Genomic DNA, 115,343 nt, shown 5'->3' with positions numbered 1-115,343 from the left:
CGAACGGCACCGACTTCGGCGTCACCGCGACGTTCGGGCCGGACACGCCCTGATACAGCACGCCTTCCGCCGCGTCGTTGGTGTCCTTGCCGAAGGTCTCGTTGGTCGACTGCGAGGAAATGCCAAACATCGGGATCGGCACCTGCTGGTTCTTCCACTGCACCGTCGGCTGCACGCCGACATGCGAGATGCCGGTGATGATCACGTCGGGCTTGGAGCCTTCGACCTTGTTAAAGATCGGCGTGAAGTCGGTGGTGTCGGGCGAGAAACGGATATGGTCGACGACCTTAAGCCCGATCTTCGGCAGGCACTCCTCGTAGCCGACATCGAGCGGCTTGGTCCACGCGGCATCCTCGCTCATGATGACCGCGGTCTTCATGTGCTTCTGATCGACCAGCAGCTCCTTGGCGGCGTCGCAGACCGACAGCGCCAGCGCGGCCGAGGTCAGGTAGCCGTGGAAGGTGTACTTGTTCTTCTCGTAATCGGCGTGGACGCTCTTGCTGATCTCGTTGGAGGCGGCGCCGGGCGTGACGAACGGCGTCTTCAGGCGCGAAGCCCAGGGCTCGAGCGCCAGCACCACTTCGCTGATGTAGCTCGAAATGACGACGTTGACCTTGTCTTCGTTGACGGCGCGCTGGAACGCGCGCACCGAATCCGCCGAGGACGAGTGGTTGTCGTAGCTGACGATCTCGATCTTGCGGCCGTCGATGCCGCCCTTGGCGTTGATCTCGTCGGCGGCCAGCTGCGCCGCCTGCGGGATCGATGCACCGGCAATCGCCTGCGCTTCGGCGATCACGCCGATCTTGAGGGTGTCGGCAGCCAGCGCTCCGCTGGGCGCCGCAGCCAACAGGCCCAACACGGCCGCTCCTGCAAGTTTCTGCATCGCATGCACGGGGAGTCGCGATGTTCTTGTCACCCTGTTTCTCTCCTCTTTTTCTTCGGCTGCTTCGAGCTCTTGGGGCGCGACTATAGCCGCGACAAAATGCGCAGCAAGTGAAACTGCGCGCAGATCGCCATGCATGGACGGCGACTAAAGTAGTGGGTCGGCGCGGTGCGGCTGAATAAATTTGAGGCAGAGGGGGAATAAAAGGTCGTGGGGCGCCGATCTCTCAGATCGTCATTTCCCGCTGCGCAAATTACGCAGGGCGAGCGAAGCGGAGAGAGCTGAACGAAAAGCAAGGCTCGGGCAATTCATGTCGCGAGAACGCGGATTGTTGCCCGCTGGCCGTGCGACAAGCTCAGTGTCGTCCCTGCGAAATCAGGGACCCATAACCACGGATGCTGATTGTTACGCGATTTGGAACGACGAGTCGCATTCACAACATCCGCCGCGGCGTATGGGTCTCGGCTTTCGCCGGGACGACATTGGTGTATGGGGCGACCGCCCCTACTCCGCCATCTCCGCCGGCGGGTGGGCGGCGGGACCGGCGAGCGGGCGCTCTTCCATCGTGATCATGCAGATCGAGGCGGTGGTCAGCAGCACGGCGGCGGCACCGAACACGTAGCGGAACGCATGGATCATGTCGGCCATCGGGATCGCGCTGACGGTGCTGGCCGCGCCATGATGCTCGCCGGCGAGCGAGATGTCGGTCCCGAGCGTCATCAGCAGGATAGTGGTGAAGGCGGCGACCGTGAAGGAGGCCATCATCGCGCGGAAGAAGTTCATCGCACCGGTGACGGTGCCGACCTGCGGCCGCGCCACCGCGTTCTGCAGCGACACCACGCTGATCGGGAATGTGGTGCCGAGGCCGAGCGCGAACACGCTCATCAACAGCAGCAATCCCCACAGCGGCAGCGTCGTCACCGCCATGCCGACGGCACAGATCGCGGCCACCGAGGTGCCGACGATGGCGACGCGCTTGTAGTGCTTGGCCTTCGCCATGGTCCGGCCGGCGATCGCCGCACCGAAGGTCGAGATCGCCGCGAGCGGGATCAGCGCAAGGCCGGCCTCGCTGGCGGTGAGGTGATAGACCACCTCGTAATAGAGCGGCAGGTGCACGGTGAGGCCGACCATGGCGCCGAGTGCACAGCCGCCCGCCCCCATCGCGAACGGCACCACCGAGCCGCCGAGCAGCGATAACGGCAGGAACGGCTCGTCGGCGCGGCGCGCGTGCCAGACGAAGGCGCCGGCGAGCGCGATCGAGGCACCCACCATCGCGGTGATGGTCGGCGACAGCCAGGACAGACGGGTGCCGCCCCAGGTCAGCACCAGCATCAACACGACGGCCGAGGCCATCAGCAGGATGCCGCCGAGCCAGTCGACCTTGCGCTTGCGGTGGAACACCGGGATCTTGCCCATCTTCGGCAGCAGCAGCGCCAGCGCCGCCGCCGCGAGCGGCAGGTTGATCCAGAAGATCATCGACCAGTGCAGATGCTCGGCGAACACGCCGCCGACCACCGGGCCGAGAATGCCGCCGGCCATCCAGACGCTGGAGAAATAGGCCTGATAGCGGCCGCGCTCGCGCGGGCTCACCACGTCGGAGATCACGGTCTGGACCACCGGCATGATGCCGCCGCCGCCGAGCCCCTGCAGGCCGCGGGCAACGATCAGCATGGTCATGCTGGGCGCGATTGCGCACAGCACCGACCCGACCACGAACAGGCTGAGCGAGGTGATGATCATGACGCGGCGGCCATAGATGTCGCTCAGCGTGCCGAACACCGGCGCCACCGCGGTGGAGGCGAGCAGATAGGCCGTGATCACCCAGGACAGATTGGTGACGTCGTGAAACTGGCGCCCGATCGTCGGCAGCGCGGTCGCGACGATGGTCTGGTCGAGCGCGGCCAGGAACATCGTCAGCATCAGGCTGATGACGATGGTGCGGACTTCGTCCGGATTGAGCGGTGCCGGCGGCGCCAGCGGCGGCGCTTCGCTGAGTTCGATCACCTCGCTCGGAAGGCGGGACAGCTCTTCGGCAATGTCGTCGGGCAATGTCTCTTGGTCGGCAGGAATCCGGCTCTGCCGTTCATACTTGTTCATTTGAGGCGTAATGCTGCTGCGCGGGCGCGTCCCGCGATGGAATCATTCTCTGCTTCGTAATTTATGCAGCAATTGAATGCTGAGGCAGGCACCCCAGCGCATGGGTGCATCCCGCCGCGATGTTCTCGCGGTGACGTGATCGCGGACGCGGCGACGACGTCACGCTTTGGTCGTCTTGCCCAGCATTTTCGGCCGCTTCTTCAATTGTGCCCGTTTCGGCAGCAGAGCCGGCCATCGCACGATATGATCCTCGAGATCGGCGTCGTTGACGTCGAGTTCGGTGCCCTCCACCCGCCCGCGCACCGAGACGCCGGCTTCATGGACGGTGTTGGGATCGCCCGAGATCAGGGGATGCCACCAATAGAGGTCCCGCCCCTCGGCCACCAGCCGGTAGCCGCAGCTCGGCGGCAGCCAGTTCAGCGTCCGGACGTTTTCGGGCGTCAGACGGACGCAATCCGGAACCTGGTCGGAACGGTTCGGGTAGTCCTTGCAGGTGCAGAGGCCGGAATCGAGCAGCTTGCAGGAGATATGGGTGAAATAGATCTTACCGGTGTCCTCGTCCTCGAGCTTCTCCAGGCAGCACCGTGCGCAGCCGTCACACAGGCTCTCCCATTCGGCGTTGGACATCTCTTCCAACGTCTTGGTTTTCCAGAAGAATCCCTCCTGGTCCGACGGGCGCTTGGGCGATGCGGTCATGATATCCCTGAAATGGCGGTGCAACTCTTCTTGGGATGCCGGCAACGCTTGCGCAAGGGGGTGGTATTGCGGGGTCGAAAAAGGCGGTGGGCAGCGTTAGGGCTCCCATTAAATTCACAAGCCGCGCCATTGGTTTATGGCAGCCGCTCGGATAGAACAACGAACGAGTCCCCATCGACGCAAAAGCGCCTTGGGATTGCCGCAACATCGAAGCAAGACGCTGCCCTGTGCCCGTTTTGGGCGCCCGCAGCGCTGTCGAACTGATCAAGGGTCCGGTCCTTTCAGATCATGCCGTCGCATTGGAAACAGAGGGTCCGGAACTTCTTCCTGGACCTCGATGCGCGTATCGACTCGACGCTGTTCTCGTCGGGCAAGGGCCTGCGCGAGCTCTATGAGCGCTATTCCACCTTCATGGACCGCTTCTATGTCGGCCGCTGGAAGCGCTGGGTGTTCATCGAGCCGCTGTCGGAAGCCGCGACGCTCGGGCTCGGCGGCATGATCCTGATGTTGACGCTCGCGATCCCCGCCTTCCGCGAGACCGCCGACGAGGATTGGCTGAAGAAGTCCGACCTCGCGGTGACCTTCCTCGACCGTTACGGCAACCCGATCGGCAGTCGCGGCATCAAGCATAATGACTCGATCCCGCTGGAAGATTTTCCGGACAATCTGATCAAGGCGACGCTCGCGACCGAGGACCGCCGCTTCTACGACCATTTCGGCATCGACGTGCCGGGCCTTGCCCGCGCGCTGGTCACCAACGCGCAGGCCGGCGGCGTCCGCCAGGGCGGTTCGTCGATCACCCAGCAGCTCGCCAAGAACCTGTTCCTGAACAACGAGCGCACCATCGAGCGCAAGGTGAAGGAAGCCTTCCTCGCGATCTGGCTGGAGACGCGGCTCACCAAGAACGAGATCCTGAAGCTCTATCTCGACCGCGCCTATATGGGCGGCGGCACCTTCGGCGTCGACGGCGCGGCGCATTTCTATTTCAACAAGTCGGTGCGCGACGTGAACCTCGCGGAGGCCGCGATGCTCGCCGGCCTGTTCAAGGCGCCGACCAAATACGCCCCGCACATCAACCTGCCCGCGGCCCGCGCCCGCGCCAACGTCGTGCTCGACAATCTCGTCGATGCCGGCTTCATGACCGAGGGCCAGGTGTTCGGTGCCCGCCGCAATCCCGCGGTCGCCGTCGACCGGCGCGACGAGAACTCGCCGAACTACTATCTCGACTACGCCTTCGACGAGATGCGCAAGCTGGTCGACACCTTCCCGAAATCCTACACCGAGCGCGTCTTCGTGGTCCGCACCGCGATCGACATGAACGTGCAGAAGGCGGCCGAGGAAGCGATCGAGAACCAGCTGCGCCAGTTCGGGCGCGACTATCACGCGACGCAGGCCGCGACCGTGGTGTCCGATCTCGACGGCGGCATCCGCGCCATGGTCGGCGGCCGCGACTACGGTGCGAGCCAGTTCAACCGCGCCACCGACGCCTATCGGCAGCCCGGCTCGTCGTTCAAGCCGTACGTCTACACCACGGCATTGCTGAACGGCTTCACGCCGAACTCGAAGATTGTCGACGGCCCGGTCTGCATCGGCAACTGGTGCCCGCAGAACTATGGCCATTCCTATTCGGGTCAGGTCACGCTGACCCAGGCGATCACCCGCTCGATCAACGTGGTGCCGGTCAAACTCTCGATCATGATGGGCGGCAAGGAAGGGCCGAAGGCAGGCCGCGCCAAGATCGTCGAGGTCGCGCGCCGCTTCGGCCTCAAGGCGCCGCTGCCCGATACGCCGTCGTTGCCGATCGGCTCCGACGAAGTCACGGTGCTGGAGCACGCGGTCGCGTATGCGACCTTCCCGAACCGCGGCAAGGCGGTGACGCCGCATTCCGTGCTCGAGGTGCGCACCGGCGCCGGCGACCTGGTCTGGCGCTGGGACCGCGACGGCCCGAAGCCGCGGCAGGCGATTCCGCCGAACATCGCCGCCGACATGGCCGGCATGATGAGCCACGTGGTCAGCGAAGGCACCGCGCGCCGCGCCGCGCTCGACGGCATTCCGACCGCGGGCAAGACCGGCACCACCAACGCCTATCGCGACGCCTGGTTCGTCGGCTACACCGGCAACTTCACCTGCGCGGTCTGGTACGGCAATGACGACTATTCGCCGACCAACCGCATGACCGGCGGCTCGCTGCCGGCGCAGACCTGGCACGACATCATGGTCGCGGCGCATCAGGGCGTGGAGGTCAAGGAGCTCGTCGGCGTCGGCATGGGCCAGAAGCTGCCGCCGCAGCCGGCACAGGCCAATACCCAGGCCAACGCGGCGCCGCGCGTATTGGAGACCAAGCCGGGCCCGCCGCCGGTTTTGACCAAGCGCGGCGCGGATATCCTGGTGCGGGTCGAGAAGCTGCTCGATGACGCCGCCAGGACCGCCGGCAAGACCACGCTGAACGAGTCCTCGAAGACCGGCAAGGCCGAGTCCTCGAGCGCGCTGGCGTTCCCCGAAAACTACGTTGCCGCGGCCGGGCCGGACGGCGCGACACCGGCACCGCCACGCAAGAACTAACGTGCGGCTCCTCCTCACCACTTTGCTGGCACTCGTCATCGCCACCGCCGTCGGCCTCGGCCTGACCTACGCGACGGCGACCCGCGGCACCGATCTCGGCACGCTGAAGATCGGCGCTTGGACCGCGCGGCCGAAGAGCGGCACCTCCGACGTCGATCCCTATTCGCGCGCCACCATCGCGCGCAGCGGCGAGCTGCCGATCGGCACCGGCGACGGCATCGCGTTCTCGGCGATATCAGACGACAAGAACAAGCCGCTCGACGGCCGCTGCGACATCGTGGTCAGCGGCGTGACACCGGCGGCGCGGTTCTGGACGCTGACACTGTTCGACCGCAAGGGGCACCTGGTCGCCAACTCGCTGCAGCGCTACGGCTTCACCAGCCAGGAGATCATGCGCGCCTCCGACGGTACGTTCGAGATCCACATCGCCTCGCGCTCGCGCGCCGGCAACTGGCTGCCGACCGGCGGCATCGAGCGCTACGCGCTGATGCTGCGGCTCTACGACACGCCGGTCGGGGTCGCGACCCGCACCCAGCGCGACGCGCCGATGCCGTCGATCACAACGACGGGCTGCCCATGATCCGCGTGCTGCTCACCATCCTCGCAGGCGTGCTGCTCGGCGGCGTGGTGCATCTCGTCAGCGTGCTGGCGCTGCCGCGCATCGCCTCGCAGGACGCCTATTCGCGGCTGACGCCGATGACCAAGCTTAACGAGGTGACGCAGCTGCCGCTGGCCGACCCGAGCCATTCGCCGATGCCGCTGATGGATCCGGCCTTCGCGGTGGCGATCTGCCGCTACGATCTCTCCACCGGGCCGCTCAAGCTCACCGTGCCGGTCAGCCAGGCCTATACGTCGGTGTCGTTCTACACCCGCAACGAGGTCGCCTATTACGCGATCAACGACCGCTCGGCCGGCAAGAAGGTGATCGAGCTCGACCTGATGACGGAGGCGCAGCACAACGAACTGCCGGAGGACGAGGAAATCACCGCCGCCGACCGGCTGATCATCGACTCGCCGACCTCAACCGGCCTGATCCTGCTGAAGGCGCTGGCGCCGGAGCCCGGCCTGATGCCGCAGGCGCAGGCCTCGCTCGCCGCTTCCTCCTGCAAGGTGCAGACCGAGCCGGTCGCGGCCAAGCAGGAGGCGCCGCCGCCGCTGCCTGTACCGGCCCCGCCGCCTGCGGCACGCAAGCGCTAGCCGGCGGCGAGTGCATGCCGGCCGCAGCGGCAGGTCTCGTAGTCGACGGGATCGTGGCTGTTGACGATCGTCACATCGGCGCCATGCGCCGCCTTCAATTGCCGCAGCCGCTCCTGGTTCTGGATGCGCGTCGCGCGATCCATGTCCGCTCGGCGCTGGAACATGCCGAGCACCAGCGGGATCCGCGGCCTGGCATCGAGCTGCGCGTGGTGGAAATAGGCGTCGCCGGCGTGCAGCAGCCACCTGTCCTTGTCGCGCACCGCGATCCCGCAATGGCCGAGCGTGTGGCCCGGCAACGGGATCATCAGAATGTCCGGCTCGCGGTCGCCGAGCGCGCGCACGCCCTTGAAGCCGAACCAGTCCTCGCCGCCGGCACCATAGAACGCCCAGTCCGGCCCGTGCTGCCACTGCGCCGTGATGTAGCGCCCCTGCGGCGGCGTGACCTGATGCGTTACCGCCATGTCGTACTCCTTGCGATCGATGTGCACCTTGGCCTTCGGAAAGTCCGGCACGCCGCCGGCGTGATCGCGGTCGAGATGCGTCAGCAGCACATGGCGCACATCGTCCGGCGAGAAGCCGAGCGCCTTGACCTGCCGCACCGCCGTCTCGGCCGGATCGAGCCGCGGCGTCGTCTGCCGCACCCATTTGCGTCCGAGCCGCGGCGGGTCGCCGATGTCGTCGAGCCCGATCCCGGTGTCGACCAGCACGAGGCCGTCATTGCTCTCGACCAGCAGGCAGTGACAGACCATCCGCGCCCGCTGGAAGATGCTGCCGCTGCCGTTCACGAGCCGCTTTCCGATCGGGCACATCGTGCCGGTGTTGAGATGGTGGATGCGCATGACAGGTCCTCCGCTGTAACAGGCGCAGACTTGCCACTCGCGTTTCCATAGGTAAAATATTGTCTTTCTATCCCTGTGATAGGATACACCTATGGATATCCGCGAACTTCGCTACTTCGCCGCGGTCTACCGCGAGCGCAATCTGACCGCCGCGGCGAAGCGCTGCTTCATCTCGCAGCCGTCGATCTCGGCGGCGATCACCAATCTCGAGGCCGAGCTAGGCACCACGCTGTTCATCCGGCACAAGAAGGGCATGGCCCCGACCGCCTCTGCCGCGCAGTTTCACGGCATCGCCCGCAGGATCATCGACGAGGCGGACGCGGCGCGAAACCTCTTCCGCAAGCCCGCGACGCGGCAGGCGCTGACGCTCGGCCTGTTGCGGACGCTCGATCAGGCCCGGACCATCGCGCTGCTGAAGCCGCTGACCGGCAATACCGATCTTGCGCTCCGGCTGGTCGGCGCCAGCGAGAAGGCCGACGCGCGGATCGTCGCCAAGACCATGGTCGGCGCCGGCGAGCACTTCATCCCGCTGTGGAGCGAGCGCTATGTCGCGGCACTGCCGCCCTCGCATCCCCTGACGCTGAAGGAGACGCTGCGGACCACCGACTTCGCCGGCGTTCCGATGATCGATCGCTGCCATTGCGAACAGCAGGAATTCTTCAAGCGTGCCTCACCGCCGCGCAAGCCGGTGGCGATCGCGGAATCCGAGGAGTGGGCGATGGCGCTGGTGGCGGCCGGGGTCGGCGTCGCCATCGTCCCCGAGGGCGTGGCGCGCGGCAATCCTGATGTCACGATGCGCGCGATCGATATCGACGTGACTCGCCAGGTCGGCCTCGCCTATCCCTCGGCCCACCCGCCCTCCGATGCGCTGAAGGCGTTCATTGCGAGCCTGCCGCGGCAAGCCAACAGTCGCCGGGTCAAATCGACGGCGAAGAAAACGAAGCGCGCCTAGACTAGCCCTTCGTCACCACGGCCTGGCCCGTCACCGGCGCGGAGATGAGCGGCGCATTGGCGGTGAGCCGGGCGAGTTCGTTGATCTGGCGCTCGGCGTCGGCGGCCATGCCGTCGGGCGCCTGGATCACCAGCCGCTCCAGCGCCCAGCGATAGGACGAGATCCGCCGCTCCAGGGCCTGCTGGACCCATTGCACGATCAGCGTGTTCTCTTCCATCCGCGCCACCGCGTCAGCCCGCTCGCGCGGCGACACGTCGGCGATCATGTGGAGGCTGGCATTGCGCTTGCGATCGAGCTCGATCACCTGGATCGCGGTGGCGAAGAACGGCTCGAAGCGGGTGATGTCGTCGCGCACCTCGTCGATCAGCAGCGAATAGCGCGAGGCGAACGAGCGATGCGGCTCGTCGATCAAATTGCGGCCATAGGCGGTGCGATCGAACACGACCCTCTGCCGCCACGGCGAAGGCAGCGGCTGGTAGTCGCCGAATACGCTCTTCCACGCCGGACGCGACAGCGGCGGCTCGATGAACTGATAGGCGAGGTCGCGCAGCTGACGTTCGTGTTCGGTGAGCTGGAATTGCGAGGCGTTCTTGCCGATGCTGCCGGTCGCCTCGGCACCGATCCAGCGATGCATATCGTCGTTGCGGAAATCGGCCCGGGTGCGGCCGAAATCGCCGCCGCTGCAGCCGGCGAGCGCCGAGCCCGCCAGCAGCAGGATCAGCGCCGGGAGTGACCGCCGCGCGACGGTCCGCTGCACAAGCTCCGGCATTGCCCGATGTCCGCGATCAGGAGCGGCGTCGGCGACGGCGGCCCTGCGCAGTGCCCTGCTCCGGTCCGCGACCACCGCCGGTCTCCTCCGTCGTTCGCTCGATCCGGACGACGGGAAGGATCAGTACGGTCCCCATGCCTTCGCCGGCAGCACCGGCCATGCTCGGCCGCCGTGCAGCCGCATCCGCCGGAAACTCAACGATGGTGCCCATGTTCCGTTCTCTCTGGCCCCGCACGGACATGATTTGCCCCGCGCACGCCGAGTTAAGAACGCGCATGGTTAATGACATCTTAAGCCGCCGGTACGGACGGTTACGGATATGGCGCTGTGCCTTAATAGACACGCGCAAATTCAAGCATTCACCTTCACGGCTTGTTTTCCTTAACTGCCTCTTAAAACAGCCTGCGTAGGCTCGCTGCCACAAGGTTTTCAAACCGAAGTCTACTGGCAAGTCGCGTACGCCCGAGATGAGCGCAGCTCCGCTATTTCCTGGTTTCGATGGGCTGATGACGCTCTCCCGTCGCGAGGGCGTTGACATCCGCCCGACGCTGCTGCGCGTCCTGACCGACCTCTATGTGCAGGCGAGCGCCCACTCCGCCGATGAAGAGCGCCAGTTCGTCGAGTTGACGACGCGCCTGATCGACGAGGTCGACGACGCGACGCGTGTCGCGGTCCGCGCGCGGCTTGCGATCTATCCGGCGACGCCCGCCCGGATCGTGGACAAGCTCGGGCTGCGCCGCGTCGGTCCCGACCAGCCGATGCCGGCGGCCGCGCCAATTCCCGCGCCCGCCCCCTCCGCGATGCCGGCCAATATCCCGACCGAAGCCGAGCTGCGGATGGCCGCGAGCCTTGCCATGCGGCCGAACGATGCCGCCGAAATCTCCGACATGTTCTTTGCCGCCAGCACGAAGGAGCGCGCGCAGATCCTGCACAATCTGCAGGAGACGCCGCTGAAGGCCGCGGCGCGGATCCCGGCCGCGCGCGCCGCGCGCGCGATCCATATCCTGGAGATGGCAGCGTTTGCCGAGGACCTCGATAACTTCACGCTCGAACTCGGCGAGGCGCTGATCCTGCCGTCTCGGATCGCCGCGGACGTGGTCAACGATCCCGGCGGCGAGCCGCTCGCCTGCGCGATGCGGGCGCTCGACGTGTCGAGCGCCGCGTTCCAGCGGATCCTGATGTTCCTCAATCCGGAAGCCGGCTCCTCGGTCAATTATGTCTATCGACTGTCGCGGCTCTACGATCGCCTGAGCGAGCGCTCGGCGTTGGTGATGCTGGCGGCGTGGCGCGGCTCGACCATGGCGGTGGCCCGCGCCAAATATCGCTCGTCGCTCTATGACGATGAGCGCCATCGCGTGCGCGCGGCATCCTCGCAGACGCGCCCCGCGTTGCAGCCCGGCAGCGCGCCCGCCATTCGCAACCAGAAGTCCGGAAACTAGTTTTTCGCCAGATCGAGGAAGTGCCGCCCGGCGCGGTCCTCGGTCTCGACGATCCAGGCATCGGGATCGAAGCGGAGCTCCTTGGTCAAGCGCTCCTCGACAGATGGCTCGGATACCGGCTGTGGTGCGGTCGGCACGAACAGCCGCTCGACCGGACGGCTGTCGTCATAGACCGTCTGCGGCGCCGGCGCATACAGCATCGCGTTGCCGTCCATCAGCGCCACCTTGACGAACACGGCACCGGCTTCCTCGGCGCCCTTCTTGCGGACTGCGCCGAACACGCCCTCGGTCTGGCAGCGGCGCAGATACGCCGCGACCCAAATGCTTGTTTTCAATCGCATGCGCCGACCTATAGGCCAGCGGCGCGGTCACGTCCAATTGTCACAGATGTCGTCACGCAGCGGCGGGTTGACCGAACCAATCGTCACCCATATCCTTGCATCTGCGGTGCAAGCCGCGCCCGGGTCCACGGGAAGGGTTGAACCCACTTGCAGCAATTGAGCGGCCAACCAAGCCTTTGTGCAGCCGGTTTTGTGGACCATCGGCGATGATGCACGGAGGTTTCCATGGACCGATCGCCCGCGCGATTGAATCTCGAACATCTGAAGAAGCAAGCCAAGGAGCTCATTCGCCTTTACCGGCGGCAAGCGCCGGAGGCCTACGCGCGTTTCCGGCATGTGCTTCCGGCTGCGGCCGGGCGCAGCGACGATCAAATCGCCGCGCTCAATCTGCGGCTGCACGATGCGCAGTCCTGCGTGGCGCGCGATCTCGGCTTCGCCTCCTGGCCGGACCTGCGGCGCTATGTCGACGCACAATTGCCGTCCGGTAAAAGCAAGGCCGATCGCGTGCGGCGATGGCTGCAGCTGGTCTATGCCGCGGACGTCGCCGGGACCACCGACCGCGCCAATCCGCGCGTTGCGGCGCGGATGCTCACCGAGGATCCCGGCCTTGTCGCCGACGATCCCTATCTCGCCTGCGCCGTCGGCGACGCGGAAATCGTTCGGCGTACCGCAATGAGTGATCCCACATGGGTCAACCGTCCCGGCGGTCCGTTCAAACTGCCGCCGCTGGTCGCTGTGACGCATTCCGGCCTGTTGCAGATTCCGGAATTTCAGACGCGGCTGCATCGCTGCGCACGCCTGCTGCTGCAGGCCGGCGCCGATCCCGACCAGCACATCAGCAGCCGCTGGCCGCCGGGATCGCTGGAGGCGCCCGATGACAGCAATCCGCTGTCAGCACTCTATGGCGCCGCCGGCCGCAACCACGATCTCGAACTGACCAGACTGTTGCTCGAAGCGGGCGCCAATCCGAACGACAATGAATCGCTCTACCACTCGCTCGAAGGCTCGGTGACGACAGGCCTGCTGCTCGAGCATGGTGCGCGGATCACCGGCACCAACGCGATGTACAAGGTGCTCGATGACGAGAACGTGGCGGCGCTCGACTTGCTGCTGCGGCACGGCGGAAATCCAAACGAACCCGCCGGCAACGCGCCGCTGACCGAATGCGGCTCGCCGCTTCTGTGGGCGATCCGCCGGCGGCGGTCGCGGACCTGCGTCGCGACACTGCTCGACGCCGGCGCGGATCCGCGCATCACGACACCAGGCGGGCTCAGCGCCTACAGGTACGCGCTGCAATTCGGACTGACCGAGGTCGCCGAGTTGCTCCGCGAGCGTACCGGCGACGAGACGCTTGCCGATGATGAGCGGTTCGTCGCGGCGTGCAGCAGCGGTGACGAGAGCGAGGCGCGGCGAATCCAGGCCGGTCGGCCCGATCTTCCAGGTTCACTTTCACCGCAGCAATTGCGGTTGCTCCCAGAGCTCGCCGCGGCAGGCGGCGACGATGCGGTGCGGCTGATGGTCGAGCTCGGCTGGCCGATCACGGTGCGCGGCGGCGATTGGGATGCGTCGGCACTCAATCACGCGGTGTTCCGCGGCAATGCCGGCCTGACGCGATTCCTGCTCGAGCACGGCGCGGAGTGGACCGAGCAGCACGGCTTCGGCGACAACGCGTCCGGCTCCTTGTCATGGGCCTCCTGCAACGAGCCGGTCAGGGGCGGCGACTGGGTGGGCTGCGCGCAGGCCCTGCTCGATCACGGCATGCCGCGCGCTATTCCGGATCGCGACGATCCGGAATGGGTGCTGGTGGCCGGCCGCAGGAAGCTGTTCTCCGACGAGGTCAGGGACGTTCTGCTTGGCGACGCGCCTTAACTCGTCATGGCCGGGCTTGTCCCGGCCATCCGCGTCTTGGCTGCAACAAGTCTCAAAGACGTCAATGCCCGGGACAAGCCCGGGCACGACGAATACATATTCAATGCCTTCGCAGAGAGACTACTCGATCGAATGGCCGATCATCGCGCCGAGCTCGCGCACCAGGCGATCGGACATCTGTCCGGTCACCGGCAGCTTGCGGGCGCGCTCGAACTTCGCGATCGCGTGCTGGGTGTCGGCGCCGATCGTGCCGGTCGGCTTGAGCTGGCCGTAGCCATATTCGGTCAGTGTACGCTGGACCGCGGCGATGCGTTTTCCGGCCGGGCTCAGATGCGCGGTCGGGATCGGTGCCGGCGGACGAACGACGTTTGACGGTGCGGCGGCCGGGGACGGTGCGGCGGCCGGCGGCGCAGTGGTCGATTTCAGCACCAGATTGGCCATCGGATCGACCGGCTTGGCCTCGGCCTTGGGTTCTGCCGGCTTGGCTTCGACGGACCTGGTCTCGGCCGGCCTGGTCTCCACCGGCTTCACGTCGACGGGCTTGCTCGGCTCCATGGCGGCCGGCTCAATCGATCGGGCAGCGGCCTCGGCCGGACGCGGGCGCGGTATCGGGCTGGTGGCCGCGGCAACCGGGGCCGGCGGCGGCAGCGTGACAACCGAACCGCCGAACATCGGCGACGGATGACGGCCGGCCTGCAGGAACAGCGCATTGATCAGGATCGCAACGATGGCAGACGTCGCCAGCACGCCGGCAACCAGATCCTTCGGACTGTGCAGCAGCAGGCGCAGGACGAGGCCACGTTCCTCCTCGGCCGCGATGGCCACTGCCTTGGCGCCGCGGCGACGGCGCGGCGTTTCATCGTCATCCAAAGTCTGTCTAGGCACTCTTCTTCACCTGATGGGTTTGCTCTTGTAGTCCGGAACGCAGCGCGGGCTTCAGGGTCGAGACGTTGCTGGACGGCTCGACGGCGGCGGGCGGGGTGAACGCCAGCGGCAGCGCGACCGACACCGTGGTACCCTCGCCCACCTTGCTCTCCACATTGATTTCGCCGTGGTGCAGGCCAACCAGCCCTTTCACGATGGAAAGACCAAGACCGGTGCCCTCGTGGCGGCGCTGATAGGTCTTGCCGGCCTGGAAGAACGGGTCGCCGATCCGCTTGAGATCATCGGCGGCGATGCCGACGCCGGTGTCCGAGACACGCAGCACCAGCCGCGATCCCTCGACGCCGGCCGACACGGTGACCTTGCCGCCGCGCTCGGTGAACTTGATGGCGTTGGAGACCAGATTGAGCACGATCTGCTTGAACGCGCGCGGATCGCCGTTCACGATCGGCAGATCGTCCGGCACGCGGGTGACGAGGTCGACGCCGCTCTCGCGCGCCTTCAACGCCACAAGATTGCAGCAATTGAGCAGCGCCGGCCGCGGCGCAAACGGCTCCGGCGAAATCTCGAAATTGCCGGACTCCATCTTCGACATGTCGAGGATGCCGTTGACGACCGACAGCAGATGCTGGCCGGAATCGTTGATCAGCTGCGCGTATTCCTTGCGGCGGGCCACGTCGAGGCCGAGCACGTCTTCCTGCGCGATCATCTCGGAGAAGCCGATGATGGCGTTGAGCGGGGTGCGCAGTTCGTGGCTCATGGTGGCCAGGAAGCGCGTCTTCGACGCATCGGCCTGCTCGGCCACGTTGCGCGCCTGTTCGAGCGCCTGCTCCTGCACCTTGCGATCGGTCACGTCGCGGATCACCGCGACGACCTCGGCATCGGCGGCGGCCTGATCGAGCGGGCGGCAGCGCATCTCGGCCCAGATGAATTCGGCGGCGACTTCGCCCCGCGCGCCGTCACGGCGCACGCGGAACTCGACGCTGCGCGAGTCACCGCGCGCGGCGTCCGACAGCGCCGTGAGATAGGCCGGGCGATCGGCGACATGAACGCGGTCGAACAGGCCGTGGCCCAACAGCCGCGATGCCGGCACGCCGAGCATGTTCTCGGCCGCGGGCGAAATGAAGCGCACCGCGCCGTTGCGGCTGTGCCGCGACAGCACGTCGCTCATATTATGCGCGAGCAGGCGGTAGCGCTCCTCCTCGACATAGAGCAGCGCCACGCTGGTGCGCGCCAGCGACTCCGCGCCGAAGGCGAGCCCGGCGGCGTAGAAGATCGCCGACACGACGCCGAAGCCGACCAGCGTGCTGTTCGAGGCAACCGCGGGATCGACGACCGGCAGTACATGATAATGGCCGAGCACGCTCAGCAGCGCCGCGCAGATCATCGCCAGCGCGAACGCAAACGCCACCACGCGCCGCGAGGCCGACAACGCCGCCTCGATCGGAATGACGACGAGCCACACGGCGGCGAACGAGGCGATGCCGCCGGTCGTCGCCGCGATCATCATCACGAGACCGGCGAGCGCCAGCGACGACAGCACATGCGCGCCTTCATAGCGGCCGGTGCGCGACAGGAACCATGACAGCAGGATCGGCGCGATCAGCCAGGCGAATGCCGCGACCTCGATCGCCGTCGGCGCACCGCGCATCGCAAGAAAGGCCGGGAACGAGGCAAGCGCCGCCAGGCTGCCGAGCAGCCGCGGCGCCATGAAGGCGCGATGGCGCGCACGCGTCAGCGCATCATATTGCGCCGACGGATGCAGCAGCGCATCCAGGCAATCGCGGATCAGACTCAAACTACTCACAGCACTCGCGCTTCGGCTCAATCGTCAACACAGACGCGCCGGAACGCCTCCTTCGTGATTGCAGGTCAACGTGTCAGAGCGAACTTAAGCGAACGCTAAGGCTGGGCGGCCTGCCGCCAAACACCGTGCATTGGAGTGGGTTTGACCCGCTATTCACCGGCCATTTGTCGGGGATGGTGAACGGCTGGTTTCCGGATGCGACATTCTATGGTTTCGAAATGGTGGACGCGGCGAATCCTGCGCATCCGGCACGCGTCGGCCGCCATCAATCGAAAATTTACGGCGAATCAATTCAGGCGAATTTTCCGCGATTTTTCGGCGGATTTACTTCAAGGCAGATACTTCCGATTTATCGACCGATGCTAACCCTCAAGGCCAATAGCGGCATCGACCGCGCAAGAAGCAAGACAAGACAGACGACCGGGATCGCGCCATGTTCTTCCTGCTGCGTTTGGCATTCTGGCTCGGGCTTGTGCTCGTGCTGCTGCCGAGAGACAAAACACCCGAAGCGGACAAGTCGCCGCAGATCAGCGCGTCGGATGCGGTGTCGGCCGCGACCGCGACGATCAACGACATGGGTCAGTTCTGCAAGCGCCAGCCGTCCGCCTGCGAGGTCGGCGGCCAGGCCGCGACCGCAATCGGCCAGCGCGCGACCGACGGGGCGCGCAAGCTCTACCAGATCATCACCGACAAGAAGCCACCCGACCACACCGGCTCGATCGGCCAGGACGATACCGATTCAGCCACCGCGTTCCGCGACACGCTGACCGCGGAGGATCAGTCGATCGAATTCCGCCTGCCACCGACGCCGTGAGCGGAAACCAAGGCGCTGTCGAGCGAGGCAGGCACCGGTTCGCGTGAAGAAAACGCCTCAAAACAGCCGGGAACCGGTTCCATTTTCATCGCTTTCGCGGCCCGCCTTCCTATATAAGCCGTCAAGGACAGGACGCGGGCCACGATGACGACGATCGACGAAATCAGGGACAATTTTGCGCTGCTGGACGAGTGGGACGACCGTTACCGCTATGTCATCGAGCTCGGCCGCACGCTCGAACCGTTGTCGGAGGCGGAGCACTCGGCCGAGAACAAGGTGCAGGGCTGCGTCAGCCAGGTCTGGCTGTCGAAACGGATCGAGCGCGATGCCAACGGCGAACCGCGCCTGATCTATATCGGCGACAGCGACGCCCACATCGTGCGCGGCCTGGTCGCGATCGTGCTGACGCTGTTTTCCGGGCAAACGCCCAAGGAAATCCTCGGCACCGACGCGCTCGCGCTGTTCGACGAATTCGGCTTCCGCGACCATCTGACGCCGCAGCGCTCCAACGGCCTGCGCTCGATGGTCGACCGCATCCGCAACGATGCGCGCGAGGCGCTGGCGTCCGCCGCGTAGATCTTTACTTCCGCTTCCGCGCCTGCTGACCGAGACCCATCTTCTTGGCGAGCTGCGATCGCGCCACCGCATAGTTCGGCGCCACCATCGGATAGTCGGCCGGCAGGCCCCATTTGTCGCGATACTGCTCCGGGGTCATGTTGTACTGGGTGCGCAGATGGCGCTTCAGCGACTTGAAGCGCTTGCCGTCCTCGAGGCACACCAGATATTCGGGCGTGATCGACTTCTTCATCGACACCGCAGGCTTGGCCGGCTCGCTCGGCGTGTCGTTGCGTCCGCTCGACACCCGCAGCAAGGCGGAGTGGACCTGGCTGATCAGGTTCGGAATGTCCGAGGCCGGCGTCGGATTGTTGCTGAGATAGGCCGAAACGATGTTGGCGGTCAGCTCGACCGGCGTTTTGCCTGACGTATCGGACATGGCTCAATCTTCCCCGTGCTATCGACAGCCCGGCGCCCACCGGACAGTATCCATGCGCAGCAATACATTAATGGAATCGCGTACTACTTTGCGAATATGCACGAATTGCAGCAAATCTGACAACAACGGCCGCGTTTCCGGCTTCGGGCCGGCTGCGCGCAAGTATTGGCGCGGATCTAAGGCCGCTGCTCCAGATGCGACCTGAGCTCGTCGATCGAGGCAAATCGCATCATGCCCTCGGGCATCTGCGCCTCGATCGATCCGTCCGAATAGAGCGAATAGGCCATGCCGTCGACGACGCCGGATTTGAGCACGGTCACCGGCGGCTGCTCCTGGGGCGGCGGCGGATGGCCCGATGACGGCGAGGCGGCGGCGGCCGACTGGGCCTCGCCGAAGGTCGATGGCGTCCGGGGGCCGCGCCGCGTGGCAACGTTGACCGACCGCGGCCGGTCGGCCCTCGGCCAGGCATCGTCGAAGGTTGCCGGCGCGGGTTCGGCCGAACCGCCCGGATTCGGGCGCAGTTCCGGCGACAACAGATCCGGCGTGAGCGGCTCGGCGGCACGCCCCTGGCTCCGCTCGCGCTCCTTGCGCGAGGAGGAGAACAGCAGATTGCGCCGCTTGGGCGGCGCAGCGCCATCCGCGGGCGCGGCCGCCGGTGCGGGCGGCGGCACCTCGCCTGATGCGCCGCGCGAGGCGATCTCGTCGTGCCAGGGCGGCGGCGCTGCGGGAGCGGATGGCGGGAACGCTGGAGCCAGCGGCGGAGGCGCCGAGACCTTCGGCTCAGGCGGCGGGAACACCGGATCGTCGGGAGTGCCGCGCGGGGAAGTTGCAGACGGCGACCCGGACCGCAGACCCACCGCAACGACGGCATCGAGCCGGTCGCCCATGGCCTGGAGTTCGCGAAGGATGGCGGCAAGGGCCAGAACAATCACGCCGGTACATGCGCCGGTCACGCCGGTCGCGATCAACGTGCCGCCGACGCTGAATTCCTTGTTTGGAATTCCGAGGCCGATCGCCGCCAAGCCCGCCACGACCAGGCCCGCGCCGACGACCATCAGACCAACCTTCATCGAACTAACCCCCGGGAGACCCGACCGAAAATCGGCGCGGGCCACCAACGCCACGATACCGTCATATTGCTCACACCGCCAACCGCCAATTGTAGACAGAGTTCCCTAAAATCCCGCTTAACCGGGCGCGATGCGCTGCTTCACCGCGGCTGCAGCGGCTGTCGGGCAGCCAGCTCCCGTAGATTTACTGGCTACGAATTGCTGCCAATTTATTGCAACGCATCTGGGAAATTACGCCACAATTACCAATTACTTGGAAACGGAACTGCGCTATGGATGCCGGGGAATGAGGCCCTAAAGCGCCAATCTGGGCCACAGGCACGCCGGTATCACTAGCTATGTCATCGATTACGACGTCTGCCCTCGAGGCGCCTGCGCGGCGCTCGGTGGAGAAGACCTGCGACGATCTCGCTGTCCTCGTCCTCGGTGTGGTCGCCGTGGTCGCCGGCTTGACGTTCCGCGATTACGGTCTGGGCTGGGACGATTACACCCACGCTGAATATGCCGACCTCCTGCTGCGCATGTACGGGTCCGGGTTCAAGGACACCGGCGCGCTGTCGTTTGCCAATCTGTATATGTACGGCGGCGGCTTCGACATGGCCGCGGCCCTGCTGCACAAGATCATTCCGCTCGAACTGTTCGAGACGCGCCGCCTGCTCGGCGCGATCGTCGGCGTCATCGGCCTTGCCGTAACCTGGCGCCTGGCACGCCGCGTCGGCGGCCCGCTGGCGGGACTGGCGGCGCTGCTGCTGCTGGCGCTGTGCCCGACCTTCTACGGCCACATGTTCATGAATCCGAAGGATGCGCCGTTCGCCGTGGCGATGGTGGTCCTGATCATGGGCCTGGTCCGCCTGATCGAGGAATATCCGGCGCCCTCGCCGCGCACCATCCTGATCGTCGGCCTCGGCGCCGGCCTGTCGATCGGCTGCCGCGTGCTTGGCGGGCTCGCATTGATCTACGCCGTGGTCGGCTTCGTCCCGCTCCTGATCGAGGAATTCCGCAAGCAGGGCCCGCGCGAGGCGACCCACCGCTTTGCCCATGTCGTCTATGTACTGCTGCCGGGGCTTGTGCTGGGCTATCTCGTGATGGGCCTGATCTGGCCGTGGTCGATCATGGAGCCCGGACACCCGCTCGAAGCGGTGACCTATTTCTCGCACTTCTTCGAGAAACCGTGGAAGGAGATGTTCGACGGCGCGCTGGTGTCGGTGCCGGACATGCCGTGGTCCTATCTGCCCACCTTGTTCGCGCTGCAGCTTCCCGAAGTGCTGCTGGTGCTGCTGGCCGCCGCCGTCGTCATCACCTTGATGTCGCTGTCGCGCTACGACGTCACCGCAAAGCGCAAGTCGATCATGCTGATGCTGACGCTGGCGGCGACGCTGCCGCTGGTGATCGCGATGGTGAAGCGGCCGGCGCTCTATAACGGCATTCGTCACTTCATCTTCGTCATTCCGCCGATGACGGTGCTGGCCGGCGTCGCATTCGCGCGCGGCATGGACTGGCTCGGCGAGAACCGCCGCGCCTGGCAGCCCGCGGCGCTCGCCGTGTTCGCGTTCGGCCTCTTGCTGCCGCTCAGCGAAATGATCCGCCTGCATCCGTATCAGTACACGCACTTCAACCACATCGCCGGCACGGTGCGGACCGCGGACAACTTCTTCATGCTGGACTATTGGGGCCTGGCGCTGAAGCAGGCATCCGACGGGCTGCGCGAGCAGCTGGCGGAGCGGCAGGAAGTGCCGCCGCAGAACCGCAAGTGGAAGGTCGCGGTGTGCGGACCGCAGCGCCCCGCGCAGGTCGCGCTCGGCCCCGATTTCACGATCGGCTGGGACAGCAACGCCGCCGACTTCGCGATGACGCTCGGCGAATTCTACTGCAAGGGCCTGGCCGCGCCGGTCATGGTCGAGATCAAGCGCGACGACGTCGTGTTCGCCCGCGTCTATGACATCCGCGGCCGCAGCATCTCGAGCCTGCTGGCGATCCCGGCGCCGTAACGCATCAGACTGGCCCACTGACGATCGCCGTTCGGATCGTGGGCCGCATGCCGACATGACTGTCACGCCGTTACCCTGCCTTGCTGCGGTCCGGCGGCGGCGCTACGCTTGGACCAACCAATAACGCCATCAATGGAGCAATCGGCCATGTCGCCAGCGGAAGCGCGCCTGAAGGAAGTGCCGTCGGATATGAGTGCGGCGGAATGGGAGCAGCGGATCAATCTCGCCGCCTGCTACCGGCTGGTCGCGCTCTATGGCTGGGACGATCTGGTCGATACCCACATCTCCGCCCGCGTGCCGGGGCCCGAGCATCACTTCCTGATCAACCGCTACGGGCTGATGTTCGACGAGATCACCGCGTCGAGCCTCGTCAAGGTCGACCTCGACGGCAACCAGCTTTCGAAGAGCGACTACAGCATCAACCCGGCCGGCTTCACCATCCATTCGGCGATCCACGAGGTGCGCGAGGACGCCGGCTGCGTGCTCCATCTGCACACCGTCGACGGCACCGCGGTGTCGAGCGGCCCCGACGGGCTGCTGCCGCTGAACCAGACCGCGCAGCTCGTCACCCACGACCTCGCCTATCACGACTATGAAGGCATCGCGCTCGATCATGACGAGCGTCCGCGCCTGCAGCGCGATCTCGGCAGCAAGAACCATATGCTGCTGCGCAATCACGGCACCCTGACGGTCGGCCGCTCGGTCGCGTCCGCGTTCGAGCGGATGTACCATCTGGAGCGCGCCTGCTCGATGCAGGTGGCGACCCGCGCGCTCGGACCGATCGCCTATCCGGTCGACCAGCATGCGATCGACAAGAACACTGAGCTGCTCTCCAACCCGGACCGCGCCGAGCTGCGCTCGACCCAGCTGGTCTGGCCGCCGCTGCTGCGCAAGCTCGACCGGGTCAATCCCGGCTACCGTGATTGAAATTTCACAATCTTCGGGTAGAGTGCTCGCCAACACCCTCTGCACTATCGGCATCAAAACGCCGCCCAATTCCGGGCGGCGTTTTTACGTTCGGGGGCCTGGCCGAGACCCGTAGGATGGGTAGAGCGCAGCGAAACCCATCACGCCTCAGCATCAAGACCGCTCACCGGACGCTCCATCCGTTCTCTCCCCGTCGCCAGCCCAGTCCTCTGGGTAGACTCCGAGCCTGACCATGCGATGAAACGACGAATACGGCCAGTCCCTCACCCGCTTCACGAGGCCGTGCTTGAGTGGATTGATGTGCACGTAGTCGATGTGACGAGAGAGGTCACTTTCATCCCGGATCGTGTGCTCCCAGTAGCGTCGCTGCCAGATGCCGCGTTCCGACCTGGCCGCTCGGCTACCCGAAATGAGTTCGCCGACCGGAAGGCTTCGTGAAAATGCCGATTTGATCTGCCGCCAGCGCGTCGCAAAGTCAGCATCACCTTCCGGCAAGCTCCAAACTGCATGGAGGTGATCGGGCAGAATGACAATCGCCTCGGTCGTGAAAGGATGCCGTTCGCGCGTTTCACGGAAGGCGGCGCGCAGTTGATCGATGTGGTCTGTCAGCAATCGCAGACGCCGGTCCTCTAGATTGACCGTGAAGAAGAAACTGCCTCCAGCAATGAAATTACGACGATAGGTGACCATGACTGATCGCAATGAAGAAGCGATGGGTTTCGCTTCGCTCTACCCATCCTACATCCGAATCAAAACGCCGCCCAATTCCGGGCGGCGTTTTTACGTGAATTGCCCTTGCGCTATTTGGCGTCGGCGAACGCCGCCAGGATCCGCGCCCAAGAGCGGATGCCCTTGTGGTAGCTCTTGAGGTCGTACTTCTCGTTCGGCGAATGGATGTTGTCGTCGTCGAGCCCGAAGCCGATCAGCACGCTGTCGAGGCCGAGCGTGTGCTTGAAATCGGCAACGATCGGGATCGAGGCGCCGGAGCCGATCAAGAGCGCCTCCTTGCCCCATTCGTCGGTCAGCGCGCGGCGCGCGGCTGCCAGCGGCTTCATGTTCCAGTCGAGCGCGATCGCCGGCGCGCTGGAATGGTCGGTGAACTCGGCCTTGCAGTCGGCCGGCAGGCGCGCCTTCACATAATCGCGGAACGCCTTGCGGACCTTCTCGGGATCCTGTCCCTCGACCAGGCGGAACGAGACCTTCGCTGACGCCTCGGCCGCGATCACCGTCTTGGAGCCCTCGCCGGTATAGCCGCCGACGATGCCGTTGATGTCGCAGGTCGGGCGCGAGGAGACCTGCTCGATCAGGAGCCGGTCCTTTTCGCCGGCGGGCACCGAGAGGCCGATCGGCTTGAGGAAGCTCTCCGGCGTCAGATTGAGCTGCTTCCACTGGGCCAGAATATCCGGCGGCAAATCCTTCACGCCGTCATAGAAACCCGGGATGGTGATGTGGCCATTCTCGTCATGCAGGCCGCCGAGGATCCGCGTCAGCACACGGATCGGGTTCTGCGCGCCGCCGCCGAACACGCCGGAATGCAGGTCGCGATTGGCGGCCTTGATCTTGACCTCGTCATAGACCAGGCCGCGCAAGGACGTGGTGATCGCCGGCGTATTCGGGTCCCACATACCGGTGTCGCAGACCAGCGCGAAGTCGGCCTTGAGGTCGTCCTTGTTCGCCTCGAGGAACGGCACGAAATTCTTCGAACCGATCTCCTCTTCACCCTCGATGACGATCGTGATGTCGACCGGCAGCGATCCCGTCACCGTCTTCCAGGCACGGCACGCCTCGACGAAGGTCATCAACTGTCCCTTGTCGTCCTCGGCGCCGCGCGCGACGATAATCTTGCGCCCGTCGGCATGGTCGGTCACGACAGGCTCGAACGGCGGACGATGCCAGAGATTCAGGGGATCGACCGGCTGCACGTCGTAGTGGCCGTAGAACAGCACGTGCGGGCGTCCGTCGGCCGAGCCGTTCAGCTTGCCGACCACGGCCGGATGGCCGGCAGTCGGCCGCACTTCGGTCTTGAAGCCGAGGGTCGCGATATCCTTGGCGAGATGATCGGCAGCCGCCTTGCAGTCATCAGCGAAGGCCGGATCGGCCGAGATCGATTTGATCCGCAGCAGCGTGAACAGCCGCTCGAGACTGTTGTCGAAATCGGCGTCGATGCAGTCGAGGACGGGCTGCAGCTTGGCGTTGGACATCGCGGATATCCTTTTTGTTGGACGTTGCGCCAGGTTGTAGCGCGCCGGCCGCGGGAGGCAAAGCCGGTCGGCCGGCCGGCGCGATGCTATCTGCGCAGCAACCCACCGAGCGCGCCGCGCACCAGCGCCCGGCCGATCGAGCCGCCAACCGAACCGCCGAGCGATTTGCCGAGATCGGCGGCCACGCCGCCGATCACCTTGTCGGTCACCGAGCGCGTGACGCTGCGCGCGATCACCTGTCCGGTCGACATGCGGCCGCGCTTGACGTTGGTGCCGAAGATCGTGGACGCGATCGAACCGAGTTGGCCGAGGATGCCGCCCCCCTCGCCGCCAGCGCTGCCGTCCGCCGGCGCCGCCGTCCCGGCGAGCCGCTTCTGGATGATCTCGTAGGCGGATTCGGCATCGACCGCGGTGTCGTATTTGCCCTTGACCGGGCTCGCATCCATGATCGCCTTGCGCTCCTCCGGCGTGACCGACCCGATCCGCGCCGACGGCGGGCGCACCATGACGCGCTCGACCATCGACGGCGTGCCGCCGCCCTCGAGGAACGACACCAGCGCCTCGCCCTTGCCGAGCTCCATGATCACCCGCGCGGTGTCGAGCTTCGGATTGGGCCGGAAGGTCTGTGCGGCCGCGGCAACCGCCTTCTGATCGCGCGGCGTGAAGGCGCGCAGCGCGTGCTGCACGCGGTTGCCGAGCTGCGCCAGTACCTTGTCCGGCACGTCGATCGGATTCTGCGTGACGAAATAGACACCGACGCCCTTGGAGCGGATCAGCCGCACCACCTGCTCGATCTTGTCCATCAGCGCCTTCGGCGCGTCGGTGAACAAGAGATGCGCCTCGTCGAAGAAGAACACCAGCTTCGGCTTCGGCAGGTCGCCGGCCTCCGGCAATTCCTCGAACAATTCCGAAAGCATCCAGAGCAGGAAGGTGGCGTAAAGCCGCGGGCTCTGCATCAGCTTGTCGGCGACCAGGATATTGACGATGCCGCGGCCGTCGCGGTCGGTGCGCATGAAATCCTTCAGCGTCAGCGCCGGCTCGCCGAAGAACTTGGCGCCGCCCTGGTTCTCGAGCACCAGGAGCTGACGCTGGATCGTTCCGACGGTCGCCTTGGATACATTGCCGTAGCCTTGCGCGGCCTTACGGATCGGCGCCAGCGGATCTTCCTCGTCGTCGGCAGCCTTCTTGCTGCCGTCCGGGGCGATCGCATCCAGCAGCGCTCGCAGGTCCTTCATGTCGATCAACGTGAGGCCGTTCTCATCGGCGACACGGAAGGCAACATTGAGCACGCCCTCCTGCACGTCGTTCAGATCGAGCATCCGCGAGAGCAACAGCGGTCCCATCTCGGTGACGGTGGCGCGCACCGGATGGCCCTGCTCGCCGAACACGTCCCAGAATACGGTCGAGAACTGATCCGGCTGGAAGGTCAGGCCCATCTCCTTGGCGCGCTTCAGGATAAAGTCCTTGGCCTCGCCGACTTCGGAGATACCGGAAAGATCGCCCTTGATGTCGGCTGCGAAAACCGGAACGCCGGCGCGCGCAAATCCTTCAGCCATGACCTGCAGCGTGACGGTCTTGCCGGTTCCGGTCGCACCGGTCACAAGGCCGTGGCGGTTGGCCAGCGCAAGCGTCAGCCAGGCTGTTTCCTCGCCCTTGCCGATAAAGATCTTCTCATCGGTGTCGGCCAACTTGGTGTCGGACGTCGCCATCGCTTCGCCTCTTAACGCGATTTTAAATCGGCTCGATCCATTCGAACCGATGACATCATATTGCATCTTGCAGGTCGATTGAAACCATCGGCGCGCACTGATGTATATTGTCGCTCCACCAGTTCCTCATACTTTATTCCCGGCCAAGTGACGAAAGGCATTGCGCATTGCGACAAGATGGTGTGAATCCGCCGCTCAATCTTGCAGAGGTGCAACACTCCCGACGCGATCGAAAAAGAAAACGAACTGAAATGCGCGGATCGCTTGTATTTCGTGACACAGGCGCTCAAGATAAATCTTCAAGAATGATCCGGCAAAAACCGGTTGAGGCGGGGCAATATGGACGAATTGGTTGGGCAGCTGGCCGCGAAGGCCGGCATCGACGGTGCTGTCGCTGAAAAAACCATCGGCATCGTTCTGGGTTTCCTCCGTAACGAGGGACCTTCCGACAAAGTTCAGGCTCTGATCGACCAAATCCCCGGCGCCGAAGCGGCAATCGCCGCCTCCAACAACAGCGGTGGTCTATCGCGGTTGATGGGTGGCGGTCTGATGGCTGTCGGCACCCGGCTGATGGCGCTTGGATTGAGCATGAGTGAGATTCAGAACGTCGCGCGTGAACTTTTCAGGTTCGGCCGCGACAAAATCGGAGCGGATCAAATGGGCGAGATCATCTCGGGGACACCGGGCCTCAGCCAGTTTGCCTGAAGCATTTTCCCAAACGCCATTGCACGTGCGCTCCCTTCTACCTGCATACGAGTATCATGACATACCCCCTCTCCGAGATCGAAGGCCTGTCCGCCTATTGCGCCACCAAACTGAAATCGCAGGGTATCCGCACGACCGACGCACTGCTTGAAGCCGCCCGCACCGTCAAGGGACGCAAGGCGCTCGCCGCCAAGACCGGGATCAGCGAACAACAATTGCTCGAATGGGCCAACATCTCCGACTACATGCGAATTCCCGGCATGGGCAAGGCGAAGGTCGGCCTGGTCCGCGCTGCCGGCGTCACCACCGTGCGCGAGCTCGCGCACCGCAACCCGTCGCGGCTCGCGCAGAGCATGAAGGACGCCAATGTGCGGCGTAAGCTCGTCCGTGTGATGCCGTCGGAGAAGTCGGTCGAGCTGCTGATCGAAGAGGCACGCAAGCTGCCTCCCAAGATCACCTATTAGCCTGTCTTAACGGCATTCGGCCGCCGGCCGCGTCACCCGTCATCGCCACACCTTGACTTGCCGCTGCGGTCAGCGCAAAGCCACCGCATGATGGCGAGCAAGCCCATAGCATCGACGGTGACCGGCCCGGCCGTATCGGCGGTGCTGCCGGCGCTGTTGTCGCGGCCCTATCCGGCCGTGATGGGCATCCTGAACGTGACGCCGGACTCGTTCTCCGACGGCGGCCAGTTCGCCGCACCCGAAGAGGCGCTGGCACAGGCCCGCAAGCTGGTCGCCGAGGGCGCCGATATCATCGACATCGGCGCGGAATCCACCCGTCCCTACGGCTCGCAGCCGGTCACCGCCGAGGCCGAGATAACGCGGCTGAAGCCGGTACTGGCCGACGTGATCGCGCTTGGCGTGCCGGTCTCGATCGACAGCATGAAATCGGAGGTCGTGGCCTGGGCGCTCGACCACGGCGCGGCGATCGCCAATGACGTCTGGGGCCTGCAGCGCGATGCCGGCATGGCGCCGCTGGTCGCCGCTCGCGGCGTGCCCGTAATCATCATGCACAATCGCGAGCAGGCCGATCCAGCGATCGACATCATGCAGGACATCGCCGCCTTCTTCGAGCGCTCACTCGCGATCGCCGCGAGCGCCGGCATTTCGCCCGACCGGATCGTGCTCGATCCCGGCATCGGCTTCGGCAAGACCCCTGAGCAGAGCATGATCGCGCTGGCGCGACTCTCCGAGCTCGACGCGTTCCGACTGCCGCTGCTGGTCGGCGCCTCGCGCAAGCGCTTCATCAGCACGGTCGTGGCGTCGGAGCCGCAACAGCGGATCGGCGGCTCGATCGCGGCGCATCTGATCGCCGCGCAGAACGGCGCCCGCATCATTCGCGCGCATGACGTCGCCGAAACCGTTCAGGCGCTGCGCGTGGCCGCAGCAATCGAGGGACAGCAATGACCGATACGATCTTCATCACCGGGATCGTCATCCATGCCCGTCATGGCGTGATGGAACATGAGACCGAAGTTGGGCAGCGCTTCGTCATCGATCTCGAGCTCTATACCGACCTCTCGGAATCCTCGCGCACCGATCGCCTCTCCGACACCGTCTCCTATTCCAACGTGGTGGCGACCGCGACATCTGCATTCAAGAACACCAACTACAAGCTGCTGGAGCGCGCCGCGGGTGCGGTGGCCGAGGACATCCTGGCGAGTTTTCCGCGCATCCGGGCGGTCAAGGTCACGGTGCACAAGCCGCACGCGCCGATCGCCGCGATCTTCGACGATGTCGGCGTGGTACTGACCCGCTCGCGCCATCAACCGCCCCAGGGGTGAACGCCGATGGCTGACGTCCTGATCGCCCTCGGCGGCAATGTCGGCGACGTCCGCACCACGTTTCGCAAGGCGATCGCCAATATCTGCGGCATGACCCAGGCCGCGCTTATCGCACGCTCGTCGGATTATTCGACGCCGCCCTGGGGCGAGCAGCAGCAGCACAGCTTCGTTAACGCCTGCATCGAGATCGAGACCAGTCTCGATCCGCACGCGCTGCTGTTCACGCTGCACAAGATCGAAGCCAAATTCGGCCGCGACCGCAAGAACGAGCAGCGCTGGGGGCCGCGCCCCCTCGACCTCGACCTGATCGCCTATGACGACGTCACACTGAACAAGCCGGAACTGACGCTGCCGCACCCGCGTTTGTTCGAACGCGCCTTCGTCTTGGTGCCGCTCGCCGAGATCGTTCCTGACCGCGTCATCGCCGGGCGCCGCGTCGCCGATGCGTTGGCCGAGGTCTCCGCCGACGGTATTTTCCGTCTAGCGGACCTCGATTAAAGCCAAACCACCGCAAACAACCGTTTGGCTTGGCCGCCCGCCCGTGGCAATTTCCGGCCAAATCAAGGGGCCCCGCGCGGGGCCGGTGAAGGACGATTTGGGCGGATGACGACCTCGACTGACGATTTGGCTCTGGCTTCGGATTTTCGACCTGCGACCTATGACGACTGGCGCAAGCTGGTCGACGGCGTGCTGAAGGGTGCCCCGTTCGAGAAGCTGGTCGGCAAGACCTATGACGGCCTGAAGATCGATCCGATCTACCGCCGCGCCACCAATTCAAGCCCGCTTGCCGGCCGCGCCGCCGCTGCACCCTGGCAGATCCTGCAGCGGGTCGATCATCCCGATGCCGCACTGGCCAATGCGCAAGCGCTGCAGGATCTCGAGAACGGCGCGACCGGCCTCGAATTCGAGTTCGCCGGCGGTCCCGGCGCGCGCGGCTTCGGTCTTGCCGATGCCAGCAAGAAGACGCTGGCGCGCGCCTGCGGCGGCGTCCATCTCGATGCCGGCATCATGATCGCGCTCAACCCGGTGATCGGCCGCGAGAACGCCGGCGAGACCTTTGCCGACATGGTCGAGGCCCGCAAGCTCGACCCGGCCAAGCTCGATCTGCATTTCAATTACCAGGCGCTCAGCACCATGGCCGTGCGCGGTGCTGCGGCCATCGCCTGGCCCAACTACGAAAAGTCGTTCGGCCAGGTCGTCAATGGCCTGATCAAGCGCGGCTTCAAGGGGCCGTTCGTGCTGGCCGACGGCCGGCCGATCCATGATGCCGGCGGCTCCGAGGTGCAGGAACTCGCGTTCACGCTCGCGCTGGGCCTCGCCTATCTGCGCATGCTGGAAGGTGCCGGCATCGATCTCGATGCGGCGCGCGCGGGCATCTCGTTCCGCCTCAGCGCCGATGCCGACCAGTTCCTGACCATGGCGAAATTCCGCGCGCTGCGCCGCCTTTGGGCAAGGATCGAAGAGGCGTGCGGGCTTGCGCCGAAGCCGATCTTCGTGAACGCACAAACCGCCTGGCGCATGCTGACCCAGCGCGATCCCAATGTGAACATGCTGCGCGCGACGATCGCGACCTTTGCGGCCGGGCTCGGCGGCGCCAATGCGATCACGGTGCTGCCGCACACGCTGGCGCTCGGCCTGCCCGACGACTTCGCCCGGCGCGTGGCGCGCAACACGCAACTCGTGCTGCTCGATGAATCCAACCTGGGAAAGGTGTCCGATCCCGCGGCCGGCGCCGGCGGCATCGAGACGCTGACCTCGCAGCTCTGCGAGGCGGCATGGACGCTGTTCCAGGAGATCGAGAAGGCCGGCGGCATCTTCGCCGCGCTCGAGCAGGGGCTGCTGCAAAACAAGGTCGCCGCGACGCGATTGCTGCGCGAGACCAATGTGGCGAAGCGCCGCGACGTGCTGACCGGCGCCAGCGAATTTCCGGATCTGCGCGAGGCCGCCCCCGCGGTGCTGGATGTGAAACCATCAGCGCCGGCGTCCCTCGCCGGCGCCAAGGTGAAATTCGACGCCCTCGCGCCGACGCGGCTTGCCGAACCTTTCGAGGCGCTGCGCGACAAATCGGATGCCGCGCTGAAGGCGCATGGCGCACGGCCGAAGATATTCCTGGCCAATCTCGGCACCGCCGCGGACTTCACGGCCCGCGCGACCTTCGCCAAGAGTTTCTTCGAAACCGGCGGGATCGAGGCCATCGACAGCGAGGGTTTTGCCGACGCGGCGGCGCTGGCCGCGGCCTACAAGGCCTCGGGCGCCACGATGGCGTGTATTTGTTCCTCGGATAAGGTCTATGCCGCCAGCGCCAGTGAGGCCGCCAGGGCCCTTCAAGGCGCCGGTGCAAGGCATATCTATTTGGCAGGGCGGCCCGGCGACCAGGAAGCGGCGCTGCGGGCGGCCGGCATCGGCGAGTTCGTCTTCGCCGGCGGTGATGCGCTGGCGACATTGCGCGAGGCCTATCGGCGGATGGAGCAGACATGAGCGCAGAGACACCATCGACACCGGTTCTGACCGGCGGCTGCCAATGCGGCGCCGTCCGATTTGCCGTCTCGGCGGCGCCGACCCGGATCAGCATCTGCCACTGCCGGATGTGCCAGAAGGCGTCCGGGGCGCCATTTGCCTCTTTCGCCGACATCGATCGCAACGACTTCAGATGGACCCGCGGCAAGCCTGCCGCGTTCAGGTCCTCCTCGATCGCCGAGCGCGACTTCTGCGCGGCCTGCGGAACACCCCTGAGCTTCCGCCGTATCGACGGGCCGCGGATCGAGATCATGACCGGCGCCTTCGACCGGCCCGACCGGGTGATACCGACGCAGCAATTCGGAACCGAGTCCCGCCACGGCTGGGTGGTCGGCATCGCCAACCTGCCGAGCCAGACCACGATGCAGAATTACGGACCGGACAAGATGGCGACGATCGTCAGCCATCAGCATCCGGACCATGATTGAGTTGGAAGCTACAGCGATTGATCGAACGCAATCGCCAGTTTGAGGAAGCCCAGGAATGACCCGCATTCCCAATTTCGCCGATGTCGCCTTCCAGCCCGTGGCCACCACGGCCCCGGCTGCGAGCGCCGAGCCGTGGCTGACGCCCGAGGGCATCCCGGTGAAGTCCGTCTACGGCGAGGCCGATCTCGGAGGCATCGACTTCCTCGAGACCTGGCCGGGCATCGCGCCCTATCTGCGCGGCCCCTACCCGACCATGTATGTCAACCAGCCCTGGACCATCCGGCAATATGCCGGCTTCTCCACGGCGGAGGATTCCAACGCGTTCTATCGCCGTAACCTCGCCGCCGGACAGAAGGGCCTGTCGGTCGCGTTCGACCTCGCCACCCACCGCGGCTATGACTCGGATCATCCGCGCGTCTCCGGCGACGTCGGCATGGCCGGCGTTGCGATCGATTCCATCTACGACATGCGCACGCTGTTCGCCGGCATCCCGCTCGACCAGATGAGCGTGTCGATGACCATGAACGGCGCGGTGCTGCCGATCCTCGCGCTGTTCGTCGCGGCTGCCGAGGAACAGGGCGTGCCGCCGGAGAAACTGTCGGGCACGATTCAGAACGACATTCTGAAAGAGTTCATGGTGCGCAACACCTACATCTATCCGCCTAGCCCCTCGATGCGGATCATCTCCGACATCTTCGCTTACACCTCGCAGCGGATGCCGAAATACAATTCCATTTCCATTTCCGGCTACCACATGCAGGAAGCCGGCGCGACGCAGGACCTCGAGCTCGCCTATACGCTGGCCGACGGCGTCGAATATCTGCGCGCCGGGCTTGCCGCAGGCCTCGACGTCGATCGTTTTGCCCCTCGCCTCTCTTTCTTCTGGGCGATCGGCATGAACTTCTTCATGGAAGTCGCCAAGATGCGCGCCGCGCGGCTGTTATGGGCCAAGCTGCTCAAGCAGTTCAACCCGAAGGATCCGCGCTCGCTGTCGCTGCGCACGCATTGTCAGACCTCGGGCTGGTCGCTGACCGCGCAGGACGTCTTCAACAACGTGATGCGCACCACGATCGAAGCGATGGCGGCAACCCAAGGCCACACCCAGTCGCTGCACACCAACGCGCTCGACGAGGCCCTGGCGCTGCCGACCGACTTCTCCGCGCGCATCGCCCGCAACACCCAGCTGTTCCTGCAGCAGGAGAGCGGCACCAACCGCATCATCGATCCCTGGGGCGGCTCCTATTATGTCGAGCGGCTGACCCGCGATCTCGCGCAGAAGGCCTGGGGGCACATCCAGGAGGTCGAGGCGCTCGGCGGCATGGCCAAGGCGATCGAGGCCGGCGTGCCGAAGCTCAGGATCGAGGAAGCATCCGCCAAGACACAGGCGCGGATCGATGCCGGCCGGCAGGCGGTGATCGGCGTCAACAAGTTCAAGCCCGAGAACGAGAAGCCGATCGACGTACTCAAGGTGGAGAACTCCACCGTGCGGCGGCTGCAGATCGACAAGCTGGCGCGGCTCAAGAAGGAGCGCAACCAGAACGACGTCGACGCGGCGCTGGCCGCCCTCACCCGCTCGGCGGGCGAAGGCAACGGCAATCTGCTGGCGCTGGCGATCGACGCCGCTCGCGCCAAAGCCACCGTCGGCGAGATTTCGGACGCCATGGAAAAGGTGTTCGGCCGCCACCGCGCCGAGATCAAGTCCATCACCGGCGTCTACAAGCGAGAGGCAGCGGCGATGTCCAACAAGGTCAAAAAAGTGCAGGCCCTGATCGATGCGTTCGAGGAGGCCGAGGGTCGTCGTCCTCGCATCCTGGTGGCGAAAATCGGCCAGGACGGCCATGACCGCGGCCAGAAGGTGATCGCATCGGCCTTCGCCGATGTCGGCTTCGACGTCGATATCGGACCGCTGTTCGCAACCGCCGATGAAGCCGCCCGTCAGGCGGTCGAGAACGACGTCCACATTCTCGGCGTCTCCTCGCTTGCCGCGGCGCATCTCACCGCGGTGCCCGAATTGAAGGCCGCGCTGAAGAAACACGGCCGCGACGACATCATGATCATCATCGGCGGCGTGGTGCCGCCGCAGGATTACGACGCGCTCTATGCCGCCGGCGCCGAGGCGATCTTCCCGCCGGGCACGGTGATCTCGGATGCCGCCGAGGAGTTGATCCACAAGCTCAACGCCCGGCTCGGCCATAGCGCGGCGGCGGAGTAGATGATAGATTAGCGGGATTGCAAGGTCCCAAACCATGACACGCGAAGAGATCGTGGCAGCGATACGAGAGAATGCCGATGCCATCAAGGCAGAGGGCGTGTCGAAGCTTGCGATCTTTGGATCGCGCGTGCGCGGCGACTATCGGCACGACAGTGACGTCGATGTGCTGGTTGAAGTCGAGCCCGATGCCTCGTTTTCGCTACTCAACCTGATCGGCGTCGAGCATATCATTGAAGACGCGACGGGCTTGCAGGCGCAAGCAACGATGAAGCGATCCCTTCCTCCTCGCCTGGCACAACGAATTGCCGACGATATTCTCGAAGTATTCTGACGTGCAGCCAACCGTTGCAGACCGCATAGGCCACATTGCCGCAGCGATCGATAGCATTCGGGACATAACGGCCGGGCAAACCCGCGAGAGCTTCACCAGCAATCTGGTGATGCGGCTGGCCGTGGAGCGGCTGCTTGAGATGATCAGCGAAGCATCAAGGCACATTCCAACCGATTTGAAGGCCAAGGAAACAGGTATCAACTGGAGGCGATTGGCCGATCTCGGAAACTGGTTGCGCCATGCCTATCATCGGACCGACGCTGGCTTGCTATGGATCATGATTGAGGATGATCTGTTGCCATTGAAGGCGTTCGTCGATCAACTCGCCAGGGAATCGAAGCATTGACTATCATCGTGAAGTGGGCCGTTGCCCTGATATCGGGCTTCGTCTTCATTTCCCTCGCCATCGCCGCAGACCCCAAGCCTGAAGCCACGATCAGGAACGCGAACATCGAGGCCAACGTCTATCTCGACGACAAGATCAAGGCAGACAGCGCGCTGGCGGCCGATTGCCTCGGCGAGGGCAAGAAGTGGATCGAGAAGAATGCCGCCGCGGCTGCGGCCGACCGCAAGCAGGAGCCTGAGCTTTTCAAGGATCGCGGCGGCTACTCGTTCGAACGCAAATACTCCGAGCGCTCCGTCGTCGACGGCCGCTATGTGAGCGTGCTGCGCGACGACTACATGGACACCCACGGCGCGCATCCGAACTCCGACGTCAACACCATCCTGTGGGACACCACGGCGAAGAAGCGCATCAGCATCCGTCCCTTCTTCACCGAGACGACGGACAACGGCCCGACCCTGACGGCGATGCGCAAGGCCATCGTCAGCGCGCTCAACGCCGAGAAGAAGCGGCGCGGCGCCGGCGAGACCGCAACCGCCGAGTGGTACAAGGAGTTGAAGCCAACCCTGCTCAAGATCGGCGCCGTGACGCTGGCGCCGTCGACCGTGTCAGGCAAGAGCTCCGGCCTCACCTTCCACTACCCGCCCTACGCCGAAGGCCAGTATGTCATCTTCGTTCCGTGGGAGACGCTGAAGCCGTATCTGACGGCGGAAGGCGCAAAAATCTTCGCCGGCGCGCGGCCGAAGGGCGATACGGACGAGCAGCAATAAGGCTTCATCAACAAGCCACGCCAGCGCCGATCCGCGTTCCCCTCGCCTGCCATGGCCAGCCGTTGTAAACCAACCCCATGATCGCATCGAAGCCTGCTGCTCCCGACATCAGCGCCCTCGCCAAGGACCTCCGTGCCGGCCACCGCGCCGCGCTGGCGCGGGCGATCACGCTGGTCGAGAGCCGGCGCGGCGATCATCAGGCGGCGGCGCGCGAGCTGGTGCAGGCGCTATTGCCCGACACCGGCAAGGCGGTGCGGGTCGGCATCACCGGCTCGCCCGGCGTCGGCAAGTCGACCACCATCGATGCGCTTGGCATGTTCCTGATCGAGCGCGGCCACAAGGTCGCGGTGCTGGCGGTCGATCCCTCCTCGGCGCGCACCGGCGGCTCGATCCTCGGCGATAAGACCCGGATGGCGCGGCTCGCCGTCTCCGACCAGGCCTTCATCCGTCCCTCGCCCTCCTCGGGTACGCTCGGCGGCGTCGCGGCGAAGACCCGCGAGGCGATGCTGCTGTGCGAGGCCGCCGGCTTCGACGTGGTGCTGGTCGAGACCGTCGGCATCGGCCAGTCCGAGACCGCGGTCTGCGACATGACCGACTTCTTCCTGGCCTTGATGCTGCCGGGCGCCGGCGACGAGCTGCAGGGCATCAAAAAGGGCCTTGTCGAGCTCGCCGACATGATCGCGATCAACAAGGCCGACGGCGACAACCTCAAGCGCGCCAACCTCGCCGCCGCCGACTATCGCAGCGCGCTGCACATCTTGGCGCCGCGCTCCGAGCACTGGCATCCGCCGGTGGAGACCTATTCCGCGCTGACCGGCGCCGGGCTCGACCGGCTCTGGCAGAAGATCCTCGACCACCGTACCGCGATGAACGCCTCGGGCGAGTTCGCCGGCCGCCGCCGGGAGCAGCAGGTGAAGTGGATGTGGTCGATGCTGGAGAGCCGGATGATGGCGCGGCTGCGCGCGGATGCCGCGATCCGCGCCAGGGTGAAGAAGATGGAGGCCGAGGTCGCCGGCGGCCGCATCTCGCCCGCGGTCGCCGCCGAACAGATCGCGGAGATGCTGCATTGAGCGGCAGGCTGCGCATCCTCGTCACCGGCTTTGGGCCGTTTCCGGGTGCGCCGTTCAACCCGACCATGCCATTGGTGAAGCGGCTGACCGCCCTGCGCCGCCCGGCCTTCGACGACGTCGCGCTGTCGAGCCACATCTTCGACGTCACCTACGCGGCCGTCGATCGCGAATTGCCGGAGCTGATCGCAGAACACCGCCCGCAGGCGCTCTTGATGTTCGGCCTCGCCGGCCGCACCGACTATCTGCGGATCGAAAGCCGTGCCCGCAACGCGGTGACCACGCGCTTCCCCGACGCCGGCCGCCAGCATGCGAGCAAGGGATCGATTGAGGGCGGCGCCGATGCGCGCATGTTCGGGCCTCATACTGAAAAATTACTGCGCGCCGCGCTGGCGACCGGGATCGACGCGCGAGCCTCGCGCGACGCCGGCAGCTATCTCTGCAACTATCTGAGCTGGCGCGCGATCGAGGCCGTCAACCGCGACAATGACTTGCGCCTCGCGCAATTCGTCCACGTCCCGCCGCTCGCCCATGACGGCACGGCTGCACCCGGCAAATCATCGATCACGCTGGAAGCGCTCGTCGATGCCGGCGAGGCCATGCTGATGGAGCTGGTGAAACTGACCCGGCAGGGCTCGCGCGCGTGAGCGCGCGGATCGGGCGGTGTAAGTACACGCCCCTAGTTGGCATCGCGCGTACGCAAGCTCAACCGTAGACCCCAGCAAATGCTAAAATTGGATCGAATGACGAGGTCTGCAACGGCCATTCAGTGTCGTCCCGGCGAAGGCCGGGACCCATAACCACGAAAGATCATTGTTGAGCGTCGCTGCAATGACGAGTCCCGTTCACAACACAAGCCGCAGCGTATGGGTCCCGGCCTTCGCCGAGACGACGCCTGGGAAGGAGCCGTGGGCCCGCATCTCCCCGGTGTCGGGCCCGCGCATACGCGCGTGATGACACCGGGGAACGCCTGTTTGACAACGTGAAGCGGTTGCACCCGCGATTAACCCTACCGTCAACAATCGCCCCGCTGCGTCGGCGTATTCACCATGCCGCGCCGCCTTTCGCGCTACCACTCGACCCGCGAACGTCACCGCTCGCGAATGTTGCGAGGGCCATGCCCATGGACGTCAACCGCCGCCATCTGATCGGAGCAACCGCCGCCGGCGCGGCCGGCGCGCTCGCAATGTCGCCTGACGCTGCGCGTGCCGCAGCGCCGTCGACCGGCTCGCTCGGCCGCGACGTCACGCAATATGGCGTGCGCCCCGGCAGCCCCGACGACCAGACCCGCAATTTGCAGCGCGCGATCGACGACGCCGCGCGGGCGCAAGTGCCGCTCGCGTTCCCGCCCGGCGTCTACCGCACCGGCCTGTTGCGGCTTGCGCCCGGCAGCCAGCTGATCGGCGTGCGGGGCGCCAGCCGGCTGGTGTTCAACGGCGGCGCCTCGCTGCTGGAAGGCGAAGGCGCCGGCGGCGTCGTCCTGATGGGCCTCACCTTCGACGGCGGCAACGTGCCGCTGCCGAACCGGCGCGGCCTCGTGCACTGCCTGTCCGGCCGCGACATCCGCATCACCGATTGCCGGTTCACCGGCAGCGGCGGCAACGGCATCTGGTTCGAGCAGATGTCGGGCGACGTCAGCAACAACGTCTTCACCGAGATCGCGACCACGGCGCTGGTGTCGTTCGACGCGATCGGCCTGATGGTGTCGCGCAACACCATCAAGGGCACCAACGACAACGGCATCGAGATCCTGCGCACCGCGATCGGCGACGACGGCTCGATCGTCGCAGACAACCGCATCGAGGACATCAAGGCCGGCCCCGGCGGCTCCGGGCAGTACGGCAACGCCATCAACGCCTTCCGCGCCGGCAACGTGATCGTGCGCGGCAACCGCATCAAGAACTGCGACTTCTCGGCGGTGCGCGGCAATTCGGCCTCCAACATCCACATCACCGACAACAGCGTCAGCAATGTCCGCGAGGTCGCGCTCTATTCGGAGTTTTCGTTCGAGGCCGCGGTGATCGCCAACAACACCGTCGACGGCGCCGCGATCGGCGTCTCCGTGTGCAATTTCAACGAGGGCGGCCGCATCGCTGTGGTCCAGGGCAACATCATCCGCAACCTGCTGCCGAAGCGCCCTGCAGGCACCGACCCGAACGACGGCGCCGGCATCGGCATCTATGTCGAGGCCGACAGCACCGTGACCGGCAATGTAATCGAGAACGCGCCGACCTTCGGCATCGTCGCCGGCTGGGGCAAGTACCTGCGCGATGTCGCGATATCAGGCAACGTGGTCCGCAACGCCTTCGTCGGCATCGGCGTCTCGGTGGTGCCGGGCGCGGGCACGGCGCTGATCAACAACAACATGATCTCGGAAACCCCGCGCGGCGCGGTGGTCGGGCTCGACCATTCCCGCCCGATCACGCCGGATCTGTCGGCAGGCGGCGCCCAGCAATATGCGCAGCTCGTGGTCGGCGCGAACGCGGTGCGGCGCTAGAGCGTTTTCGAGCGAAGTGGATACCCGTTCGCGTGAAGAAAACGCGTCAAAACAAGAATCTAGAGCCCCGTTCCGATTCAATCGGAACGGAAAAGGCGCTAGATTCGGAAAAGGGCGAAGCGGCTTTTCCTCGCGACAAACGCGGAACGCGCTTGCGCGGAGATCATGCTCAAAAAATAAGCGAGAGCGGTCGCCTACAGCGCGTTGCGCAGCAGCGGATAGCGCCGCTGGATGGTGTCGAGATCGAGCACCGGCGGCGGCGCAGCCGGAGCGGGCATTTCCAGCGGCGGCGCGTCGGCCACCGTGGGCGGCTGCTCCAGCACCTCGGCCGCTGTTTCCAGCGCGGCCGCGACCGCCTTCATCGCCGCCTCGGCCAGGACCGCAGCCTCCGGCCGGCGCTCGGGCGGCGGCGAGATGGCGGCCGGCGGCAGTTTCGACCTGCCGCGGCCGAGCCAGGCCAGATCGATCGGCGAATTGTCGAGCGAAGCTTCGCGGGTCAGCAATTCGCGCCAGATGTCGACCGCGGCGCGGGCTTCCCTGATGTTCTCGAGAAAGGCCTGCTCGCTGTGATAGCGCCGCCAGCGCCCGGTATCGAACAGTTCGGTAAGGTGCTCCAGCCTTTGCTCGGCGAGGTTGCACCAGCGTGCAACGATCTCCTGGCCTCTGGCCACGTCGGTCCGATGTGTCATTCAACTTGCCCGCAGGAAAAGAAACGGACGCAGACGCAACCGAACGAACCGAACCGAATCAACTGGACGTGACGCCGATATTCTGTGGAAAAGGTAAATAAAGTCTAACTAAATTCTTAATCGCGAACGGGCGATCGAAGAAGTCCGCTCTACTACGGAGTTTCTCGCTCGAACTGCCTCAAGTCATCGACTTGCCGTGGTGGCGATGCGCACCGCTCCTGGGGCGGAATGATCCACAGCAACCGCCGCCGTCGCGCGCTTGCCCATCCCGCTGCGATCGGTCGACGCCATCGCGCCGCGCACCGTCGAGTCCGTCATGCAAGGGGTGCCCCCAAAATGAAAGACCCGTCCGGGGGGACAACCGGACGGGTCAAAGCCATATGGGCGCTTGGGGTGGATGGGCGCTCGCGCCTGATATAGCCGGGGAGGGTAAACCGCTCCCACACACATAAGTCGTGAGAGGAAGGCGGACGTTCAAATCGCCGGCGATTTTTTTAACCTTCTCGCGCCGCGGTTCTATCGCACCGTTGCAGGCGTTCGGCGTCGAAAATCACTGCGCAGCACGGCGATTTGCAGCGGAATCCTCCGATGCGATCGACGGCGCGGGTTCATTCGACGTGCGGCTCACGGAAGTGTTATTGCCGTCGGCCTGCTGTGCAGGCTGCGACGGTTTGTCCGCGGCAGAGGCAATGGGAGCACTGGTCGCCGCCATCACCGCGGCAAGCGCATCCGCTTCTCCCGCACCGAACAGATCGTCACGTCCAGGTGTCCCGAGATCGCGCGCCGTGCTGGTCAGGACCCGTCGCACCTCGGCGGGCTTCAATGCCGGATTGCGTTCCAGCACCAAGGCCGCGATGCCGCTGACGAACGCGGCCGAAAACGAGGTGCCCGACATCAGCTGGTATTTGCCGTCAGGCACCGGCACGAGGAGGTCGGCGCCCGGGGCCGCCAGCGCGATATGGCTGCCGCGGTTCGAGGCCGCCATGAGCCGGTCGCCGGCATCGGTGCCACTCACCCGCGATCACGTCGGGATGGGCGGCCGGATACAGCGGCGGCGATGTCGGACCGGCATTGCCGGCCGCGGCGACCAGCACGACGTCCCGTGCCGCGGCGGCTGCCACCGCACGCTCGACCAGGGCGTCCTTCGGTCCGGCAAAGCTCATGTTCACGATCTGCGCGCCATGCGCCACCGCGTAGTCGAGGCTCCTGAGGATCACATAGGAGGTGCTCCCGGCGCCGCCCGCGACCGCACCGAAGGCGCGGATCGCCAGGATCCGCACTTCCGGCGCGCTCCCCGTGAGCCTGACACGCGCCGCAATCGCGCCGGCAATGGCGGTGCCGTGGACGTATGGAGCATCGTTGCTGCCGAGCGCGTCGAACGTATCGGCGACCGTATTCGCCAATTCCGGATGGGCGGCGTCGACGCCGGAGTCGATCACGGCAATGGTGACATTCATCCCGCGCGCCAGCTTGTGGGCCGCGGGCAGATGCAGCTGTGTCTGGGCATATTGCGCCGGATCGCTGCCGCCCGACGCCTTCTGGTCCTGCAACGCGTAACGGTAGTCGGGCTGTACGGAGCGGACGCCGGCATCGCTTGCGAGCTCGCGGCTCGCCGTTTCGGCCGAACGATTGCCCAGGATGCGGAACAGGCCGATCGTCGCACCCAGCAGCGCGACATTCTGCGAGGCGATCCGCCTCAACCCATGACGGCGCGCGAGTGCATCGGCCTCCGCCTCCGTCAAGGCACCGTCGATTTCGGCCACGAGCTCATTCGGCACGGTTCGCACGCTCGACGCATCCTGTGCACGCAAACTGCCGCCACCGCCGGCCCTACCCTTCCGCGTTGCGCCCTTGCCGCCGCCGTTGCCGGCAACCGGCCGGTCGGAACATTGGCCGCGATCGCCGTCATCGCAGCTGGCAGAGAGACGGGGCGCGGGGCGCACGGGGGACGGCACGCGCAATCGCGGCCCATCGTAGGTCCACGACGTGGCCGGGCCGCGGTCCACCGTCGGCGGCATGCGGCCAACTGGGCCGCCGAACCCGCCGGCGGGATTGCCACCAACCCTTCCCATACCGGGATTGGCCCGCAACCCGGGCGAGACCTGTGGCGCGCCACCGGTCGGCGATCGCATGAAATTCTGGGCGGAGGCGGAGCCGGCAACACAGACCAGCAACAAGGCTGCGGCTGCGCCGATCGCGTGGTTCGTCAATCTGGTCCGGCCGTTGGCGGCCATGGTGACCTCAACTCGGCGCAGAACCGTCAGCCGCCGACTACGGCGTTTCGACCGCGAGGCTGACGATCTTCTCCTTCTGCAAACGCGCAATCAGCGCAGCGACGCTGCTCTTGTCCATTGCGCGGAACTGCAGCCGGAACATCCCGCCCTTCCCGTCGAGGATCGAGGCCTGGTAATTGTCGAGTAGCGACGTGATGTCGGCGACCCTGGCATCGGGTGTGAAGCGCACCAGCAGCCGGGTCGGCGTCGCCGCCACGCTGGCGCCGAGGTCGCGGGTGATCGGCGCACTGGGCGCGACCGGCGCACTGCGCTCGGCGACATCGAGCGACGCCGTCTGGAACAAAGCCGGCTGGCTGCGCATCAGCACCGCGCCGATCACGCCCGCCTGCAACAACACCACGACCGCACCGAGGCCGGACGACCACGCCAGCGTCCGCGGCGACAATTTCGAAAAGAACTCCGAGACAGAGGCCGACATGCGCGCGCCCATCGACGGCTTGTGCTCCGGCTCGGCATCGATCGCGGCGAACAGCTTCTGCATCGCGCGCGCCGAGGGCGCACCGAGGCTCTCGTTGAGGCCGATGGTCTCGGCATATTCCTCGCGAATGACAGCATATTGCCGGGCGAGCTCCGGATCGCTCGCAAGCGCGTCCTCGACGCGGCGCGTGTCACGCGCGTTCAGCGTGCCGGCCGCGTGCCAAGGCAGCAGCATCTCGATATCGTCAGGCTCTTGCACCTTTGTTCTCGCAGCCATCATGGCCAACCTCGCTCGACACCGGCTGCCTTCAGCAACTCGGCAAGTTTCTTGCGCGCATAGAACAGGCGCGTCTTCACGGTATTCTCCGGAATCCCCACGATCTCAGCGACATCTTCCACGGATTTCTCGTGATAGTAGACAAGATCGACAATTTCCCGATGTTCCGCCGATAGTCCCGTCAGGCACCTACGCAGCGTGTCACCGGTGTCCTTCTTCTGCACTACCGTTTCCGGATCGTCGGACGTGTCCTCGATCGCGTTCGCGGCCTCATCGTCCAGCTCGGCGTCCTTCCTTCGCCGCAGCGAAGACAACGCCTTGAACCGGGTAATCGCCAGAAGCCAGGTCGAAACGGCGGATCGTCCCTCAAACTTGCCCGCCTGACGCCACACGTCCAGAAAGACCTCGCTGATGAGATCTTCCGCCACCTGTTCGTCCCGCACGAGCCGAAGCCCGAAGCGGTACACCCTGACATGGTGCCGCCCGTACAGCACCTGCATGGCAAGCCGGTCGCCTTGAGCGATCCGAGCGATCAGAACGTCGTCTGAAGCCGCCTGTGTCGCGCTCAATGCCCGTCTCGCAAAGTTGGTCTGAAGGGGGCGGTGCGTGGTTCGACGCGAGAGCCAAGATTCTTCACATTACGGCAATGTCCGCACTGCATGTGTGATCTATGCCACAGTCGGCGCTTCCAATGAGGAAAAATCAGCCGAGGCTCGATAAACGGTATCATAATAGTGAAAACTCTCGCGGACAGGCACCATCCGGCGCGACCATACCAAGGCTTTATCGGCACGCCAGCACCGTCGCGAAATCCGCCACGGCGCAGGCTTGCCGCACATCGCTCCCGCCTCGCCTCCGCGAACGGATTCCCCTTACGAAACAAGGGCGATGACCGGGTTACACCGGGGTAGATTCGGTTCCAAAAGATACCAAACCTAAAGGCTTTCCCACGTAGATTTTCGCCGGATTTCACCAATGGCGGGACCATGGGCAGCGCTGCGTCGTCACTTCCCAGACCGATCGCGGGCGCATCGGAAAGCGGCCGTCCCAGGCTGACGGCCGAGCGCCTGGCGCGCCGGGCCAAGCAGCGCCGCCAGATCCAGTCGATGATCGCGGCCTGCTTCGTGCTCGACGCCGTCGTGCTGCTGATCTACGCGCATGGCGGCACCACGTCGGTTTGGGTGGCGGCCGCCTACGCGCTGACCGGCCTGTCTTTGGTCGCCGTCTACGTGGTGCTCTCCGAGCGCGGCCTTCACGAGCGATTCCGCGACCACTATCTGGTCGCGCCGCAATCGGCGATCAACATGGTGAACCTGCTGGTGTTCACCTACATCGCGCCGGAAGTCGGCGTGCTGTTTCTCTGCAACCTGTTCGTGGTGTTCGGCTTCGGCGCGCTGCGCACCTCGGCGCGGCAGACTGCGATAGTCTGGACCGTCATGGTGCTGGGCCTCGCCGCGCTGTTCCTCGGCACCGACAAGGCGATCGGGATGCCGACCGCGACCCGGATCGATCGCCTCGCCACCATGCTGGTGTTCGCGCTGACGATCGGGCGCTGCATGTGCCTCGGCATCTTCTCCAGTTCGATGCAGCAATCGCTGTACCAGAGCGGACTGAAGCTGAAGGAGGCCTACCGGCGCATCGAGGAGCTCGCGGAGCTCGATGAACTGACCGGCGCCTCCAATCGCCGCAGCATCATGCGCACGCTCGAAGAGGAGATCGCGCGCTGCGCGCGCAACGGCAGCTCCTGCGCGGTTGCGCTGATCGACCTCGACCATTTCAAGCGCATCAACGACGTCTACGGCCATCCGATCGGCGACGAGGCGCTGCGCACCTTCGCCATCGGCATGTTCGCCAACCTCCGCAGCGTCGATCGCTTCGGCCGTTACGGCGGCGAGGAATTCTTGCTCGTGCTGCCCGACCTGTCGCAGGATCAGGCGATGCGCGCGCTCGAGCGGCTGCGCGCGATCATCGCCGATCTCGACTGGAGCGCATTCTCGCCGGGCATGCGGGTGACGATCTCCGCAGGCGTCACGACGCTCAAGCCGCGCGAAAACTCCGATACGTTGCTCGCCCGCGCCGACGGCGCGCTGTACGCAGCCAAGGCCAGGGGACGCAACCGCATCGCCAGCGCCTGAAATCCATTTCCCTCTTCGGCGCCGGAGAAGCCGTCGCCACCGCTCCAGGACAGAGTCATGAGTTTGAAGCCCGAGACCGCCCCCGAAAGTCTGCTCGACGAGCTGCAGACGACGCTCGCGCACGGCACCGTCGCACGCCGCGTCGAGACGCTGCGCCGCGTGACCGACCTCTTCATCAACGGCTCGGTGAACTATTCCAACGAGCAGATCGTGCTGTTCGACGACGTTTTCCAATGCCTGCTCGAGCACATCGAGAACTCGGCCAAGGCGCTGCTCGCCGACCGCCTCGCCCCGATCGACACCGCACCGCCGCAGACCATCCGCACCCTTGCCTTCGACGACCTGATCGAGGTCGCGGGCCCCGTGCTGACGCTGTCGCCGCGGCTCGACGACGACACCCTGATCGAAACGGCGCGCAGCAAGAGCCAGGCGCATCTGCTCGCGATCTCGAACCGCAAGACGCTGAGCGGCGCCGTCACCGACGTGCTGGTGCTGCGCGGCAATGACGAGGTGATCCAGAGCGCGGTCAACAATCCCGGCGCGGAATTCACCGAGCGCGGCTTCACCCGCCTGGTCAGCCGCGCCGAGGGCGACGACAACCTGTCGACCTGCGTCGGCCTGCGCCCGAACATCCCGCGGCATCTCTATCTCAAGCTGGTCGCCAAGGCCTCGGACGCGGTCAGGCAGCGGCTCGAGGCTGCCAATCCGCAGCAGGCCAAGGAGATTCCGATCGCGGTGAAGGAAGCGACGCGACGCGCGCGCTCGGCGCCGGCGGCCGTGACGCCGGACACCACGATCGCGCATGCCTTGGTCAAGTCGCTCTACCAGGACGGCCGGCTCGACGAATTCCAGCTCGCAGCCTTCGCCGAGGCCGGCAAGTTCGACGAGACCAACGCCTCGCTCGCCGCGCTCGCCAACGTCTCGGTCAGCGTCGCCGAGAACATGATGATCGAAACCCGCGCCGAGGGCGTCATGATCCTGGCCAAGGTCTCGGGCCTGTCATGGTCGACGGTGCGGGCGATCATCAACCTGCGCGACGACATCTCGGGCGGCGAGCCGACCGATCTGCAGGCTTGCAAGGACACCTATGAGCGGCTGCGGCCGTCGACCGCACAGCAGGTGTTGCGCTTCCATCGCATGCAGCAGTCCGCGCCCGCGGCCTAGTATTTCTGCCGTAGCCCGGATGAAGCACAGCGCAATCCAGGCTACGACGTTCTCTTCCCCTTCCCCCTGAAAGGGGGAAGGTCGGGATGGGGGTGAGCCGCAGGCGACGCTGCCCTTGGAGAGAGCTGATCCCCACCCGCTTTGCTCTGACGAGCAAAGCGACCTCCCCTTTTCAAGGGGAGGTTAGGGCGCAGCCGGATTTCGCGGAACCTGTCATTGGGCGCGCGTTGGCGCGACCCGTTGGCTCCATCCGGGCTACGATTGCTCAATATCGTAGCGCCCGGTTTCCCATCAGCGCGCCGACGCTCGCGACGATCGCGGTCGCCAGCGTGTACCAGGTGGCGACGAACAGCGGCGAGTCATCCGTGCAGTGCGACGCGTAGACGGTTGCCGCGAGCCCTGCCGAGAGCAGGCCGGCTATCGCACCGGCGACCGCCGGCCGCGCAGGCGCGCCCTGCCGCAGCCCGTACAGCGCGCCGACCAGCAGCGGCAGCGACATCGCGGGGATCGCGGTCATGCAGGCCATCGAATTCTTGCCGATCAGCCGCGTCATCATCGGCGTACGCTGCGGCATCATCATCTCGCCGCTGATGGCGGCGACGAGGATGCCGGCGGGAATCAGCAGCCACCAGCCGAAGCCGCGCAGCGAAGCCTCCGGGCGCGACAGATGCAGGCTGACCGCGATCGCCGAGGCGGCAAGCGCCAGCGTCACGGCGAATTTCAGGTCGAAGAACGGATTGTGCATCGCGATCATCACGTCGGGCCGCACGCCGAGTTCGGCGAAGAAGATCAGGAGCGAGACCGGCGCCGCCGCCAGTAGTGCCAGCATCAGCGCAAGACCGATCGGACGCGCGCGATAGGCATTGTCGGCGGCCAGGGTTCGAATGAGTTGATCGGTGTCCATGCTCATCGATCCCGTAATTTCGCAGTGAGGCTCGCAAGCCCGCGATGCAGCGCGACCCGCACCGCGCCCTCGGTCATCGAGAATTTCGCCGCGGTGTCCTTGATCGAGGCGCTGTCGACCGCAATCGATTGCAGCACCTCGCGCTGCCGCGCGGGCAAAGCCTGCAACTGGGCGCTCACCTCGCCCGGCGAGGCCGTCGGTTCCGGTGTTTCCCCGGGCAGCGTCTCGGCGAAATCATCGATGTTGACGAAGATCCGCTTGCCGCGGCGGCGCAGCGCGTCGATCAGCTTGTTGCGCGCGATCGCGAACAGCCACGGCGCGAACGCCGCGCTGGTGTCCCAGGTCTGTCGCTTCAAATGTACCGCCAACAAGATGTCCTGCACGATGTCCTCGGACTGATCGACCGGTTGTCCCGCGCGCGCCAGGCCGCGGCGCGCCGCAGCACGGAGTACCGGCGTGATGGCCTTGAGCAGGCGATGGTACGCCGCATCATCGCCTGAAATGGCCGACCGCATCAGGCCGGTCCATTCATCCTCACGTTCGCGCACGCAGGCTCCTGAATTGCAATTCGGCCGATCTTTCAGTTCGTTACGCGGCATGCCAGACGATCACGAATTCGTGATCTCTATCCTCCAGCAAGACCGCGCCGAGGATCGGCCTCAAAGAATCGCTCCGGCGGGTTTCCAGACGTCACGGCTCATAACACCGATCGGTCCGACAAGCATCGGTGCTGCTGCCGTCGATGGGCCACTGGGAAGAAATTGCCCAGCTTTTGCCCCCGGATGCCCGAAGATTCCCTTTTTCTGCCCCGGTGTGGACACGCAGCGGGGTCTCTTTTCGCCCTTGGGCGGGCGACATGGGGAGATCATCAAAATGAAGATCAAAGCCAGCGGGCGCTTGGCATTGATGGTTGCGACAGGACTGACAGGGCTTCTTGTGTGTCTCGCGGCTCCGTTGCCGGCGCATGCGGCCGGATCGGACGCATCGGCATCGAAATCCGACAGCGCAACGACCGACAAGTCTGCCGAGCAGAGTTCGCGGCATGGCCGGCGCTCGGCACGCCACCGGTCCTCCAGGACCGCTGACAAGACCGCCGACAAATCCGACAGCAAGAAGGCCACCAATAACGACGCCGGCAGGGTCACCTCGGCAGGCATTCCCGCCACCGTCGCCAACGCCAATGCGGAGCTGACCTCCGGCGACGACAATGCAGCGGCGACGCCGGTGAAAGCCAATGTGTTGATTGCCGCGGCCGACAAGCCCGCAGACCAGTCCGACGGTAATGTGGTCGCATCCGACCAGCTCAACGAGGTCGACCGAGCCCTGCAGCAGGAGCAGCCGGCGGAACAGCCGCAGCCGGCCCAGCCGCAGACCGCTCAACAGGAGGCATCGCCGGCGCCGCCGCCGACGGTTGCCGTGGCTGCACCCAAGCCGGCCCCGGTTCTGGCGAGCAGCGACAGCGCGAGCTGGGACCAGACCTCGCTGATCGGGAAGATCTTCATCGGGTTCGGCGCTTTGCTCACGGTGGCCTCCGCCGCACGCATGTTCATGGCCTAGCGGAGGCACCTGCGGTGCGGCGCGGGGGGCGCCGCACCGCAGCCCAAAGCCTCGTTTCAGCCACTTGAAGCGCATCCCGTCAGCGGGCACATTGCCCGGCAAATCAGGCACGGGGTTTGCGTCCATGGCTACGTTCGAATTCATCATTGTCGAAAGCAAGGGACCGGTCGGCGTCATCACGCTGAACCGGCCGAAAATGCTGAATGCGCTCTCGTTCGGCGTATTCCGCGAGATCGCCGCGGCGGTCGACGATCTCGAGGCCGACGACAAGATCGGCTGTATCCTGATCACCGGCAGCGAGAAGGCCTTCGCGGCCGGCGCCGACATCAAGGAGATGCAGCCGAAAGGCTTCATCGACATGTTCAACAGCGATTTCACCGCCATCGGCGGCGACCGCGTCGCCCGTTGCCGCAAGCCGACCATTGCCGCGGTCGCGGGTTATGCGCTCGGCGGCGGCTGCGAGCTCGCGATGATGTGCGACATCATCATCGCCGCCGACACCGCCAAGTTCGGCCAGCCGGAAATCACCCTCGGCACCATTCCCGGCATCGGCGGCACGCAGCGCCTGACCCGTGCGATCGGCAAGTCGAAGGCGATGGACCTCTGCCTGACCGGGCGGATGATGGATGCGGCGGAAGCCGAGCGCTCGGGCCTCGTGTCGCGGATCGTGCCGGCCGACAAGCTGCTCGAGGAGGCGCTCGCGGCAGCCGAGAAGATCACCTCGATGTCGCGTCCGGCCGCCGCAATGGCCAAGGAAGCCATCAACCGCGCGTTCGAGACGCCGCTCGCGGAAGGCATGAATGTCGAGCGCAACCTGTTCCACTCGACCTTCGCGCTCGAGGATCGCTCCGAGGGCATGGCGGCGTTCATCGAGAAGCGCAAGCCGGTCAACAAGAACCGCTAAAGCATGATCCGGAAAAGTGCGAAGCGGTTTTCCGGACAAGATCATGCGCAGACAACAGGCTAAGGCGCGATGATCTCATCGCGCTTTAGCCGTTCGGCTCCGTTGCAATGCCGCGGTGACGAGCGCGCGATAGGCGCGCTCGGCGAAATGCGTCGGCTTGTCGAGACCGAGCCGCGCCAGGCATTCGCGGTCGGCGGCATCGGGCGGATGCCGCATGCCCTGCCACAGCAGGCCGGCGAGTTGCAGCGGCGTGTGCTGCGCCTGCTGCAATATCTGCAAAGCCGGAATCAGCCGCTGCTCGACATCGGTGAAGTCGCTGCCGAACGGGAATGACGGCAGCAGCCCGGCATCGCGCGCGGGCTTCAGCGCATCGCCGATGCGCTCGGGATAATTTTCGCGATGCGCCGCGGGAATCTCGTAGCTGCGCGGCAGCTTGCCGGCGTCCTTGGCCTGCCGCATCAACTCGCCCTGGAAGCGGGAGTCCGAGACCTGCAGCATCGCGGCGATCACGTCGGCATCGGATTTCCCCCTGACGTCGGCGACGCCATATTCCGTGACAAAGACATCGCGCAGATGCCGCGGGATGGTCTCATGTCCATAGGACCAGCGGATGTTCGACTGCGCTTGCTTGCCGGACTGACGGGTCGCCTCCAGCGCCAGCACAGAACGTGCGCCCTCGAGCGCGAATGCCTGCGCCACAAAATTATACTGGCCGCCGACCCCGCTCACGACCTGGCCGTTCTCGAGGCCGTCCGAGATCGCAGCGCCGAGCAGCGTCGCCATCATCGCATTGTTGACAAAGCGCGCATCGACCCGGGCGCGACGCTTGCCGTCCTCGTCGCCGAAGATCTCGTTGGTGAAGGAAACCGGCATCATCTGGATTCGCGCCAGCCGCTCCGGTGCCATCTCGCGCAGCACCCGGTAGAATGATGGCGGGCCCAGGAAGAATGCGCCGTGCAGGATCACGCCGCCGACCTCGCGCTTGAGGATGCCGGCGTCGATCAGCCCGAGGAACGCCTCGAACAGCATCTCGCTGACGCCGTAGAGCCCCTTTTCGAACGACCCAGTCTCGGCCGCGGCGAGTTGCCCGGTACCGGGCGCAAGGCGCTGCATGATGCCGTGGAATTCGGCGTTGTCGCGATGGCGGACCACGAGCCCCTGCGCCAGCGCGTCGCCGACCTGCCCGATGCCGATCTGCAACGTGCCGCCGTCGCGGACCAGACCGGCGGCATGCAAGCCGATCGCATATTTGGTGTCGCTGATCGGCTCGGATGGCGGCGCGAACAGCGGGAAATCGGTCTCTGGACTGTCGAGCACCGCGGCGAATTCATCCGCCGGCAGGTCGCCGGCGCCGGGCATGAACGGCAGCTCGGAATTGACCTGGCCGATCAGCTTGAACGACGCCCGCCCCTGCGCACGGGCGCGCAGCACGTCGAGCGTGGTGTCGGTGTTGCAGCTCAGGCTGTAGCGCGGCGCGCCGTCGACCATGCGCTTGGCAACTAGCTGAGGCACGACATTCAGTCCGCGCGACAACAAATATGACGCCGCATGGGTGTAGTTGGCGGAAATGTAGTGCTGTTGCGCGAATGGCTGGTGCAGCCACTGCCCCGCGAGGAAGAAGAACTCGATCACCTTGATGTTGGGCGGAAGTGCGCCATGATGCAGCGCATCCGCGTAGGCGAGATCCGGATAGCCGCCAAACAGGCGGTCGATCACCGGTCCGATGAAGCGCCGTTCGAGCAGGCTCTTCGGCTTCGGCTTTTCCAGCGTCAGCGCGGAGAACAGCGTCAGGTTGATGGAGCGGTCGGCCACTGCTCGCGCATACAGCGCGTTGACGATGTGGTTGGCCTTGCCGAGGCCGAGCGGCAGCCCGACCACCAGTTCGGTTCCGACGTCACGAATGATGTGCTCCGCGATCGCCTCGGGGTCGGAGAAGAATATCGGCATCAGCAATGGACCCGGACGAGACGGTGGATAACCGGCATCGTTGAATCGACGGCCGGCGGTTCAAACTTATACTTCATATGACCGATACGTGCGCCTGTGACGAACCGGCAACAGACAAGAACTGAAATGATGTGCAGATGTCGCGCGGCGGTTTGTCTGTGGCGGCACCGCCCCGTAAACAGGTAGATGTGTCGGCGGCGTCGGCGGGGGCGCACTGCCGGAGTTTTGGTTTGCGGGATCACATGGTTGAGCGTGCCGCCAGGGTTGGCGACGTAGCGAGGCGCGTGCTTTTGTCGGGCATCGGCCTTGGCGTGCTGGCATGTGCGCTGCTGACGGATACCGCGGCCCGCGCCGAGAGCCTGCCGGAAGCCTTGGTCAAGGCGTATCAGACCAATCCGCAACTCAACGCCGAGCGGGCGCGCCAGCGTGCGACCGACGAGAACGTGCCGCAGGCGCTGGCCGGTTACCGTCCCCAGATCATTGCCGGCCTGTCGGTCGGCCTGCAGGCGGTGCGCGATCAGCTGCCCGGCAATGTGATCCAGACCGCAACGCTGAAGCCGTGGCAGATCGGCGTCACGGTGACGCAGACCCTGTTCAACGGCTTCAAGACCGCCAACAGCGTCCGCGTCGCCGAGTTGCAGGTGCAGTCCGGCCGCGAGGCGCTGCGCAATGTCGGCCAGGATGTGCTGCTCGACGCCGTCACCGCCTACACCAATGTGCTGGCCAACCAGACCCTGGTCGAGGCGCAGCGCGCCAACGTCGCCTTCCTGAAGGAGACCCGGGCAATCACCGAACGGCGCCTCAATGCCGGCGACGTGACGCCGACCGATACCGCCCAGGCCGAGGCACGGCTCAACCGCGGCCTCGCCGACCTCAACGCCGCAGAGGTCAATTATGCGATCAGTCAGGCTACCTATGCGCAGGTGGTTGGCAGCGCGCCATCCCAGTTGCGTCCGGCCGAGACCATCGACCGGCTGCTGCCGCGCAGCCGCGAGGATGCGATCGCGCTCTCGCTCCGCGAGCATCCCGCCGTCACCGCGGCAGGCTTTGACGTCGACGTTGCCTCGACCTCGATCCGCGTCGCCGAGAGCAGTCTGATGCCGAATGTCTCTGTGCAGGGCAGCGTCAGCCGCAGCCGCGACACCGACACCACGCTCGGCAGCTTCGGCACCGATCAAGCCTCGGTGATCGGTCAGGTCACGCAGCCGATCTATGACGGCGGCACCGCCGCATCGCAGACCCGGCAGGCCAAGGAGGTCGCGGCGCAGAGCCGGCTGGTGCTGGATCAGGTCCGCAATCAGGCCAAGACCGCCGTGGTCAGCGCGTGGGTCGCCAATGAGGGCGCCAAGATCGCGGTGTCGGCCTCGGAGTCCGAGATGAAGGCCGCGGAAGTTGCGCTCGCCGGCGTGCAGAAGGAAGCCGCGGGCGGCCAGCGCACCACGGTAGACGTGCTCAACGCGCAGCAGGATTTGATCACCGCGCGGGCGCGGCTGATCGGTGCGCAGCGCGACCGCGTGATCGCCTCCTACACGCTGCTCAGCGCGACCGGGCGCCTCGACGTCAAGACGCTGAACCTGAAGACGCCGGACTATCTGCCCGAGGTGCATTACCATCAGGTGCGCGACGCCTGGCACGGCCTGCGCACGCCGTCGGGACAATAGGCATTACGGAACCGTTCGCACCGCGAACTTGCCCTTCCCGCCTGCTCTCTCCGCCGATAACCTCCGCCCCCGCCGGCAACCCATAATGCCGGCGCGCGTATGACGCGCATAACAGCCGAGCACGCAGGGAGACATCCAATGCTGACGCGACGCGATATGATGCTGGCTTCCATCGCAGCCGGAGTGACCATGACCAGCAGCAACGCATTTTCCAAGGCAGCGCAACCATCGACCGCGGTGAATTTCGACATGCCTGCCGGGGCGTGCGACTGCCACACCCACATCCATGGCGACCCCGAGAAATTCCCGTTCTTCGCCGGCCGCGTCTACACGCCGGAACCGGCCTCGCCGGAGGAGATGAGCGCGCTGCACAAGGCGCTCCATGTCGAGCGCGTGGTGATCGTGACGCCGAGCGTCTACGGCCCCGACAATTCGTCGACCCTGTTCGGCATCACGGCCCGTGGGCCGACCGCACGCGGCGTCGCCGTGATCGACGACAAGACCAGTGAGAGCGATCTCGATGCCATGAACAAGGCCGGCTTCCGCGGCATCCGCCTCAACCTCGCGACCGGCGGCGTCAACGATCCCAATGTCGGCCGGCAGCGCTTCTCGGCCGCGATCGAGCGGATGAAGGCGCGCGGCTGGCATGTGCAGCTGTTCACCAGCCTCGCGATGATCTCCGCAATCAAGGACCTCGTCGCCACTGCACCGGTGCCGGTCGTGTTCGACCATTTCGGCGGCGCCGAGGCCGCGCTCGGCACAGGCCAGCCGGGATTTGCCGACCTGCTCGCGCTGGTCAAGTCCGGCAAGGCCTATGTCAAGATTTCCGGCGCCTACCGCGCCTCCAAGCTTGCGCCCGATTATGCCGACGCCACGCCGCTGGCGCAGGCACTGATCGCAGCCAATGCCGAGCGCATCGTCTGGGGCACCGACTGGCCACACCCGGATTCGGTGACGCCGCAAGGCAAGAAGGTCACCGATGTGACGCCGCTGTTTCAGATCGACGACGGCCGCCTCCTCAACCAGCTTCCGGTCTGGGCGCCGGACGCCGCGGTCCGCAAGGCGATCCTGGTCGACAATCCGGCGCGGCTCTACGGCTTCACCTGAGGCTGTCTTTCGGCCGGCGCGAGAAGTAGGAGATCAGCACCGGTAGCGTGATCAGGATCACCAGCGGCGCCAGCATCATGCCGGTGACGACGACGATGGCGAGCGGCTTCTGCACCTGCGAGCCGATGCCCTCCGATACCGCCGCCGGCAACAGGCCGACGCCCGCCACCACGCAGGTCATCAGCACCGGACGCAGCTGCAGCTCGCCGGTGCGGATCACCGCGCGCATCCGGTCGTAGCCTTCGTCGATCAGCTGGTTGAACTGCGACAGGATGATGATGCCGTCCATCACCGCGATGCCGAACAGCGCGATAAAACCGATCGCCGCCGACACGCTGAACGGAATCCCCGAGATCAGAAGCCCGAGCACGCCGCCGAAGATCGCCATCGGGATCACGCTCATCGCGAGCATGGTGTCGACCATCGAGCCGAAATTGAAGAACAGCAGCACGGCGATCAGCGCGAGGCTGATCGGCACCACGATCGACAGCCGCCTGATCGCATCCTGCAGATTGCCGAACTCGCCGACCCACTCGACACGCGATCCCGGCGGCAGCTGCACCTGCTCGTCGATCTTCTGCTGCGCCTCCCGGATCGCGCTGCCGAGGTCGCGCTCGCGCACCGAGAACTTGATCGGCAAATAGCGCTCCTGCTGCTCGCGGTAGATGTAGGCCGCGCCGGAGATCAGGTTGATCGAGGCCACTTCGGAGAGCGGGATCTGCGTAATGCCGCCATTGGCGTTCGCCACCCCGATCCGCAAGTTCTGGATCGCCTCCGCGCTCTTGCGATATTCCGGCGCGAGGCGGACGATGATCGGGAAGTGCCGGTCGCTGCCGGGCTCATAGAGGTCGCCGGCGCTGTCGCCGCCAACCGCAACCCGGATCGTGGCGTTGATGTCGCCCGGTGACAGGCCATAGCGCGCGGCACGCGCGCGATCGACGTCGATCTGGATGGTCGGCTGGCCGAGCGAGGTGAACACCGCAAGGTCGGTGACACCCTGCACCGTCGACAGCACCGACTTGATCTTGTTGGCGGTGTCGGTCAGCGCCTGCAGATCATTGCCGTAGAGCTTGATCGAGTTCTCGCCCTTCACGCCGGACACCGCTTCCGACACGTTGTCCTGCAGATACTGCGAGAAATTGAACTCGACGCCCGGGAATTTCTCCTGCAACTGCGCCAGCAATTGCGCGGTCAGCACGTCCTTGTCGTGAGTATTTGGCCATTCGCTGGCCGGCTTCAGCGGCGCGAAGAATTCGGCGTTGAACAGCCCGGCCGCATCGGTGCCGTCGTCGGGACGGCCGTGCTGCGACACCACCGACACCACCTCGGGACGGCTGCGGATCAGCTTCCGCATCTCGTTGACATAGGCGTTACCTTCCTGCAGCGAGATCGTCGGCGGCAGCGTGGCGCGGATCCACAGATTGCCCTCTTCCAGCTTGGGCAGGAATTCGAGGCCGAGGAAGCGCGCGAAGATGATGGTCATGACCACGAGGCCGGCCGCGCCGGCCATCACCAGCTTGCGGTTGGCGATCGCCCAGTTCAGCACCGGCAGGTAGATCGCGTCGAGCTTCTTGACGATCCAGGTCTCGGTCTCGTGGATATGCGCCGGCAGGATGATCGCGCTGAACGCCGGAGTGACCGTGAACGTCGCCAGCAGCCCGCCGGCCAGCGCGTAAGCATAGGTGCGCGCCATCGGGCCGAAGATGTTGCCCTCGACGCCGGACAGCGTGAACAGCGGCAGGAACGCCGCGATGATGATCGCCGCGGCAAAGAAGATCGAGCGCGACACGTCGGCAGCTGCCGACAGGATCGCGTGGCTCTTCATCCCCATCACCGTGTCCTCGGAGATGTGGCTTCGCTCGTCTTCCGACAGCGCGGTGGTCTGCGACAGCCGGCGGAAGATCGCCTCCACCATGATCACGGTGGCATCGACGATCAGGCCGAAATCGATCGCACCGACCGACAGCAGATTGGCGGATTCGCCGCGCAGCACCAGGATGATCACGGCGAAGAACAGCGCGAACGGGATCGTCGCGCCGACGATCAGCGCGCTGCGGAGGTCGCCGAGGAAGATCCACTGCAACAGCACGATCAGGAGGATGCCGACCACCATGTTGTGCAGCACGGTGTGGGTGGTGAGCTCGATCAGGTCCTTGCGGTCGTAGATCCGCTCGATCTTCACGCCGGGCGGCAGGATCGAGGAATGGTTGATGTCGTGGACCAGCTGCTCGACGCGGGAGATCGTCGGCGAGCTCTGCTCGCCGCGGCGCATCAGCACGATGCCCTGCACGATGTCGTCGTCATTGTCGAGGCCGGCGATGCCGAGCCGCGGCTTCTCGCCGATCGTGACATGGGCGATGTCGCGCACCAGCACCGGATTGCCGCCGGACTGCGAGACCATGGTGTTGGCGAGGTCGTCGATCGAGCGGATCAGGCCGACGCCGCGCACCACGGCCGATTGCGAGCCGATGTTCACGGTGTTGCCGCCGACATTGATGTTGGCGTTGGACACCGCCTGCAGCACCTGCGGCAGCGTCAGGCCGTTGGCGACCAGCTTGTTGAAGTCGACCTGGATCTCGTAGGTCTTGGTCTTGCCGCCCCAGCCGGTGACGTCGATCACGCCGGGCACCGCACGAAAGCGGCGCTGCAGCACCCAGTCCTGCAGCGTCTTGAGGTCGAGCACGCTGTAGTTCGGCGGTCCCTTCAGGCGGTAGCGGAAGATTTCGCCGATCGGGCTGAGCGGCGAGATGCCGGGCAGCACGTTGCCCGGCAGCGGCGCGAGCTGCGACAGGCGGTTGAGCACCTGTTGCAGCGCCTCGTCATAAGTGTAGTCGAAGGAGAACTGCAGCTTGACGTCGGAAAGGCCGTACAGCGAGATGGTACGGATGGTCTTGAGGTTCTTGATGCCCGCGACCTGCGTTTCGATCGGGATCGTGATGTAGCGCTCGATCTCCTCGGCCGAGAGGCCCGGGCTCTGCGTCACGATGTCGACCATCGGCGGGGTCGGATCGGGATAGGCCTCGATGTTGAGCTGCTTGAACGCGAGCAGGCCGCCGATCAGGACGGCCACGAACATGGCCACCATCAAGTAGCGGCGATTGACGGCAAGGGCGACGAGGCGATCCATTCAGATCGGCGCTTTCAACTGGATGGGAATTTTCTTATTGAGCGTGATCTCCGCGCAAACGCGTTGCGCGTTTGTCGCAAGGGAAAACCGCTTCCCGCTTTTCCGGATCATGCGCTTAGGTGCCTGATGCGGCGCGGTCGATGAAGAGGCTTCCCTTCGTCACGATCTGCTCGCCCGGCCTGAGGTTGCCGGCCACCTCGACGAGGTCGCCATTGATGAGGCCGGGCTTGATCTGGCGCAGCTCGATGGTCTTGTCGTCGGCCCTCGCGACCCAGAGCCGAACCTGGTCGCCCTCGTAGATCAGCGCCTGCTTCGGCACCCCGACTGCCGGGTGATCGCCCTTCGAATACAGCGTCACATTGGCGAACATCTCGGGCTTCAGCCGCTTGTCGGCGTTGTCGATGGTGGCGCGAACCAGGAGCCGGCGCGAGGTCGCGTCGATCGCCGCGGCGACATAGTTGACCCGGGCGTTCAGCGTCTTGCCCGGCAGCGCCATCACGCTGAAGGTGAGGTCCTGGCCGACCGCGACATTGTCTGCGTCGGATTCGCGGACAAAGGCGATCAGCCAGACCGTCGATAGATCGCCGATCACGTAGACCGGGTCGCTGGCACCGGTCGAGACATACTGGCCGGGACCGGCCTTGCGCTGGACCACGGTGCCGCCGATCGGCGCGAACACCGTCGTCTCCGGATTGAGGCGGCCCTTCTGCCGCAGTGTCGTGATGTCGTCGTCGCCGAAGCCGAGAATGTGCAGCTTGTTCTGTGCCGCTTCCAAAAGCGTCTGCGCCGAGCGCGCATCGTTCTGCGCTTGCACCAGCGCCGCCTGGGCCTGCTGATAATCCTTCAGCGGGATCGCCTTGCCCTCGGACAGATCCTTGGCGCGCTTCTCCTGGATCTGCGCCAGGTCGAGCGCCGACTGCGCCTTGTTGAGGCCGGTCATCGCCGCGATGTAATCGTTCTGCGCCTGCACGGTGTCGGCCGCCTCGATCACGAACAGCGGCTGGCCCTTCACCACGGCATCGCCCGGCCGCACCATGAGGCGGGTGACGCGCCCGGTATAGGGCGAATAGACCGGGGTGGAGCGGTCCTCATCGATGCCGATCTTGCCCTCGGTCACCAGCTCGGAGCGGAAGGTGTGCTCGCTCACGGTCTGGAAGGTCAGGCTGGCCCACTCGGCCGCCGACGGCGCATAGCGCGCGCTGCCCTTGCGCGACTGGCTGGAGACTTCCGAAGATGTCTGCTTTTCCGAGCCGAAACGCGTGTAGCCATAGGCTCCCGCGCAGGCAACCGCCAGCAGCGCCGCGGCCACGACCAGGCGCGGGCGGCTAAAGCTCTGCATTCTCTTGGTAAACTCTTTCACCATGCGGTCCGCGGGGTCGATCGTTGCAGCATCCGGCGGGACGGCCCCAGCGGTGCGCTAATAGTGCTGAATTGGCGTCTCAAACAACCTAAAAATCGCCCTTCGGCGATGCCTGTCGTTAAAGTTTGCATAGCCTGAACGGCAGCTGAATGTCTCATCCGGGAAACTCCGGGGCAGGAAACTCCGGAGGGTGGCTACCGAGCGGCATGGCCGGACGGGACCAATGGGCCGGGGTCCTGGACAGCACGGCGGCATGCCGGACCGAGCTCAGCGTGCCAAAGCCGGACGGCAGCCGTTCGATGAAGGGCTGCACCGCATCCGCCGTCAGGTCCTCGGTCGCAAGGCCTCCTTCGACGCGGCCGAGATTCCACAGCCAGCGCCCGGTCTGCGCCAGCGATACCCGGACGTGCCAGCTGCCGCCTTCGCGGGCCTGACGGGCCTTCGCCATCATGGCACCGAACGCCATGAAATATCCGGTGGCGTGGTCGAGCATCTGGGCCGGCAATTCCTTCGGCCCATCCGTGCCGGCCGCCTGTCCTTCGGCGTGGTTGAAGCCGGTCGTGGTCTGCACCAGCGAGTCGAAGCCGCGGCGCCCGGCCCATGGTCCGGCATGGCCGTAGGCCGACAGCGTCACATAGACGATCCCGGGATTGATCCGCGCCGCTTCCTCCGGCGAGAAGCCGAGTCGTGCAATCGCCTGCGGACGATAGCCCTGCGAGAGAATATCGGCCTGCGCCACCAGCCCCTGCATCACACCGCGCCCCTCTTCGCTCCGCAGCTCGAGGAAGCTCGTGAGCTTGCCGCGGCCGGTGTCGATGGTGAGCCAGGGGATCGCCGGCAGATCGGGACCGGAGATCAGCAGAACGTCGGCACCATGCGCCGCGAGCGTGCGGCCGGCGACGGGACCAGCGATCACGCGCGACAGATCGAGCACACGGATGCCGGCCAGCGGCCGGTTGCCCGCGGGCCACGGCTTCGGTGCGGCCTCGCCGATCTTCTCGATCGAGATCAGCGGCAGCTTTGCCAGTTCTTTGGCATGCGGCGTCGCCGACCACTCGTCGTGCGAGCGCATCAAGGCGACGACGCCGCCGGCGGCGTAGGCCGCGGTCTCGAACGCCTCGCCGTCCCATTGCAGCAGCGCGGCCTGGACCTCGTCACGCTCGGCGTTGCAGCCGAGCACCTTGCAGACGGCGTCGCGATGATGCGGGAAATTGGTGTGCAGGCGGACGAAGCGGTTGTCTTTGACACGATAGACGCCGGCGATCTTGTCCCAGGCCGGCGGCGGCGGCTTGTCGTCGACGCGCAAATAGCGCTCGCTGCGGCATTCGACGACGGCATGGCGGATGTCGACCGCGACGTCCTGCTGCTCGCCGCTGCGGGCCTTCCAGATCTCGGCCGCGGCAAGGCCGGCTGCAGCGATCGGCGCCTGCGCTGCGGCTGCGACCCGAAACGACGACGGCAGCTGCGGCTCGCTGCCGGTCAATGTGACCGCATCGAGCGCGGCCGGCGCGCCGCCGGCGCCGGTCCAGACATCGGAAAGGATTTCACGAATGTCCTGCATGCGCATACCCGTTTGCGATTATCCTATGCCCGAGCATGATGACAAAAAGGCGGTGCCCGATCCCAACCATCATTTCCGGCCCTGCTTATATCCAGCTCTGCCCGACCCACACAGGAGTTGCAATGGCTGCCATCGATCCTCTCACCGCCGGCGGTGTCTTCCTCGCGACCGCAGCGACCGACGCGGTCTATGTCATGTTCACCTCGGCGGTCGTGGCGCGCAAGCGCGTGCCGGCGGCGACCTGGAGCAGCGTCTGGTATGTGCTGTCCTCCTATGCGGTGATCAGCTACACCGAAAACTGGCTCTACGTCGCCTTCGCCGCCCTCGGCTCGTGGGTCGGCGCCTATGCATCGATCACCTTCCTGCACCGCCCGCCGGGCGGACCGCCGGTCGGCGCCGCGGTGGAGTAGCATGCAGCGGCCGAGGAAGTCATCCGTCGTCGATGCGACGTGGGGCCCGTCCGACAGGGACCAGCTGTAAGCTACGTGTCAGCATTGGCGTGTAGGCTACACGTTCGCATTCGCGCGACATCCGTCGATGGACCGATTGGATGGACAATGCGCGTTCGCGCCGCTGGACTCAGAGAACCCATACGCCGCAGCGGATGTTGTAGCGGGGCTCGCCGTTGCAAGAGTGCATAGCAATTTGCTTCGGTGGTTATGGGTCCCGGCCTTCGCCGGGACAACGGCGAGGATGAGTCGCAATTCAAGATGTCAAACAGCGTGGTGTCATCACCAGCGCATGCGTATGCGGATGATCCAGTATTCCAGCGGCGTCAGTGCTTGAGCCGAGAGGCCGCAGCGTACTGGGATCGCCCGCATGCGCAGGCCCCCCAGGGAGAATGAGAGTCCACGGTGCTTCCCAGGCGTCGTCCCGGCGAAAGCCGGGACCCATACGCCGCGGCGGATGTTGTGGATGGCACTCGTCGTTCCAGCATCGCGTAACCATTTGCAACGGTGGTTATGGGTCCCGGCCTTCGCCGGGACGACACTCAATTTGTTGCGCGACTTGTGAGTCATACGTTTGCGTTCTCGCGACATATTTTGTCCGAGCTTTGCTCTTCTTTCCGCCCTCTCTTGAACAGAGGGCGCAGGGAAAGCCGGGTGCCGATCGCACCCATGGGCCCCGAGCAATGGGTAGAAAGCTCGGGGGTAGGACCACAGGTGTAACCGGAAACAACCCGGCTTTCCCTGCGCGATGGCTTACGGCTTATACGTGCTCTCCCCGGCGAGACTGGGCTTTGTTGTCACCGTCTTCGCAACGCGCATCGCGCAATGCGAAAAGACACCTGCCGCTAGGGCGTCAGGCCTGCACGATTTCGCCGTCCGCCTCATGCGCACTCGTCAGTTGCGCAATCAGCGTCCACCGCATCTCGACCCACGTTCGTGACGACCGCGAAGCGCCCCTCGATCGGGTGAGACGGGCATATTGAACATCTGAGTTGGGTCTGCCGTCAAGTCAAATTCCGAAAAGCCGAAGAAAATATTCGGGGATCGACGGCAGAGGATGGGATTGTTTCGTTTCGCTCGCGATAACGTGGATAGAGGATACCGTCATCCTGAGGTGCGCGCGCTTGCGCGCCTCGAAGGATGCACGGCCCCGCTGGCAGTCGCGCGGAAAAAGCCGGGCCGTCGCCCTTCGAGCGGCCGCTCCGCGGCCTCCTCAGGGTGACGGTGAGAGAGCCGTCGCACGCGGTTCAATGGAAATCGCGGGACGGCGGCAGGATGCGGACGTTGCGCGGGTGGCGAATCTTTTGCGGCGAGTTGTCGCCGTGATCGCGGCGGTCGTCGTTGAGCGGCTCGATCAGCGCGGGGCCCGCCGGCACCGGATGCTTGCGGCTCAAGGATTCATTGGCGAGGCCGATCAGATCGTGGGAGCGATCGGTCATGCGCTGCGCCACCAGATGCGTCACGCCCTCCGGGCTGCTCTGGATATAGCCCTCGACCAGGATCAGGCGCGCGCCCATCACCTCCTTGCGGTACTGCTCCATCACCTTCGGCCACACCACGATGTTGGCGATGCCGGTCTCGTCCTCCAGCGTCATGAACACGACGCCCTTGGCGCTGCCCGGCCGCTGCCGCACCAGCACGACGCCGGCACAGCGGACGCGGCGGCGGTCGTTGCTCTGGTTGATGGTGTGACAGGCGACGACGCGCTCCTTCGTGAAGGTGTCGCGCAAAAACTCCATCGGATGGCCCTTCAGCGACAGGCGAATGGTCTGATAGTCGGCGACCACCTGCTCCGGACGCGGCATCTCCGGCAGCGGCTTGGCGCCCTCATCCGGCTGCTCGCGTGCGGTGGCGGCCTCGAACAGCGGCAGCGGCACGTCGTCGGGCAGCCGCCGCACCGCCCACAGCGCCTCGCGGCGGTCGAGCCCGAGCGAGCGGAACGCATCGGCGTCAGCGAGCAGGATTAGCGCGCGCTTGGGCAGGCCGGTGTCGCGGGCGAAATCTTCCAGCGAGGTGAACGGCCGGCGGTTGCGCGCGGCGACGATGCGGTCGGCCCAGTCTGTCTCAACACCGTCATTCCGGGGATCGCGAAGCGAGAACCCGGAATCTCGAGATTCCGGGTCTGGTGCTAGCGCACTATCCCGGAATGACAGTTGAAGCTGTTTCAACCGCTCCTCGTCCTCATCCAGCCAGTGAAATCCGTCGATCTGGCGAAAGCCGAGCCGCACCGCGCAATGATCGCCGACCTTCTCCTCCAGCGTGTTCTGCGCAAAGCTGAAGGAGACATCGACCTCGCGCACCGTGACGCCGTTCTTGCGGGCGTCGCCGATGATCTGGGCCGGTGCATAGAAGCCCATCGGCTGCGAGTTGAGCAGGCCGCAGCAGAACGCATCGGGATGATGGTGCTTCAGCCATGAGGAGATGTAGACGAGCTGCGCAAAACTCGCGGCGTGGCTTTCCGGGAAGCCGTAGGAGCCGAAACCCTTGATCTGGTCGAAGCAGCTGCGGGCGAAATCCGGATCGTAGCCGCGCGCCACCATGTTGCCGACCAGCTTCTCCTCGTAGCTGCCGATGGTGCCGAGATTGCGGAAGGTCGCCATCGAGCGGCGCAGGCCATTGGCTTCCTCAGAGGTGAAATGGGCCGCCTCGATCGCGATCCGCATCGCCTGCTCCTGGAACAGCGGCACGCCGAGCGTCTTGTGCAGCACGTTGTAGAGTTCGTCCTTGTCGCCCTGGTCGGGCGCCGGCGATGGATAAGTCACCTGCTCCTGCTTGTTACGCCGCCGCAGATAAGGATGCACCATGTCGCCCTGGATCGGACCGGGGCGCACGATCGCGACCTCGATGACGAGATCGTAGAAGGTGCGCGGCTTCAGCCGCGGCAGCATGTTCATCTGGGCGCGGCTCTCGACCTGGAACACGCCGAGCGACTCGCCGCGACACAGCATGTCGTAGACTTCTTCTTCGTCCTGCGGGACCGAGGCGAGCTCCCAGCGCTTGCCCTTGTGGCCATCGATCAGGTCGAAACATTTGTGGATGCAGGTCAGCATGCCGAGCGCCAGCACATCGACCTTCATCATGCTAAGGGCGTCGACGTCGTCCTTGTCCCATTCGATGAAGGTGCGGTCGTCCATCGCGGCGTTGCCGATCGGCACATAGGTGTCGAGCCGGTCCTGGGTCAGCACATAGCCGCCAACATGCTGCGAGAGATGGCGCGGAAACTCGATCAACTCGGTGGCGAGCTCGACCGCGAGGTTGATCATCGCATTTTTGGGATCGAGCCCGGCCTGCCGCACCTGCATGTCGTTGAGGCCCTTGCCCCAGCTGCCCCACACGGTGTCGGCGAGCGCGGCGGTGACATCCTCGGTCAGCCCGAGCGCCTTGCCGACGTCACGGATCGCGCTGCGCGGCCGATAATGGATCACGGTGGCGATGATCGCGGCGCGGTGGCGGCCGTAGCGGCGGTAGACATATTGCATCACCTCCTCGCGCCGCGAATGCTCGAAATCGACGTCGATGTCGGGCGGCTCCAGCCGCTCCTTGGAGATGAAGCGCTCGAACAACAGATCGACCTTGGTCGGATCGACCGAGGTGACGCCGAGCACGAAGCAGACTGCGGAATTCGCGGCCGAGCCGCGCCCCTGGCACAGGATGTTCTGGCTGCGCGCATAGTGCACGATGTCGTGCACGGTGAGGAAGTAATGCGCGTATTTCAGCTCGGCGATCAGCGCGAGCTCCTTGTTCAGAGTGGTGCGAAGCTTTTCGTCGATCTCGCCGCCGAAATATTTGTCGACACCGGCCCAGGTCAAATCTTCCAGATGCTGCTGCGCGGTCTTGCCCGGCGGCACCGGCTCGTCGGGATACTGATATTTGAGCTGGTCGAGCGAGAAAGAGATGCGCGCAGCAAAGCGCATGGTTTCCGCGATCGCGTCCGGCAGATCGCGAAACAGCCTGATCATTTCATGCGCCGGCTTGAGATGCCGCTCGGCATTGGCCTCGAGCCTGCGGCCGACCGCCTCGATCGTGGTCTTTTCGCGGATGCAGGTCAGCACGTCCTGCAGCGGGCGGCGCGCCGGATGGTGATAGAGCACCTCGTTGGTGGCGATGAGCGGCACACCGGCGTCGGTGGCGAGGCCATGCAGCCGCGCGAGGCGGCGCCTGTCGTCGCCGCGATAGAGCAGGCTTGCGGCGAGCCAGACGCCGTCGGCGGCGCTTGCCTTCAGCTTTGCAAGCAGATCGAGCGTGCCTGCCTCCTCAAAGCGATGCGGCAGCGCCAGCACCAGGAGCTGCCCCTCGACGAAGTCGAGGAGGTCGGCGAGCTTCAGATGGCACTCGCCTTTCTCGATCCGCACGATGTCGTCGCCGCGCTTGCCGCGGGTCAGGAGCTGGCACAGCCGGCCATAGGCGGCGCGATCGCGCGGATAGACCAGGATGTCGGGCGTAGAGTCGATGAAGACGATGCGGGCGCCGATCAAAAGCTTTGGCGGATGGGCAACCTTCTCGCTGTCGAGCTCCTTCCAGGCGCGCACCACGCCGGCCAGCGTGTTGTGATCGGCGAGCCCGATCACGGGAATCCCGAGTTCGCTCGCCTGATGCACATAGGCGCGCGGATCGGAACCGCCGCGCAGGAAGGAGAAATTGCTGGTGATGCCGATCTCGGCATAATCAGGTGGAGGTGCGCTCATGCGAACAGCCCATGCACATACCAGTTGGCCGGAACGGGCTTGCCCTCCTCGTCGCGCAGCTCGCTCTCGTAGAGACCGTCGCGAAAGATCCAGAAGCGCTGGCCTTCGGCATCCTCGACGCGGAAATAATCGCGCGTCAGCGACGCGCCGTCCTGCTTCCACCATTCCATCGCGATGCGCTCGGGGCCCTCGACCCGCACCACCTCGTGCTGCGCGCGCCGCCAGGTGAATTGATGCGGCGGACCGTCGGGCACGGTCGCGAACGGCACCTTGATCGGTTCGGGCTGCTCGAATAGCCGCAAGGGACGCAGCGGTGGTTCGCTCGCAACGTGCTCCGGCCAGGCGGCGGCGCTGGCCGCGGCCAGATGATGCTGCGCCGGCAGCGCGAGCGCCGATCGTTCGGGGATGTGGCTCTCCAGCGGCAGATGCACGACGACGCGTTTTCCGCCGATGCGGGCGGCGATGCGATCGATCAGCACCGAGAGCTCGTCATTGTCGTGTATGGTGGCGTCGAGATCGCGCTGCTGCTGCACCACAATCTCGGTGCGGCCGGCGGCGAGGCGAATGAGATCGAAGCCGAAGCCGGGATCGAGCGGATCGTTCAGCGCATCGAGCCGCTCGCGGAACAGGCGATCGATCATCTCGGGCCGCGTCACCGGACGCCCGGTCTCGACCATGATCGCCGCGACCTTGCCGTCGGTGCGGAAGAAGCTCGCCTCCAGCTGCCGGGCGCCCTTGCCCTGCTTGTCCATCGCCGCAACCAGCATCTTGGCGAGGCTTGAGAGCGTCAGCGCGATCACGGTGTCGGTCGCGATCGGCTCGGGGAAACGCTTCTCGACGATGTAATCGGGCAGCGGCTTGCGCGGGCTGATCGGGGCATCGCCCTGCCCGAGCGCGTGGCCGAGCAAGGTGGTGAAGGCCGCACCGAACCGCGCCGAGATTTCATGCGGCGCGCGCGAGGCAACATCGCCGATGGTCTTCAAGCCGGCGCGGCGCAGGCCGGTGGTGACAGCGGCATCGGCACCGAGCGCCGACACCGGCAGCGGGCCGACCGCCGCCGCTTCCTCGCCATCGGCGACAATCCTGCCCGAGGCGGTGCGCGTCAGCGTACGCGCCGCGATCGAGGTGCCGGCAATCGCCGCGCTGACGGCAAAGCCGCGCCGGCTCAGTGCCCCCGTCACGGTCTGCAGCAGCACGCGCTCGCCGCCGAACAGATGCGCGCAGCCGGTGATGTCGAGAAACAGACCGTAAGGCAGATCGAGCGCGACCAGCGGCGTGAAGCGGTCGCACCAGTCGGCGATGTCGTTCAGCGTCTTCAGATCGGCGGCGGGATCGGCATCATAGACCGTGAGCTCCGGACAGATCGCCCGCGCATTGGCGAGCGGCAGCCCGATCGACAGCCCGGCCCGCACCGCGGCCTCGTCGACGGCATGCAGCAGGATGGCGTTGTGGTCTTTTGCGACGACGACGCTGGGGAGTTCTTGCGCCGTTGTCGTTTGTGAAAAAAGTCGATGGTCTTTCTTCGCCTCTCCCGCTTGCGGGGGAGGCCGGATCGCATCGTGAGATGCGATCCGGGTGGGGGCTCTCTCCTCAGCGGGACTCGTGGCGAGACCCCCACCCCAGCCCTCCCCCGCAAGCGGGAGAGGGAGTCCTACCACCGCCCGTGTGTCGGTTGGCACAACGGCATGTGCATCAGCTTGCGAGGCGATGTCCTGCGCGAGCTTGCGCTTGATGCGGTCGATGGGCAGGCGTGGCAGCCACAGGCTGAGGATACGCCGACGGTTCACTGAATTGGCACTCATCACATTTCCATTCCATGATCCATCGCCCGACCGGGCCATGACGATTGCGCACGAGTTCGGCCTCGAAGCGCGGCGCGCCCCACACGCTCGCGGCATTGCCCGGCGGCGAATGCGCCGCGCGCACGATCCAGCGCGTCTCCGCGGTCGAGGGGATCGGGGTTGCCGCGATCCGCAGCACCAGCGCGGTGACGCCGGAGGCCTGCGCGGCCAAGGTCAATTTGCGGCTGGCGACGAGATCGAGCTGGCGCGCCTGGCCCCAGACCTCGAGCACGACCGCGCCGAGCGCATCGCAGGCGAGCGCGTCGGCCGCGGTGCGCAGGCCGCTGTCGACATCGGCGGCGCGCACCGTGACCAAGAGGCGCGGATCGAGGCCGAGTTCGGCAAGCCCGCGCATCGACAGCGCGCCGTTTTCGCGATCGGAAAAATCCTGCCGCACCCAGACCAGCGGCTTGCGTGCCGACAGCCGTCCGGCGAGCCCCGCGATGAAGCCGGTCGCCGCGCCGCCCTGATAGCCGGCCGCGAACACCTCGTGCAATGCCGCCGGCGCAAGCCCGCCGCGCAGCATCGCATCCGCGCCGGCATGGCCGAGCGCGACGCGGTTCGGCATCGCCGCATCCGATGGCGTCTCGATGCGCGCGATGCTGCCGCGCAGAGACGCAAGCGTACCCATGCGTGCGGCGGCGCATGATCCGCCAAAGTGTGAGCGGTTTGGCGACAAGATCATGCGCCTTTCTTAAAAAAGAGGAGCGCGATCGGACGCAAAACCGGCGACCACTTTTGCTGATCGCGCTCCGGCATATGCGCCGCTCCTTCAACTTGAAAATTTGAGGTCGTCACTGGTCTGAACAGAGAACCAGGGACTGGCTCATTTGTTCATGATATGTTCTAATATAAAGCTAACAGGGCCCGCGGAGTCAATCGGATTGGTGAGCTCATCGATTCATGAGTGGAATCAATGGGATTCAGCAGCCGCCGAACCGGACGGGCCCTGATCTTCCGCAAGTCAGGCACGCAGGCCGCGAAAATGGCGGCGTGACGGAAACGGAGCAATCGCATGCGCATCATCGTGCTCGACAACGACACCGATTTCGAGGGCTGGCGCAAGGCCGCGCGGCGATTGGCGCTGAACGATGTGAAGCCCGCGGAGATCACATGGACCGTACGCAGCGACGACGAATTGTCGTCGGCGTCCTGCGTGAATGACTTGCCGGATACGCCGCAGGCGCGGTTCAATGTGTCGGCCAAATTCGTCGAGCTCGCAAAGGCCGCGATCCTGCATCGCAGTGACGAACGCTTTGCCCTGCTCTATCGCCTGCTGTGGCGGCTGCGCAGCCATCACGATCTGCTCAGTGCGACCGATGATCCCGATGTCGCCGAGGTCCACGCGATGGCGCGCGCGGTCTATGTCGATATCGACAGAATGCATGCGCATCTGCGCTTCCGCGAGATCGGCCGCGAGCGGACGGCGCATTACGTCGCCTGGTTCGAGCCGGAGCATCGCATCGTCGAGCTTGCCGCGCCGTTCTTCGCCGGCCGCTTCGCCGACATGCCGTGGTCGATCCTGACCCCCGACGTCTGCGCACATTGGGACGGGCACGCGATCTCGATCACGCCGGGCGTCGCCAAATCCGAAGTGCCGACCGAGGACCGGCTCGAGGAGGCCTGGCGGCGTCACGACAACGGCCACTTCAATCCCGCACGGCTGAAAGTGATGGAGATGCCACAGGCCTATTGGAGGAACCTGCCCGAGGACTCGATCATTAAACCCCTGATCGAAGACGCAATGCGCATGACCAGCGGCCCCTTCATCGCACGCAAGGCCGCCGAGCCGCAGGAGCGGCAGGATACGCCGATGCCCCGCAAGGAAGTTCAAGGCAAGCAAGTTCAAGACAGGCAAGCTCACGACACGATCGCGGCCTTGCGCGACGAGGCCGCCGATTGCCGCGCCTGCCCGCTATGGAAAGACGCAACCCAGACCGTGTTCGGCGAGGGACCGCAGAGCGCAACGCTGATGCTGGTCGGCGAGCAGCCCGGCGACAAGGAAGATCTCGCAGGCCACCCCTTCGTCGGACCGGCCGGCCAGATGCTCGATCGCGCGCTGCAGGAAGCCGGCATCGATCGTCGCAAGGTCTATGTCACCAACGCAGTGAAGCACTTCAAATTCGTGCCGCGCGGCAAGATCCGGCTGCACCAGAAGCCGAGCACACCGGAGATCCGCGCCTGCCGCCAGTGGTACGAGCGCGAGCTCGCCACCATCAAGCCGGACCTCGTGATGGCGCTCGGCGCCACCGCCGCGCAGAGCGTGCTCGGCAAGATCACGCCGATCAACAAGAACCGCGGTCATCTGATCGACCACGACGGAACCAAGGTGCTCGTCACCGTGCACCCATCCTATCTGTTGCGGCTGCCGGATGAAAAAGCCAAGGCGCTGGAATATCAGCGCTTTATCGACGACCTGAAAATCGTCGCACATCAGTTGCGCAGATCAGTCGATGCAGCTTGAGTTCCGTAAAACCAGCGGAACCGGAGGAACCACATCGCAACGAGAAATTGTTCTAAACGCAGACAAATACCTACAACCTTTAATTGATCCGTGGTAGGGTAGCATGTTCCGCAGGTATCGGGCGTCATGTTCACGCCATGACGTACCCTGAGGCGGGCGCGCTGCGCGGTTTGCTAGCCCCGATCGTGCGGCGCGCCACCTTATCTCGCAATCCTCCTTCCTCATTCGCGATCCTCCTACTCGCAGGCGCCCGCCGAATTCTCCGGCAAGCCTGCCGGTGTGACGTCCTCCGCACATTATCTCGCCCTGCGAAACGCAGGCCACAGCTTTCCGTCGCGATCCGCGATCCCTTTTTGCTGAAGATTGCCACGAGGCCGCGAAGCCACGTGCGCGCTCAATGCGTTGCACAAAACTTCGGCTCGATGTCCACCGCCACGGGAGACCGGCGCGGCTCGCGGGCCGGATTTCAATTGCTTGTCATATGCATCGATCAAAATCGGGAGCATTGGGACAGGAGTTTACCATGAGCGATATGGCGTTACCCGGCTCGATCGAGCCCGCCCTGAAGAAGGGTCCGGACCTCGACAAGGGCTTTCATCCTCTCACCGGGGTTATCTATTTGGGCGTGGTTGCGGCCGCGCTGCTGTTCGTTGCCTACAGCATCTATGCCGATGTCGACGCCACCGGCACGCGCATCACCTCGTTCCTGCCGTATATCCTGCTGTTCGTCGCGCTGCTGATCGCGCTCGGCTTCGAATTCGTCAACGGCTTCCATGACACCGCGAACGCGGTCGCCACCGTGATCTACACCCGCTCGCTGCCGGCGCATGTCGCCGTGGTGTGGTCGGGCATGTTCAACCTGATCGGCGTGCTGCTCTCCAGCGGCGCCGTCGCGTTCGGCATCGTCTCGCTGCTTCCGGTCGAGCTGATCCTGCAGGTCGGCAGCAGTGCCGGCTTTGCCATGGTGTTCGCGCTCTTGATCGCCGCCATCATCTGGAATCTCGGCACCTGGTGGCTCGGCCTGCCGGCCTCGAGCTCGCACACCCTGATCGGTTCGATCATGGGCGTCGGCATCACCAACGCGCTGCTGCGCGGCCGTGACGGCACCTCGGGCGTCGACTGGTCGCAGGCGACCAACATCGCGAAGGCGCTGCTGCTGTCGCCGCTGTTCGGCTTCGCGCTCGCCGCCGGCCTGCTCTACCTCCTCAAGATCGCGCTGCAACGCGCGACGCCAGCGCTGTTCGGCGAACCGGTCGGCGACCAGCCGCCGCCGTGGTGGATCCGCGGCATCCTGATCCTGACCTGCACGCTGGTCAGCTTCTTCCACGGCTCCAACGACGGTCAGAAGGGCATGGGCCTGATCATGCTCATCCTGATCGGCACCGTGCCGACCGCCTATGCGCTGAACCGCGCAATGCCCTCGAGCCAGATCGAGCTGTTCACGGCGCACTCGACCGCGGCCAGCAAGGTCATCGAAGGCAAGGCCGCCGGTTACAACGTGATCGGCAATCCGCGCCCGGCCGTGACCAACTATGTCGCGCAGCACCAGATCAACGAAGGCACCTTTCCGTCGCTTGCGGTGCTGGTGCGCGACATCGGCCAGCAGGTTGCCCAGTATGGATCGCTGGCCAAGTTCCCGGCTGACGCAGTCGGCAACACTCGTAACGACATGTACCTGGCGTCCGAGGCGATCCGTTTCCTGATGAAGGACAAGGAAGCCGAGCTGACCGCTGCCGACATCGCCACACTGAACCAGTACAAGGGCTCGCTCGATGCCGCGACGAAGTTCATCCCGAGCTGGGTGAAGTTCGCCGTCGCCATCGCGCTCGGCCTCGGCACCATGGTCGGCTGGAAGCGTATCGTCGTCACCGTCGGCGAGAAGATCGGCAAGACCCACCTGACCTACGCGCAGGGCGCCTGCGCCGAGATCACGGCGGCCGCGACGATCGCGGCGGCCGACGGCTACGGCCTGCCGGTCTCGACCACGCACGTGCTGTCGTCAGGCATCGCCGGCACCATGGCCGCCAACGGCTCCGGCCTGCAATGGGCCACGATCCGCAACATCGCGATGGCCTGGGTGCTGACGCTGCCGGCGGCGATGATCATCTCGGGCGTTCTCTACTACGTGTTCTACCACCTGTTCTGACGCCCCACGCTTTCGGCGCAGCAACGCGCCGGACAAAGGCCCGCACTCCGGTGCGGGCCTTTTGCTTTGGACCTGCAGCCCGGCTCCTCGCTCAGGCGGTATACACCCTGGCAACCTCGGCCAGTAGGCCGCGCGCCCATTTGTGCAGGCCGGATTTGGCTGTCCTGGCGCCCCAGTACATGTCGATCGAGATCGGCACGCGGAACGGCAGCGCAGCGACATGGAGGCCGCCGCGCATCGCCCGCGCCAGATGATACGGGATGGTCGCAACGAGCCTGGTGCCTGTGATGATGCGCTCCAGACTGTCGTGGTTGGGCAGGCTGACCACCGCCTCGATCTCGATCTTCCTCGCCCTCAGCGCCGCGAGATAAAGCGGCTGCCACTCACCGCTGTGGGTGATGAAGACATGCTCGGCCCTGGCATAGGCCGATAGCGCGATCCGGCCGCGCGCGAGCGGATTGGCCGGATCCATCACGCAGACATAGTGGTCGGCGAGGATATGGCGCCGGAAGAAGCCTTCACCGGCGATCCCGACCGGACCGAGCACGATGTCGCACTGGTTCTGCTTGAGATGGACGTCGCCGTGGCCCGCGGCATCGAGCAGGACGAAACGGACCTGCGGCGCGCCGGCGCGCAGCCGCGTGCTGAACTGCGGGATCAGGGTCTGGCGTTCGTGATAGTTGCAGGAGATCGTCACGCTGCCCTGCGCCGTCGCCGGATCGAATTCCGCCGGTGCGGCAAGCCCGTCGATCTCGCCGATCATGTCCCGCGCCCAGGTAACCAGCGCCGCGCAGCGCTCGGTCGCCATCACGCCATTGCCGCTGCGAACGAACAGCGGGTCATGCAGCGCGCCGCGCAGCCGCTCGATCGCATAGCTGATGGTGGACTGATTGACGTCGAGCCGCTTGGCGGCGGCCGAGAACGACTGCAGGTCATAGACCAGCACAAGGGTCCGCAGAGTCCCGATGTCGACCGGATCGATCGAGGAGTTGGCCGCCACGCTGTACCTCCCGCATTGCTGGCGGCCCAGCCTAGCACAATGTCATGGAATATTTCGATGGAGCAAATCAATCTCATCGAATTGAGCGATCGTGCACCCGGGGCTAGCCTTCGCGAAAAAGCGCTTCCGGGAGGACCAATGACCAGCGCCGTGCCCGTCATCACCGATATCGCGTATCAGGATCTGCTCGACGACCCCTATCCGATCTTCCGCCGCCTGCGCGAGATCGCGCCGGCGGTCTTCGTCGCGCCCGCGAAGCTGACACTGGTGACGCGCTTCGACGACATCATGCGGATCGAGCGCGATCCCGCGACCTACTCGGCCGACAATCCGGCCTCGCTGGTCAACAAGGTGATGGGGCCGACCTTCATGCGCAAGGACGGCGCTGAACACGCGATCGGCCGCAAGGCGATCGAGCCCTCGTTCCGACCGGCCACGATCAAGGAGCATTGGGCACCGAAATTCACCGCGATCGCAGAAAAGCTGATCGACGAGCTGGCCGCGAGCGACGGGGCCGATCTGTTCTCCGCCCTGGCCGCGCCGATGGCCTCACTCAGCCTGATGGCGATGATCGGCTTTGGCGCGATGCCGTGGCAGACACTCGCCGAGTGGTCGCAGGCGCTGATCGACGGCGCGGGCAATTACGCCGCCGACGCCGAGATCGAGCGCAAGGCGATGCAGGCGAGCGCCGATGTCGATGCCGCGATCGACGCGGTGCTCGACGATCACCGCCGCCAGCCGAATCCTTCGATCCTGTCCTCGATGGTCAATGCCGATCCGTCGATGCCGATCGAGGGCATTCGCGCCAACATCAAGGTGATCATCGGCGGCGGCCTGAACGAGCCGCGCGATGCGATCCTGACGCTTGTGCTCGGCCTACTGGAAAACCCGGCACAGAAGGACGGCGTGCTGGCGAAGCCGGAGCTGTGGCCGGCCGCGCTCGAGGAAGCGGTGCGCTGGATCTCGCCGATCGGCATGTATCCGCGCCGCGTCACCCGCGATGTCGGGCTCTCCGGCACCACGCTGCCGCAAGACCTTCAGATCGGCCTCTGCGTCGGCGCGGCTAACCGCGACGGCAGCCGCTTCGCCGAACCCGATCGTTTCGACGTGACGCGGCCCAAGCAATCGCATCTGGGATTCGGCGCCGGACCGCATTTCTGCGCCGGCACCTGGGTGTCGCGGCTCGCCGTCGGCAAGATCGTGGTGCCGATGCTGTTCGCGCGCTTGCGCAATCTGCGCCTGCGCGCGGAGACACCGCCGGTCGTGCGCGGCTGGGTGTTCCGCGGTCCGGTGACGCTGCCGGTCAAATGGGACGCGTGAACCTCACGCCGCCAGCGCGTTCTCGACGATCTTCACGAAATACGACGTGCCGAAGACGATCGCCTCGTCGTTGAAATTGTAGGCAGGGTGATGCAGGCCGGCGCTGTCGCCATTGCCGCAGAAGATGAAGGCGCCGGGTCGCGCTTCCAGCATGTAGGAAAAATCCTCGGCGCCCATCAGCGGCGGCATCTCGTGCACGTTGGACGCGCCCGCGACCTCGCGCGCGATGCGGCTCGCGAATTCGGTCTGCGCCTCATGGTTGACGGTGACGGGGTAGCCGCGCTCATAGGTCAGATCGATCTTGGCGCCGGTCATCTTGGCAACGCCGTCGACCACCTCGCGCACGCGCTTCTCGATGAGGTCGCGCACCTCGCGGGTCAGCGTGCGCACTGTGCCGCGCAGCTCCGCGGTCTGCGGGATCACGTTGCGAGCGTTGCCGGCGTGGAATTCGCACATCGAGATCACGGCGGAGTCGAGCGGATCGACGGTGCGCGCGACGATCTGCTGCAAGGCGGTGACGAGCTGCGCGCCCACCAGCACGGAATCGATGCATTTGTGCGGCCGCGCCGCATGGCCGCCGAGCCCTTCGATCTTGATGTCGATCGCATCGGTCGCGGCCATGATCGGGCCGGTGCGGATCGCGAACGAGCCGATCGGAATCCCCGGACCGTTGTGCATGCCGTAGACCTGCTCGATGCCGAAGCGATCCATCAGGCCGTCCTTGATCATCGCGGCGGCACCGGCCCCGCCCTCCTCGGCCGGCTGAAAGATCACGACCGCGTCGCCGGCGAAATTGCGCGTCTCGGCGAGATAGCGCGCCGCCCCCAGCAGCATTGCGGTGTGGCCGTCATGGCCGCAGGCGTGCATCTTGCCCGGCGTCTTCGAGGCGTAGGGCAAATTGGTCTGTTCGTGAATCGGCAGCGCATCCATGTCGGCGCGCAGGCCGATCGCCTTGACGTCGCCCTTGGCCGGCCCCTTCTTGCCCTTGATGACCCCGACCACGCCGGTCTTGCCGAGCCCGGTCGCGACCTCGTCGCAACCGAACTCGCGCAACCGGTCGGCGACGAATGATGCAGTGCGGTGCACATCGTAGAGCAGCTCGGGGTTTTCATGGATGTCGCGGCGCCAGGCCTGGATATCGGGTTGCAGATCGGCGACGCGGTTCACGATGGGCATGAGAATTCTGGCCTCAGAGGTTGGACGTAAGTCATCTCTAGCATGCAAGAGCCGGTCCACCCAAACAGATGTGGCATGCTCGCGGCTGGGGCCTGCATTCGCAATCGGGATGCAGGCCGTCCCTCGCTGGACTTTGCGCAGACCTCGGGCCTGATATCATCGCATCCGACCAAAGCCTAATAGTGCGGGACATATCCCGCACGGATACTACCCCAGGGTTTTCCGCACCGAAATCCTCTCGCCTTCCAACAGGGAGCGGCTGCATGACGCCGGATCAGGCGGTGTTGTTTTCCACCATCATCCTGCTGGTGCCGATGGGATACTTCCTGCTGGCGGCGCCGGCGTTCCTGCTTGTGAAGCTCGACGTCCCGCCGGTCACCCGGCTGCTGCGCGGCATGTTCAATGCCTACTTCCTCGTGCTCACTGTCTCGGGCGTGATCGGCATGCTCGCCTTTGCCGCGGCCGGCCGGTTCGCCGTTGCGCTTTGCATCGCCTCGATCGCAGGGTTCGCGGTGCTGGCGCGGCAGTGGTTTCTGCGGCGGCTCGATGCCGAGGCGGACGCGAGAGACGCCGGCGATCCGACCGCGGTGCGGCGGCTGCGCCAGCTGCATTGGGGCGGCATGCTGTGCAACGCGGTGCAGGTGTTCGCTCTGGTCGGCAGCATTCCTTACATGGCGCCGCTGCCCTGATCGCGGTTTGCTCGCTCGTCCGGATCCGGTTCCCGGCTGTCCGCTATGCGTCACGTTTCCGATGCGGATCGTACTTCGAAAGGACGTCCTTGAGGTAATCCCGGCTTTTCCATTCCGGAGCGGGCGGCTCGTACCCGGGCCGAGGCACGTAAAGATTCGCCGGTACGTCCGCTGAGGCGCCCATCAGGTCCGGAACGTAGCGCGGGCAATTTGGAAAGATCTCGCATTTGACGCGCACGACGACCTTCGCGGCATGATGCCCGGCAAGCACTTCGGCGCTGTCGTGGATCGTTGCCTTGCCTCGGATGCGCGTGCGAAACGTCTTGCCGTCGAGCCGTACAAACAGCAACCCGACGTTCGGGTTGCGGTGAATATTGCCGAGCGTGCGGTACATGTTGTTGCCGTCGTATTCAGGGAATTCAAGCGTATCGGGCCCTGTGATCCTCACGAAGCCGGGATCGCCGGAACGCATCGAGCAATCGACGTTGTCCTGGTAGCTGGTCGCGATGAAAAAGAAGCGCGTCTCCTCGATGAGCTTGCGGTCCTGTTCCCAGAATTCGAAGTGGAGGCGATGCTTCTCGAGGCCGTCGGCGACACGCCGACCGTCGAAGCGGTCCTGCAACTCACGCATTCCGTCGTGATAGAAAGGGGCGCGGACTGGGTCGGCCACGGCAATCCTCCGGCAAGTTGAGCAATCGATCTGCACTTTGACGTGGCCGCGATTTTCCTTGGCAGTTCACCCGGCCAGCAAGGCGAAAGACTATTCATTCGGCATGGGCGTGGAAAGCCATCCAGGTCCGGAGCGGGTGAAAAGGCGTCGATAACGGCCGTCCCCTACCCTGATGTCAGCATCTGGCTGCGGATCTCCTGCGCGGTGCGGCGCAGCGGCAGCAGGAACTTCTTGCGCGCGCCGGCTTCGCTCACCGTTCCCGAGATCGTGTTGACGCTGAGCGCGGCGACCACCGCGCCCGCGGGATCGCGCAACGGCACCGCGATGCCGCAGATCGCCGGATCGAGCTCGCCATCGACCCAGGCATAGCCGTCGCTCTCGACCCGTGCGAGCAACTCGCCAAGACGCTCCGGATCGGTGACCGTGCGCGGCGTGACCTGCCTGAAGCCCCCGGTCGCGAGATAAGCCTCGCGGGTGCCGGGCGGCAGCGCCGCGAGCATGACGCGGCCGAGCGACACCAGATGCGCGGGCAGCCGGCTGCCGACGCCGAGATTGGCCGAGAGGATCCGCCGCGCCGGCAGGCGCAGCGCATAGACGATCTCGTCCTCGTCGAGCACCGCCATCGCGCAGGACTCGCCGATCTCGTTGCGCAGATTTTCCAGCGCGCGCTGCGCATGACCCCAGTATGGCAGCGCGTTGAGATACGACAGGCCGAGCCCGAGCGCGCGCGGCCGCAGGCTGAAATAGCGTCCGTCGGACGCGCAATATTTCAGCGCGACCAGGGTCGCGAGGATACGCCGCGCGGTGGCGCGGTTGAGGCCGGCAGTATCGGCGGCCTCCGCCAGCGTGTGCCGCCCCGGCGGCTTGCCGAGTGCCTCGATGATCGAGAAGCCGCGCGCAATCGCGCGCACGAAGCCGTCACTCTCTTTGCTCATGGCGGGCGCCCAGTTGGTTCCGTCATCGCGCTCACGACATCGCAGCCCGCATGGCTGCCTGCACATGACGCGGCTCTGCGCGCTTGTCAGGGGCTCCCGACCACGCTAGCGTCAATTCATACAGCGAATTAATTGTTCGCCTGGCGAACTCACTAGCAGGAGGATGCACGATGGCGCAAGCAGAAAGTTCTGCGGCCACCCCGTTCGAAACCGATTTCTGGAAAGACGCGAAGCTGCGCAAGGTGTGGGACGACATCGTCCCCGGCGAGCCGCGCAAGACGCTGCCCTACAAGCTCACGCAGGAAGCGATCGCGCTGTACTGCCGCGCAGTCGGCGAGACTAATCCGCTCTATCTTGACGAAGCAGCTGCGAAGGCCGGGCCCTATGGCGGGCTGATCGCGCCGCCCGCGATCCATATCCTGCTGATGTTCGCCTGCACGCCGGCCGACGACTGGATGCGCTCACCGGGCACCGTCAATGCCGGACAGTCGTGGAGCTACAACATCCCGGCCCGCCCCGGCGACACCATCACCCTGCAGGCTCGCGCGCTCGACAAGTTCATCAAGCGCGAGCGGCTGTTCGTGGTGCACGACAACGTCTTCTTCAACCAGCATGGCGACGTGATCTGCTCGGGTCGCGGCCAGACCATCCGTCCGATGTAAGGAGGATCACCATGACCACGGCGAATTTCGAATCTCTCAAGGCCGGCGACACCATCGACGGCCCGGCATTCGCGGTTTCGCGCGAATCGATCCGCCTGTTCTGCGATGCATCGCTCGACTACAACCCGCTGCATCTCGACGACAACTACATGAAGGGCGATTTCGGCAAGACCAATTTCGGCGGCATCATCATGCACGGCATGAACAATTTCGGCCTGATCTCGCGCATGCTGACCGACTGGGCGCTTCCGGCCGGCGCGATCCATCGCAGGCTCGAAACGCGCTGGCTGAAGCCGGTGAAGCCCGGCGACACCATCCGCCCGACCGGCACCATCAAAGCCAAGCAAACGACCGCGAACTCGCGCTGGGTGCTGGTCGACGTCGCCGTACAGAACCAGCGCGGCGAGACGGTCGCGGCCGGCGAAGCGATGCTGGAGTTTCCGCCGAACGCGAAGGCGGGCTAGCCGCGCGCACTCGATCGGAGCAACGGGCTCGACTTACCTCGCCCCGCCTGCGGGGAGAGGTCGGAATGCATCGCTAGATGCATTCCGGGTGAGGGGGAGCCTCCGCGGACACAGCTATCGCCGCATTATGCGGAGGCAGCCCCTCACCCCAGCCCTCTAAGAGCGAGCTTCGCTCGTCTCGACCCCGTAAGAACGGGGCGAGGGAGCCTACCGCCGTCGCGGCACCAACAAACAATCAAATAATCATTCGAGGAGACTTTCATGCAGGATGCGGCCCATTCGCGGCTCTATGGACGGATCGCCTGGCGCCTGATCCCGTTCCTGCTGGCGTGCTACACGGTTGCGATTATCGACCGCTTCAACATCGGCTTTGCCAAGCTGCAGTTCCTGCACGACCTGCAGATCGACGACGCGGTGTTCGGGCTTGCCGCCGGCATCTTCTCGGTCGGCTATGTCGCGCTCGAAGTGCCGAGCAATCTCCTGCTGGTCAAGGTCGGTGTCCGCGAGACGCTGCTGCGGATCATGGTACTGTGGGGCGCAGTCACCGTGCTGCTCGCGCTGGTGCAGAACCAGTATCACCTCTATCTGCTACGCTTCCTGCTAGGCGCCGCCGAGGGCGGCTTCTTCCCCGGCATCCTGTATTATCTGACGCTGTGGTTCCCGGATCGCGTGCGCGGCCGCATGACGAGCCTGTTCGTGATGGCGGTGCCGCTCGGCGGCGTCATCGCGGGTCCCTTGTCGGGCCTGATCATGGATCACATGCAGGGCGTCCATGGCCTGCATGGCTGGCAGTGGCTGTTCATCCTCGAAGGCGGCCCGGCCGTGCTGCTCGGCATCGCCGCCTATTTCTACCTCGCCGACGGACCGCAGGTCGCGAGCTGGCTGAGCGCCGACGAGCGGCGGCAGGTCGCAAGCGACCTCGCCCGCGACCGCGCCGCTGTTCCCGGCACCACGCGGAGCTTCGCGGCGGCGCTGCGCGAGCCGCGCGTCTATCTGCTCTCCTTCATCTACTTCGCGTTCTTCTGCTCGCTCAACACCATCCTGTTGTGGACGCCAACGCTGCTGAAACGCGTCGGCGTGGCGACCACCACCGAGATCGGCTGGCTGAGCGGCGCGATCTCGGTTGCATCCGCGATCGGCATGGTGGCGATCGGCTACAGTTCCGACCGCACACGGGAACGGCGCTGGCACGTGGTCTGCTGCGGCCTCGTCGCGGCGGCCTGCTTCATCGCCTTGCAAGCCGCGCAAGACAGCGTGCTCCTGACCGTGACGCTGCTCGCCGTCGCCTCGATCGGCATCTTCGCGATCCTGTCGCTGTTCTGGACGATTCCGAACGCGATGCTGGAGGGCAGCGCCGCGGCCGGCGGCATCGCGCTGATCTCAGCGATCGGCTCGTTCGGCGGCGCGGTCTGCCCTGCCCTGATCGGCTGGATGACTGCCGCAACCGGGAGCATCTACGCACCGCTCGCCCTCGTCGGCGCCGTGCTCGGCATCGGCATGCTGACGCTGATCGTCTGTGTTCCCCGCGCGAGACATGAGGTCACACTGGCCGAACCGAGCCGCCCCTGATCATCCAGCGCACGCCCGGCATCCACTGCCGGGCTTGTGTCGGCCCGCTGCGTCTGGATAGAACTCGGTCCTGACTCTGTCAGTACCGAGTTCTATTTTCTTGTATTGACGCGTTTTCTTCACGCGAACCGGGCTCCACTTCGCTCGAAAACGCTATAGAAGGAACCCAACAAAAGACGCTTGCCGGGAAAGAGGACATGCCGCGAAGGCTCGAGGGTGATTTCGACTACATTATCGTCGGCGCAGGCACGGCGGGCTGCATCATGGCCAACCGCCTGTCGGCCGATCCGAAGAAGCGCGTGCTGCTGCTGGAAGCCGGCGGCAAGGACAACTGGATCTGGTTTCACATCCCGGTCGGCTATCTCTTCGCGATCGGCAACCCGCGCTCGGACTGGATGTTCAAGACCGAGGCCGAGCCCGGCCTCAACGGCCGCGCGCTCGCCTATCCGCGCGGCAAGGTGATCGGCGGCTCCTCCGCTATCAACGCCATGATCTCGATGCGCGGCCAGGCCGCGGATTACGACCACTGGCGGCAGCTCGGCCTCACCGGCTGGAGCTACAGCGACGTGCTGCCGGCGTTCAGGCGGCTGGAGGATCACTTCCTCGGTGAAAGCGAGCATCACGGTGTCGGCGGCGGCTGGCGCATCGAGGCGCCGCGGCTGTCGTGGCAGATCCTCGATGCGGTCGGCGATGCCGCCGAGGAGATGGGCATCAAGCGCATCCCGGATTTCAACACCGGCGACAACGAGGGCACCAGCTACTTCCATGTCAACCAGAAGCGCGGCCGGCGCTGGTCGTCGGCGCGCGGCTTCCTCAAGCCGGTGCTGAACCGCAGCAATCTCAGGCTCGAGACCGACGTGCTGGTCGACCGCCTGGTGATCGAGAGCGGCCGCGCCGCCGGCGTGCTGTTCCGGCAGGGCAATGAGACGGTGGAGGCGCGCGCCCGGGGTGAAGTGATCCTTTGCGCCGGTTCGATCGGAACCACGCAGGTGCTGCAGCGCTCCGGCATCGGTCCGTCCGAATGGCTGTCGCCGCTCGGCATCGACATCGTGCTCGACGTGCAGGGCATCGGCCATAATCTGCAGGACCATCTGCAGCAGCGCGCGATCTACAAGGTCTCCGGCGTGCGCACGCTGAACGAGACCTATTACAATCTGGTTCGCCGTGGCCTGATGGGCCTCGACTACGCATTTCGCCGCCGCGGGCCGCTGACCATGGCGCCGTCGCAGCTCGGCATCTTCACGCGCTCGGACGCGACGCGCTCGCGCGCCAACATCCAGTTCCACGTGCAGCCGCTGTCACTCGACAAGTTCGGCGATCCGCTGCACCGCTTCCCCGCGATCACGGTGAGCGCCTGCAATCTGCAGCCGAGCTCGCGCGGCACCGTGCGCATCAAATCGTCCGTTCCCGACGACAAGCCGTCGATCGCGCCGAATTATCTGTCGACCGACGACGACCGCCAGGTCGCGGCCGACGCAATCCGCACCACGCGCAGGCTGATGAAGCAGAAGGCGCTGGAGAAATATCATCCCGAGGAATTCCTGCCCGGCCCCTCGGTCGGCGACGACGATGCTTCGCTCGCCAAGGCTGCCGGCGACATCGGCACCACGATCTTCCACCCCGTCGGCACCGCGAAGATGGGAACGGCCAACGATCCGATGGCCGTGGTCGACGAGCGGCTGCGCTTCTACGGCCTGCACGGCCTGCGCATCGCGGATGCCTCCGTGATGCCGACCATCACCTCGGGCAACACCAACACGCCGACGGCGATGATCGCCGAGAAGGCGGCCGCGATGATCCTGCAGGATGCGCGATAGAGCGACGATGAACGCCCCGAAGCGCTTTCTGGTCGGCGATGCCGGTACACAGGTTGCGGTGGCCCAATGGGGCGAGCCGGCCTCGGACAAGCCGCCGGCGCTGCTGCTGCACGGCACAGGCTTTGTCGCGGAGGTGTGGACCGAGGTCGCGGAGGCGCTTGCTGCCGATCACACCGTCTATGCGCTCGACCGCCGCGGCCATGGCTTGAGCCACAAGCCGCCGGCCGATTGCTATCACTTCCAGGATTTTGCCGAAGACGTCCGCATGGTGGTGGAGCGCCTCGACCTCCATGACATCTACGGCATCGGTCACAGTGCCGGCGCAACCGACCTGCTGCTCGCAGCCAGACTGATGCCCGGTCGCTTCGCGCGCCTGCATGTCACGGAGCCGACCGCGATGGATCCGCGCGCGCCGCGCGCCGGCGGCCTCAGCGACATCGCGAACGGCTCGGTGCAGGGCGTGCTGCGGCGCCGGTCCGAGTTCGACAGCGCCGACGACCTGTTCCAGCGACTGCGCGCCGCACCGGCCTTCGCGCCATGGACCGAACGGTCGCTGTGGTCCTATGTCCATCACGGCTTTGCCCGGCTCGACGACGGCCGCATGCGGCTGCTTTGCACGCCGGAAATCGAGTCGGCCCTGCTCGGGCCGATCTTCCAGGCCATGGAGCAGATCTACACCGGCGACGCCCGCGGTAATCCGTTCCCCTGGTTCTCCGACATTGCCTGCCCGGTCTGCATCGCGACCGCCGAGCAGTCATGGCCGATCTACAAGGAAATGGCCGACCGCGCCGCGGCGCTGATCCCGCATGCGGGCCGCTGGACCTTCGACGGCGTCGGACATTGCGTCGCGCAGGAAGCGCCGGAGCTGATGGTGGCAGCGCTCACGACGTTTGCCGCGCGTGCGCGTTAAGGCGTGAATGTATCAATGCGTTGCGTCTAGCCGTAGTGATCGAGCTCGCTCAGGGCAATTCGGACCTCTCGCGCGAAATCGACCAACGACACGATGAAAGCCACAACGGCAACAATGAAGAGGATGGCAACGCCGCGCTCGTGTTGGATGTGAAAGAACGCACTCACAAAGCCGACGACGATGACAATGCTGATCGAGATGCTTCCCATGATGGACCAGAAGATCGCACGATTGATCATGGTGGCGCGCCGAGCAAGACGCGGCAGGTCTGCCTTGAGCCGGCATCTCGCCTGATCCTGATCCGAAATTTGGTTCAGGTAAATCGATCTGTCGATGATCCGGTTCAGGCGGGAAATCAGCACCGCGATAAAGGCCGCCAATGCGCCAAGCAGAAATGCGGGCGCAGCCGCTTGAGAAATCACTTGAGAGAGCTGACTGACCGACGGCGTATCTGGCAGCATCAACTCAACTTTCGGGTTACACAATCGAAGCCAGCAACAGCGCTGCTATTTTGTCACGACCCGTCGGGTCGGCGTCACGGTGCTGGTCGGCGCCATCGGAGAGATCGAGAACGTCAACCAGGTATTCCAGCCGGCCGGGCGGTTCTCTGCTGCAAATTCTCCATACCCTTTGAGATTCAGATAACCCTGCATGTCGCCTACGGGAAACAGGAAGCCGATCTGCGGACCAACGCCAAGCACGCGGGACCGGAAGCCTCCCAGGACAGGGTGCTGGCCGAAATCGTCGGTGACCTGCTGATAGGCATAACCAACCAGGCCAACGAAAACCTGCTGTGACAGGAATTGGGACGCGCCCCAATCCAGATGGAAGTCAATCCCGTTCTGGTACTGGGTATCCGGATTCTTGAAATTATAGGTGAAGCCCGCGACCGCAGAGAATTCGTGGCCCGCCTGCTGGTCGAAGTAGGTGTAGCCGCCGCCGGCGTCGATGGCGCCGTGGCCGATGCCGAGATTGGCAAGGCTGCTCGGGCTGTATGCTCCGACCGGGATGTCTCCCGTTACATAGCCCATGAAATTGTGCACCCCGGCGTTCCACTTCAGCGTCGCCTGCGGGTAGAGGTCGCCGACCGATGTGATCGAATCGCCGAAGCTGCCGGTGCGGGTTGTCGCCAGCGGGCCGACGGCCGCCGTCAATGTCCCCGCCAGATCTGCGCTCGACCGCCCGAACAGCCCGGTCACGCCGATCGCAAGTTGGCCACCCAGCACCGGCGTTGCGAACGTATAAGTGGGATTGAGAAGGATGAGATCCGCCTGCGCATTCAGATGCAGGTTTAGATTGACGTTTGCCGCGGCAGGAATTCTGCCGACCTGGATTTCCCTGGCGGCCGCGGCATTGCCGAATGCACTTACGCTGGTGTGATAGTAGACCTCCGCCATCGACCAGCCAGGGACCTGCGGGGTCGCAGCGAGGCTACCGAAGCGGCCAGGAAGCCAATATGAAACGCCGCCCTCGTCGGCACGGGCGGCGCCGGACAGGAATCCGGAAATCGCCAAAGCCACGCCGATGGCCGGGCCGATGCGGCGAAGACCCAACTTCGCTTCGCACATGCGGTCCTTCATCTTTTCGCCCTCCATTTCACACCCACAGTAACAGCCCTGACTGGATATCTCGCTCTATGGGCAACCGGCAAGATCGTCCCATTGTGTGGCTTTGGGACTGCGCTCCGCAATATGCGAGCCGCCATACATCTATCGTACCGTCTCATAGATATGCCGTGTACGAGCTGACCCAAACCAGGATCGACATGATCAGGCCGATGACGCCGGCGTTCTCTGCAAATACGGTTGCCGTTCCAGGCATTCCGAGCCTGAGCTGACTTAGGTCGATGTCCTTCGGCACGGAGATGACGGCCGGATAGGTCTTGGCGCCGCCGATCGAGCCGACCCTCGCCAGCGTGCCGGAAACCGCTATCTCGCCCTGCCCTACGCCCCGCGGGATTCCTATGATCGTCGCCTGGTGGATGCGGCCGGGATCGTTGTCAAACACAAGCTTGACCGCCGCGCCGGGCTTGATGGTCTGGAATCCGTTCGGCGAGAACAAGCCGACGATGGTGATGTCGTCGCTGATGACGAAAGACATCACCGCCTTGGCTTGCCCTGCGCGGTCGCCGACCGACAGCGCCATCACCGTGACGTTGCCATCGCCGGGCGCGCGGATTGTCGTCTGCTCGAGCTCCCATTTGGCTTGGTCGAGTTGAGCCTGGATTTGTGCAACCGTGGTGTTGATGCCGCCGATCTCCGAGTCCATGGCGAGCTTGGCGTTCAGTTGCGCCGCCCTGGCGGCCTGAAGTTGGTATTGCACTGTCTCTTGCTGGACCTGGACATCCTGCAATCGAAATTGGGTTTGCGCGTCTTCGCCGACCAACTTCTCGTAGGCGGCGAGCCTCTTGTTGTGATAGTCGAGCTGCTTGGCCAACCCCTCGACGTTGGCGTTCGCTTGCTCGTAGTTGGCCTTGAGTTGCAGCACCTGCTGCCTGGCCCCGGCGAGCGACGCATCGAGCTGGTCGACCTTGTACTGGAACGGCGCCGGATCAATCCGAAACAACGTGGTCCCGGCCTTCACCGGCACGTTGGGCCTGACCGGTATCTCGATGACCTGGCCGGAGACATTGGGCGCGACTTCGACAACCCGCGAGACCACGACGAAGCTTCCCGACGGCGTCAAATAGTTGAACATGGCCAGGAACGTCGCAAGGATGAATGCGCCGATCAGCACGGCGACGGTGCCGGAAGCCCAGCCCCATTTGACCAGCTTCAGCCTGGAGAAGGTGAGCCACACCAGGACGAGGTAAAGGGTCAGGATGATGAGCATGAAAGAACCGTCAGAACTCTAAAGTTCTTGCCGGCGGTCTGTTCGATCCGGGAACAAACCGCCGGCCTGGGCCCATATTCTCAAGCCCCAACCTTCTTGACGGGAGGCACTGTCCACGTGCCGTTGATGATCGACGGGTCCGTTTCCTGCGGCCAGTACATGCGCAGCATGAGGTTGAAATCTCCCTCAGGCGCTGGAAGCCAGTTGGATTCCTTGTCTTTGCCGGGCGAGTCCTTCTGAATGTAGAGATCGGTCGAGCCGTCCGCATTTTGCTTCAGATCTTCACGCGCGCTGATCGAGTAGCGGTTGATCGGATTGCTCACGAAGAAGTAGCCGCTGTCGTACATCGTGAGCGACCAGAATCCCTCGGCCGGAGGCAAGTGGCCTTTGGGAAACCGCATGACATACTTGTTCGCACCATTGTACTTGCGGTCGTCCGCATCCTTTTGCGAGGTCGGGTAGACCGCATCCTGCGGGCGGTTGGCGCCAAGCCCGATCGCGGTCACCAGGGCCCGCATCAGATAGTCGGTACCGTAGATGCCGGTTTTCGTCGTGAACGCAAAGCCGTTCTCGTCCTTGACGGCCTTGTTGACCTTGAACTGAAGCATGATCCTGTCGAACGACACCTCCGGGACGCGCTTCAGGAAGTCCGCCTTCAGCTTGGTCTCGTCAAAGTCGCGCCCGGGTACGATGCCGATGCGGGCAAATTTGGCGAGTTGGGCCGCGTCCGCCGCGGATGGCGGGTTGGTTTTCATGAGCTCGCAGAGCAGCTTGAAATACGACACCGCGTCCATGCGATTGACCTGTTCGCGGACAGCCGTCTTCATGTCGATCGACGGATCGACCTTTCCCGGAGGTGGCGTGTACGGCTTGCCGTAAGCACTGAGCGGAACGAGCTTGCACTCGTCCTGCAGCTTGTGGACGGCTGCATAGTCCTCCGGCGTTCCGGTGCAATAGATGCGGCCGAGCAGCCACACGATGTTGGTGGGCGATTTGTACTCCTTCACGCCATCCGGCAGCGTGCCTTTCCAGCCGGGCCCGGTGATCGCGTAGGTCTGTGCGCCGGTGCCGGTGGTACGCTTGCCCGGCACCTGGAACACGGTCGTCCAGCCATCCAGCATGGGCATCAGGAAATAGCGCCCCTTCATGTCCGGGATGCTCAGGACCCACGGTTCTTTCCCGACGTCGAAGAACGACGTGGTGTAGAGTGTGTCCGCATTGGGTGCGGTGACATCCCGGAACGATGCGTCAGGATATTGGCGCAGCTTGATGATATGGCCCATCGGCCCTCGCGTGCCCACGGGCTCCGCGACGTTGGTGATGATCCTGCGCGTCATCTCCATCGTTACCAACGGATAGCCGAATATGTAGGCGTCGCTCGCGAGCCAGAAGTCCTCCAAGCCCTGACCGACACCCAGGAAAGCCCCCTCCTCGGCGACGGCTGGTCGACCGATCGCCGCTCCGGTGAGCAGCCCCATTCCGCCAAGCGCAAGATTGCGACGAGTGATGTCCATGGTTCTCTCCTTGTGTCAAAATCGAATGATCTTCAAACGATCGCCAGGCTGCTCCGAGGTCGGCCTGTCGTGAAAGGTGTCCGATCGCGCAACTACGGCTGCATCCTGATCCCGAGCGCCGCTCTCATATCCTTGAAGACTACTGCGATCGCCTCGATGATGAGCTGGTCGGGATGAGCCTTGCAGTGCTGGATCACCTCGTGCTCGGCCTCACGGGACTTTTTGATATCGAGGTAATGCTTGCGCGCGAGGCCGTTGTACCAGCCGCTGTACCAGGCAGTGAGAAGATCGGCGTCTCCTTGCCACGTTCCGGCGAGCTGTGCGCATGTCAGCTTCTGAACATCCAGATAGCCTTCGGCATTGGCGTAAGCGCTGAGGTCGGTCTGCGCATGCGCTGATTGAATGCCGGCGATGATCAGCGATGCTGCAATCATAGCGGTTCGTCCCACGATCCTCTCCTGTGAGCTCGTATGTTCGGCTTTAAATCGGGCCGACCTTGCATGGTCGGCCCGGAGGCTGCGACGTGGCCGGTCGCATGCTCAGTAGCAAGGCGGATACGGATAGAACCCGCACCGCGGGGCGTAATAGGGATAAGCAGCCGCGGCGCCAAGGGCGGCTGCACCGGCGACTGCAGCGCCGCGATAATAAGCCCCTCGCCAGGCGGTTCGACGGGCAACGCCGGCAAAGGACAGCGGCGTGAATGGACGACCGATGATGTCGATGAAGATCGACGCCGGTCCATCAGCTCCCGCAAGATCACCTTCGAGCAGATCGACATCGAAGGTCAGCTTGTCGCCGTCGAGCTTGGGCGATTTCAGGACGACGACGGCGTCGGCTACCGATGATCCGTCTTTCCTGAACCCGGATACAGTGGCGTTTGGAGGATCTTTCGCGAAATTGTCACTGCCATTGCCCCAATCCTCGACAATTCGCGATGTGAGATCGTGACCGGCCGCCCTCACGGGCCGATCGGCGAACACGATCGCATTCGGTGAAACCCCGGTCAGCACAAGCTTCCCGTCCTTCAAGCTCGCACCGCGCGAATTGAGGACGAAGAGCGATGGCACGACCTCCGGCTTTGCCTGACCTATCGACTTCTCAAGTGGTACGTGTGGTTTGTTCTCGGGTGCAGATTGGGAAAGCACCTTATGGGGAGCGACAATCAATCCGGCGACGCAGAATACCAACAGAGCTGAGCGAAGGGTCATGGTTGTTATCTCCTTTGGCGTCCTTGGGGGAGCGCCGCAATTATTTCGGCAATCAGCTTCGCTACGCATTTCGCGCCAATTCAGATTGCGCGTCTTGCCATTTCGCGCCAATGATCGGAAATGTCATCGCCCGGCAGCAGCGCTCTTGCGATGGCTCGCCCGGCTCTGCCTGTCGGCAAGTTGCCGCTGCCTGTAGGCGATGGGTTGGATTTTCATCAAACGCACGAAAGTGCGGCTGAAGCTGCTGGCGTTGCTGTAGCCGACGAATTTCGCGATGTCCGACAAGCGCTTGCCTGAACCCACGAGCAAGCGGCAAGCGATGTCCAGGCGCACTTCCGCGAGCATTTCACTGTGGCTAGTGCCCATGCGACCAAGGTGCCGCTGCAACGTGCGCGAGCTGATCTTGAGGGCCTGAGCGGTGCTATCCAGGGTTGCGTCACCGTGTCGCAGCGACGCGACAATGGCCGCGCGGACCGCCTGGGCTGAAGGCAATCGGACAGCTCTCATCGGTTGGTTTGAGGCGTGAAGCCCGTGCTCCTGCAAGAGAAACGACGCTTCAAGATAGAGCAGCTTCGAGGATCGATCTGGCCATCAGCCGCCAAAAAACTGTCGCAAAGCGAAATTCGTCGGACGGGTTGTCGGCCTGGCTGCACGATAAAGACAACGCAAGAAGGGGTCCGGCCTGCTAAGCTGCGATTGCGGTAAAACGTCTTGGGCAGGTAATAATGACCGTCGTTCCATTGACCCGTTGTCAATTTCTGATTCCATTTGCTGAGCTTCATTCCGAGATTGGCGGTGCTACGGCGGCACTTCTCGCCAAATTTCGACTTCCGACGTCTTTTGAAGAAAAAGCGGATCATTACGTACCGTTGCTGCCGGCCGTTCGCTTCGCGACAGCCGCCCAGCAAGAGCAAGGCTTGTCAGAAATCGCCTTTCGCGCGGCGCAGAGACTCTCGTTCGAACATTTGAGCGAAGCCATGCGGGCGCGGGTGCGCCATGCGCCAACGCTATTGGTTGCCCTGCGGCAAATATGTCTGTGGGCGCCGTGCGAAGATACGATCCTCCAACTATGGCTCGAGCCAAGCGGCGAGAATTTGAAGATTTGCAGCAAGCTTATTGGAACGGAGGGCATTTCCCATCTTGAGATATCCCAGTGGCTTCAGAACATATTCGTCCTGCACATCGTCCGTCAGTTCGCCGGGGCGAACTGGTCTCCAAAGGTGATTGCGTTTGAAGCGCCCTATACGCCGAGCCCGGAGGTCCGGTCGCATTGGCCGAACACGCGGTTCCTGTCAGGTCAGAAGGCCTCATGGATCGAGGTGCCGGTAAAACTCCTCAGTCTTGCAAATCCTTCAAATAACTTTCGGCCGGCGTCGTCCGACCACGAGCCGCAGTCATTCGGCAAGGACGTCGTCAGCGCATTGAGGCTGAGCTTGCCCTCCTACCTTGACCAAGGAGGCCTCACAATAACGCAGGCGGCCGAGATGATGGGAGTGAGCACCAGGAGTTTGCAACGGAGGCTTTCACTCGCCGGGATGACATATTCGGGTCTGCTCGAGCAGGCTCGCTTCAACAATGCGGCCAAGCTTCTCGGCAGCACAGAAATCAAGATCATCGACGTGGCATTCTCATCGGGCTATGCTGACCCTGCCCACTTTACGCGTGCCTTCCGCCGGATCTCCGGCTGCACCCCGCGGGAATTTCGGGTGAGGTCGAGGAACGGACGAGCTGCGATCGATCAGCCCGCCTCCCTGTCCAATGACAATCGCGCGTAGGGAAGGTTTTCGCCTTGAACGCGCCGCTACGTAACAGCGCAGGGCGCTCGGCCTTCAGATTGATCCTGAGGGGGGCGTCGTGCGCGGTCCTTATCGTCCCGGTTGCCAAGGCCCTTGCCGCAAATGATGACGGCGTTGCCAATGCTTCGGTACCGAACATCTACCTCGACCTCAGAACGATCTACGCACAGGTACCGGCGGGGTCGCTCGCGTTCGGCTTTGGACATCCGACGCTGTTAAATACTCAAACGCTTGCGGCATCGGGGAGCGCGGTCTTTCCGGCCGGCCTGCCAGCCGCGAAATCTCTCAACATGGATTTTCCGCTAACAGTCGATGTCACCGAAAGCGTCTCGCTCTATGCCGGCGTCTCCGGCAGTACGACGAGCTTTGGAAGCTCCGGCTTTTCGTCCCTTCAAATCACAAGCTGGAACATCGGCTTCCAGGCCGATCTTTACGAGCAGAATGGTGGAACCTTTCCTACCGTGACGCTGCAGTCGACTATCACAAAGTCGATTCCCGATGGTCCACTGAGCACAACCTCCTTCAACAACATTCTCGAATTTGACTATGCGCTCGATTCCGACGAGACCAGAGGCTTCCTCAGCGGTTTCCAATACACGCGAACCGACGTCGACGGTGCGCTGGGAAGGATCAACCCGAACACGATTGCCTATGTCGGCGGCTATTATCAATGGCCGAACAATTGGAAATTTACCGGCCGCGTGGGCGTGCAATCCTTCGAGGGCGCGCAGCTTCTGAACCTCGCATCCATTCAGCCCTTTGCACAACCGATTGTGCGGATCGATCTCGACCGCGTGGACGATAATGACAACCGACTGTTTGGCGTCACAGCCGAAATCATGTGGGTGCCGAAACCGGCCTATCAACTGACGTTCAGAACGCCTCTGTATGCCGTCAAGAACTAGCCGGCGCCCCGGCGCCCGAGCAAGCAAGCACCGAGACCATCCGACGAGGGTGCGAGCGATCCCCCACGGCCGTGCTCCGTGCTCCGACGACAGGTAGATCTGCCCCGGGTCACCCTTGACTGTGTCCTCTGCGGCCATCACCGGGTCGGCCATCGGCGCGCCGGGATGCGGTGCCAATCGGTGCAGTGACACGGCCAAACAGTCATGGCGTCAGCCGTCACCTCGAAAACCGAAGCGCGCTCGCGGCAACCAATCGTCCGGCTATCGCTGATCGTCGAACAGCTTCGCTGAGTAGGCCGGCGCGCGCACCGGCTGGATCGTCAGCCGATAGGCGATCAGGTTGGTGCCATCGAAGGCCTCGAGCAAGTAGTCGCAAACGGGACAGTGATACTCACCTTTGGCGCCAGGTTCGGACCACAGCTCCAACCGCCGGAAACCTGCGCCACAGCACGCGCACGTCACATCCGCTTTCCGCACGTTGATCCTCTTGGCTGCGTTCTGCAGGACGTGAAAACACCAGGTGAACTCGGCAAAGAAACGATGGCTGTCGCCTGACTGAGGCGAAAGCAAATGTCATGGAACTCACATTCGCAGTCCAGGCAAGATGCTTCGGCAGCAAAGCACAGATTGTGCCGGGGTTGATGACAGCTGCCTGACCCTTTTCGAACGCGCGCCCTGCTGCATTCCGTTGATCTACGTCAATCTCGCGAGGCGAAATTGTCGCAGTGTCGCCGTTCGCAATATTGTCCCATAGGGAGGACACGCCATGCTTCGTTGCATCCTCGCCGCTCTGGCGGCTCTGGTTCTCGTCGCTGTCTGCCTGATTCCTGATGACGCCTATGCCCGTCGCGGAGGAGGCGGCGGCTTCCGCGGCGGCGGAGGCGGCTTTCACGGCGGCGGGATGCGTGGCGGTGGCATGCATGTAGGCGGCGGAAGGGTTCACGGTGGAGGATATCGCGTTGCCGGCCGTCCAGGCGGCCGACCGATTGCAGGGCGTCCGGGCTATCCCGGTCGACCGATTGCAGGGCGCCCTGGCCGCCCGGTCGCCGGCTATCCCGGCTACGGCAGAGGCTACTATCGGCCGGGCTGGGGTTATGGTGCTGCTGCCGTCGGCGCTGCAGCGGCAGCCGGCGCGTATGGCGCCTATGGCTACTACGGCAACCAAGGCTGCTACTACAATGAATACGGGCAAATGGTCTGCCCGCAGTATTGATCCGGCTGAGCTGCAATGGATGGACATGCGGTTGCACCGCACCGGCTCGCTGTCGAGCTTCGGTCAGGCATCGGCATGACCATTCGGCATGTCCATGTTGAATGGATCGACCGCAAAGGGACGCCACGATCGCCATCGTGGCGGCCCCTTGAATTTTGCTTTTCCAGGGAGACGGCTCGATGGAGTACGACGCCTTCACCGACGCGAGCCTTAAGATGATGTACGAGGCTGTTCGCGGCGCGCTCGAAGCCGACGATGAGTTCGAGGCAAACGGTGAAGATCCAAAATTCCGGGTCCGGTCGACGGCCGAATGGAAGCGGCATGCCAGCAATCTTGAGGCCGAGATTCTGAAACGGGGGCTCCAGATCGACATCATCGACTGGACGCGCGGTCAGAGCGAGCTACCGCTCTAAAGCCATCAGGGGTCCGCGTGAACGCGACGAAGAACACGCGCCCTCGTCCGGATTGGTGCCGGCAACGCTCGCCGTTGATCAAACCGGGCCGTGCGATCCAGGTGGCACCATGTACAGGGTCATGGCGAAAATCACATAGATGAGCACGAGCAAGGCGCCGATAAACCATGCCGACCGTCCGCTGTTGGTGATGAAGCAGGACGTCACGGAAGCGATCATGACCATCGTCACGGCGCCCGGCCAGAACTGCAAATCCATCGGCTTCGGACCGACGACGTAGCTCAGAAGCACCAGCGCTGGCGCGACAAACAAGGCGATTTGAGACGCGCTGCCGAGCGCGATGCTGACGCTCATATCGAGACGGTTCTTGCGCGCCGCAGAAAGCGCGACCGCCATTTCTGCCGCGGCGCCGACCAGCGCGACGATGATGAAACCGACGAACGCCGGGCTCAATCCCAGCGTCTCGCCCGCTTTCTGCACCGAGCTGACGAATATTTCGCTGACCAGTGCAACCAGCACCGTGACGACGAGAAGGGTGCCTAACGCAAGTCCGATCGGCCAGCCGGCGCCGCCGGTTTCGCCATGCTCCTCGCTTGCGAACAGCTCCTTGTGTGTCTTGAGCGAGAACAGCAAGCCGAGCCCATAGGCGCATATCAGCAGCACAGCGAGGCCCGTACTGAGAGCCAGCGCCATGGCCTCGCCGCGCGCCGGATCGAGGTCGGCAACAGCCGAGGGCGCAAGCAACGCAATCGTGGCCATCAGCAGCAGCGCTGCGTACATCCTCCCGCCGGCCCGATTATACTCCTGAACGTGATGGCGGAGCCCACCGAGCAGGAACGATGCGCCGAGCATGAAGAGTGAATTGGTGACGATCGCACCAGCGATCGATGCCTTGACCAGCATGTACTCTCCGGCATGCAGCGCAGCGATCGCGATGATCAGCTCGGTCAGATTGCCCAAAGTTGCGTTGAGCAGGCCTCCGACTGCGTCGCCGGTTTTCTCTGCGACGCTCTCCGTCGCGTGGCTGAGAAGGGCGGCCAACGGCACGATGGCCAGGACGGCGAGCACAAACAGGGCGGTGTGGGCGGACGGAGCTGCCGTCTCGACCGCCAGCACAATCGGTACGAAGACCAGCATCCAGAGCAGCGGATTATGTCGAATTTCCTTGAGCAGATGGTGCATGGTACCGCCCGGTCGAAACGAGGTCGACGGCAGTTTCTGAACACCGCGGTCCGCTGAACCTTGATCTAGCTCAATCCGGCGCCACCGTCGCGCCGGTCACGGCTTGAGCCGGACCAGCCGATCCGGAGCCTCACGGAATTTCCCGAACGGTCAGAAGCGCGTCCATATTTCCCGCACCGCTCCCGTTTGACCTAGATCAACCCGTGGCTGACGCGATTGTGGTCGCTCTCGCAGACATCCTTGATGACCAGCTCAGGAGCTTACAATGACGAGGAACGCAGCTGTCGCAGCGATTGCATTTTTGGTGACGACCTCGTCTCTCGCCTTCGCAGCAGAGACATCCACGACAGTCGGAGCCGCGCAACCCAGTGCAGCCGATCTGAAGAGCCTGACGGACATGCGTGTCGGCATCGTCAAGGCCGCCTTGCAGCTGACACCCGATCAGGAGAAATACTGGCCGGCCATCGAGGATGCAATCCGTGCGCGAGCGAAAAACCGGCAGGCTCGGTTGGAGCGAATTGCCGAACTCCAGGAGAACGGACCGATGGAGGCCCTTGGTGGGAGTAATCCGGTCGAGATGATGCAACGCAGAGCCGACCGACTGATTCAGCGCGGGACCGATCTCAAGAAGCTCTCCGATGCATGGGAGCCGCTCTACAAGACATTGAGCGATGATCAGAAGCGAAGGATGGCATTCGTGTCGTTCGCCGTCATGCGCGGCGTGCGAAACGCGATCGAGCAGCGTGGTGGTCCGGACGACGAAGACGAATAAGGCCAACCGGACGCAAGCGAACAGCCCCGCGCCGGTTTGTGCGTGAAATGGACGCTCGACCAACGCGAGCGTCACCCGCACCCGCCAAAAGAAAACGCCGTATTGCGACCGTCCATCTATGTTGCGGGCGATTCCATGTCGTGGCGCGCATAGTCGCTTCGCCGGAAAGCACCGCGTTCATCAACCCGGTCATTCCGGCGGCGGAAAGCGGTCGAAGGTCGGCAGCTCATGCGCATCCTCCATCCAGCGCAGCCGCTCCGCGACCCGGATATGCATCGTGGCCGGCACCACGTCGGGATCGTCATAGGTACCGCTCTGGATGTCGATGAACCCGGGCAGCATGTTGCCATTGGTATAGAAAAGTCCGCTGCCGCAGTTCGCGCAGAAGTGCCGCCGGCCGTGCTCCGACGATCGGTAGATCCTGGGCTGCCCCTTGGTCACCTTGACCATGTCCTCGGCAACCATGACCCAACCAACCATCGGCGCGCCGGCGTGGCGCCGGCAATCGGTGCAGTGACACAAAGCATGGACGACCGGTTCGCCGGTCACCTCGTAACGGATCTCGCCGCAGTGACAGCCGCCGGTGACGTCAGCCATGTTTTCCTCCGCTCGATCAGTGGTTTGCCGGGTCGATAACGCTGCAAGCACCAACGCTTCAATTGCGCATCTAGCCCGTGCGTCGAGCTGTCGCGCGGTCCCCTGCGCCGCCGATCATGCGGGCCTCACGAAATCGTCATCTCTGCCCTCGGCCCCGCCCAGGCCTCGGGAATAAAGCCCCAGCCCCGCCGATCATCTCCCCGGAAACCCAATCCCTGGGCCCACGGGAGACTTGCCATGAGCGGACACGATCACGACCATCGCGATGAGGAAAAAGGCGTCAGCCGACGCAAGGTGCTCGAATGCATGACCTGGGCCGGCACCGGCGTGCTGTGGACCGTCACCGGCGGCGTGCCGCATTCGCTCGGCATCGTCGGCTCGGCCGCGGCTGCGGAAGCTGCGCCCGGCATGACCTTCATGCAGATCAGCGACAGCCATGTCGGCTTCGACAAGCCGGCCAACCCGAACGCCATCGGCACGCTGGAAGAGGCCATCAACAAGGTCCGGGCGATGCCGGTGAAGCCATCGTTCATGATCCACACCGGCGACATCACCCATCTGTCGAAGGCGTCCGAATTCGATGACGCCGATCGCATCATCTCGCAGGCAAAGCTCGACGTGCACTACGTGCCGGGCGAGCACGACTTCATCGACGAGGAGGTCAAGCTCTACAAGGAGCGCTACGGCCGCGGCACCAAGGGTCCGGGCTACTATTCCTTCGATGCCGGCGGCGTGCATTTCATCGGCCTCGTCAACGTCGTCGACCTCAAGGGCGGCGGCCTCGGCAATCTCGGCAACGAGCAGCTCGAATGGCTGGAGAACGACCTCAAGGGCCGCTCGAAGTCGACGCCGGTCGTGCTGTTCGCCCACATCCCGCTGTGGACGGTCTATCCGCAATGGGGCTGGGGCACCGAGGACGGCGCCCGTGCGCTGGAATATGTCAAGGGCTTCGGCTCGGTCACCGTGCTCAACGGCCACATCCACCAGGTGATGCAGAAGGTCGAGGGCAACGTCACCTTCCATACCGCGCGTTCGACCGCCTTCCCGCAGCCGGCGCCGGGCTCCGCCCCCTCGCCCGGCCCGATGAAGGTGGAGGATGCCAAGCTGCGCAGCATGCTCGGCGTCGCCAGCATCAACTTCAAGCAGAACAGCCAGCCGCTGGCGATCATCGACACGCCGCTGCAAGGCTAAGGGACAAGACCGATGAGTTCGATCAATCGACGCGACTTCGGGATCGCCGTGGTCGCGACCATGCTGCTGCCGGTCACGGCGGCCCGCGCCGAAGATACCGCGGTTCACATCGACAACTTCTCGTTCACCCCGCCCCAGCTTGAGGTGAAGGTCGGCACGACAGTGACCTGGACCAACCGCGACGACATCCCGCACACCGTGGTGTGCGCGGGCAAATTCCGCTCCAAGACCATGGATACCGACGGCACCTTCGCGTTCACCTTCACGGAGCCCGGCGAGTACAAGTATTTCTGCTCGCTGCATCCGCACATGACAGGCAGTGTCAAGGTTGGGTAACGTGACAACCCATACAATCACAACCATGCCCGGCCGGTGGCCCTCCGCCCCCGGCCGGGCACGAGCCGTCTCTCGACATGCCGGGCAGAACACGATGGTTGTCAACGCGTCGCAAGACGATCCCGAAAAGGCGCGGCGCTTCCGCGAGGCCGCGCTGCCGTATCTTGACGACGCCTATACGCTGGCCCGCTATCTGCTGCGCGACGCCGCCGACGCCGAGGATGCGGTGCAGGAATGCTATCTGCGCGCCTACAAGCATTTCGACAGCTACCGCGGACCTGCGATGAAGCCGTGGCTGTTCGCGATCCTGCGCAATGTCTGCCGTGCCGAATATGCAAGGCGCAAGACCGCCCCGACCGCGGTCGAGGAGTTGCCCGAAGGCGGCGAGCAGACCCCGCTGTGGAATGAAGCCCCGGAGACCCCGGAAAAGCAGCTGCTGCGCCGCTTCGACGGCGAGACCGTGCGAAAGCTGGTCGCGGCGCTCGCCGAGCCGTTCCGCGAGACCTTCGTGCTCAGGGAAATCCAGAATCTTTCATACCGCGAGATCGCCGATGTCGCCGCCGTGCCGGTCGGCACCGTGATGTCCCGCCTCGCGCGCGCCCGCGCCATGCTGCGATCGGCCTGGCTTGCGGAACAGGAGCAAGCGAAATGACCTGCGAGGAAGCCGAAGTGCTGATCCACGCGCTGATCGACGGCGAACTCGACGCCGGCCATGCGCGCGAAGTGGAAGCCCATGTCGAGGGGTGCGCGCATTGTGCCGCGCTCATGAAGGAGTATCGGGAGATCCGCCAGGCGATCGCCGAGAGCGATTTGCGCTACAAGGCGCCGCTCGAGTTGCGCCGCAAGATCGAGAAGTCACTGCCGCAACCGCAAGCGCAGGCGGCGCCGACCCGGCGCTCGGTGCTGCGCGGCTTCGCGCTGGGCTCCGCGGTGTCGGCGATGGCAGCGACCGGCCTTGTCGCGATCGTGCTGCGCAACGATGACGAGCAGCGCATCGAGAACGAGGTGGTGTCGGCGCATCTGCGTTCGCTGCAGGCCGGCCACCTCACCGACGTGATCTCGACGGACCAGCACACGGTCAAGCCCTGGTTCAACGGCAAGCTCGACGTCTCGCCGCCGGTGATCGATCTCACCGCGCAGGGCTTCACGCTGATCGGCGGCCGGCTCGACTACGTCAACGCCCGCGAGATCGGCGCCGTGGTCTACAAGCGGCGCCAGCACGTCATCAACCTGTTCGTGGCGCAGACCGCGAACACCGAACGCAAGGCGGCGAAGATCTCGACACTGCAGGGCTTCAACATCCGCCGCTGGAGCGACCGCGGCCTGAACTACTGGGCGGTCAGCGATCTCGGCGCCGACGAGCTCTCCGAGTTCGGCGACAAGTTCGAGGGCGCGATGCGCGCCAACAAGGAGGGGTGATTTGCTTCCCTTGGCCGACCGTCATTGCGAGGAGCGACAGCGACGAAGCAATCCATATCTCCGTCTGTCGCGCGATGGATTGCTTCGCTGCGCTCGCAATGACGGATAAGGCTGCTTCGTAGCCCGGATGCAGCGAAGCGCAATCCGGGAACGGTCTTGCCGGTTGTGAGAATCCCGGATTTCGCTTCGCTCCATCCGGGCTACATCGTGAGGCCTACGCCGACTTGCGCACCGCGTTGTCGACCAGCGTCTTGCCGAGCGACCAGATCGCGCCGGGCACCTTGTGGCTGCCGGCGATCACGTCGTCGAACGACTTCTCGATCCAGGTGCAGTCCTCTTCGGTGATCATGAGCGGCGGCAGCAGCTTGATGGTGTGGAGGCCGTGGCCGGCGACCTGGGTCAGGATCTTGTGATCCTTGAACAGCGGCACCGTGATCAGCTGGCAGAACAGGCCCTTGTTGGCGGTCTCCAGCAGATTCCATGACGCCTTGAGCCGCAGCGATTTCGGCGGACCGAACTCGACGCCGATCATCAGGCCCTTGCCGCGCACTTCCTTCATCAGCTCATAGCCGGGCACCATGCGCGTCAGCGCGAGACGGAGCTCGGCGCCGCGCTTGGCGGCGTTCTCGACGAGCTTCTCGGCCTTGATGACGTCGAGCGTGGCGATGCCGGCGGCCATCGCGAGATCGTTCTTGGCAAAGGTCGAGCCATGCACGACCGCGCGGTCCATCTGGTTGAAGATCTTGTCGAAGATGTTCTTGCGCGTCAGCAGCGCGCCGATCGGCACGTGACCGCCGGACAGCGCCTTCGCCAGCAGCACCATGTCGGGCTCGATGCCCCAATGCTCGATCGCGAGGAATTTTCCGGTGCGGCCGATGCCGGTCTGGATCTCGTCGGCGATGAACAGCGTGCCGTATTTGCGGCACAGCGCCAGCGCGCCGGGCAGGAACTCGTCGGTGGGCATGTTGACGCCCTTGCCCTGGATCGGCTCGACGATGAAGGCGCCGACCTGGCGCGACGACAGCGCCTTCTCCAGCGCTTCGAGATCGTTGAAGGGAATCGGAGTGCAGCCCGGCAGCAGCGGCTCGAATCCGCCGCGGAAATTCGAATCATCCGTCAGCGACAGCGCGCCGTAGGACAGGCCGTGGAACGAATGCCCGCAATAGACGATACCGGGGCGGCCGGTCGCGCCACGCGCGAACTTGATCGCGGCTTCGACGGTTTCGGCGCCGGAATTGGCGAAAAACACCTTGTCCAGATATGGAACATGTTCCAGAAGACGTTCCGCGAGCACGCCGGCGAGCGTCGAGACATCGAGCTGCACGAGATTGGGCAGATCGGCGTCGAGCACGCTCTTCAGCGCCTGGCGCAGAGCCGGATGATTGCGGCCAATCGCAAAAACGCCAAATCCGCTCAATAGATCAAGGTAACGAGCCCCCTGACGATCGAAGAGGTATTGGCCTTGCCCCTTCTGGAAGCCGACGTCGTAGCCGATGGTCTTGAGAACGCGAACGAGCTGCTCGTTGAGGTGACGCGTGTGCATGGCACCGCGCTGCCCCTCGCGCTCCACAAAAATCTCGGAAACGTCTAAATTGGAACTTACCATTCGTTACATACGTCGGTTGATGGCCATCTCGTCAACTTAAAACGCTCGCTAGCGGCGTTTTGACCCCCGCTCGGATCGTCCAGTTAAGCACAGGTTTGGACCATGTTGCACTGCCCAAGAACTTTCGCGCGTACAATAGCCTTTTCAGGTTTATTTTTGGCCACCGTATTATCACCGGCACTTGCAGCGGACCCGACCGGCGACTGGAAGGTCGCTGACGGTGTCGCCACCATCCGCGTCGCCCAGTGTAATGGCAACATGTGGGGTGCGGTGTCCTGGGAAAAAACCCCAGGCGGCAAGGATAAGAACAATCCTGATCCTGCGAAGCAGAGCAGGCCGACGCTCGGCATGCCGATCCTGATCGACATGAAGAAGAAGGCCGGCGCGGATGCGTGGGAAGGTCAGGTCTACAACGCCAAGGACGGACAGCTCTACAGCTCGACCATCAAGCCCGTCGGCACCGATCAGCTCGAGATCCAGGGCTGCGTGCTCGGCTTCCTGTGCGGCGGCGAGACCTGGACCCGCGTCGGTCCGCCGATTCCGGTGAGCGCCGCCGGCAGCCCGGCAGCGAAGGGCACCCAGCCCAAGTCAACAGCACCGCAGAAAACCACCGGTGCCGTGGCGCCGGCCACCAAGCCGGGGCAAAAGCAGGCCCCGGGCAATGCCAATGCGCAGGCTGACGCCGTGGGCGATATCTGCCTGCTCCCCGACATCGCGCGACCGACGCATTAGCGGAAACCTGCGGGAACACCGTCCGCTGACATCGCGGCTCGGCGGCGCCTGCCGCCAAGCCGGTTCGACAGCGAATCGCCAACGCGTCAGGTGACGTCGTTGGCGATGTCCTCCTCCTTGACCTCGCGCGGCTTGCCCATCAGCGCCGGCTGGAACAGCAACACCGCCGCGAGCGTGGTGACCAGCGAGAGCGCCAGCAGCTTGCCCATGCTGGCGGTGCCGGGATGGCTCGACAGCCACAGGCTGCCGAACGCGGTCGCCGTGGTCAGCGCGCTGAAAAAGATCGCGCGTGTCAGGCTCGACTGCAGGAGATTCGTCCTGCCCTGGCGCCACGCCGTGACATAGTAGATCTTGAACGCCACGCCGACGCCGAGCAGCAGCGGCAGTGCGACGATGTTGGCGAAGTTGAGCGGCAGCCCGATCAAGACGCAAATCTCCAGCGTGACGATGCCGGCGACGAGGAGCGGCACCAGCGTCATCAGCACGTCGACGACGCGGCGCAGCGTGAGCCACAGGAGCAGGCTGATCGTGACCAGCGCCAGAATGCCGGCGTGGATGAACGCCTTCACGATGACGTCGCCCGACTTCAGGATCGAGACCGGTCCGCCGATCGCGGTCGGCTCGGCGGCGAGCACGGCGTCGGCAAAGCGGCGCAGATTGTCGTTGTCGTTCGGATCGCCCTTCGGCTCCACCTCGACACGCATCAGGCCGTCCTTGGTCTTCCAGCTGTTGACGAGTTCCGGCGGTAGATTCTGCAGCGTGACGGTCTGGGCCTGCAGCGTGTTGCGGAGCTGATCGAACACGATCTTCATCGGCGCGACGAACACGTCCTGCGCCTTGTCGCGGGTCGCCTCATTCGCATCGGCGAGCTTCTGCAGCGCGTCGGCGAGCCGGCGCGCGGCCAGCGCACCCGGCCCCTTGCCGTCGCCCGCGGTCTTGCGCAGGCCGTCGACCGAGCTCTTCAGCGACTCGACATTCTCCTGATCCGACGGCGCCGGATCGACCGAATCCGGGTTGAGCGCGGGGCCGAGCGTCTTGGCCGCCTGCGCGATCAGCTTCAGCTTGGCCGGCTGGTCGTCGGGCACGAAGCTGTCGAGCGACATCACGCGCGACACTTCCGGCAGCTTCTCGAGCTTGGCCTCGATCTTCTTGGCGTCGGCTTCCGAGCGCGTCATCACATTGATGGCATTGGCGCCGGTGTTCGGATCCTTCCTCAGGTCGAGGAAGGTCGCGATCGATTCCACCTTGGAATTGCGCAGATTGATCGGGTTGAAGTCGAACTTCATGTAATGGAGCAGCGGCAGGCCCGCGACCGTGACCAGCAGCGTGCCGACGATGATCGGAACGCGATGCTTCTCCAGGAAGTTATCGAGCGGCGCCAGGAAGGCGTAGCCGACCGGCTCCTTCTCGCCGGGCGGATTGAGCAGATCGAGCAGCGCCGGCAGCACCGTGATGCTGGTGACGAACGCCACCAGCATGCCGGCGCCGGCGATCTTGCCGAGCTCCGAGATGCCCTTGTAGTCGGTCGGCAGGAAGCAGAGGAAACCGGCAGCGGTCGCCATCGCGGCGAGCGACAACGGCACCGCCGAGCGGCGCGCCGCGTTTTCCAGCGCCAGCGTCAGATTGTCGTTCTTGAAGCGCTCGGAGCGGTAGCGGACGCTGAACTGGATGCCGAAGTCGACCCCGAGGCCGATGAACAGCACGGCGAAGGCAATCGAGAGCAGGTTCAGCGAGCCGACCATCATCAGGCCGACCGCCGTGGTGATGGCAAGCCCGATGAACAGGTTCACGAACACGGCGAAGATGATCTTGCCGGAATGCAGCGCCATCCAGAGGATGACCAGCACGATCACCACGGTGCCGATGCCGTTGGTGATCGCGCCGTCCTGCACGGTGGCGTATTCCTCGTTGGCGATCGGCACCGGTCCGGTCAGGCGAACGCGCGCGTGATATTCAGTCGGGAATTTCAGATCGGCCGCCGCCTGGCGGATCGCATCGGTCGCGGCCTTGCCCGGCTCCAGCGCCGAATAGTCGATGATCGGCTTGATCTCGATGAAGGCGCGCTTGTCCGAATCGGTCAGCGGCTTGTCGCTGGTGAGCTCGCGCCACGAGAAGGTCGCGTTGCCCTTGGCGAGGACGGTCTCGACCGTCTCGGAGATCAGGTTGAAGGGCGGCGCGGCATTGTCGAGCTTGACCTGCCCGCGCTTGACGCCGGCAAGGCCGGTCTCGAGCGCGCCGGTCAGGCCGCGTATCGAGGGATCGCCGGCCATGATCTCGATCAACGGTGCAGCCGATTCGAGCTGGCCCGCGACCTTGCCGACCTCTTCGGTCGGCAGGAACAAGAGGCCATTCTTCTCGAAGAATTCGCCGGAGCCGAGCGCGGTGATCGCTTCGAAGTTCTTCTTGTCGGCCTGCAGCTTCGCGGTGAGCGCCTTCGCGGCCGAGCTGGTCAGCTCCGGCGTCGCTGCCTCGACCACCGCCAGGATCAGCCGCTCGCGATCAAATGCTTCCTCGAACTGGTTGTCGCGCTTGCGCCAATCGAGATCCGGCGAGATCAGCTTGTTGATGTCGGTGTTGATCGAGAAGTTGCGGGCCGTGTAGAAGCCGGCGCCGATCGACAACAGGACAGAGATAATCACAACCGGAAGGGCAAAACGCGTACAGGTTCTAACAACGGAGACGACAATATTTGTCAGCACTTCGTTTCTTTCTATCTCGGGGAAGCATGGCCGAAAACGCCCGCTCTGTAGCGGAGTTCCCGGGACCGATCTAATGTTGTTTTGGTTATCTTCCTCGACGGGACGGCGAGGAGGTTCCAAACCACAGGAACGGCCACGAATGGCCGGTATAAACCGCATCAGTGGGCGATAAAGTGACGAACAAGTGAGGGAGACGGACGGTCGCAGGGGTCAAAACCAACACCATATTACCTCTAAAGCCCCTCGTCCGTGACCATGCTCCCATCGAACCGCTACCTTTTTGCCACAAATCGCTGTATTTCCATGCGCTTGGGGCGCAGATCCCGTCCAGGAACTGTGATGGCTCGGACATTGCAACTGACGTTGCGACGTCCGACCTGTGGAGTGCGTTGCCGAAAAGGCCGCAGGGCATTGAACGAGATTGGTGCAATTTGCGTAACGGACGTCCGATGGAAGTGTTTCTTGCTCAGCCGCGCGGCTTTTGCGCGGGCGTTGTGCGCGCGATCGAGATCGTCGAACGCGCGCTTGAGAAGTATGGGCCGCCGGTCTATGTCCGCCACGAGATCGTGCATAACAAGCACGTCGTCGAGAGCCTGAAGAAGAAGGGCGCGATCTTCGTCGAGGACCTCTCGGAAGTGCCGGCCAAGGCGGTGACCGTGTTCAGTGCCCATGGCGTCGCCAGGAGCGTCGAGGAGGAGGCGGAAGCCCGCGACCTGCCGGTGCTCAACGCCACCTGCCCGCTCGTCACCAAGGTCCACAACCAGGGCAAGCGCTATATCTCCAAGGGCCGCGCCCTGATCCTGATCGGGCACGCCAGCCATCCCGAGGTCGAGGGAACCATGGGCCAGGTTCCGGGGCCGGTCCTGCTGGTCCAGAGCGTCCAGGATGTGGCGGAACTGAGGCTGCCGAGCGATGCGCCGGCCGCCTACATCACCCAGACCACCCTGTCCGTGGACGATACCAGGGACATTATCGCGGCCCTTCAGGCAAAATTTACAGATATTCAAGGCCCGGATATCAGGGATATCTGCTATGCGACACAGAACCGCCAATCTGCGGTAAGGGACCTCAGCAAACTGGTTGACGTCATTTTGGTGGTGGGGGCCGCCAACAGTTCCAACTCGAACAGGCTTCGTGAAATCGGCACCGAGGTCGGCGTCGCGAGTTATCTCATTGCCGATGGGAGCGAACTCAATCCGGATTGGCTCAAGGATGCGAAGGCCGTCGGCATTACCGCGGGCGCTTCTGCGCCCGAAGTTTTGGTCGACGATGTGATCGAGGCTCTGCGGCGGATCGGACCGGTGTCGGTCTCGGTCGTTCCGGGCCGAGAAGAGAATATCGAATTCCGGCTGCCAGCCGAACTGACTGCGGGCTGATCTGAACCCACATCACTTTGATAAGTGCAGAAAGAAATCGTCTAATGGCTATACCGTTCTTCAAGGAAATGCGTATCGGCGGTTATCTGATCAAGCAGAAGCTGCTTGGCCGCAAACGCTATCCGCTCGTGCTGATGCTGGAACCCTTGTTCCGTTGCAACCTCGCCTGCGTCGGCTGCGGCAAGATCGACTATCCCGATGCGATCCTCAATCGCCGCATGACGGCGCAGGAATGCTGGGATGCGGCCGATGAGTGCGGCGCGCCGATGGTGGCGATCCCCGGCGGCGAGCCGCTGATCCACAAGGAAATCGGCGAGATCGTGCGCGGCCTCGTGGCCCGCAAGAAGTTCGTCTCGCTGTGCACCAATGCGCTGCTGCTCGAGAAGAAGCTCGATCTGTTCGAGCCGTCGCCCTATTTGTTCTTCTCGGTGCATCTCGACGGCCTGAAGGATCATCACGACAAGGCGGTGTCGCAGAAGGGCGTGTTCGATCGCGCCGTCTCGGCGATCAAGGCGGCGAAGGCGCGCGGCTTCACGGTCAACGTCAATGCCACAATCTTTGATGGTCACCCGGCCGAGGAGATCGCCAAGTTCCTCGACTTCACCACCGAGCTCGGCGTCGGCGTCTCGATGTCGCCGGGCTACGCCTATGAGCGTGCGCCCGACCAGGAGCACTTCCTCAACCGCACCAAGACCAAGAAGCTGTTCCGCGACGTCTTTGCGCTCGGCAAGGGCAAGAAGTGGAATTTCATGCATTCCGGCCTGTTCCTCGACTTCCTCGCCGGCAACCAGGAATACGAGTGCACGCCCTGGGGCATGCCGGCGCGCAACATCTTCGGCTGGCAGAAGCCCTGCTATCTGCTCGGTGAGGGCTACGCCAAGACCTTCAAGGAGCTGATGGACACCACCGACTGGGACACCTACGGGACCGGCAAGTACGAGAAGTGCGCCGACTGTATGGCCCATTGCGGCTACGAGCCGACCGCGGCGACCGCCGCGATCAACAATCCGCTGAAGGCGATGTGGGTTGCGCTGCGCGGCATCAGGACATCGGGCCCGATGGCGCCCGAGATCGACATGTCGAAGCAGCGTCCGGCGCAGTACATCTTCGCCGAGCAGGTGCAGAAGAAGCTCTCGGAGATCCGCCGCGACGAGGCTGCGGCCGCCGCCGCCAAGCAGCAAGCGAAGGCCTCGACCGCCGCCTGACGCGCGATGTGAGCGAAAGCAGAAACATGAAAGCCCCGGTTCAGCGAACCGGGGCTTTTTTCTTTGGATCAGGATGCCGCCTGCTCTTCCGATCTCGTGCGCAGAAGCAATCTCTCGATCTCTGCCGCGCGCGGTGCACTGAGTGTGCCGCGCTCGATCCCGAGCGGGACGTTGCGCAGGGCGAGCTCGCGATACAGCGCGCCGGAGGGAGGAAAGCGCTCATCCAGCGCCCGGAGATGCTTGAGGATCGTTCCGACGTCGCCGCGCGCCACGCAGCCGCCCATGCCGTTGGCGAGGCCACCGTCGAGAACAGCCGCGACCGTCCCCCGCAGCAGCGGCATCATCGCGCGCAACGCGTCGGCCTCGCTGGCGCCAAAGCTCTTCCAGAGCTCGACGCCCTCCTTGAGCAGCGCGATCAGGAACGGACCGACGTAATAGGCCGACGCATGATAGAGCGCCCGCGCACCGGCCGGCAGCGCGAGCGGTTCACACCCGATGCGGGTCGCAAGCAATTCCAGGTCACGCCTGAAGTCGCCCTCTGCCTCGATGCCGACGGTGCATCCGCGCAACCCCTCGAGCGCGACGTCGGGATTGGCAAACATCTGCATCGGATGAAATCCGCCGGTCGCGGCGCCTGCGGATTTCGCATGATCGAGCGCGGCCAGTTCGGTCGCGCCGCTGCAATGAACCACGCGGTGACGCGGCTCCCAGCGCAAATCGCGGCAGACCGGCAGGATCGCGTCGTCGCTCACGGTGAGGAAAACCATGTCGCAGCGGTCGACGACCTGCTGCGCGTCCGTCATCGGCCGCGCCGACGGGATGCGGGATCCGAGCCGCTGCGCGGCATCGGCACCGCGGTTGTAGAACGTCGCGACGTTCAGCCCCGCGCAGGCGAAGGCCGGCGCGAGCGTTTGCGCCACGCGGCCGGCGCCGATGAAGCCGATCCGCAACGCCGCCAGCGCCGTGCTCATTGCGCGTAGCTCCCGTCGATGCGGTCGAGCCTGCGCCGTAGCGCCGGCCATTCCAGCAGGCCGTACCCGGCTTGCAGATTTTGCGCCGCTTCATTCAGCACCGGATTGGTGTCGCGCTCATTATCCAGCGTGATCTCGGTGCCGGCGAAACAGGTCACCGTGTTGCCGATCGCCATCTCGGTCGGCGCATGCAGCGGCCGGCCACAGCCGAGCGCGTCGACCTGGATCCGGCAGGCCTGCTCCAGCCAATAGATCGCATTAAACGCCTGCGGAATCGTGTTGCCACAAACCAGCAGGCCATGATTGCGCAACACCAGCACATTGTTGCGGCCGAGATCGGCGACGACCCGGTCGCATTCCTCCCGATCGATCGCCGGCCCCTCGAAATCGTGATAGCCAATCCGACCGTGAAACCGCATCGCCGTCTGCGACAGCGGCAACAGCCCTTCGGCAAGCGTGCTGACGGCGGTGCCTGCCCTGGTGTGGGTATGCAGGACGCACTTCACGTCGGGTCGCGCGCGATGGATCGGGGCATGCAGATAGAAGCCGGCCACGTTGACGTTGTAGCCGTGGTCGGGCTGCAGCAGGGTCCGGCCCTCGATGTCGATCTTGACGAGGCTCGACGCGGTGATTTCCTCGTACAGCATGCCATAGGGATTGATCAGATACTGATCGTGATGCCCCGGGACCTGTGCACTGATGTGGTTGTAGATCAGGTCGGTCATTCCGTAGAGCGCGACCAGGCGGTAGCACGCCGCAAGATCGACGCGGGTTGCCCACCCCTGTTCTCCCACGACGGCCCTGATATCGTTGACGGCACAAACTTCGATCTGACGCATGTTACTGGGGCCCTTGGTGTCGGATGACGGAGGCGCGCTCGACGATACGGCTGAGGTCTTCCGACGATGGAAGTGTGCCAAAGACATGCATCCCGTCCGCGCCAAGCCTGGATTTCACGAACAGATCGGCGGCAGCGGCGTCGCCATGCCTCAGCATCTCGGCAGCCTGCAGCGCATGCGCCATGCGGGTGACGAGCGCTCTCGCGTGCCCGTCGTCCGGGTATCGAGCACGCAAGCGATCGGCGAGGTCATCCGTGCTTCGGTCATAGACCGGATTGAGGCCCCTGCTCGCACGCAACTCGTCGACGAATGTGTCCCGGCAACTCGCATCGCGTTGCATGGCGCGCAAAACGTCCATGCACATCATGTTCGAGGTGCCTTCCCAGATCGAATTCAATGGCGCCTCGCGATAGAGCCGGGCCATCGGATTCTCCATGATGAAGCCGTTGCCGCCATGCACCTGCAGGCATTCATAGGTGAAGGCCGGCGCGCGCTGGCAATTCCAGAACTTCATCACCGGTGTCGCGACCCGTGCCAGCAATCGCTCGTGTTCGCTTGTCTGCAGGCCGTCGGTCGCACGCGCGATCCGAAACGCGCCGAGCATCGCCGCCTCGCTCTCGAGCGCTAGGTCGGCGAGCACGTTGCGCTGCATCGGAAGCTCGGACATCGGCTTGCCGAACGCCGTTCGCGTTTGCGCGTGGTTGAGGGCGAGGCTCAGCGCCTGGCGCATCAGCCCGGCGGAGCCGACCGCGAAATCCAACCGCGTCAGATGGGCATGCGAGAGGATTTCCGCGATGCCGCGGCCCTCTTCGCCAACCAGGATCGACCACGTATCGTGGTACTCGATCTCGCTCGACGCGTTCGATCGGTTGCCGCACTTGTCCTTCAGACGCTGAATGTGGATGCGGTTGGCGCTGCCGTCCGGCAGCAGGCGCGGCACGAACAGGCAACTGACGCCGGACTGGGTGCGCGCCAGCGTGTAGAATCCGTCGGCCACCGGCACCGAGAAGAACCATTTGTGGCCGGTGATCGCATAGATCTCGCCATGCGCGCCGCGCTCGACGAAGCGCGCGGTGGTCTGGGTCTCGCGCAGATCGGAGCCGCCCTGCTTTTCGGTCATGGCGTAACCGATGACCGCGGCGCGCTTGGCCTCGATCGGAAGCCGCCGCGGATCGTAGTCCGCCGCCAGCGTTCGCTCCCGCCACAAATTGAATTGCGGCTTGCCGGAAAACCCGGCGATTGCTGCGTACGCCATCCCGGTGGGGCAGCCGACGCCGTTCTCGATCTGATTCCAGAGATAGCTCAGCGCCGCACGCGCCAGATGGCCGTGCGGTTCGCGCGTCGACCAAGCGAGGCTATGCACCTCGCTCCGGAACGCCAGCGCCATCAATTGATGCCAGGCCGGATGAAATTCGACCCAATCATTGCGGTTGCCATACCGGTCATGGGTCAGGAGCTTCGGTTCGTGCTCGTTGGCCAGCCGTGCCGCCTCCTGCACGGATTCGCTGCCGGCATGGACGCCGAGCGCGGACAGCTTGTCTTTCGCCCACGGCGCGATCGTTGCGATCAGGCCACTCAACGCGCGGTCGTCATCGAACGCATTGAAGCCTAGCGCCGGCCGCGCCTGATTGCGCACTTCATGGGTTTCAAACGGAGCGGCTTTCGCTTCAGCGACAGCAACCGGCTGGACGCGCGCGTTCATGCGGAGACTCGCGATACGGGGGTGAGTTCAGGCGTGGCGTGGCGAAACAGCATGCGCGCGGAAAGCCCTGCGATCGACTGTGCGATCGCCTTCGCCGCGTCGGAATCAGGGGCCGCTTCGGGCGCGAGGGGACCGACCAGCGCCTCCATGAAGGCGCCGGTCACGCAGGATGCCGCGACGTTCGCGTCGATCTCGACGAACTCACCGCTGGCGATGCCGCGCCGGACCAGCCTTGCGATCTGATCGGCCAGGGCCGCCCGGTATTTCAGGCGCGCCGCGTCGATCTCGGGTTCACAGGGTTCGGCGATCAACGCGTAGGCCAGGCGGCGGCCGCGCATCGCCCGGACCGAGAAGGTGTAGATCGCATCCACCAGACATTGGGACGCCGAGCCTTCCGCCTCGACGATCGCGGCGACGACAGCCACCTCGCGCTCAGACACCAGGCCGAGCACCTGCGCGTATAGGTCCGCCTTGGAGTCGAAGTAGCGATACACGCTGCCCGTGGCCACGCCGGCCCGTGAGGCGATCAGGGCGATCTGGGCGTCCTTCCAGCCACTCAGCGCCACGGCCTCCCTGGCGGCATCCAGGATGCGTGCCTTGGTCTCGACCAGTTGGTTGAGGCGAACGGCGGCGATTGCCGTAGTGAACCTCAATTCATGAATAAAGGATCATAGTTCATCCTCGGATGAATAGCCGTAGCTGTCAAGCATCGACCCAGCGCGGTCCGCGTAGGGCCCCCTTCCCGGGGCGCCGGCGCGCTGCTGGCAAGTCGTCAGAGGCTGGCCGCGCGACCCCACCGGCGCGAGGGACACGGATATGCGGGGGTCTCTCACCGGACAGCGGACGCGCAAGTCCCGCTGACCGCGCGGAACCGGAACAGCGTGGCATCGAGCGAAACCTTCGGGCATCAAAGCAAAAGGCCCGATCGCGATGCGGCCGGGCCTTTGTTTTGAGCTTAATACGCCGAGAAACCCGGTCCCGGCCCGGCGCAGCGGATCAGGCCGCCTTCGCCGTGATCAGAACGTCTTCCACCGGCATCAGCACGTCGTTGCCGAGCAGGAAGCCGCGGCAGCTGCGCAGCGAGCGCAGCGCGCGGTTGAAGTCGATTCCGGTCGACACCAGCGCGCGCAGCGTCCGAGGATTGCGCGCGATGCCGCGCAGCACCTTGCGCAGGTCGATGTCGCCGTTCGGCTTCACCGCGGATTTCGCAAGTTCCGGTAGCGCCCGGTGCGCGGGATCGCTGATTACGCGCAATGCGGCAAACGGAATGCGGGCCTTGGCGGCATAGGCCGCCGCGATATGGCTCTCCATGTCGACTGCGGCTGCGCCCGTCATCGACCGCAGAGCGGCCTTGCAGGCCTTTGCCGCGATCACCTCTTCCACGCCGGCGAGACTGCCGCGGACGATCCTGCGGCGCTTCAGCGCGGCGCTGGCGATCATCTCTTCGTTCAGCGCGGATGCGGCCAGGAAACGGGTATCGCCCGACATCACCTCGGTCGCGACCACGACGTCGCCCGACTTGAGCGACGGATCGAGCCCGCCGGCCACGCCGAAGGAAATCACGCCACGGAAGGTGGTCGGATCCAGCGTCGCCAGCAACTCACGCAGCTGCTGCGGATCGCTCGAACTGCAGATTACGATCATGCCGGGGCCTGCCGCGATGCGGGCCTCCTGCACCAATCCAGTCACAATCAATACCGGCCGAGGATCAATTCTACTGCCCACGGTCTCGGCGGCCCCCGCCTCAACAATCACATCCCGACCCCTACCACCCTGCTATTGGTGCTTCTCAAATTTCGATACCGCGCCAGCGCCCAGAGCGGAAAGAACTTCGAGTAGCCATGATATCGCAAGTAAAATACCCGCGGAAACCCCGTAGCTGTGTATCGCTGCTCGTCCCACAGCCCTTTTTCCGTCTGTGTTGCCTTTAGGTACTCCACCCCCCGCGCAACAACGGGATTTTCGACCTCTCCGGCCGCCATCAATCCAAGCAAAGCCCATGCCGTTTGTGAGGAGGTCGAAGGCGCAACTTCATAACCCTTGTAATCCAGCCGGTAACTGACGGCGTCCTCGCCCCAGCCGCCGTCCTGATTCTGGACTGACGCCAGCCAGTCGACCGCCTTCCGAATCATCGGGTCGTTGCGATCGACCCCTGCGACATTTAGCGCCGAGAGCACCGACCAGGTGCCGTAGATGTAGTTCAGGCCCCAGCGGCCGTACCAGGAGCCCTCGGCAAGCTGGGTACGGCGCAGATAGGCGACGCCGTCGGCCATCGTCTTGCTGCTTTCGACGGTCTCGCCGAGCTGGCCCAGCATCGAGATGCAGCGCGCGGTAACATCCTCGGTCGGTGGATCGAGCAATGCGCCGTGATCGGAGAACGGGATGTTGTTGAGGTAATATTCGAGGTTGTTGACGTCGAACGCGGCCCAGCCGCCGTCGCGGCTCTGCAGCCCCTCGATCCACTCGCGGCCGCGCGCGATGGCCTCGTCATATTCCCTGGTTCCGGTATGACGCCGCACGCGATCCATCGCCATCACGACCACCGCGGTGTCGTCGAGATCGGGATAATGGTCGTTGTTGTACTGGAACGCCCAGCCGCCCGGGCGGACGTCCGGCGCCTTGACCGCCCAATCGCCCTTCAGCTCCAGCACCTGGCGCGGCTTCAGCCAGTCGAGGCCCTGCCTGGCCTTGGCCAGGGTGTCGTCGCCGCCCGCCTCCTGCAGCGCATGACTGGCCAGCGCGGTGTCCCACACCGGCGAGACGCAGGGCTGGCAATAGGCCTCGTGTTCGCCGATCACCAGCAGCTTGTCGATGCCGCGGCGGGTGATGGCGCGCGGCGGGAAATTCTCGTCCTTGCCGAGCGCCTCGTACATCATGACGATGTTGGCCATCGGCGGATAAATCGCGCCCATGCCGTCTTCGCCGTTCAGCCGCTCTTCGGTGAAGGCGAGCGCGGCATCGATCGCGCGCTGGCGCAGGCTCTTCGGAAACATCGGCTCGATCACCCGCAGCACGGCGTCGAGCGAGCGGAACAGATAGAACCAGCTGGCGCTCTGATGCGGTGCCTTCGGCGCCATGCGGACCGATTTCGGATCCTCCAGGAACAGTTCGTCGATGCCGACGCCTTTCGGATTCTTCGCACGCGGCTTCAGCGCGGCAAGCACCATCAGCGGCACCATGGTGGTGCGCGCCCAGTAGGAGATCTTGTTGATGTGGAACGGCGACCACATCGGCAGCAGCATGATCTCGATCGGCAGCACCGGCGTCGCGCGCCAGGTCACGACGCCATAGAGCGCGAGCAGGAATCGCGTGAACACGTTGCTGCCCGAAGCGCCGCCGCGCGAACGGATCGCCTCGCGCGCCCGCGCCATGTGCGGCGCGTCGACGGAATCGCCGATCATCTTCAGCGCGAAGTACGACTTCACGCTGGCGCTCATGTCGAACGGGCCGTCATGCACCAGCGGCCAGCCGCCATGGGCGCCCTGGACGCGGCGCAGATAGTTGCCGATCTTGGCCTCGAGCCCGGCATCGATCGGCTCGGCCAGGTAGTGACGCAGCAGGACATATTCGGCCGGAATGGTGCTGTCGGCCTCGAGCTCGAACACCCAATGTCCGTCGGACTGGCGATAGCCGAGCAGCGCTTCGGTTGCCTTGGAGATGCTCTTCTCCAGCGCGACCGGGTCGACTGCAACGCTGTGATCTCTCGCAAGCATTTCGCTCGATATCCTCTTCATCGCGGGCCGGCTGATCGAAAGCCGCAGCCGCTCCAGAGCATGATCCGATTGCTTCGGATCACGTTCTTGTCCTTTTGTTCAGTCGCGTTTGCTTAACGCGAACCGGTAGCCACTTCGCCCGAAAACGCGCCAACGGGTCGAATCTAACGTCTGGCCAGAACCAAATCTGCGGCGCGATCACCGGATCGCACCGATCCCTCGATGGTTGCCGGCAACCCGGTAGCAGTCCAGTCGCCGGCAAGGAACAGGTTTTTTTGCGCCGTCGCGGGCCCCGGACGCAGGGCATTCTGCTCCGGCGTCGCCTCAAATGTGGCACGGCGCTCGCGCACGATCTGCCAGGGCGGCAGGTCGCCGGAAACCCCCGAGGCCTCGCAGATGTCCTGCCAGATCGCCAGCGCGAGCTCCTCGCGCGGCATATCGACCAGGCGGTCGCCGTTGCTGATCGTCACCGACAGCCGTTGCGGGAACGCGAACAGCCACTCCACGAGGCCGCCGACCACGCCGAGAATGGGCACGGCATCGCGCGGCGGGTCGACGCGGAAATGCGCGTTCACGATGGCGCGGAATTTGGTCGGAGTTTTCAGGCCGGGCAGCAGGGATGCCGCAGCGCGCGGCGGCACCGCAAGCACGACGGCGTCGTCGGCTCCCAGCGCGACCTTGTCGCCATTGCCAAAATCGAGCTCACTGATGCGATCACCCGACATGCCGAGCGCACGCAATTCGTGACTGAACCGAACGCTGTGGCCCCTCTCCTGCAGCAGCTTCACGGCCGGCTCGATCAGGACCGAGCTCAGGCCGTCGCGCGCGATCAGCGGACGGCAGGCCTGCCCGCCCGCGAGCAGCGTCTCGCGCACGATGGCGCCCGCGAGCCCGGCCGAGCCCTCCGGCGGATCGACGTTCAATGCGGCGAGCAGCAGCGGCTGCACCAGGCGGTCATACAGCGTGCCCTTGCAGGGAATGGTGTTGCCGACCAGCGCACCGGTGCCGGCCCAAGCCAGCGGCGCCAAGGCGAGATAGTCGCGCAGGCTAGTGTCCGGGACGCGGCGCGCCTCGTCGAACACCCACAGCGGCAGGCGGGAATCGCCGAGGTCGAGCTGCCAGCGCCGGCCGCTCGCAAGATCGACGAACGGAAACTGCGCGCGCGCAGGCCCGACGAGACCGGCCTCGGTGCCGATCGCGCGCGCGTAGCTCAGCGCATGGCGATTGCCCGACAGCAACAGATGGTTGCCATTGTCGATGGTGAGATTGGTGGCCGCGTCGAAATAGGAGCGGCAGCGGCCGCCGGCCTGCTGCGTCGCCTCATGGACAAACACCTTGTAGCCGCCATTGGCGAGGCGCACGGCCGCGGAGAGGCCGGAAATGCCGGCGCCGATGATATGAACGGTCTTTTGCATCAGATGATCGCGTAACGAAGAAGGATGCCGATCTTGGCGGCCTTGGACACACGTACCGGCGCGCGCGGCGCGGTGAAGCCGCGCGCGATCAGAAGATCGAGAATCGCGCGGTAGTATTTCGACATGATCCGCGGCGCGCGCACGGCGCGGCGCGAATTGCGCTTCATGATCTCGTCGGATTTCTGGAAATGCATCTTGGCCCGCTCGGCCAGCGGCGCGCACACCTTCGGCAGCGCGCGGTCGGCGGTGACGCGGGCCGGATCGTTATTGGTGATGCCGGCGTGCCAGAGCCATTCGCGCGGCAGATAGAGCCGGCCGAGGCCGGCATCCTCGTCGATGTCGCGCAGGATGTTGGTGAGCTGCAGCGCGCGGCCGAGGTGATAGGCGAGCTGGATGCCGTCGTCCTCGGGCAGGCCGAACACGCGCACCGACAGCCGGCCGACCGCGCTCGCGACGCGATCGCAATACAAATCGAGCGTCGCGAGATCCGGCGCGCGGATGTCCTGCGGCACGTCCATCTCCATGCCGTCGACGATCGCGACAAAATCCTCGCGCTTCAGGCCGAAGGTCTTCACCGAGGCGACATAGTCCTTCAGCCGCTCCGGCGGATGCCCCGCATAGAGCGCGTCGATATCGTCGCGCCACTGCTGCAGCGCGGCCAGCCGCTCCGGCCGCGGGCCGTTGGAATCGGCGATGTCGTCGACCTGCCGGCAGAAGCTGTAGATCTGGAACATCGCCTCGCGCTGCGCGCGCGGCAGAATGCGCATCGCGGCGTAGAACGAGCTGCCCGACGCGGTGCTTCCGTAATTTGCGTTGGCCGCCGCCTCAACGCTCATGCGCCAGCCGCCGATTTGGAGACCGCACGCCGTCCGGTCGCACGCCGCGCCGTCTCGCCGGCCACGCCGCCAAGGCTCTGCAGCAGCAGTTCGAGCGGGCTCAGATGCACGCGCTCGCTGAGCGGATCGCGCACCTTCAGCATGTTGACGATCTTGTCGGCGAACGCCTGGATCACGGAGATCTCGAGCCCCAGCCTGAAATCCTTCACCTCGGCGGCGAGCGACTTGCTCTGGTCGAGCAGCGTCTCAGTGCGCACCGCGAGCGCCTGCAGGCATTT

At 64.7% G+C, this 115,343-nt stretch carries 102 protein-coding genes and 2 pseudogenes (2 of these 104 cut by a window edge); 52 read left to right on the top strand and 52 right to left on the bottom strand.

All coding sequences use genetic code 11. The features are described from left to right. The 3 genes from J6525_RS02605 to J6525_RS02595 all read right to left on the bottom strand — a co-directional run. On the bottom strand, positions 1-883 hold the 5' portion of the coding sequence (locus J6525_RS02605; RefSeq protein WP_225641829.1) for an ABC transporter substrate-binding protein. Its footprint begins 341 nt before the window's first position; 883 of the gene's 1,224 nt are visible here — the first part of the coding sequence; its start codon is at positions 881-883; its stop codon lies off the left edge, out of view. Positions 884-1,387: 504 nt separating this feature from the next. Continuing rightward, on the bottom strand, positions 1,388-2,980 hold the full coding sequence (locus J6525_RS02600) for an MDR family MFS transporter (protein WP_225641828.1): 1,593 nt from the start codon (positions 2,978-2,980) through the stop codon (positions 1,388-1,390). Between the two features lie 159 nt (positions 2,981-3,139). Next, positions 3,140-3,676 carry a YcgN family cysteine cluster protein gene (locus J6525_RS02595; RefSeq protein WP_092079527.1) on the bottom strand — a complete coding sequence of 179 codons (537 nt, stop codon included), beginning with the start codon at positions 3,674-3,676 and terminating at the stop codon, positions 3,140-3,142. A 288-nt stretch (positions 3,677-3,964) separates the two neighbouring features. Here J6525_RS02595 and J6525_RS02585 point away from each other — a divergent pair, with 288 nt between their 5' ends. Genes J6525_RS02585 through J6525_RS02575 form a run of 3 tightly spaced genes read left to right on the top strand, consistent with a single transcriptional unit; the run spans position 3,965 to position 7,435 of the window. Further along, positions 3,965-6,238, top strand: a complete 2,274-nt coding sequence (locus tag J6525_RS02585; protein WP_225641825.1) for a transglycosylase domain-containing protein — start codon at positions 3,965-3,967, stop codon at positions 6,236-6,238. 1 nt (position 6,239) lies between these two features. Next, positions 6,240-6,818 (top strand): DUF1214 domain-containing protein, encoded by a 579-nt coding sequence (locus J6525_RS02580; RefSeq protein ID WP_225641824.1) that lies wholly within the window; start codon positions 6,240-6,242, stop codon positions 6,816-6,818. Further along, on the top strand, positions 6,815-7,435 hold the full coding sequence (locus J6525_RS02575; protein ID WP_057020197.1) for a DUF1254 domain-containing protein: 621 nt from the start codon (positions 6,815-6,817) through the stop codon (positions 7,433-7,435). Before J6525_RS02580 ends, J6525_RS02575 begins: the two co-directional genes overlap by 4 nt. Here J6525_RS02575 and J6525_RS02570 read toward each other — a convergent pair. Continuing rightward, positions 7,432-8,274 carry an MBL fold metallo-hydrolase gene (locus J6525_RS02570; protein WP_225641822.1) on the bottom strand — a complete coding sequence of 281 codons (843 nt, stop codon included), beginning with the start codon at positions 8,272-8,274 and terminating at the stop codon, positions 7,432-7,434. The genes J6525_RS02575 and J6525_RS02570 overlap by 4 nt on opposite strands. A gap of 91 nt (positions 8,275-8,365) precedes the next feature. On the opposite strand from J6525_RS02570, the gene J6525_RS02565 reads away from it, so the two are divergent. Further along, a complete protein-coding gene (locus J6525_RS02565; protein WP_225641820.1) occupies positions 8,366-9,226 on the top strand; it encodes a LysR family transcriptional regulator in 861 nt (286 codons plus the stop codon). 1 nt (position 9,227) lies between these two features. On the opposite strand, the gene J6525_RS02560 is transcribed toward J6525_RS02565, so the two are convergent. Beyond that, a complete protein-coding gene (locus J6525_RS02560; RefSeq protein ID WP_038379546.1) occupies positions 9,228-9,995 on the bottom strand; it encodes a hypothetical protein in 768 nt (255 codons plus the stop codon). A 16-nt stretch (positions 9,996-10,011) separates the two neighbouring features. Beyond that, a complete protein-coding gene (locus tag J6525_RS02555) occupies positions 10,012-10,206 on the bottom strand; it encodes a hypothetical protein (RefSeq protein WP_024579523.1) in 195 nt (64 codons plus the stop codon). Between the two features lie 295 nt (positions 10,207-10,501). On the opposite strand from J6525_RS02555, the gene J6525_RS02550 reads away from it, so the two are divergent. Next, complete coding sequence (locus J6525_RS02550) at positions 10,502-11,434, top strand: DUF2336 domain-containing protein (protein WP_225641818.1); 933 nt, start codon at positions 10,502-10,504, stop codon at positions 11,432-11,434. On the opposite strand, the gene J6525_RS02545 is transcribed toward J6525_RS02550, so the two are convergent. Further along, the gene (locus J6525_RS02545; protein WP_092079509.1) at positions 11,431-11,775 is read right to left on the bottom strand and encodes a DUF1491 family protein; all 345 of its coding nucleotides are present in this window, start codon (positions 11,773-11,775) and stop codon (positions 11,431-11,433) included. The two genes, J6525_RS02550 and J6525_RS02545, sit on opposite strands and share 4 nt — an antisense overlap. Before the next feature lie 225 nt (positions 11,776-12,000). Between J6525_RS02545 and J6525_RS02540 the strand changes: the two genes are divergently transcribed. Beyond that, the gene (locus tag J6525_RS02540; protein WP_092079506.1) at positions 12,001-13,644 is read left to right on the top strand and encodes an ankyrin repeat domain-containing protein; all 1,644 of its coding nucleotides are present in this window, start codon (positions 12,001-12,003) and stop codon (positions 13,642-13,644) included. Positions 13,645-13,764: 120 nt separating this feature from the next. On the opposite strand, the gene J6525_RS02535 is transcribed toward J6525_RS02540, so the two are convergent. Beyond that, positions 13,765-14,529 (bottom strand): peptidoglycan-binding domain-containing protein, encoded by a 765-nt coding sequence (locus J6525_RS02535; protein WP_225641816.1) that lies wholly within the window; start codon positions 14,527-14,529, stop codon positions 13,765-13,767. Further along, positions 14,522-16,333, bottom strand: coding sequence for a PAS domain-containing sensor histidine kinase (locus J6525_RS02530; RefSeq protein ID WP_038387186.1), 1,812 nt, complete (start codon positions 16,331-16,333; stop codon positions 14,522-14,524). Before J6525_RS02530 ends, J6525_RS02535 begins: the two co-directional genes overlap by 8 nt. Positions 16,334-16,766: 433 nt before the next feature. Between J6525_RS02530 and J6525_RS02525 the strand changes: the two genes are divergently transcribed. Together J6525_RS02525 and J6525_RS02520 are read left to right on the top strand one after the other, a co-directional pair. Further along, a complete protein-coding gene (locus J6525_RS02525) occupies positions 16,767-17,147 on the top strand; it encodes a DUF5330 domain-containing protein (protein WP_092079496.1) in 381 nt (126 codons plus the stop codon). Between the two features lie 144 nt (positions 17,148-17,291). Further along, positions 17,292-17,723 (top strand): SufE family protein, encoded by a 432-nt coding sequence (locus tag J6525_RS02520; protein WP_141343262.1) that lies wholly within the window; start codon positions 17,292-17,294, stop codon positions 17,721-17,723. A gap of 4 nt (positions 17,724-17,727) precedes the next feature. On the opposite strand, the gene J6525_RS02515 is transcribed toward J6525_RS02520, so the two are convergent. Both J6525_RS02515 and J6525_RS02510 read right to left on the bottom strand, forming a co-directional pair. Continuing rightward, entirely contained in the window at positions 17,728-18,141 is a 414-nt protein-coding gene (locus J6525_RS02515; protein ID WP_057015640.1) for a Ros/MucR family transcriptional regulator, read from the bottom strand. A gap of 176 nt (positions 18,142-18,317) precedes the next feature. After that, on the bottom strand, positions 18,318-19,211 hold the full coding sequence (locus J6525_RS02510; protein WP_225641814.1) for a DUF308 domain-containing protein: 894 nt from the start codon (positions 19,209-19,211) through the stop codon (positions 18,318-18,320). Positions 19,212-19,549: 338 nt separating this feature from the next. On the opposite strand from J6525_RS02510, the gene J6525_RS02505 reads away from it, so the two are divergent. Continuing rightward, positions 19,550-21,199, top strand: coding sequence for a glycosyltransferase family 39 protein (locus J6525_RS02505; protein ID WP_137476441.1), 1,650 nt, complete (start codon positions 19,550-19,552; stop codon positions 21,197-21,199). Positions 21,200-21,346: 147 nt separating this feature from the next. Continuing rightward, entirely contained in the window at positions 21,347-22,126 is a 780-nt protein-coding gene (locus J6525_RS02500) for a class II aldolase/adducin family protein (RefSeq protein ID WP_225641811.1), read from the top strand. Positions 22,127-22,279: 153 nt separating this feature from the next. Here J6525_RS02500 and J6525_RS02495 read toward each other — a convergent pair whose 3' ends face one another. From J6525_RS02495 to J6525_RS02485, 3 genes are all read right to left on the bottom strand, one after another. Next, positions 22,280-22,816 carry an REP-associated tyrosine transposase gene (locus tag J6525_RS02495; protein ID WP_225641809.1) on the bottom strand — a complete coding sequence of 179 codons (537 nt, stop codon included), beginning with the start codon at positions 22,814-22,816 and terminating at the stop codon, positions 22,280-22,282. Between the two features lie 110 nt (positions 22,817-22,926). Then, complete coding sequence (locus J6525_RS02490; RefSeq protein WP_225641807.1) at positions 22,927-24,327, bottom strand: M20/M25/M40 family metallo-hydrolase; 1,401 nt, start codon at positions 24,325-24,327, stop codon at positions 22,927-22,929. Positions 24,328-24,413: 86 nt separating this feature from the next. Then, complete coding sequence (locus J6525_RS02485) at positions 24,414-26,036, bottom strand: helicase HerA-like domain-containing protein (protein ID WP_225641805.1); 1,623 nt, start codon at positions 26,034-26,036, stop codon at positions 24,414-24,416. 339 nt (positions 26,037-26,375) lie between these two features. Between J6525_RS02485 and J6525_RS02480 the strand changes: the two genes are divergently transcribed. From J6525_RS02480 to J6525_RS02415, 14 genes are all read left to right on the top strand, one after another. Then, positions 26,376-26,741 carry a hypothetical protein gene (locus J6525_RS02480; protein ID WP_016841849.1) on the top strand — a complete coding sequence of 122 codons (366 nt, stop codon included), beginning with the start codon at positions 26,376-26,378 and terminating at the stop codon, positions 26,739-26,741. Positions 26,742-26,797: 56 nt separating this feature from the next. After that, the gene (locus tag J6525_RS02475; protein ID WP_018270650.1) at positions 26,798-27,205 is read left to right on the top strand and encodes a DUF4332 domain-containing protein; all 408 of its coding nucleotides are present in this window, start codon (positions 26,798-26,800) and stop codon (positions 27,203-27,205) included. An 87-nt stretch (positions 27,206-27,292) separates the two neighbouring features. Then, positions 27,293-28,150: a dihydropteroate synthase gene (gene folP / locus J6525_RS02470; RefSeq protein WP_225641804.1), complete on the top strand. Its 858-nt coding sequence runs from the start codon at positions 27,293-27,295 to the stop codon at positions 28,148-28,150. After that, a complete protein-coding gene (gene folB / locus J6525_RS02465) occupies positions 28,147-28,527 on the top strand; it encodes a dihydroneopterin aldolase (RefSeq protein WP_016842351.1) in 381 nt (126 codons plus the stop codon). Before folP ends, folB begins: the two co-directional genes overlap by 4 nt. A 6-nt stretch (positions 28,528-28,533) precedes the next feature. After that, on the top strand, positions 28,534-29,025 hold the full coding sequence (folK, locus tag J6525_RS02460; protein ID WP_225641802.1) for a 2-amino-4-hydroxy-6-hydroxymethyldihydropteridine diphosphokinase: 492 nt from the start codon (positions 28,534-28,536) through the stop codon (positions 29,023-29,025). Between the two features lie 105 nt (positions 29,026-29,130). After that, on the top strand, positions 29,131-31,005 hold the full coding sequence (locus tag J6525_RS02455; protein ID WP_225641799.1) for a methylmalonyl-CoA mutase family protein: 1,875 nt from the start codon (positions 29,131-29,133) through the stop codon (positions 31,003-31,005). Continuing rightward, on the top strand, positions 31,002-31,472 hold the full coding sequence (locus tag J6525_RS02450) for a GFA family protein (RefSeq protein ID WP_225641797.1): 471 nt from the start codon (positions 31,002-31,004) through the stop codon (positions 31,470-31,472). Before J6525_RS02455 ends, J6525_RS02450 begins: the two co-directional genes overlap by 4 nt. Before the next feature lie 55 nt (positions 31,473-31,527). Continuing rightward, positions 31,528-33,684, top strand: coding sequence for a methylmalonyl-CoA mutase (scpA, locus tag J6525_RS02445; RefSeq protein ID WP_225641795.1), 2,157 nt, complete (start codon positions 31,528-31,530; stop codon positions 33,682-33,684). Positions 33,685-33,718: 34 nt separating this feature from the next. Next, positions 33,719-34,015 carry a nucleotidyltransferase family protein gene (locus J6525_RS02440; protein ID WP_092079466.1) on the top strand — a complete coding sequence of 99 codons (297 nt, stop codon included), beginning with the start codon at positions 33,719-33,721 and terminating at the stop codon, positions 34,013-34,015. Further along, on the top strand, positions 33,987-34,361 hold the full coding sequence (locus tag J6525_RS02435) for a HepT-like ribonuclease domain-containing protein (RefSeq protein WP_225641793.1): 375 nt from the start codon (positions 33,987-33,989) through the stop codon (positions 34,359-34,361). Before J6525_RS02440 ends, J6525_RS02435 begins: the two co-directional genes overlap by 29 nt. Continuing rightward, on the top strand, positions 34,358-35,128 hold the full coding sequence (locus J6525_RS02430; protein ID WP_249795886.1) for a hypothetical protein: 771 nt from the start codon (positions 34,358-34,360) through the stop codon (positions 35,126-35,128). The genes J6525_RS02435 and J6525_RS02430 overlap by 4 nt, the downstream gene beginning before the upstream one ends. A 77-nt stretch (positions 35,129-35,205) precedes the next feature. Beyond that, positions 35,206-36,198 carry a methylmalonyl Co-A mutase-associated GTPase MeaB gene (meaB, locus tag J6525_RS02425; RefSeq protein ID WP_092079460.1) on the top strand — a complete coding sequence of 331 codons (993 nt, stop codon included), beginning with the start codon at positions 35,206-35,208 and terminating at the stop codon, positions 36,196-36,198. Further along, positions 36,195-36,842, top strand: a complete 648-nt coding sequence (locus J6525_RS02420; RefSeq protein ID WP_225641791.1) for a pyroglutamyl-peptidase I — start codon at positions 36,195-36,197, stop codon at positions 36,840-36,842. The genes meaB and J6525_RS02420 overlap by 4 nt, the downstream gene beginning before the upstream one ends. A gap of 476 nt (positions 36,843-37,318) precedes the next feature. Next, positions 37,319-38,692: a TIGR03808 family TAT-translocated repetitive protein gene (locus tag J6525_RS02415; protein ID WP_225641789.1), complete on the top strand. Its 1,374-nt coding sequence runs from the start codon at positions 37,319-37,321 to the stop codon at positions 38,690-38,692. Between the two features lie 194 nt (positions 38,693-38,886). Here the strand turns inward: J6525_RS02415 and J6525_RS02410 are convergent, their stop codons facing one another. The 4 genes and pseudogenes from J6525_RS02410 to J6525_RS02395 form a co-directional block, all read right to left on the bottom strand. After that, complete coding sequence (locus J6525_RS02410; protein ID WP_225641787.1) at positions 38,887-39,381, bottom strand: TIGR03809 family protein; 495 nt, start codon at positions 39,379-39,381, stop codon at positions 38,887-38,889. 550 nt (positions 39,382-39,931) lie between these two features. Further along, positions 39,932-41,615 (bottom strand): annotated as a pseudogene (locus J6525_RS02405) (S8 family serine peptidase). 37 nt (positions 41,616-41,652) lie between these two features. After that, a complete protein-coding gene (locus J6525_RS02400; RefSeq protein ID WP_050387103.1) occupies positions 41,653-42,372 on the bottom strand; it encodes a hypothetical protein in 720 nt (239 codons plus the stop codon). Further along, positions 42,369-42,938 (bottom strand): sigma-70 family RNA polymerase sigma factor, encoded by a 570-nt coding sequence (locus J6525_RS02395; protein ID WP_016843228.1) that lies wholly within the window; start codon positions 42,936-42,938, stop codon positions 42,369-42,371. Before J6525_RS02395 ends, J6525_RS02400 begins: the two co-directional genes overlap by 4 nt. A gap of 417 nt (positions 42,939-43,355) precedes the next feature. Between J6525_RS02395 and J6525_RS02390 the strand changes: the two genes are divergently transcribed. Together J6525_RS02390 and J6525_RS02385 are read left to right on the top strand one after the other, a co-directional pair. Beyond that, positions 43,356-44,504, top strand: a complete 1,149-nt coding sequence (locus tag J6525_RS02390) for a GGDEF domain-containing protein (protein ID WP_225641785.1) — start codon at positions 43,356-43,358, stop codon at positions 44,502-44,504. Positions 44,505-44,561: 57 nt separating this feature from the next. Next, the gene (locus J6525_RS02385; RefSeq protein WP_028331661.1) at positions 44,562-45,668 is read left to right on the top strand and encodes a DUF2336 domain-containing protein; all 1,107 of its coding nucleotides are present in this window, start codon (positions 44,562-44,564) and stop codon (positions 45,666-45,668) included. Positions 45,669-45,933: 265 nt separating this feature from the next. Here the strand turns inward: J6525_RS02385 and J6525_RS02380 are convergent, their stop codons facing one another. Together J6525_RS02380 and J6525_RS02375 are read right to left on the bottom strand one after the other, a co-directional pair. Beyond that, on the bottom strand, positions 45,934-46,572 hold the full coding sequence (locus J6525_RS02380) for an NrsF family protein (protein ID WP_076833110.1): 639 nt from the start codon (positions 46,570-46,572) through the stop codon (positions 45,934-45,936). Positions 46,573-46,574: 2 nt separating this feature from the next. Continuing rightward, positions 46,575-47,120 (bottom strand): sigma-70 family RNA polymerase sigma factor, encoded by a 546-nt coding sequence (locus tag J6525_RS02375; protein WP_076833573.1) that lies wholly within the window; start codon positions 47,118-47,120, stop codon positions 46,575-46,577. A gap of 49 nt (positions 47,121-47,169) precedes the next feature. Between J6525_RS02375 and J6525_RS02370 the strand changes: the two genes are divergently transcribed. Both J6525_RS02370 and J6525_RS02365 read left to right on the top strand, forming a co-directional pair. Beyond that, positions 47,170-48,129, top strand: a complete 960-nt coding sequence (locus J6525_RS02370; protein ID WP_225641783.1) for a hypothetical protein — start codon at positions 47,170-47,172, stop codon at positions 48,127-48,129. A 124-nt stretch (positions 48,130-48,253) separates the two neighbouring features. Then, complete coding sequence (locus J6525_RS02365; protein ID WP_225641781.1) at positions 48,254-49,033, top strand: enoyl-CoA hydratase; 780 nt, start codon at positions 48,254-48,256, stop codon at positions 49,031-49,033. 75 nt (positions 49,034-49,108) lie between these two features. Here the strand turns inward: J6525_RS02365 and J6525_RS02360 are convergent, their stop codons facing one another. After that, complete coding sequence (locus J6525_RS02360) at positions 49,109-50,980, bottom strand: acetyl-CoA hydrolase/transferase C-terminal domain-containing protein (RefSeq protein WP_225641779.1); 1,872 nt, start codon at positions 50,978-50,980, stop codon at positions 49,109-49,111. A 242-nt stretch (positions 50,981-51,222) separates the two neighbouring features. Between J6525_RS02360 and J6525_RS02355 the strand changes: the two genes are divergently transcribed. Both J6525_RS02355 and J6525_RS02350 read left to right on the top strand, forming a co-directional pair. Continuing rightward, on the top strand, positions 51,223-52,641 hold the full coding sequence (locus tag J6525_RS02355; protein WP_225641776.1) for a TolC family outer membrane protein: 1,419 nt from the start codon (positions 51,223-51,225) through the stop codon (positions 52,639-52,641). A gap of 138 nt (positions 52,642-52,779) precedes the next feature. After that, on the top strand, positions 52,780-53,748 hold the full coding sequence (locus tag J6525_RS02350) for an amidohydrolase family protein (protein WP_076833103.1): 969 nt from the start codon (positions 52,780-52,782) through the stop codon (positions 53,746-53,748). Here J6525_RS02350 and J6525_RS02345 read toward each other — a convergent pair. The 3 genes from J6525_RS02345 to J6525_RS02335 form a co-directional block, all read right to left on the bottom strand. Further along, positions 53,741-56,875: an efflux RND transporter permease subunit gene (locus J6525_RS02345; RefSeq protein WP_225641774.1), complete on the bottom strand. Its 3,135-nt coding sequence runs from the start codon at positions 56,873-56,875 to the stop codon at positions 53,741-53,743. The genes J6525_RS02350 and J6525_RS02345 overlap by 8 nt on opposite strands. Positions 56,876-56,990: 115 nt before the next feature. Continuing rightward, entirely contained in the window at positions 56,991-58,238 is a 1,248-nt protein-coding gene (locus tag J6525_RS02340) for an efflux RND transporter periplasmic adaptor subunit (RefSeq protein WP_225641773.1), read from the bottom strand. A gap of 151 nt (positions 58,239-58,389) precedes the next feature. Continuing rightward, on the bottom strand, positions 58,390-59,796 hold the full coding sequence (locus tag J6525_RS02335; protein WP_225641771.1) for a CoA transferase: 1,407 nt from the start codon (positions 59,794-59,796) through the stop codon (positions 58,390-58,392). A 122-nt stretch (positions 59,797-59,918) separates the two neighbouring features. Between J6525_RS02335 and J6525_RS02330 the strand changes: the two genes are divergently transcribed. Continuing rightward, complete coding sequence (locus J6525_RS02330; RefSeq protein ID WP_028345379.1) at positions 59,919-60,206, top strand: hypothetical protein; 288 nt, start codon at positions 59,919-59,921, stop codon at positions 60,204-60,206. Between the two features lie 1,286 nt (positions 60,207-61,492). Here J6525_RS02330 and J6525_RS02325 read toward each other — a convergent pair. The 3 genes and pseudogenes from J6525_RS02325 to J6525_RS02315 form a co-directional block, all read right to left on the bottom strand. Further along, positions 61,493-64,930 (bottom strand): error-prone DNA polymerase, encoded by a 3,438-nt coding sequence (locus J6525_RS02325; RefSeq protein ID WP_225641769.1) that lies wholly within the window; start codon positions 64,928-64,930, stop codon positions 61,493-61,495. Then, positions 64,927-66,405, bottom strand: a pseudogene (locus J6525_RS02320) (Y-family DNA polymerase); the annotation flags it as partial. The gene J6525_RS02325 and the pseudogene J6525_RS02320, both read right to left, overlap by 4 nt. A gap of 217 nt (positions 66,406-66,622) precedes the next feature. Further along, on the bottom strand, positions 66,623-67,402 hold the full coding sequence (locus tag J6525_RS02315; protein WP_225641767.1) for an ImuA family protein: 780 nt from the start codon (positions 67,400-67,402) through the stop codon (positions 66,623-66,625). 384 nt (positions 67,403-67,786) lie between these two features. Here J6525_RS02315 and J6525_RS02310 point away from each other — a divergent pair, with 384 nt between their 5' ends. Together J6525_RS02310 and J6525_RS02305 are read left to right on the top strand one after the other, a co-directional pair. Then, complete coding sequence (locus J6525_RS02310) at positions 67,787-69,235, top strand: UdgX family uracil-DNA binding protein (protein ID WP_225641765.1); 1,449 nt, start codon at positions 67,787-67,789, stop codon at positions 69,233-69,235. A gap of 523 nt (positions 69,236-69,758) precedes the next feature. After that, positions 69,759-71,381: an inorganic phosphate transporter gene (locus J6525_RS02305; protein WP_057015669.1), complete on the top strand. Its 1,623-nt coding sequence runs from the start codon at positions 69,759-69,761 to the stop codon at positions 71,379-71,381. A gap of 91 nt (positions 71,382-71,472) precedes the next feature. Here J6525_RS02305 and J6525_RS02300 read toward each other — a convergent pair whose 3' ends face one another. Next, positions 71,473-72,381 carry a LysR family transcriptional regulator gene (locus J6525_RS02300; protein WP_225641763.1) on the bottom strand — a complete coding sequence of 303 codons (909 nt, stop codon included), beginning with the start codon at positions 72,379-72,381 and terminating at the stop codon, positions 71,473-71,475. 138 nt (positions 72,382-72,519) lie between these two features. Here J6525_RS02300 and J6525_RS02295 point away from each other — a divergent pair, with 138 nt between their 5' ends. Beyond that, positions 72,520-73,701 (top strand): cytochrome P450, encoded by a 1,182-nt coding sequence (locus J6525_RS02295; protein ID WP_225641761.1) that lies wholly within the window; start codon positions 72,520-72,522, stop codon positions 73,699-73,701. Positions 73,702-73,704: 3 nt separating this feature from the next. Here the strand turns inward: J6525_RS02295 and J6525_RS02290 are convergent, their stop codons facing one another. Beyond that, a complete protein-coding gene (locus tag J6525_RS02290) occupies positions 73,705-74,877 on the bottom strand; it encodes a M20 aminoacylase family protein (RefSeq protein WP_225641758.1) in 1,173 nt (390 codons plus the stop codon). A 263-nt stretch (positions 74,878-75,140) separates the two neighbouring features. Here J6525_RS02290 and J6525_RS02285 point away from each other — a divergent pair, with 263 nt between their 5' ends. Continuing rightward, positions 75,141-75,566, top strand: a complete 426-nt coding sequence (locus tag J6525_RS02285) for a hypothetical protein (protein ID WP_225641756.1) — start codon at positions 75,141-75,143, stop codon at positions 75,564-75,566. Between the two features lie 43 nt (positions 75,567-75,609). Here J6525_RS02285 and J6525_RS02280 read toward each other — a convergent pair whose 3' ends face one another. Together J6525_RS02280 and J6525_RS02275 are read right to left on the bottom strand one after the other, a co-directional pair. Further along, positions 75,610-76,236, bottom strand: a complete 627-nt coding sequence (locus J6525_RS02280) for a pyridoxamine 5'-phosphate oxidase family protein (RefSeq protein ID WP_083715175.1) — start codon at positions 76,234-76,236, stop codon at positions 75,610-75,612. Positions 76,237-76,400: 164 nt separating this feature from the next. After that, positions 76,401-77,171, bottom strand: coding sequence for an IclR family transcriptional regulator domain-containing protein (locus J6525_RS02275; RefSeq protein ID WP_018270614.1), 771 nt, complete (start codon positions 77,169-77,171; stop codon positions 76,401-76,403). 170 nt (positions 77,172-77,341) lie between these two features. Here J6525_RS02275 and J6525_RS02270 point away from each other — a divergent pair, with 170 nt between their 5' ends. From J6525_RS02270 to J6525_RS02250, 5 genes are all read left to right on the top strand, one after another. Continuing rightward, complete coding sequence (locus J6525_RS02270; RefSeq protein WP_028331684.1) at positions 77,342-77,833, top strand: MaoC family dehydratase; 492 nt, start codon at positions 77,342-77,344, stop codon at positions 77,831-77,833. A gap of 11 nt (positions 77,834-77,844) precedes the next feature. Next, positions 77,845-78,297, top strand: coding sequence for a MaoC family dehydratase (locus J6525_RS02265; RefSeq protein WP_225641754.1), 453 nt, complete (start codon positions 77,845-77,847; stop codon positions 78,295-78,297). Between the two features lie 261 nt (positions 78,298-78,558). Beyond that, on the top strand, positions 78,559-79,866 hold the full coding sequence (locus J6525_RS02260; RefSeq protein WP_225641752.1) for an MFS transporter: 1,308 nt from the start codon (positions 78,559-78,561) through the stop codon (positions 79,864-79,866). Positions 79,867-80,063: 197 nt separating this feature from the next. Then, positions 80,064-81,683: a GMC family oxidoreductase gene (locus tag J6525_RS02255; RefSeq protein ID WP_092079382.1), complete on the top strand. Its 1,620-nt coding sequence runs from the start codon at positions 80,064-80,066 to the stop codon at positions 81,681-81,683. A gap of 7 nt (positions 81,684-81,690) precedes the next feature. Further along, the gene (locus J6525_RS02250) at positions 81,691-82,593 is read left to right on the top strand and encodes an alpha/beta fold hydrolase (protein WP_225641750.1); all 903 of its coding nucleotides are present in this window, start codon (positions 81,691-81,693) and stop codon (positions 82,591-82,593) included. 26 nt (positions 82,594-82,619) lie between these two features. Here J6525_RS02250 and J6525_RS02245 read toward each other — a convergent pair whose 3' ends face one another. From J6525_RS02245 to J6525_RS02215, 7 genes are all read right to left on the bottom strand, one after another. Then, positions 82,620-83,054 (bottom strand): DUF2721 domain-containing protein, encoded by a 435-nt coding sequence (locus J6525_RS02245; RefSeq protein ID WP_225641748.1) that lies wholly within the window; start codon positions 83,052-83,054, stop codon positions 82,620-82,622. Positions 83,055-83,099: 45 nt separating this feature from the next. Further along, positions 83,100-84,173: a SphA family protein gene (locus J6525_RS02240; RefSeq protein WP_225641746.1), complete on the bottom strand. Its 1,074-nt coding sequence runs from the start codon at positions 84,171-84,173 to the stop codon at positions 83,100-83,102. 142 nt (positions 84,174-84,315) lie between these two features. After that, positions 84,316-85,425 (bottom strand): HlyD family secretion protein, encoded by a 1,110-nt coding sequence (locus tag J6525_RS02235; RefSeq protein WP_225641744.1) that lies wholly within the window; start codon positions 85,423-85,425, stop codon positions 84,316-84,318. Positions 85,426-85,505: 80 nt separating this feature from the next. Then, positions 85,506-86,939, bottom strand: a complete 1,434-nt coding sequence (locus J6525_RS02230) for a DUF1254 domain-containing protein (RefSeq protein WP_225641742.1) — start codon at positions 86,937-86,939, stop codon at positions 85,506-85,508. 92 nt (positions 86,940-87,031) lie between these two features. Further along, a complete protein-coding gene (locus J6525_RS02225; protein ID WP_028331694.1) occupies positions 87,032-87,373 on the bottom strand; it encodes an HdeA/HdeB family chaperone in 342 nt (113 codons plus the stop codon). Positions 87,374-87,478: 105 nt separating this feature from the next. Continuing rightward, positions 87,479-88,147 (bottom strand): hypothetical protein, encoded by a 669-nt coding sequence (locus tag J6525_RS02220; RefSeq protein WP_225641740.1) that lies wholly within the window; start codon positions 88,145-88,147, stop codon positions 87,479-87,481. Positions 88,148-88,270: 123 nt separating this feature from the next. Further along, the gene (locus J6525_RS02215; protein ID WP_225641738.1) at positions 88,271-88,639 is read right to left on the bottom strand and encodes a helix-turn-helix domain-containing protein; all 369 of its coding nucleotides are present in this window, start codon (positions 88,637-88,639) and stop codon (positions 88,271-88,273) included. 233 nt (positions 88,640-88,872) lie between these two features. Here J6525_RS02215 and J6525_RS02210 point away from each other — a divergent pair, with 233 nt between their 5' ends. Then, the gene (locus J6525_RS02210; protein ID WP_225641736.1) at positions 88,873-89,922 is read left to right on the top strand and encodes an AraC family transcriptional regulator; all 1,050 of its coding nucleotides are present in this window, start codon (positions 88,873-88,875) and stop codon (positions 89,920-89,922) included. Between the two features lie 14 nt (positions 89,923-89,936). Beyond that, positions 89,937-90,848 carry a hypothetical protein gene (locus tag J6525_RS02205; protein ID WP_225641733.1) on the top strand — a complete coding sequence of 304 codons (912 nt, stop codon included), beginning with the start codon at positions 89,937-89,939 and terminating at the stop codon, positions 90,846-90,848. Between the two features lie 261 nt (positions 90,849-91,109). Here the strand turns inward: J6525_RS02205 and J6525_RS02200 are convergent, their stop codons facing one another. Beyond that, complete coding sequence (locus J6525_RS02200) at positions 91,110-91,418, bottom strand: hypothetical protein (RefSeq protein ID WP_225641731.1); 309 nt, start codon at positions 91,416-91,418, stop codon at positions 91,110-91,112. Positions 91,419-91,614: 196 nt separating this feature from the next. On the opposite strand from J6525_RS02200, the gene J6525_RS02195 reads away from it, so the two are divergent. Continuing rightward, positions 91,615-92,061 (top strand): hypothetical protein, encoded by a 447-nt coding sequence (locus J6525_RS02195; RefSeq protein ID WP_225641729.1) that lies wholly within the window; start codon positions 91,615-91,617, stop codon positions 92,059-92,061. A gap of 179 nt (positions 92,062-92,240) precedes the next feature. Next, positions 92,241-92,474, top strand: a complete 234-nt coding sequence (locus J6525_RS02190; RefSeq protein WP_028331701.1) for a hypothetical protein — start codon at positions 92,241-92,243, stop codon at positions 92,472-92,474. A 78-nt stretch (positions 92,475-92,552) separates the two neighbouring features. Here J6525_RS02190 and cax read toward each other — a convergent pair whose 3' ends face one another. After that, on the bottom strand, positions 92,553-93,656 hold the full coding sequence (gene cax / locus J6525_RS02185) for a calcium/proton exchanger (protein ID WP_225641727.1): 1,104 nt from the start codon (positions 93,654-93,656) through the stop codon (positions 92,553-92,555). Between the two features lie 265 nt (positions 93,657-93,921). Here cax and J6525_RS02180 point away from each other — a divergent pair, with 265 nt between their 5' ends. Then, positions 93,922-94,428, top strand: coding sequence for a Spy/CpxP family protein refolding chaperone (locus J6525_RS02180; RefSeq protein WP_225641724.1), 507 nt, complete (start codon positions 93,922-93,924; stop codon positions 94,426-94,428). Between the two features lie 189 nt (positions 94,429-94,617). On the opposite strand, the gene J6525_RS02175 is transcribed toward J6525_RS02180, so the two are convergent. After that, positions 94,618-95,025, bottom strand: coding sequence for a GFA family protein (locus tag J6525_RS02175; RefSeq protein WP_225641722.1), 408 nt, complete (start codon positions 95,023-95,025; stop codon positions 94,618-94,620). A gap of 237 nt (positions 95,026-95,262) precedes the next feature. On the opposite strand from J6525_RS02175, the gene J6525_RS02170 reads away from it, so the two are divergent. The 4 genes from J6525_RS02170 to J6525_RS02155 all read left to right on the top strand — a co-directional run bounded on the left by J6525_RS02170 (position 95,263) and on the right by J6525_RS02155 (position 97,971). Next, positions 95,263-96,216 carry a metallophosphoesterase family protein gene (locus J6525_RS02170; RefSeq protein WP_225641720.1) on the top strand — a complete coding sequence of 318 codons (954 nt, stop codon included), beginning with the start codon at positions 95,263-95,265 and terminating at the stop codon, positions 96,214-96,216. Positions 96,217-96,228: 12 nt separating this feature from the next. Further along, on the top strand, positions 96,229-96,552 hold the full coding sequence (locus J6525_RS02165; protein ID WP_225641718.1) for a cupredoxin domain-containing protein: 324 nt from the start codon (positions 96,229-96,231) through the stop codon (positions 96,550-96,552). A gap of 94 nt (positions 96,553-96,646) precedes the next feature. Beyond that, positions 96,647-97,204, top strand: coding sequence for a sigma-70 family RNA polymerase sigma factor (locus J6525_RS02160; RefSeq protein ID WP_018270594.1), 558 nt, complete (start codon positions 96,647-96,649; stop codon positions 97,202-97,204). After that, a complete protein-coding gene (locus J6525_RS02155) occupies positions 97,201-97,971 on the top strand; it encodes an anti-sigma factor family protein (protein ID WP_225641716.1) in 771 nt (256 codons plus the stop codon). Before J6525_RS02160 ends, J6525_RS02155 begins: the two co-directional genes overlap by 4 nt. A 214-nt stretch (positions 97,972-98,185) precedes the next feature. Here the strand turns inward: J6525_RS02155 and hpnO are convergent, their stop codons facing one another. Then, complete coding sequence (gene hpnO, locus J6525_RS02150; protein ID WP_057015689.1) at positions 98,186-99,577, bottom strand: aminobacteriohopanetriol synthase HpnO; 1,392 nt, start codon at positions 99,575-99,577, stop codon at positions 98,186-98,188. A gap of 102 nt (positions 99,578-99,679) precedes the next feature. Here hpnO and J6525_RS02145 point away from each other — a divergent pair, with 102 nt between their 5' ends. Beyond that, on the top strand, positions 99,680-100,309 hold the full coding sequence (locus J6525_RS02145) for a DUF2147 domain-containing protein (RefSeq protein WP_057015690.1): 630 nt from the start codon (positions 99,680-99,682) through the stop codon (positions 100,307-100,309). A gap of 86 nt (positions 100,310-100,395) precedes the next feature. Here the strand turns inward: J6525_RS02145 and hpnN are convergent, their stop codons facing one another. Then, positions 100,396-103,008 (bottom strand): hopanoid transporter HpnN, encoded by a 2,613-nt coding sequence (hpnN, locus tag J6525_RS02140; RefSeq protein WP_225641714.1) that lies wholly within the window; start codon positions 103,006-103,008, stop codon positions 100,396-100,398. Positions 103,009-103,457: 449 nt separating this feature from the next. On the opposite strand from hpnN, the gene ispH reads away from it, so the two are divergent. Beyond that, a complete protein-coding gene (gene ispH / locus J6525_RS02135; RefSeq protein ID WP_225641705.1) occupies positions 103,458-104,384 on the top strand; it encodes a 4-hydroxy-3-methylbut-2-enyl diphosphate reductase in 927 nt (308 codons plus the stop codon). Positions 104,385-104,428: 44 nt separating this feature from the next. Next, positions 104,429-105,589: an adenosyl-hopene transferase HpnH gene (hpnH, locus tag J6525_RS02130; RefSeq protein WP_028331712.1), complete on the top strand. Its 1,161-nt coding sequence runs from the start codon at positions 104,429-104,431 to the stop codon at positions 105,587-105,589. 68 nt (positions 105,590-105,657) lie between these two features. Here hpnH and J6525_RS02125 read toward each other — a convergent pair whose 3' ends face one another. The 9 genes from J6525_RS02125 to hpnC form a co-directional block, all read right to left on the bottom strand. Further along, positions 105,658-106,560, bottom strand: a complete 903-nt coding sequence (locus J6525_RS02125) for a Rossmann-like and DUF2520 domain-containing protein (protein ID WP_225641703.1) — start codon at positions 106,558-106,560, stop codon at positions 105,658-105,660. Beyond that, the gene (locus J6525_RS02120; RefSeq protein WP_225641701.1) at positions 106,557-107,399 is read right to left on the bottom strand and encodes a class II aldolase/adducin family protein; all 843 of its coding nucleotides are present in this window, start codon (positions 107,397-107,399) and stop codon (positions 106,557-106,559) included. Before J6525_RS02120 ends, J6525_RS02125 begins: the two co-directional genes overlap by 4 nt. A 1-nt stretch (position 107,400) precedes the next feature. Then, on the bottom strand, positions 107,401-109,101 hold the full coding sequence (locus tag J6525_RS02115; RefSeq protein ID WP_225641699.1) for an acyl-CoA dehydrogenase family protein: 1,701 nt from the start codon (positions 109,099-109,101) through the stop codon (positions 107,401-107,403). Beyond that, entirely contained in the window at positions 109,098-109,754 is a 657-nt protein-coding gene (locus J6525_RS02110) for a TetR/AcrR family transcriptional regulator (RefSeq protein ID WP_225641697.1), read from the bottom strand. Before J6525_RS02110 ends, J6525_RS02115 begins: the two co-directional genes overlap by 4 nt. A 343-nt stretch (positions 109,755-110,097) precedes the next feature. Beyond that, on the bottom strand, positions 110,098-110,856 hold the full coding sequence (locus J6525_RS02105; RefSeq protein ID WP_376708411.1) for a phosphorylase: 759 nt from the start codon (positions 110,854-110,856) through the stop codon (positions 110,098-110,100). Beyond that, complete coding sequence (gene shc / locus J6525_RS02100; protein ID WP_225641693.1) at positions 110,853-112,814, bottom strand: squalene--hopene cyclase; 1,962 nt, start codon at positions 112,812-112,814, stop codon at positions 110,853-110,855. The genes J6525_RS02105 and shc overlap by 4 nt, the downstream gene beginning before the upstream one ends. A gap of 164 nt (positions 112,815-112,978) precedes the next feature. Further along, positions 112,979-114,229, bottom strand: coding sequence for a hydroxysqualene dehydroxylase HpnE (gene hpnE, locus J6525_RS02095; RefSeq protein ID WP_225641691.1), 1,251 nt, complete (start codon positions 114,227-114,229; stop codon positions 112,979-112,981). Next, the gene (gene hpnD / locus J6525_RS02090) at positions 114,229-115,065 is read right to left on the bottom strand and encodes a presqualene diphosphate synthase HpnD (RefSeq protein ID WP_225641689.1); all 837 of its coding nucleotides are present in this window, start codon (positions 115,063-115,065) and stop codon (positions 114,229-114,231) included. Before hpnD ends, hpnE begins: the two co-directional genes overlap by 1 nt. After that, positions 115,062-115,343: the final stretch of a squalene synthase HpnC gene (hpnC, locus tag J6525_RS02085; RefSeq protein ID WP_225641688.1), read on the bottom strand. The gene runs 597 nt beyond the window's last position; the window shows 282 of its 879 coding nt (coding positions 598-879); its start codon lies off the right edge, out of view; it ends in the stop codon at positions 115,062-115,064. The genes hpnD and hpnC overlap by 4 nt, the downstream gene beginning before the upstream one ends.

Source organism: Bradyrhizobium australafricanum, from assembly GCF_020329495.1.
Taxonomy (GTDB): domain Bacteria; phylum Pseudomonadota; class Alphaproteobacteria; order Rhizobiales; family Xanthobacteraceae; genus Bradyrhizobium; species Bradyrhizobium australafricanum.
This window is presented reverse-complemented; position numbering and strand designations above follow the sequence as displayed.

Excerpts from the sequence above, each read along its gene's own strand:
- J6525_RS02240 (WP_225641746.1), bottom strand. The coding sequence starts at position 84,173 with ATGAAGGACCGCATGTGCGAAGCGAAGTTGGGTCTTCGCCGCATCGGC.
- J6525_RS02175 (WP_225641722.1), bottom strand. The coding sequence starts at position 95,025 with ATGGCTGACGTCACCGGCGGCTGTCACTGCGGCGAGATCCGTTACGAG.
- J6525_RS02350 (WP_076833103.1), top strand. The coding sequence starts at position 52,780 with ATGCTGACGCGACGCGATATGATGCTGGCTTCCATCGCAGCCGGAGTG.
- J6525_RS02490 (WP_225641807.1), bottom strand. The coding sequence starts at position 24,327 with ATGTCCAACGCCAAGCTGCAGCCCGTCCTCGACTGCATCGACGCCGAT.
- J6525_RS02400 (WP_050387103.1), bottom strand. The coding sequence starts at position 42,372 with ATGATGGCTGCGAGAACAAAGGTGCAAGAGCCTGACGATATCGAGATG.
- J6525_RS02360 (WP_225641779.1), bottom strand. The coding sequence starts at position 50,980 with ATGCCGATATTCTTCTCCGACCCCGAGGCGATCGCGGAGCACATCATT.
- J6525_RS02225 (WP_028331694.1), bottom strand. The coding sequence starts at position 87,373 with ATGATTGCAGCATCGCTGATCATCGCCGGCATTCAATCAGCGCATGCG.
- J6525_RS02515 (WP_057015640.1), bottom strand. The coding sequence starts at position 18,141 with ATGTCCGATACGTCAGGCAAAACGCCGGTCGAGCTGACCGCCAACATC.
- J6525_RS02390 (WP_225641785.1), top strand. The coding sequence starts at position 43,356 with ATGGGCAGCGCTGCGTCGTCACTTCCCAGACCGATCGCGGGCGCATCG.
- J6525_RS02495 (WP_225641809.1), bottom strand. The coding sequence starts at position 22,816 with ATGGTCACCTATCGTCGTAATTTCATTGCTGGAGGCAGTTTCTTCTTC.
- cax (WP_225641727.1), bottom strand. The coding sequence starts at position 93,656 with ATGCACCATCTGCTCAAGGAAATTCGACATAATCCGCTGCTCTGGATG.
- J6525_RS02250 (WP_225641750.1), top strand. The coding sequence starts at position 81,691 with ATGAACGCCCCGAAGCGCTTTCTGGTCGGCGATGCCGGTACACAGGTT.
- J6525_RS02345 (WP_225641774.1), bottom strand. The coding sequence starts at position 56,875 with ATGGATCGCCTCGTCGCCCTTGCCGTCAATCGCCGCTACTTGATGGTG.
- J6525_RS02145 (WP_057015690.1), top strand. The coding sequence starts at position 99,680 with ATGTTGCACTGCCCAAGAACTTTCGCGCGTACAATAGCCTTTTCAGGT.
- J6525_RS02510 (WP_225641814.1), bottom strand. The coding sequence starts at position 19,211 with ATGAAGGTTGGTCTGATGGTCGTCGGCGCGGGCCTGGTCGTGGCGGGC.
- scpA (WP_225641795.1), top strand. The coding sequence starts at position 31,528 with ATGACCCGCATTCCCAATTTCGCCGATGTCGCCTTCCAGCCCGTGGCC.
- J6525_RS02335 (WP_225641771.1), bottom strand. The coding sequence starts at position 59,796 with ATGCAGGACATTCGTGAAATCCTTTCCGATGTCTGGACCGGCGCCGGC.
- folB (WP_016842351.1), top strand. The coding sequence starts at position 28,147 with ATGACCGATACGATCTTCATCACCGGGATCGTCATCCATGCCCGTCAT.
- J6525_RS02285 (WP_225641756.1), top strand. The coding sequence starts at position 75,141 with ATGACGCCGGATCAGGCGGTGTTGTTTTCCACCATCATCCTGCTGGTG.
- J6525_RS02365 (WP_225641781.1), top strand. The coding sequence starts at position 48,254 with ATGGCTACGTTCGAATTCATCATTGTCGAAAGCAAGGGACCGGTCGGC.
- shc (WP_225641693.1), bottom strand. The coding sequence starts at position 112,814 with ATGCTTGCGAGAGATCACAGCGTTGCAGTCGACCCGGTCGCGCTGGAG.
- meaB (WP_092079460.1), top strand. The coding sequence starts at position 35,206 with ATGATCGCATCGAAGCCTGCTGCTCCCGACATCAGCGCCCTCGCCAAG.
- J6525_RS02220 (WP_225641740.1), bottom strand. The coding sequence starts at position 88,147 with ATGACCCTTCGCTCAGCTCTGTTGGTATTCTGCGTCGCCGGATTGATT.
- J6525_RS02520 (WP_141343262.1), top strand. The coding sequence starts at position 17,292 with ATGACGACGATCGACGAAATCAGGGACAATTTTGCGCTGCTGGACGAG.
- folP (WP_225641804.1), top strand. The coding sequence starts at position 27,293 with ATGATGGCGAGCAAGCCCATAGCATCGACGGTGACCGGCCCGGCCGTA.
- J6525_RS02450 (WP_225641797.1), top strand. The coding sequence starts at position 31,002 with ATGAGCGCAGAGACACCATCGACACCGGTTCTGACCGGCGGCTGCCAA.
- J6525_RS02355 (WP_225641776.1), top strand. The coding sequence starts at position 51,223 with ATGGTTGAGCGTGCCGCCAGGGTTGGCGACGTAGCGAGGCGCGTGCTT.
- J6525_RS02315 (WP_225641767.1), bottom strand. The coding sequence starts at position 67,402 with ATGGGTACGCTTGCGTCTCTGCGCGGCAGCATCGCGCGCATCGAGACG.
- J6525_RS02180 (WP_225641724.1), top strand. The coding sequence starts at position 93,922 with ATGACGAGGAACGCAGCTGTCGCAGCGATTGCATTTTTGGTGACGACC.
- hpnH (WP_028331712.1), top strand. The coding sequence starts at position 104,429 with ATGGCTATACCGTTCTTCAAGGAAATGCGTATCGGCGGTTATCTGATC.
- J6525_RS02505 (WP_137476441.1), top strand. The coding sequence starts at position 19,550 with ATGTCATCGATTACGACGTCTGCCCTCGAGGCGCCTGCGCGGCGCTCG.
- J6525_RS02575 (WP_057020197.1), top strand. The coding sequence starts at position 6,815 with ATGATCCGCGTGCTGCTCACCATCCTCGCAGGCGTGCTGCTCGGCGGC.
- J6525_RS02410 (WP_225641787.1), bottom strand. The coding sequence starts at position 39,381 with ATGACACATCGGACCGACGTGGCCAGAGGCCAGGAGATCGTTGCACGC.
- J6525_RS02330 (WP_028345379.1), top strand. The coding sequence starts at position 59,919 with ATGGCTGCCATCGATCCTCTCACCGCCGGCGGTGTCTTCCTCGCGACC.
- J6525_RS02310 (WP_225641765.1), top strand. The coding sequence starts at position 67,787 with ATGCGCATCATCGTGCTCGACAACGACACCGATTTCGAGGGCTGGCGC.
- J6525_RS02540 (WP_092079506.1), top strand. The coding sequence starts at position 12,001 with ATGGACCGATCGCCCGCGCGATTGAATCTCGAACATCTGAAGAAGCAA.
- J6525_RS02290 (WP_225641758.1), bottom strand. The coding sequence starts at position 74,877 with ATGCCCATCGTGAACCGCGTCGCCGATCTGCAACCCGATATCCAGGCC.
- J6525_RS02500 (WP_225641811.1), top strand. The coding sequence starts at position 21,347 with ATGTCGCCAGCGGAAGCGCGCCTGAAGGAAGTGCCGTCGGATATGAGT.
- J6525_RS02305 (WP_057015669.1), top strand. The coding sequence starts at position 69,759 with ATGAGCGATATGGCGTTACCCGGCTCGATCGAGCCCGCCCTGAAGAAG.
- J6525_RS02210 (WP_225641736.1), top strand. The coding sequence starts at position 88,873 with ATGACCGTCGTTCCATTGACCCGTTGTCAATTTCTGATTCCATTTGCT.
- ispH (WP_225641705.1), top strand. The coding sequence starts at position 103,458 with ATGGAAGTGTTTCTTGCTCAGCCGCGCGGCTTTTGCGCGGGCGTTGTG.
- J6525_RS02115 (WP_225641699.1), bottom strand. The coding sequence starts at position 109,101 with ATGAACGCGCGCGTCCAGCCGGTTGCTGTCGCTGAAGCGAAAGCCGCT.
- J6525_RS02230 (WP_225641742.1), bottom strand. The coding sequence starts at position 86,939 with ATGGACATCACTCGTCGCAATCTTGCGCTTGGCGGAATGGGGCTGCTC.
- J6525_RS02160 (WP_018270594.1), top strand. The coding sequence starts at position 96,647 with ATGGTTGTCAACGCGTCGCAAGACGATCCCGAAAAGGCGCGGCGCTTC.
- J6525_RS02125 (WP_225641703.1), bottom strand. The coding sequence starts at position 106,560 with ATGAGCACGGCGCTGGCGGCGTTGCGGATCGGCTTCATCGGCGCCGGC.
- J6525_RS02265 (WP_225641754.1), top strand. The coding sequence starts at position 77,845 with ATGACCACGGCGAATTTCGAATCTCTCAAGGCCGGCGACACCATCGAC.
- J6525_RS02120 (WP_225641701.1), bottom strand. The coding sequence starts at position 107,399 with ATGCGTCAGATCGAAGTTTGTGCCGTCAACGATATCAGGGCCGTCGTG.
- J6525_RS02585 (WP_225641825.1), top strand. The coding sequence starts at position 3,965 with ATGCCGTCGCATTGGAAACAGAGGGTCCGGAACTTCTTCCTGGACCTC.
- J6525_RS02190 (WP_028331701.1), top strand. The coding sequence starts at position 92,241 with ATGGAGTACGACGCCTTCACCGACGCGAGCCTTAAGATGATGTACGAG.
- J6525_RS02555 (WP_024579523.1), bottom strand. The coding sequence starts at position 10,206 with ATGGGCACCATCGTTGAGTTTCCGGCGGATGCGGCTGCACGGCGGCCG.
- J6525_RS02275 (WP_018270614.1), bottom strand. The coding sequence starts at position 77,171 with ATGAGCAAAGAGAGTGACGGCTTCGTGCGCGCGATTGCGCGCGGCTTC.
- hpnO (WP_057015689.1), bottom strand. The coding sequence starts at position 99,577 with ATGGTAAGTTCCAATTTAGACGTTTCCGAGATTTTTGTGGAGCGCGAG.
- J6525_RS02560 (WP_038379546.1), bottom strand. The coding sequence starts at position 9,995 with ATGCCGGAGCTTGTGCAGCGGACCGTCGCGCGGCGGTCACTCCCGGCG.
- folK (WP_225641802.1), top strand. The coding sequence starts at position 28,534 with ATGGCTGACGTCCTGATCGCCCTCGGCGGCAATGTCGGCGACGTCCGC.
- J6525_RS02475 (WP_018270650.1), top strand. The coding sequence starts at position 26,798 with ATGACATACCCCCTCTCCGAGATCGAAGGCCTGTCCGCCTATTGCGCC.
- J6525_RS02485 (WP_225641805.1), bottom strand. The coding sequence starts at position 26,036 with ATGGCGACGTCCGACACCAAGTTGGCCGACACCGATGAGAAGATCTTT.
- J6525_RS02170 (WP_225641720.1), top strand. The coding sequence starts at position 95,263 with ATGAGCGGACACGATCACGACCATCGCGATGAGGAAAAAGGCGTCAGC.
- J6525_RS02380 (WP_076833110.1), bottom strand. The coding sequence starts at position 46,572 with ATGGACACCGATCAACTCATTCGAACCCTGGCCGCCGACAATGCCTAT.
- J6525_RS02245 (WP_225641748.1), bottom strand. The coding sequence starts at position 83,054 with ATGCTGCCAGATACGCCGTCGGTCAGTCAGCTCTCTCAAGTGATTTCT.
- J6525_RS02235 (WP_225641744.1), bottom strand. The coding sequence starts at position 85,425 with ATGCTCATCATCCTGACCCTTTACCTCGTCCTGGTGTGGCTCACCTTC.
- J6525_RS02155 (WP_225641716.1), top strand. The coding sequence starts at position 97,201 with ATGACCTGCGAGGAAGCCGAAGTGCTGATCCACGCGCTGATCGACGGC.
- hpnD (WP_225641689.1), bottom strand. The coding sequence starts at position 115,065 with ATGAGCGTTGAGGCGGCGGCCAACGCAAATTACGGAAGCACCGCGTCG.
- J6525_RS02600 (WP_225641828.1), bottom strand. The coding sequence starts at position 2,980 with ATGAACAAGTATGAACGGCAGAGCCGGATTCCTGCCGACCAAGAGACA.
- J6525_RS02415 (WP_225641789.1), top strand. The coding sequence starts at position 37,319 with ATGGACGTCAACCGCCGCCATCTGATCGGAGCAACCGCCGCCGGCGCG.
- J6525_RS02260 (WP_225641752.1), top strand. The coding sequence starts at position 78,559 with ATGCAGGATGCGGCCCATTCGCGGCTCTATGGACGGATCGCCTGGCGC.
- J6525_RS02545 (WP_092079509.1), bottom strand. The coding sequence starts at position 11,775 with ATGCGATTGAAAACAAGCATTTGGGTCGCGGCGTATCTGCGCCGCTGC.
- J6525_RS02270 (WP_028331684.1), top strand. The coding sequence starts at position 77,342 with ATGGCGCAAGCAGAAAGTTCTGCGGCCACCCCGTTCGAAACCGATTTC.
- J6525_RS02455 (WP_225641799.1), top strand. The coding sequence starts at position 29,131 with ATGACGACCTCGACTGACGATTTGGCTCTGGCTTCGGATTTTCGACCT.
- J6525_RS02440 (WP_092079466.1), top strand. The coding sequence starts at position 33,719 with ATGACACGCGAAGAGATCGTGGCAGCGATACGAGAGAATGCCGATGCC.
- J6525_RS02195 (WP_225641729.1), top strand. The coding sequence starts at position 91,615 with ATGCTTCGTTGCATCCTCGCCGCTCTGGCGGCTCTGGTTCTCGTCGCT.
- J6525_RS02165 (WP_225641718.1), top strand. The coding sequence starts at position 96,229 with ATGAGTTCGATCAATCGACGCGACTTCGGGATCGCCGTGGTCGCGACC.
- J6525_RS02370 (WP_225641783.1), top strand. The coding sequence starts at position 47,170 with ATGCCAGACGATCACGAATTCGTGATCTCTATCCTCCAGCAAGACCGC.
- J6525_RS02295 (WP_225641761.1), top strand. The coding sequence starts at position 72,520 with ATGACCAGCGCCGTGCCCGTCATCACCGATATCGCGTATCAGGATCTG.
- hpnE (WP_225641691.1), bottom strand. The coding sequence starts at position 114,229 with ATGCAAAAGACCGTTCATATCATCGGCGCCGGCATTTCCGGCCTCTCC.
- J6525_RS02480 (WP_016841849.1), top strand. The coding sequence starts at position 26,376 with ATGGACGAATTGGTTGGGCAGCTGGCCGCGAAGGCCGGCATCGACGGT.
- J6525_RS02595 (WP_092079527.1), bottom strand. The coding sequence starts at position 3,676 with ATGACCGCATCGCCCAAGCGCCCGTCGGACCAGGAGGGATTCTTCTGG.
- J6525_RS02385 (WP_028331661.1), top strand. The coding sequence starts at position 44,562 with ATGAGTTTGAAGCCCGAGACCGCCCCCGAAAGTCTGCTCGACGAGCTG.
- J6525_RS02550 (WP_225641818.1), top strand. The coding sequence starts at position 10,502 with ATGACGCTCTCCCGTCGCGAGGGCGTTGACATCCGCCCGACGCTGCTG.
- J6525_RS02565 (WP_225641820.1), top strand. The coding sequence starts at position 8,366 with ATGGATATCCGCGAACTTCGCTACTTCGCCGCGGTCTACCGCGAGCGC.
- J6525_RS02525 (WP_092079496.1), top strand. The coding sequence starts at position 16,767 with ATGTTCTTCCTGCTGCGTTTGGCATTCTGGCTCGGGCTTGTGCTCGTG.
- J6525_RS02255 (WP_092079382.1), top strand. The coding sequence starts at position 80,064 with ATGCCGCGAAGGCTCGAGGGTGATTTCGACTACATTATCGTCGGCGCA.
- J6525_RS02570 (WP_225641822.1), bottom strand. The coding sequence starts at position 8,274 with ATGCGCATCCACCATCTCAACACCGGCACGATGTGCCCGATCGGAAAG.
- J6525_RS02325 (WP_225641769.1), bottom strand. The coding sequence starts at position 64,930 with ATGAGCGCACCTCCACCTGATTATGCCGAGATCGGCATCACCAGCAAT.
- J6525_RS02340 (WP_225641773.1), bottom strand. The coding sequence starts at position 58,238 with ATGGTGAAAGAGTTTACCAAGAGAATGCAGAGCTTTAGCCGCCCGCGC.